This is a genomic window from Flavobacterium taihuense, from assembly GCF_019351435.1.
GTDB lineage: Bacteria > Bacteroidota > Bacteroidia > Flavobacteriales > Flavobacteriaceae > Flavobacterium > Flavobacterium taihuense.
Genome location: NZ_JAHWYN010000003.1, coordinates 1 through 115,343, shown reverse-complemented (window position 1 = coordinate 115,343; position 115,343 = coordinate 1). Strand labels below are relative to the sequence as shown.

Sequence of the window (115,343 nt, the reverse complement as noted above, 5' to 3'; positions counted from 1 at the left end):
TAAGTTTATAAGGTATATTTTCTAATTTTTTTATTGTTTTAATGATAAAGCAAAGGTCGTACCTTTTTATTTTTTGTGACAAACTGTCTCATTATAATTCTTAAGCTAATATATCAACTAACCTCGAACTATTTTTAGTTACCCATTTCAAACAAAAGAGCGTCAAAACAAATATTTTGACGCTCAAATATACTTATTTTTTTATAAATTATTCTCCGTAAGAAGCAGCAATAAATTCTTCGTAAGTCACTTCTTTAGTCGCTGGGTTTGCTTTTTCCTTGAATAACTCAAGTAATTTAGCCGCAACCACTTGATCCGAAAGTCTTTTTACTTCTTCTTGGTTAGACAATACTCTTGCCACAATTCCTTGAACTTCCTCGTCAGTAGGATTTGTTTGTCCAAACTGAGCCATTTGTTGTTTGATTGCATTTGTTGTAAATGATTTCAAATCTTCAAAAGTGATTTGGATATTGCTAGTTGCCATTGCTTTTCCTTCAATCAATTGAAAACGCAATCCTCTTTCAGATCTTGCATATTCTACGATTGCTTCTTCTGGAGTCAATTGCTTTTCTCCAACAGTTTGCAACCATTTGATTAAGAACTCAGAAGGCAAATCAAATTTTGTATTTTCAATCAAAAAATCTTGAACATCTGCCAATAATTTTTGATCCGCTTGTTGTGCAAATTGCGCTTCAGCATCTTCTTTTATTTTTGCTTTCAAGTCTTCTAATGAAGCTACATTTCCAGCGCCAAAAAGTTTATCAAATAATTCTTGGTTCAATTCAGCCAATTCAGCTCCGTTGATTGCTTCAATAGTAAAGTCAACATCTACATCCAAACCGTGAACATTATCATGACCTACTTTCAAATAATCCATCAATTGATGATCATCCTCAAAAAGGCCTTTAGTATTTACAGTAACTACGTCACCTACTTTTTTACCAATAAATTTGTCAGCAGTCGCTTTATCTTTAAAAATCGTCAAAGCAATTGTAGTTGAATTATTGATTCCTTCAGCCTCATTAGAGAAAGTTCCGGTAATATCAGAGTCAGCTACAACAACATCCTGAGGAATTGGAGTACCAAATTGTTTTTGGATACGTGCTACTTGACCGTCAATTAATTTATCATCAGCAGTAACGATATATTTTACGATATCATTTTTAGCTTCAAGGTCTAATTCAAAACTTGGCACTAAACCAATTTCATATTCAAAAACCAATTCTTCAGCATCCCAATTGAAATTTTCGTTCTCTTTAGGAAGTGGAGTTCCCAAAAGATTTAATCTTTCAGATTGCACAAAACGTTCCAAAGCCAAATCAACAACTTTCTTTACTTCTTCTTGTTTAATAGCCTTACCGTATTGTTTTTCAACAAGGTCTTTAGGCACAGCACCTTTTCTAAAACCTTTTACGGTCGCCAAAGGCATTTTTTCGTTTATTCTTTTTGCTACTTGTCCTTTGTAATCCATGTGAACAACTGTCATCACAATCGTTTCATTCACAGCGTCTATTGCTACTCTTTTGATATCCATCTTCTTCTTTAATTTACATTATAAAATTGGGTTGCAAAATTATGAAATTTTTGCAACCCAAACAAGTATTTTAAGATTTTGAATTTTAGACAATTATTTAATGAAAATAAGAGCTAAAATAGATTTTTAACGGGCAAAATAAATAAAAGTAAAATCTTCTGGGCGAGACCCCATTTTTGGAAAGGGCCAAATCAACTTTGCGCTTATACGGCCCTTCCCAAAAATACGGTCGGGCTATCCACGCTACTTCGGTAACTAGTTTCTATCCCTCTCGCGTGTGCAAAACGAGAAACATAATGCAATAAAACAGCATTACTAGCTATTGTATAATCAATATTATCAAACAAAAACATTATTAGAAATCCAGATAAAACTTATCTTTGTAGTGATCAACGCTTTAAAACAAAGCACAATGACATTAGATCAATATCTTTCCAGCATAAGTACAGCGTACAAAGACGGTATAGCAACGGAATTATATGAAGGTAAAATTCCAAGTATAACCGAAGAAATAATTAATCAAATAGCCCACAAAACAGGCTTACATTTTATTCTGACTAAAGACCCTGAAGGCAATGTTTGCATGGCAAACAACAAAGAGGTACGCTCTGAGTTCAGACAAACTTTTTCGCCGATTGATATTCTAGATTATGCCTATTCCATTTTACATTCATCAAACTTCCGTTTTACAGAAAAAAAAATCTTAAAAACAAATTTTCCATACCCCAAAAACGCCGAAACCTTTTGGGAGTTGGCCGAATTAGGATCCCAAATCAAACAAATTCATTCATTAAAAAACCTAAAAACAGAAGACTTTACCACTTATCCTCAAAAAACAACACTCGCATTATCAAAAACAAACCGATTGATAAAGAAAATAAACGAAATAAAACTCGAATAACTAAAAGACTAATCTATTTATTAAAACTTGAAACACGAACAGTATCGCCAACCATTACAGAACCCAATCCCAATCCAATCACATTTTGACCAAACAAAACTTTATTGCCGAAATTTCTATATTTCGCCAATGTCTTTAACGGATCTTTCCCAGAAATAACTCCTTTTTCTTGGTCAACAGTCGTCATTACACAACGATCGCAAGGTTTCACTCCAACAAAAGAAACGTTCCCAATTTTAAAATCCCTCCAATTATCCTCTTCAAAAGCCTCCCCATTGATAAAAACAAAATTCGGTCGGAATCGATTCATAGGAACACTAACTTCCAATCGTCCATTCAAATCATCCAAAGAAGCCTGACCTATAATCAAAAAAGGATATGCATCCGAAAAAGAAGTAATCTCATCACCAGTAATCGCATAATCCGGATCTAATTTTCGTTCGCTCTCGTCTGGCATATAAACCAATCGCACTGAGAACCCCAATAGCCTTGTGAACCATTTCGAAATAGCCGAACTTACTTCAAAAACATCAATCGTATCATCCCAAACTGTAACTTCAATTTTAGAATTCGCATCCAAAAAAACAGGATGAAGCTCTATATCGATAGATTCCAAATTCACTCTGTGTGTAATTCTCAAAAATCCGTCAACAATTTCCGGACTAAAAAGAGCCAACGCAGGATATTCACGTTGAGACAAAAACCGCCTACTATCATCCACCAACAACCAACGTCGATCCAATTCCAAACCACGATCCGTAACTTGGGCTTCTTGCAATGAAATTCCACCTAACGATTTTACAGGATAAACCCAGATTTCCGAAAGTTCCAACATAACATTATTTTTTTTTCAAATTTACTAAAAACATACAGTCAACACAAAAAAAGCTAAATTCCTAAATCTTGAATTCTACTTCATGAAATCCATACAATACTACTGGATCTGTCTTTGATCTTACCTCTTTTAAATTACTCATTACAAGAGTTTTAAAAATTTTATAAGTACCTTTACAGAAGAATATAAGACTCCCCATCCCGAACATTTAGCCTTCTCAAATTACTTACTTATTTTTAATATAAACTTCAAAAAATATGGAAACAATTGAAATTGATATTCCTGTTGATGAATTTATCTTGAAGGGAAATCTAACTATTCCGAAAAACGCTAATTCCTTAGTGATTTTTTCGCATGGCAGTGGCAGTAGCCGCTTCAGCACAAGAAATAATTTTGTCGCCAGAATTTTGAACCAAAGCAAAATAGCAACTTTGCTAACGGATTTACTTACAATGGAGGAAGACGAAATTTATGAAAATCGTTTTGATATTGAGTTGCTAACCCAACGACTTATTACAGTTACAAATTATGCCTCTGAATTACCCATCCTAAAAAAACTTCCGGTTGGATATTTTGGGGCAAGTACTGGAGCCGCTTCGGCATTAAAAGCGGCTGCTAGATTGAAGCATATGGTTAAAGCTATCGTTTCTCGTGGCGGTCGACCTGATCTTGCGCTTGATGATTTGAAACTAATCGAAGCCCCCACTCTATTGATCGTTGGCAGTCGGGATCATGTTGTAATAGAACTCAATGAGCAGGCTTACAAGTATCTTACATGTTATAAAAAACTTGAAATTATTGATGGTGCAACCCATTTGTTTGAAGAACCGGGCAAATTGGAGGAAGTAGCGTACTTGGCATCTAAATGGTTCACCGAACACATTGCTAACTCTAAAAACAAATCTCATGCAATACACCGATAGGTATGATGCCTCATTAAAATTAATTTCTTTGTTGAAAAAATTTAAAAACGACAAAAGTGTTGTTCTTGCCATCCCCAGAGGAGGAGTACCAATAGGGTATTATATTGCCCGAACATTTCATTTTCCAATGGATTTATTGCTCGCAAAAAAAATCGGGCATCCTTCCAATAAAGAGCTAGCCATTGGAGCGGTGAGTTTAGAGGACGAAATTATCGATGATTATCCTTATATCTCCAGAGATTATATTGAAGATCAAATATTCGAAATTAGAGAATCGTTAAAACAACGGTATAAAAAATTTTTAGGAAACCGAAGCCCGATAGATTTAAAAAACAAAACGGTTATCATTGTTGATGATGGGATTGCTACCGGGAATACACTTATGGCCGCAATAAAAATGATACGCCGTAAACTACCAAAAAAAATTGTTATTGCTGTACCAGTTTCCCCAACCGATTCCGCCAGAAAAATCAAGGCTGAAGTAGATGAATTTATTTGTCCACTTATTACGAGTGATTTTGTTGGCGTTGGAGCCTATTATTTAGATTTTACTCAAGTAACCGATGAGGAAGTCATCCTGATAATGAATGAAATCAATAGTTTAGAAAACAAAAACAATTAATAAATAATGAAATCTTTTCACATCAAAAGCGACCCCAATCAAAAAGATGGAATAATTGATTTGAGCAAATTAATTCTTGAAAATTCGATAGAATTAAAAAATGAAAACTCACTCAATGAATTAGTGGAAAAAATAGGTGACGCCAAATACGTTTTACTTGGCGAAGCATCGCATGGCACTCATGAATACTATGTTTGGCGGGCTCAAATAAGTAAAATCTTAATTGCAAAAAAAGGCTTTTCATTCATTGCGGTCGAAGGAGACTGGCCGGATTGTTATCGATTAAATCGTTACATAAAAAAATACCCAAACTCAGGCGAAACTGCCGAAGAGGTGCTTCATGCTTTCAATCGTTGGCCGACTTGGATGTGGGCAAATTGGGAAACAGTGGCCTTTGCGGAATGGCTCCGTGAATATAACGAAAAAGAGACAAAAAACCACAAAATCGGTTTTTACGGATTGGATGTCTACAGTCTTTGGGAATCCTTTGAATCGATAATTGACTACCTGGATAAAAAAGACCCCAACACAAAACAAACTGCCATTAAAGCTTTTAAATGTTTTGAACCCTATAATGATGGAGAAGGTCAAGAATATGCAAGAGCCACCCGAATGATTCCGTCACTTTGTGAAAATGAAGTGGTCGAATTATTGTCGAAAATAAGAGTGAATGCAGTAAATTACAATACTGATCCAGAAGCTGTAATGAGTGTAGAACAAAACGCCCAGGTTATTGTTAATGCAGAAAAATATTATCGGGCCATGATAAAAGCAAGTGCAGAATCCTGGAATATCCGTGATAGGCACATGGTTTATACCTTAAATAATTTAATGAAATTTCATGGGCCAAAAGCAAAAGGCATTATTTGGGAGCACAACACACATATTGGGGATGCCCGTGCTACAGATATGGTGGCACAGGGGATGGTAAATGTAGGGCAAATAGTTAATCAGCAGCATGAAGATGAAGGAGTATATTCAGTTGGATTTGGTTCTTACCAAGGTGCAGTGATCGCAAGTCGAGAATGGGGTGATGTGATGCAGATTATGAAAGTTCCGGAAGCTGAAAAACACAGTTGGGAATATGAATTACACCGCTTGTATGCCAAAGACAGAATTATTTTCATGAACCAAAATCTAAAAAAAGAAATAGGAAACATAAAATTCGGTCACCGTGCCATCGGGGTGGTTTATCGTCCTAAATACGAATACTTAGGCAACTATGTACCTAGCAAAATGCCCTATCGCTACAACGCTTTCATCTATCTTGACGAAACTTCAGCTTTGCATCCGCTTCATATAAACCCAGACATCAGACAATTACCCGAAACTTATCCTTTTGGAGTATAAATTAAGTAGTGTACCATCAAAAAGCACAGTCAAAATATTTTAAAAAAAGTAATCTCATAATTAATTCAGGTCGCTAAAATAGTATTTTGAAAAATGGATGATAAATCAAATAGATCAGTAATTGTAATAGTTGCACACCCCGATGACGAAACCCTTTGGGCAGGTGGAACGATACTGAATAACCCTCAATGGGACTATTTCATTATTAGCCTTTGCAGAAAATATGATCAAGACCGTTCCTCTAAATTTTATAAAGTTTTAAAAATTTTAAATGCGCAAGGAATAATGGGTAATCTTGATGATGGCCCCGAACAAAAACCTTTGGATGATATTGAAGTTCAACAATGCCTATTGGATTTAGTGCCCCAAAAACATTTTGACTTAATAATTACCCATAGTCCGCTGGGTGAATACACAAAACATTTGCGACATGAGGAAGTGAGTAAAGCTGTTATTATGCTTTGGAATGAAGGCAAAATTTATGCTGATGCGCTTTGGATTTTTGCCTACGAAGACGGGGAAAAAAAATATTTACCTAAAGCAATTAAAAAGGCTTCTTATTTTGAAACACTCAAAAACGATATTTGGATTAAAAAATATAAGATAATAACCGAGACTTATGGCTTCGAAGAAAACAGTTGGGAAGCAAAAACAACACCAAAAAAGGAAGCGTTTTGGGCTTTCAAAGACCCAAATTCGGCAGTTGGTTTTTTGAATAAATAAGCGATAAAATTAATTACTATGAAAGTATTGGTACTTTATGATTATCCGCCTTCACCCGGTGGATTGGCCACTCAAGGTGATCTTTTATATAAAGGCTTACTGGAATTGGGAGTTGATGCCCACGCTGTACATTTTGATTCAGCCCAAGAGAAAGAATGGTATTATCGCTGGTTTCAACCCGATGTAGTGGTTGGTATTGGTTACTGGGGTCACACGCCACAGTTGATTTTGCATCCACTTCGATATGGTGTCCAGCCAGTTCCATGGCTAGTTGCAGATGGCTATATTGCCAATTATCAGGAAGTTTTAAATGCACTTCCTTTAATATTGGTCACTTCACATTGGGTAAAAGAAATGTACGTCAGAGACGGAATCAATGGTGATAAAATTGAGGTTTTACCTGTGGGTTGCAATACCGATTCTTTTAAAGCTCACGACAAAAACGACCTTAAAATAATTGCTATTCGTGAATCTTTAGGAATTTCTCCCGACCAATTAATGATTTTAACCGTTGGAGGAGATGCCGCATCCAAAGGCGCCCAAGAAGTTATGCAAGCCTTGGCAATTATTGATGCTAAAGCTCCGGATTGGAAATATGTTTGCAAAGTTTGGCCACAGCAACGAACAAAGTCCCAAAACTTCGAAGATTTACAAATGGCATCCGATTTGGGTATCGAGAAAAACATTACCTATGCCACCAACACTATTTCCCGAAATTTTATGCCTTACCTCATTTCTGCTTGCGATATTTATGCCGCTCCTTCTCGATTAGAGGGATTTGGAATGCCACAAATAGAAGCGGGAGCATGTGAAAAACCAGTTATCGGAATTAAAGCAATGGGAATGTTGGATACTTTGATTGACGGTGAAACTGCATTTTTAGCTAATGTTGCAAAGAAAATTGTCGTAAACGAAGTTGTCCTTGGTAATGAATCTGGATTTGAAAATAATTGCCGGGTTACTTTTAAAGAGCCTCGAACGGTCGATTATCGGGCAAATGTACAAGATATTGCTACTGGATTATTAAGCCTGATGAATGATGCGGAACTGCGACAAAAAATGGGTAAAGCAGGTAGGAAACGGGTGGTTGAAAATTTTGATTATAAAATTGTTGCCCAAAAGTTTATAAATATAATGAATGATAAATTAGGGATAAAATAAACTAAAATGATTAATTCTCAACAGATTTCAGCAATAAACATTGCCAAAAAAGCGGCACTTGAAGTGCTTTTACATAATATGCACGGACCATTTCACGGACTACCCCGAACTGCGGGCTGGGGCTATCCAGAACCTTATTCTAGAGATTTACTGATTTCAATTTTCGGAATTGCTGTTTCGGGAAATGAACAGTTATTAGAAAGTATTCGGAAAGTTTTGGAAACTTTGGCTCAACATCAGTCAGAAAGAGGACATATTCCCTCTCTGGTTCATGATTCTGATGACCGGGGAGCAAGCGACACAACTCCTTTATTTTTATTGGGAGTCGGTATTTACAGACAAGTACAGAATGAACCCGATTTTTTAAAAGATGCCGTCCAAAAAGCATTAGTCTGGATGGAATATCAAAGTCCATCGGACATGTATTTAGTTGCCCAGCAACCTACCAGTGATTGGCGCGACGAACAATGGGTACTTGGTTATGGATTATTTGTTAACACTTTGACATATAGTTTTTTGAATATTTTAAATCAATCTGAAAGAGCAGAAAATCTATACCATGAAATGAAACGTTTTACTATTACTGGAGGAACAATTCATCATCATGTGCATGAAGGTTTGGTATTGAAACATAAACCTTATTATGCGTTTTGGTCCTATAAAGTATATAGCAGTGAACGTTTTGATTTGTTAGGAAATTGTTTAGCCATTTTATCGGGAATCGCTTCGCTGACAAGAGCTGATGAAATGATTACTTGGATAGAGACCGAATGCGAAGCATTGAAAAATAATGGGTTATTGGCCGTCGATTTACCTCCTAATTTTTTTCCTTATACCAACCCCTTTGATCCTGATTGGCACGACAGATATGCGGAATTCAATAACCCTGGCGAATATCATAATGGCGGTATTTGGCCTTTTATATGCGGTTTTTATATTGCGGCATTAGTGGCGGCCAAAAGATTTACATTGGCAGAACAGAAATTGATCATATTAACCGAATGTTTAAAAAAAACAAATCTGTCAACTGAATCAGCGGCCAATAATAATAATAATAATAAATCCATCCATTTCATAAATAAGGAGAACATGGAATTTGGTTTTAATGAATGGATAAAAGCACAGAATGGGGAACCCAAAGGTCAAAATTGGCAAACTTGGAGCGCGGCTATGTATTTATATGCCGTTAAATGTGTGGAAGAAAAAACAACTCCTTTTTTTGAAGAAATGCGTAAACGATAATATTATGATTCATCTAAAATACTTTTTACTCATAACATTATAAACTATTCAAATTTTGAAAATCAAAAAAAATAGTATCATCATAGGCATATCGATTTCAGATAAAGTAAACAAATAATAACCAAGCGATTGAATACAACAATACAACTACCGTATCTTAATAATACTTTCCTTTTTTTAAATTTTAGAGATAACAAAAAAACCTTTAAATACTACTATTTAAAGGTTTTTATTTTTTTGCAGGAGATAAAGAAATCCGTTTTTACATTCAATCTTAAACCGATTAATTCCATACTTTTCAGATTAGGTGCAATGTGTTTTTGATGATATTTTTTGTCAGTTCGAGTGATTTTATCAGAAAACCGTATCGAGAACAAGAAAAATTAGAATAAAAATGGTTCTCAATACATTTTTTGTTCCGTCTTACTACTCAAAAAACATTCGAACTGACGTTTTTAATAATTAGATCCAAAGGGTTAATTTACTTTAATTTGTTTTAGGGGTTTGGAAACTGTAACTTCTTTTTTAGGAAGTACAATTTTAAGAACCCCATTGTGATATTCAGCATTGATATTGTCTGCTTTTAAATTTTTTGGGAGGCTGAAGGCTCGATAGAAAGAATTGTATGTAAATTCTCTACTGCGATAATTTTTATCTTCGGTTTTTTTTTCTTCTTCTTTTTCAGCACTTACAATTAGAGTATCGTTTTCTACTTCTACTTTAATATCTTTTCGTTCTAAGCCAGGCACGGCTAGTTCTATCTCATAATCTTTTCCATTTTCAATGATATTAGCAGCTGGAACAAGAGCTAATTCATTTTCAAATAATACATCATTGAGATCAAACAATGATGGCCCAAAAAATGGGCGAGTGAAGAAATCATCCATCAAAAGTGGTAATTCTCTTCCTGTTCTTTTTTTTGATACAGCTAGTGACATAATAATAAATATTTAATTGGTTAAACTTCAAATTTCATAGTATAAATGTATCTTATTTTTTCTAAAAAAAACATGACAAAAATCATTTATATTGCTCATTTTCAATATTTTATGTTTTTTTTTATATGATTAATAAGAATCTACATATTGTTTTTTTTCCATTCAATCAAAAAAAGACAGAATAACTATTTTCAAAGTTTTTTATTAGTGGAGAATAAAAAAAAATGTTATTTATTCCTAGTTTAAAAATAAAATGACAATGTATCTTACTCAGAACCTATGTGTTATATTTTTTATTTTTTATATTCTGCATGATAATTTAAGTTAAATTTGATTTGGATTACCACTTTGCAAATTTCTACAGGGTCAAACAAGGCTCTAAGCCCAAATTGAAAATTATTTTTGACTAATTTTAAAAGTAAAACTTATGTGTTTCTCAGCAAGTGCAAGTTTTGGGGCGGGTGTCATTCTTTCCGCAATAGGTATTGCTTCAATAAAGAAAGCACAATCACCATCACAAATAATTTTTGCCAGTATTCCGTTACTTTTTGCAGTGCAACAAATTATGGAAGGTTTTTTATGGCTGGCTTTAACAAACCCCCATTATGCCCCATTGCAGAAGTTTTCGACATATATTTTTTTATTTTTCGCACAGGTCGTCTGGCCCTTTTGGGTACCTTATGCAATATTAAAACTAGAAATTAAGGAAAGAAGAAAAAGCGTTGATTTTTTTTTAGTTGGCATAGGAACACTGGTTTCGTCATATCTTGCTTTTTGTCTATTTTCCTTCAGTGTTGATGCTGAAATTTTGGAAAATCATATTTCATATAATCAAGATTATCCTGCTGCCATTAACCATTATTTTGGATTTCTTTATATTGTTGCCACTATTGTGCCGGCTTTTTTCTCTCGTATCACACATATGTGGGTATTTGGACTGACGGTTTTAATCTCTTATATAATCAGTAAAATTTTTTATACCGATTATGTTATTTCTGTATGGTGTTTCTTTGCGTCAATTATAAGTATTGCGGTATTGGCAATTCTTTATGAATATAATAAACCTGATAAAATAATTTCTGAACTGCCCTGATCACAATAGTATGCCTTTATACGTAAATAGTTCAATTTAAAGATTTATTACTAGTATTCGTATATATTGATTATTCTGTTAAGTTGACAGATGAAGGAAAGATAAAAAAGAAGTTATGCAAATGTTATTGATGATTATTCCAAAAAGTCGATAAATATTTTACACAAAAGTCAGCAAGTACCCCAAAACAGAACCACCAATTACGATAAGACTGCTATTGATATTTTTGAACCAAAAAGCAATAGTAATACTCGTCAATCCGATACAAATTGCCCTCCAATCCGTAATCGTTGTCATTCCCATATCCACACAGACTGACAAAATAATTGCCACCGATGCGACATTTACTGCGTCCAAGAAAACAGCAAATAATGCAGAATTTCTCATTTTCTTTACCAAAGGATTCAACAAAGCAACAAACAAAAATGAAGGCAAAAAGATTCCGACAGTTGCCAGTAAAGCTCCAGTCCAATCATTAATTTGATATCCTATAAAAGTAACAGAAGAAAATACCGGACCAGGCGTAAACTGTCCTATCGCAATGGCATCTATCAGTTGATGGCGTGATAAAATCCCCGTAGCAACCAACTCACTGTCCAAAAAAGCAAACAAAACATAACCGCTACCGTAGAGAACAGCACCTATTTTTAGAAATATTAAAAATAAACTTCCATTAGAAACCGAAGTACTGGGAGAAATCGAAAAAGGGAAAATGACTATAGACAGGAAATTTTGATTAGTATTTTGAAACAACTTGTTTTTTAAACCAAAAACAAACAAAGCCAAAAAACCTGCCCCAAACAACAAGTACAACTCATTAAATTTCAATAATGACAATATCAAAACTAAAATTCCAATTGCGTAAAGTTCAACTGTTTTTAATGATTTTTTAGCCAAAGGAAAAACAGCAAAAAGGATGATTGCAATTATAGCTGGTTTAATCCCATAAACAAACGGCTGAATCTCCGGAAGCTGTCCGTACTTTTTGTACATCCATGCAAAAAATCCCGTTATCAATACCGCTGGAAAGATGAAACAAAGTCCAGCAACCATTAATCCTCTCCAACCTGCTCTTTCTTGCCCAATATGAATAGCCATTTCGGTACTGTTGGGTCCTGGAATCAAATTGGTAGCCCCAACCAAGTCCAGAAAATGCTGTTCGGTTATCCACTTCTTTTTGGTGACCACCTCCTCCTTCATCATCGCAATATGCACAGCCGGTCCACCAAAACCAATAAATCCCAATTTCAAAAATAATTGAGCAAGTTCCTTTAAATTAATATTCATTTACTTTAAAATCTTGATTGCTAACAGAAACCCCACAAAACCACTCTTTATTATCCTTCGAAAATTAAAACAAAAAAAAACAGCCCAATCAAAAGGCTGTTCGAAAACAAACATTTTAGCTTTAATTTATTTTTTATCACTCTTTCTTTCGGTCATTGCCATACCACATTTAGGACATTTTCCAGGTTTGTCAGCTGTAGAGCCGTCCATCGTACAAACATATTTGCTTTTTACAGCAGTTGAAGTCTGACTTCCTTTTACAGCAGTATTATGTACTTTTTCTTTACTCACCACCAAATCCATTCCGCATTTACTACATTTCCCTTTTTTATCACTCATTTCTTTGGGATGCATTGGACAAGTGTACATTGTTTTTTGAGTTTCTTTACTAGGAGTTGCCACCGTTGTTTGAGCTGACACTGCAGTGCTTATAGCAAAGAATGCTATCAATGCAATAATTAATGTTTTCATAATTTTTATTTTTATTGATTATAAGTTATTAGATTGGTTACTTGTATTTTATTTACTGAGTGGAATTTTACCCGAATAATTATTTAAGAGAGCAAAAGCCGTATTCAGTATCCTTAAGAAACCAAATACAGCACATTTTATATAAGAAATTTAAACTCATTCTATTAAAATCTTTGAACAAAGTTACATTATTCCAAATTCTGAATTAAAAACAACATTATAATTTTTAAATAAATTTCAATATTATTTATCGTTCCCAATGATAGAATAAACAATAGACTGCGATATGGATAAAATAATACTAAAAAATATGGCTACCCAGAATGTATCAACCGTAAAACCACCCACAATTTTCGTACACAAAAGTATCATCAAACCATTTACCACCAACAAAAATAACCCTAAAGTCACTATCGTAAAAGGCAAAGTCAACAATACCATAATAGGTTTAATAAAAATATTAAGCAGTCCCAAAACTACCGCCACAACCATCGCCGTAAAAGGCCCTGCAACATGTACACCTGGTAAAAAATGAGCTATTCCAAAAACCAATCCTGCAGTAATAATTATTCTAATAATCAAATTCATAGTGACGTCTTTTAAAATTTCAATAAATATAATAAAATTTCTATACTATATTAAATTATTTTAAAAAACCACTTGCTAATTCATAAAACATTACTGGATTCTCAGCATGAAGCCAATGACCAACATTAGGAATAGTAGCTAATGCTGAAACAGGGAAATGCGCTTTAATTCCATCTAAGTCTGTATCAAGAATATAATTAGAATTCCCTCCTCGAATAAAAAGAGCAGGTTTTTCAAAAATCAAATCAGAGGATAATGCTTTTCCGATTTCATCAATTTTTCTATTGAAAACATTCAAGTTAAACCGGAAAGCCAATTGTCCAGGTTCTTGCCAATATAAACTTTTCATCAAAAACTGACGCGTTCCGAAATCGGGTATAAACTTTTTCAATATTTCCTCAACATCATTACGACTTGGTTTAATTGAAAAATCAACAGCATTCAATCCCGCCAATATATCCTGATGATGCGGCGCATAAAATTTAGGTCCAATATCAGCAACTATCATTTTTTTTACTAGATCCGGAAAAGAAGTAGCCAAAAGCATTGCCGTTTTCCCTCCCATAGAATGACCAATCACATCAATTGATTGCAGACTATTTGCTTGACAATAATCCGCAACATCCTGAGCCATGAGTTCATAACTAAATTCCTCCGAATGAAAACTGCGTCCATGATTACGCAAATCCAACAAATGAACTTGAAAACCATCGGCAGCAAATTGAACTCCTAATGACTTCCAATTGTCAGACATCCCAAGAAATCCGTGAAGTATAAGCAAAGGTTCCCCAGAACCTTCTATTTTTGAGTAAAGCATTGTAACTTTAAATTGCAGATTTTAGATTGCAGATTGCAGATTTGTATAACCTGCGTCCCATAATCATTAATCTATTAAAAAACTATTTTATCCTTTAAAAGACTAAGCAAAGATATAAAAAATGGAATTTCAAACAACTAGGAATTTCAATCTGTTTTCAAGAAAAATATCACTAAAAGTGGGTATTGCATAACCAATTAAAACAAACTATTTTAGCCGAAATCGGCGACAATGAGTCATTCTTTTAAATCAATAATAACAAAAACACACTATCAGACACAACAAGCTATTAAACAATAAAATAGCAGAAAAAACAAACATTCAAAAACTTTACATTATTAATATTAAATCTAAAAAAATGATTAAAAAATTCCTTTTACTTTCAGTTGTTATTTCTCAACTTACAATTTCTTGTAGTAAAGAAGACACACCGACAGATCCAAGCGAACAAAATTTAGAAACTCAAATTGCAGAAATCGTAAAACTACCTTATTCCTCTTTAAAACCTGAACAACAAAAAGTAAAACTTGAAGCTGAAGCAAATGACATGTTGCTTCAAATGGACAAATCAAAAACGTCTGGAGCTATTGAAGCTATTGAAAATCTTGGAAATTTACTAAGTATAAATTCTATTGACATTTTTGACGGAAAAAACGACAATCAAATTGAAGACATCCTTAATGTCTCAGGAGTATACGCCATCTACACTTGGGACAATGCAAACCAAGTTTGGATTAAAACTGCCTCTTCTACAGAGTTGAAATTTATTTTCCCTGCAAAAAAGAGCCAAACAACAAATAACGCCAGTTTATCATCTAATAGCACTTCATCTGACATAAAAGTACCATTTTCTGACACAGACCAAATCTACCTACCAACCTCAGTTTCTGCAATTTTAACTATTGACAACACCCAAGCAGCTACATTTGTCGTAAATTCAAAATATTCAAATGGAAAAGACACTCCAGATTCATCTGGATTCAAAATGACTTTAAATGATGGTTACGCTTGGGAAATCAGTGGTAAAAAAACACCGATAGAAGCTAAATCAGCATTCACATTTAACGGAAACAACATAATTGAATTTAATTCTGGCAGCACTGCTAACATAGACGAACTATTAAAAGAAGATGCTCTTGTATCATATAGAGGTAAAGCTAACGGTCTTATTAGATTAATGGATAATTTTGTGATTGTATGTGAAATGAATATTGAAGGGTTAGCTAATGATGAAGCGGCTTTAGATCAATCATTAGTATATCCAGAAGATAGTAATTCGAAAACATACTATACGGATTTAAGCACTTATAAGAAAAACTTCTCAGAGGGTGACGTTCTTGCGAACAATAAAAATGTAAAAATGATTCTTGTTTCAAAAAAAGATGGAACAAAAATTGCAGATGTAATCCAAAAATCTGAAAAAACTAATATTTATGATTCTCATAGTGTTTGGGTAGACGACAATACTATAGCCGATTATGGTGGTTATTGGAATTGGGATTACAGTTTTACAGGAGCTTTAGTGCAAGAATACGACGAAGTATTATACTTGAAATTCAATGACAATACCGAAGTTGAAATGAGTCTTTACTTTTCAACAGGATTTGATGATCTAAACACAAAATTCGAAGATTTCTTAACATCATTTGAAAGAAACTAAATATATTTAAAAATTTCAAAAAAAATGAGTCTGTCCGAAAAAAAGGCAGCCTCATTTTTTTATTGTCTGAATTGAAAACGTGCTTTGTCCATAACCTTCCCAAATGCCTAATCCCCCTTTAATATTAGACTTCAAACTAGTGTTTGCTGGAAATATTGGACTTCTGCCATTAATGATCTCATTTTGCCAGCTATTCCAAAAGTCAAAACCGAATTTACTCATCGTTCTTAACTTAACATAAATCAAATCTCCATCTGTAAAATAAGGTTTATACTTTGTTTTAGAAAGAACATAAATACCCCGAGTCACTTGTAATGAAACTGATGAAGAAACAAAGCTATCATCATTTAAATTCCCATACAAAGCTGGAACAAAAACAGGCTCCACATGATCCACCCGAGTCTGGATTTGATAATAATTTTTTCCCACAACAGGATCATCAAATTTCAAATAAATAAAACCTGTTGTATCAGTTGGGCTTTTCTTTATATACTCTGCTGATTTTATAGAGACGACAGGAGGTATACTTGTAGCTGCCTCTATTGTTCTATTCAAATATTGTATTTTCAAAACATAGTTTTTACCTACTTCCCCTATAATCTTTGAACCAGAATAAACATATGGTGGTATTCTGTCATTTTCACTCTTTAAACTTAGAATCTCTTCATTTTCGCCATCAGAAACGGTAACTTTAGCCGAACGAATAAAATAGTCAAAAATGGTTGTAGAATCAATAGTAGCATTTATTGGAATACTTCGCGATAAAATCACCTGAGAAACATCACCTTGTTCGATCCAACCTTCTACAACAATTACTGATTCACCGTTAACACTTTTAACATAATCCTCTCTACTACAAGATATCAAAAAGATTAGCACAAATAACAAACCTATTTTTTTCATCACTTAAAATTTAAATCTCCAACTAATTGATGGCAGTATTGAATACATTTTTTTCTCATCGGTGTCAACACTTATTTTATTCCCAGTTACAGTTACACGTAAAAGGACATAAATAGGGTTATCAATATTAAAAGTATTAAAAACAGAAAAATTCAAAACGCTCTCTTTTTTTGAAGTTTTTAAAAAAGAATAATTAACCGAAACATCTGTACGTATATAATTTGGCATCTGCGCATTATTATAACTCCCAAATTCCCTAACAGGAGTATTATTTACAAAATACCAAGATGTCGGCATTGTAAAGCGATTTCCGGAACTAAAAAGTTGCGTTAGACCAACATTCCATTTTTTATTAAAATCGTAAGTCCCAACAAGAGCAAGATTATGTCGCCTATCATATTTTGAATAAAATACCTCTCCATTATTAAGTCCGTCAAATTGACGAGCAGACCAACTCAAGGTATAACTTATCCAACCATTAAATTTTCCATTATCCTTTTTCAACATCCATTCTAGCCCATATGCTTTACCATTACCTATCAAAATATCATTTTTCAAAGATGTTGTCTCATTGAACTGGGTTAGCCCATAAGGATATTCTATTAAATCGTTCATTGAACGATAGTAACCATTTAAACAAGTATTAATTTGTCTCGAAATTATTTTATTACAGCCAACAGAATAATTGTTTGAGGATTGGGATGGAATTCCATCTGAAGCAGCAACCCAAAAATCCGTTGGTATACCAACACTAGAAGCCGTTATTAAATTAATATATTGATTTTGTCGCGTATATGAAGCAAAAAAAGAAAGACCATTATTCGGAAAATAGTTAAGCATTATTCGGGGTTCTAAATGTAAAAAAGAAGTACTTGAATCTGAAGAATAATAATTCAATCTTAATCCCAATTCGGCACTCAGTTTATCAGAAAATTTAGGTTTAGCCTTTGCAAAAGCCGCAGCATTATTGGCATGATTTTCTATAGCTTGCTTTCCATCAACAATAGAACTCAAATTATCAACTTCAATTTTCTGAGGCGATAAATCATGAAAAGTATATTCGAATCCGGACTCAAGCGGTACATCTTTTACAACATATTGAATTGAACTCATATAACCTAAATCTTTTACATAAGAGGATATTTTCATTTGAACATCCGACTGATCCATAAATAAATCATTCGCATATCGAGTAAAATAAAAAGAATTCTTGAATGTAGTCGTTTCATTGATCAAGCACTTCCAGATTGGAGAAATTACCATATTACTCCATTTTAAATCTGCATTCAAAGACGATTTAGGATCTTTAACTCTAAATTTATCTCCACTTAAGAAAGCATCAACCGTTAAAATGTTCCTTTTAGAAATTTCAGTGATAAAAGTCAAATTACTATCTGAAAATCCATATTTAAAATCCTCTGTTTCCTTTTTAGTATTTTCCTTATCTGATCTTAAAAGAGGTCCAACTATTTCATCAATATAGGTCTTTCTCCCTGAAATATAAAAACCGGTCTTATTATTAATAGGTAAGGAAAATGTTATTTGAGACGACAATAAACCCAAAATTCCTTGCACACAAAATTCCTTAGGAACCAATCGGTTGGGTAATATATCTACAGTAGAGCTCAAACGCCCACCATATTTAGAATTCAAATTATTTCTATCAAACTGTACTTCTGAAACATGATCTGCATTATAAAAAGGAAAAATACCTAATAAATGAGCCATTCCATATACTGGAGTATCTGCATAAAGCATTAAATTATGTCCTGGATCTCCACCTCGAACATACAAATAACCATTTGCATCACCTGAATTTTGTACACCAGGAGTTAATTGCAATAATTTTATAATATCTGTTGTTCCCGAAATAGATGGAATATTTCCCATTTTCTGGGGGTTGAACGCTAATTTACCTCCTAAAGCAATTGTTAAAGGCTTTTTTTGCTCATTCTGAATAACGACTTCTTTCAATTCAAAATTTCTACCCTCTAGCACAATAGATAGAGAGATATCTTTTTTTAAATCTAAATTTAATCTCTTATTTACAAAACCAACATGACTAACTTCAACTTTAACAAATCCAATTGGCATCTCTATTGAATACCTGCCAATCGAATCTGTAGTAATATCATATTTTAGATTTTCACTCGTTAAGAAAGACACATTAGCTCCTATAATTTTTTTTTTATAAGCGTCACTTACAAAGCCGCTAATTGTAACTTTTGATTGTGCTATTAAATTAGAAAAACAAAATAAAAAAAGAAGAAAAATTGGTTTCAAAATACAACATTTATTAAGGAGCACAAAAGTAGACAATCCAAAACCAATTCAATTAACTATTGACTGATCAATCCTCTAAAAAAATCAATTTAAAACTATTTTAATTTTTGCAAATACATATTCACCACATTATCCAAACCAAGATAAATCGCTTCAGAAATAAGAGCGTGACCAATGGAAACCTCCAACAATCCGGGAATATTTTGACTAAAGAACTGAATATTATCCAAGCTTAAATCATGGCCAGCATTGATCCCTAACTCTAAATCATTAGCTAAAACCGCTGCAGTAACGTAAGGTTCAATCCCTTTCTTGTTACCCAAACCATATTGGTGAGCGAAGGCTTCAGTATATAATTCTATCCTTTCCGCACCTACTTTTTTGGCTCCTTCAATCATTTCGAGAACAGGATCAACAAAAATAGATGTTCGTATCCCTTTTCGTTGAAATTCTTGAACGATTTCTGTCAAAAATGACGCATGCGTAACAGTATCCCAGCCTGCATTTGAAGTTATTGCATCAATAGCATCTGGCACTAAAGTTACCTGTGTTGGCATAATTTCGAGAACCAAATCAACAAAAGACTTTTCTGGATTTCCTTCAATATTATATTCGGTGTACACAATTGATTTTAGATCTCTGGCATCTTGATAGCGAATATGACGCTCATCTGGACGAGGATGAATGGTAATTCCCTGGCCACCAAATTGCTGAATATCAGTTGCCACTTTTAGCAAATCAGGCACATTCCCACCACGTGCATTACGCAAAGTGGCGATTTTATTTATATTAACGCTAAGTTTTGTCATAAAAACAAGTATTTATTGTCGTGAATTATATTTGATAAGACAAAAATACAAAGTAAAAGGTAGCATATTTTGTATATTTTTGATTATTTTGCATCGATTATTGAGGATAGACTTATGACAGATTTAAAAGACTACATTACAAACGACTATAAAGCAATTGATGCTCAAGAAACTATTGCTGGAGTTCAAGATTTTTTTGGTGATTTAACCTTTTCTCATTTTCCCGTTATTGAAGAAGGAATATTCATAGGCAGTATTGCCGCCGATGATATTGAAACTTTTGACAGTGACAAAAAAGTGAGTGATTATAAATATGTCCTAGAACATTTTTTTGCCAGAACCAATATGATTTGGTTAGACGTTTTAGAAGTTTTTGCCAAAAACCACACTAATTTAGTCCCAATTCTAGATGAAAACAATAAATATGTAGGCTATTATGAAATTGAAGATGTTATTAAATTTTTTCACGAAACCCCCTTTTTAAAAGAACAAGGAGCCATCCTTATTGTGAGTAAAAACACTGTCGATTATTCGATGAGTCAGATCGTACAGATTGTAGAAAGCAATAATGGTAAACTTTTAGGTCTTTTCATCTCTAATTCGGATGTAAATACCATCGAAGTCACTATAAAAATTAGTATTGGGTCATTGAACGAGATTATTCAAACTTTCAGAAGGTATAACTACGACATCATTTCGGAACATAACGAAGATAATTACATCAAAAGTTTAAAGGAACGTTCGGATTATTTAGACAAATATCTGAATATGTGATTTTGGATTAGATCATTCAAAAATCCAAAATTAACGAATAACAAAATATCAAAACCACAACAAATGAAAGTAGCTATTTATGGCCAATACTATTTAGTAAGCACAGAACCTATTATAAAAGATATTTTTGTGTTTTTCAAAAATAATAATGTAGAAATGGTTATTGAATCCGATTTCTTAAAAATGTTGTATGAAAAAAAAATTATAGAAAATAAATACAACACCTTTTCCTCTCACGATGAATTGGATTCCAGTTTTGATATGTTGATAAGCATTGGTGGCGATGGAACTATTTTAAGAGCAGTTACACTGGTTCGTAATTCTGGAGTTCCAATACTAGGAATAAATGCTGGAAGATTAGGATTTCTGGCTACCGTACAAAAAGAAAATATTGCCGAATTCATGCAATTTGTGATTGACAAAAAATATAAAATTTCAAAAAGAACTTTATTGAGCCTAACCTGCTCTCCTGAAAACAAAGCTATAGAAGGTCTTAATTTTGCGATGAATGAAATATCAGTAAGTAGAAAAGAGACCACATCGATGATAACCATAGACACCTACTTGAATGATGAATTTTTAAATTCCTATTGGGCAGATGGCCTTATAATTGCCACTCCTACAGGAACCACGGGATACTCTTTGAGCTGTGGCGGTCCAATTTTGACTCCTGATGTAAAAAGTTTAGTCATCACTCCTATTGCTCCTCATAATTTGAACGCTAGACCTCTAGTGGTGCCTGATGCAACCGAAATTCGCTTAAAAGTTTTTGGAAGAGAAGAACAATACTTAGTATCATTGGATTCCAGAATAACAAGTGTTGCAAATGATTCCATTTTGACCATTAAAAAAACCGATTTCGAAATAAATATGGTAGAAATTCCGGAAGAAACTTTTTTGAAAACCCTAAGGACAAAATTACTTTGGGGGGAAGACAGAAGGAATTAAAACTTCCCATACGAATTACTCCTTTTTTATCGTTACTACTACAACCTTTGTAGTACAAAAAAGGGATCTGGTCTAAAAAAAGACAGTATTCTTCAGATACGTATTGAATACTATCGATAATTATTATATTTGCACGCAATTTTATAATTTATGAGTAAAATTTTTATTTCATTTATATGTTTTTTTATCTTTACTTCTGTTCATGCTCAAATTAATGAAATAGGAGTTTTTCTGGGAGGCAGTAATTACATAGGAGATGTAGGTTCAACAACTTACATTGCTCCAAACGAACCTGCATTTGGCATCCTATATAAATGGAATAAAAGCCCGAGACATGCTTATAGATTCTCCTACACTCAATCTCAAATTTCAGGAGATGACAGAGATTCAAAAGAACCGGGAAGATACAATCGCGGATATAGCTTTAAAAACAACATCAAAGAACTTTCCGCAGGCTTGGAATTTAACTTTTTTGATTTTAATTTGCATGAAGAAAGAACAAAGTTAACTCCCTATGTATATTCAGGATTAAGCTATTTCTTTTATGATGATTTATATATAAATTCTGGGATTACACATAAAAAAAATATAAAAAACAGCATTGCAATACCAATGACTCTTGGTATTAAAACCAATTTTGCAAGAAATTTTGTTTTAGGTTTAGAAGTGGGAGCTCGATATACTTTTACAGACAATATTGACGGCAGCAACCCAAGCAATAGCAGTTTGCCTAAATTTGGCAATATAAATAATAATGATTGGTATGTTTTCTCGGGTGTCACACTGACCTATACCTTTGGAAAGAAGCCATGTTATTGCGCAGATTAAAAAAAGATGTTAAAAAACCAAATAAATACAGAGAATATCCCTAAACACCTGGCTATAATTATGGACGGGAATGGTCGTTGGGCGAAACAAAAAGGATTTCTAAGAACCCTAGGACATGAGAGCGGATCTAAATCCGTAAAAAAAATTATCCAAGAATGTTTGGATTTGGGGATAGAACACTTAACTCTTTACGCTTTCTCTACAGAAAACTGGAACAGGCCCAAACTTGAGGTTGATACATTAATGAGAGTTTTAATCAACTCATTAAAAAAAGAGCTCAAAACAATGCAAGAAGGCAACATCAAAATGAATGCTATTGGGAATCTGGAAAAATTACCAAAAAAAGCACAAATGCAATTATATGATGTAATAGACAAAACAAAAGACAACACGAAAATGACATTAACTCTTGCCTTAAGCTACGGATCTAGGGAAGAATTAGTAAATGTTGTAAAAATAATAAGCGATAAAGTTAAAAATAATATAATTTCAATAGACAGTATTGACGATTCAATTATAAATGAGCATCTTTACACGCATAATTTACCGGATGTTGATTTATTAATAAGAACTAGTGGTGAACACAGAATAAGTAATTTTTTGCTGTGGCAAATAGCCTATGCAGAATTATACTTTACGGATGTACTGTGGCCAGACTTTAAAGAACAAGATTTACATGAGGCTATCATTAGTTATCAAAAAAGAGAACGTCGATTTGGAAAAACAAGTGAACAAATTAAATAATTTTTTAGTGTTACATAAAAGCATAAAACTAGTCCTTACCTTTATAATATTAGGAACTTTTACCCAAATTAAAGCCCAAGACAGAGTGCCTTTTGACCAAGGTAAAAAATACATATTAGCAGATGTAAAAGTTGTTGGAGATATTAGCTTTAACCCTCAAACTGTAGTTACTTTTGCTGGACTGGAGAAAGGACAAGAAATTACAGTTCCGGGAGAACAAATCAGTAGTTCCATAAAAAAATTAGGAAAACTGGGGCTTTTTGATGAGATTTCATTTTATGTAAATCGTATAGAAAATGACAGTATATATCTGGATTTAAACATTAAGGAATTACCAAAAATAAATCAGGTAAAATTTGTTGGAGTATCCAAAAGTAAAACTGAGTCTTTCATTAAAGACAACGGCCTTACTAATGGTAAAATTGTCACCGAAAATTTAATCACTACCACAAAAAACTACATTGAAAAAAAATATAAGAAAGATGGCTTTTTCAATGCAAAAGTTTACATAACAACCACAAAAGACACTCTGACAACCAACCAAGTAAACATGCTTGTAAAAGTTGATATAGGCGATAAAGTCAAGATTTACAAAATTGATTTTGAAGGCAACAAAGATGTCTCAAGCAGCAAACTGCTTAGCTCTATGAAAAATACAAAAGTTAAAAACTCCATTAACTTTTTAAAGCGATCAAAATACATTGAAGACAAATACCAAGAAGATTTAGAAAAAATAGTCAATGACTACAAAAAAATAGGGTATCGTGATGCTCGTATTTTGGGAGATTCTGTCGCTTATAACAAAGAAAAGGATGCCATTTATATAAAAATTAAAGTAGAAGAAGGACTTAAATATTATTTTGGTAATATTAAATTCATTGGGAACACTGTTTATTCTGATGATGGCTTAAGAAGCATGTTAGGTATTCGTACAGGAGACGTATATAATGGAGTACTGCTACAGGAAAGGATTGCAGACAAATCAAAACCCGATGGAGAGGACATGACCAATTTGTACCAAAACAATGGATACCTATTTTCGAACATTAACGCCGTTGAAACCAAAACAGTAGATAACACTATTGATTTTGAAATCCGAATTACCGAAGGTCCGATTGCCTACTTCAACAAAATTACCGTTGTAGGAAACGATAAGACGAACGATGAAGTTATCTACCGAGAATTAAGAACAAAACCGGGAGAAAAATACAACAAAGGAGAATTAGTAAGAACCATCAGGGAGATTGGACAATTAGGCTTTTTTGACCCTGAAAAAATCGATCCTCAATTCAAAAATGTTGATTCTGGTGCCGGCACTGTAGATATCGAGTACCATGTAGTTGAAAAAGGAGCCAGCCAAATTGAACTTCAAGGTGGATATGGCGGTGGAGGTTTTGTGGGAACTTTAGGGTTGTCTTTCAACAACTTTTCGGCTAGAAACTTATTTAACAAAGATGCTTACCACCCGCTTCCAATGGGAGATGGCCAAAAAGTGGCATTACGTTTACAAGCAAGTTCATATTACAAGACCTATAGTTTGTCCTTTTCTGAACCATGGTTTGGAGGAAAAAGACCTATTCAATTTAGTAGTTCATTTGCTTTTAGCCAACAATATAGTTCCAACTATCAAACACAAAGAGTTGATAAATCAAAATACATAAACATTACTTCTTTGTCTGTGGGAATGGCAAAAAGATTGACTGTGCCAGATGATTTTTTCACACTTTCACAATCGATTAGCTACCAACAATACGATTTACATAATTACCTTTATGGTTTATTTACATTTGCAAATGGGCAATCTAAAAACCTTTCCTATACTATTGGCTTAACGAGAAACAGCAAAGGATTCAACCCTATATTCCCAACCTATGGTGCAGAATTTGGAGTAACTGGAGAATTTACGCTTCCGTACTCTGCATTTAACGGAGTAGATTACGCAACATTAGGAGAACAACAAAAATATAAATACATTTATGCAGGAACATCCTATGTGGATAATAATGACAGAGTCGTTAATGCAGGAGATTATCTTGATAAATTACCTTCATCTGGAGGAACAGTCCCAAATAAAGTAGACAATTATCAAGATGCAGTGGCTGATCCTTCAAAAGTGGATCAAGAAAAATACAAATGGTTAGAGTATTACAAAGTGCAATTTACAGGAGACTGGTTTACCAGTTTATATAAAAAATTAGTATTACGCACCTTAGTGCAATTCGGATTTTTAGGAGCATACAATCAAGACCGAGGAATTATTCCTTTTGAAAGATATTATTTAGGTGGTGATGGTATGGCTGGTAGTTCTATTGACGGAAGACAAAACATACAATTAAGAGGATATGAAAACGGAGCTTTAACTCCTGCAAGCACAAGTGGAGATGCTTATGGAGCTACTATTTATAATAAATTTTCATTAGAATTGCGTTATCCTATTACATTAAAAGCATCGGCTTCTATTTATGCCTTAACTTTTGCAGAAGCAGGACAGTCGTATGAATCATTGTCCGACTATCAACCGTTTAATTTAGCTCGTTCAGCTGGTGTTGGTTTAAGAGTATTTATGCCCGCATTTGGTTTATTAGGAATTGATTTCGGATATGGTTTTGATGCTGTTCCTGGAGCAATACAACCAAGTGGGTGGCAAACACATTTCATAATAGGTCAACAATTTTAAATACCTTTGTAGTGAAATTTCTAAATTTAAAAATTATGAGAAAAGATTTTTTATTTATAATTTTAACTTTATTTGCCGCTAATACAATTATTGCGCAAACCAAAGGAAACAAAGTGGGGTATATTGATATGGAATACATATTAGAAAATGTACCAGACTATATAGAAGCCAAAGCTCAACTAGAGCAAAAAGCACAAAAATGGAAATTAGAAATTGAAGCTAAAAAAATAGAAATTGATAAACTTACTGAAGCATTAAAAGCTGAAAAACCATTACTAACAGCTGAATTAATCGATGAAAGAGAAACAGAGATAAAATTTCTTGAAACCGAAAAACTAGATTACCAACAAAAAAGGTTTGGACCAAATGGTGATTTGATAATCCAAAAATCAGGATTAGTAAAACCAATCCAAGATCAAGTATTTACAGCTGTTCAAGACATTGCAGAAGCAAAAAAATATGATTTCATATTTGATAAGTCATCACATTTAACCATTCTTTTTGCCGCAAAAAGATTTGACATCAGTGATCAGGTAATTCGAATATTGAACCGAACAGAAAAAAGAGAACAATTAACAAAAAAACAGCAAAAAGAAGAACAGGCAAAAGAAGAAAAAGAAGATGCTATAGACGAAAATCCTGTACTAGCTGAAAGAGAAAAAGCTTTATTAGACAAAAAAGCAGCCAGAGAGAAATTAGTAGCCGACAAAAAACAGGCACAAGAGGAAGCTAAAAAAAAATACGAAGAAAAAAGGAAACAATTATTAGCTGAAAGGGAAGCCAAAAAAAATGGCACAGTTATTGCAAACCAAAAAACAACGATTGAAAGCACAAATCCCCCAAATGATATTAACGAGACTGAAAAAACAACCACAACGGATGGGGAAACAGTAACCGAAGAGATTAAACCAACGATTCAGGAGGAACGCAAAAAAGCTTTAGAAGAAAAAAGAAAAAAAATACTCGAAGAAAGAGAAGCTAACAAAAAGGCCCTTGAAGAAAAAAGATTAAAAGAACTTCAAGATCGGGAGGCTATAAAAAAAGCAAATGAAGAGAAATTAAAAGAAAACAAATAATACAAATACTAATTAATTACTAAATATTTTAAAACGATGAAACAATTCAAAACTTTACTAATTGCTGCGATACTATTTTTAGGAGCTACTCAAATTTCACAAGCTCAAACTAAAGTTGCTCATGTTGATGTTAGCGAAATAATGGGAAAATTGCCAGCTATGCTTGATGCTCAAAAACAATTGGAAAAATTAAGCGGGACTTATGATGCAGACTACAAAAAAATGGTTGAAGAATACCAAGCAAAATTAAAAAAGTATGAAGCTGAATCTGCTACTGTTACTGAAGCTGTAAATCAAGAACGTTCAAAAGAAGTTCAAGACATGCAAAAAAGAATTGTTGACTTCAGAGACAATGCCCAAAAAGAATTACAAACTAAAGAATCTGAAATTGTAAAACCAATTATGGAAAAAGTAAGAGCTTCTATTCAAAAAGTTGGTAAAGCTAAAGGATTTCAATATGTCCTTGACGGATCTACTCTTTTGCTTGCTGACGGAACAAACATTACTGCTGATGTAAAAAAAGATTTAGGATTTTAATCCTTTAAAATACAATTACAAACTGCTCCTCCAAAATTATTGGTTGAGCAGTTTTTTTTTACACTATAAAATATAGTATATTTAAGCTGTAGCTTTTAAATTTTCAACCATGACAAACGACAGACCAATTGGAGTTTTTGATTCTGGAATTGGAGGAACCTCCATCTGGAAAGCCATTCATGATTTACTACCAAACGAACAAACCATCTACCTTGCAGACAGCAAAAATGCTCCTTATGGTCAAAAATCAAAAGCTGAGATTATTGCTTTAAGCATGAAAAACGCTGATTTGCTGATCGAAATGGGATGTAAACTAATAGTTGTAGCCTGTAACACTGCCACGACTAATGCTATTCAAGAGTTAAGAGCAAAATACTCCATCCCTTTTATTGGCATAGAGCCTGCCATTAAACCTGCAGCAACACACTCCAAAACTCAAACAATAGGAATCCTAGCCACAAAAGGGACTTTAAACAGTGAACTTTTCAACAAAACCACTGAAAAATACCAAGACATCAAAATCATCGAACAAATAGGCCATGGACTAGTTCAACTAATTGAAGATGGTCAAATCAATTCCCCTGAAATGACTCAATTGCTTTATTCCTATCTTACTCCTATGATTGACGCCAATATTGATTATCTGGTATTGGGTTGCAGTCACTACCCCTATTTGATTCCGCAGATAAAGCAAATACTCCCAGAACACATTCATATCATTGATTCAGGTGAAGCAGTGGCCAAACAAACCCAGAATATACTAAGAGACAAAGTCGGTTTTTCATCAGCAAAAAACAGTACACCCATTTTTTACACAAATACCAACCCAAAAGTTTTAACCGAAATTTTAGATAACAAATACAAAGTCGAACAAAGGGATTTCTAAACTATTCTAACTTTTTTCTAACAAACCAAATCCCGTCTAAATTAAGATTCAAAGTCAATTTGTGATAATTTTCTTGAATTAGTGAATTCGTGATTTGTCCTTTTTGCCCGTAAGTGTAGGAAATAAATAAAGCCGAAGACATATGGTCCAAAGGCAGAGAAAGCCCCATTGAAAGATTCTTATCCTCAATCTTTTTATTGTCTACTTCTAAGTAACCTGTGTCGTAATTAACACCCACAGCATATTTTATTCGATCAAAATAGCTTCTTGATGCTCTGGCTCTTTGATAAGACAGTCCCAAAGCAAATTTTTCCTGATTGGAAAAACTACCATACATATCAGATTCATTTGTAGCGTCCCAAAATCTTTTCTCATAATCAAAAACAATACTCAGTTTGTTTTTAAAGGTTTTATTGAACCCAATCCCTAGTTCTAAAGGCAAATAAAAATCATCAGTATTTGATTTTTTATCTATCTCCAAAGTAGATGTACCAGTACCATTTACAACAGTAACAGATTGAATTTTGGTTGCATTTACACGTGTTGGGGATTTTACATTTAATCCAAAAGTCAATAGCGGACTCATTTTGAATTGTGAACTCAAAATAGGTCGAATACCGGTGTAACTCAATTTTTTATCTATACTGGTAACTGAGCTATTGATTTCATATGTCCTTTCATCAGTAGTATTTCCAAAAAGGACAGAAGCAGAAAAACCTAATGATAACTTATTACTCAATTTATAGGCATACGACACATCCAAATTATTCAACCCACCTGTCCCAATTACATCCAAATAATAATATTCATTACTTCCGTCGATTATCGGGATTTTTAATTCAGAAATTTTAAAAGAGGAACTAGAATACGGCATCATTGCAACACTAAATGCCGATTTATTGTTAATTGGAAAAGCAAATGCAAAATGGGAAAACTGAAAATTATTTCGATTTTCTTTTTTTAAATTATCTTCAAAAGAAGATTGAATTCCCGTCCCTCCTACCTCAAAAAAGAAATTATTGGCTGCAATGGTAACCAGTGAAGCAGCATTTTTATTATTGATAAAACTATCCGAAGGCAACGCTATTCCTGCAGCACCTAGAGATGGAACTAACCCAAAATTAGATTCATACAAACTTCCCAATCCATAAAGTGAATAAGGAGAAGTCGCAATACTTTGAGAGTACGAAAAAAAAGAAGCAAAAAAAACTAAAACAAAAAAAGGACAACTCTTTTTCATTTAATATGTTATATAATAGATTTGTAATTTCATCTTGTTCTCTTTGTTGGTTTGATCGCCCAATGCAACTCGATCTACTATTTTAGATAAAGTGGGCAATGTAAAGAGTAGACCGCTCTTTGAATCAGACTCTTTCAACATTTCCTTTTGCAAAAAAGATCCCAGAGATAATTCATAATTCACACTTTCATCGAATTCATCATTTGTATTGTTTAGAATAGCAACACTATTTTCACCCGATGAATTGGTTAGTGTTGCTTTTATTCGATTTAATTTATCAACTACATAAACACTCAATTTTTCAGGCAATGGAAACATTTCCGAATATGAATTCTTAACTGGTTTCATTATTAACTTAGCATCAACTATAGCTCCTTTCTCCGAAAGGTATTTTAGTTGCTTAATATTAGGAAAATCTACCCTACATACTATTCCAGTACCCGACTGAATGAACCCTGCATTGCCGGTGTACAAACTGGACAAATTCATTTTGGATAACGGTAAGTCTTGAATTAGTGTTCCTGCCCGATCTGATGAAATAGCATTAAACTGCTTGCTAACATCCAGAATAGTGAAGTCTTTTTTATAGGTATCTTCGGTATCTCCTGTTCCTTTAGAATAATAGAGCCGAAGCACACTCAACATATTAAAACCAATTATACCCGCAGAAGCATTAGTAGAGGATTTCAAAACAAAGCCTTTCAAATATTCTGTAAACTCACTGGATGTAGTAATCTCATTATTCTTGAGCTTATTAAAAAGTTCCATTCCAAATTCATTATCCACTTTGATATTAATACTATCTCTACCTATTGGCTTCGGCTTATACGTTATTGTACCTAAACTGGGATCGTCATAATTCAAGCTGGAATTATTATAAAAACTGGCATCATTAACATTGGGCTTAAACTTTTTAATCACTCTGTGAATGTTTAAGGTTTGGACTTTGGTTGTGTCTGCATAATAATAATCATCATATCTTAAAATCATTGCAATGGAATCAAACACATATCCTGTGGCATCAGTATCAGAGTTTTGGCTATAAAGATTAAATGCAGTTGTCGATACTTGAAAATAACTATCTGCCTTCACTTTTCCAAAAATTGGGTCATCATAATTCCCTACCAAAATCCTGCTCGCACCAGAAGTAACCAATGAATCTAATTTGATAGTTGAAACCTCTACGGTAACAGTATCTATTGAGATGACTTTATTTTTTATTGCCAGATAATCAGCTCCTACAAGAAACTCTCCTACATCTGCATCAGAATCACAGGAAATCATCAACAAACTCAAAAACATTAAAAACAAAAACTTGTACATACCTACTTTTTAGGACAAATATATACGCGCTACTTCCAGCAGTCCTAATAACATATACTGTTCACTTTATTCAATCTATAAAAAGAGACAAACTGTCTACGATTAGGTATTTGCCTTCAAATAGAGATTCAACCTTACTAATACCTCGTTTGTCTATGAAATAAGGTCATGCATATATAATCTTTTTTATTCATTGACAACACAACTACTTTTGAATCAATAATTAAATAATGAGAATAGACAACTTTACAAGGCTTTTGATCTTGATCCCAATATTTAGTGTTTCTGCACAAAAAGGATTTACAATTGATCTTAACATGAAAACAGAACCCTTAGAAAATGGCTCTATAAAACAAACTGAGATTGGAATGCTATTTTTTAAAAACACAGGAACAAAAAATAAAATGACAAATACTTTTAAATACAAAAGCTCAACAATTAAAAATGAAATTGAAACCTATCTTATAAAAAATTATGTTACAAATTATAACAATACTCATTTTAATGGTTTTGAAAACACTTTTGAATTTTCACACCAATTAACAGAGAAAACAAAATTGAATATTGAAGTGAAACCTACAGCCAATTATGAAAGTAATTTAGATATTTCAGATGTAACCCTTTTAGGAGGAATAGGGATTAACCAATCATTCAATAAAAACAATAGCATTGATGTGGGAATAAAAAGAATGACCGTTTTTGGAAAACCTGAAATATTGCCAACATTCTCCTTTAATCATCACTTCAATAAAGAAGCTTATTTAAAATTAGGATTCCCCAATTCCGAACTATCCTATTCGAATTCAATTCGAAATAAATTCAGCATAAACAATGACTTAAGTGGCAGTAGTTACAATCTGGATCAATCTATTGTAACTGACGGTTCAACCAACATATCAAAAGTGGGATTCTCTCAAATGGAAACCACACTTCAACTCGAAAGGAATATGGATTCCTCCTGGTACATCAGTCTCAAAGCCGGATACTCGTCAAATAAAGAATTCAAATTTTCTGATGAAAATAGAACAAATGAAATGAATAAAACTTTAAAAAACGGAAGTGTCTTTTCCGTAAGTATAAAATACAAACTTTAATAAACACCATGCACATTATGAAACATTTAAAAAAAGGAATATTTCTTAGCACTTTACTTATTAGCTTAATTTCCATCAGCTGTAGTAACAACGATGATGAAGATGACAAACTAGGCAATTGGATAAAAAAATCCGCATTTGATGGCCCAGCGCGTTCTAGTGCGACTAGTTTCGTCATTGGTATTTATGCCTATGTGACTACAGGTTATACTGGTGACGAGTATCTAAATGACCTTTGGGCATACAACTCTAGTGGTGACTATTGGGAACAAAAAGCTGATTTTATAGGTATTGCCAGAAGTTCCGGATCTGGGTTTGAATTAGACGGAAAAGGGTATGTAGGTCTTGGTTATGATGGAACCAATAAATTAAAAGATTTTTATCAATACAATCCGGATACAAATACTTGGATACAAAAAACAGATTTTGCCGGAACAGCTCGCTATGGAGCCGTAGGGTTTCAAGTAGGTGGAAAAGCATTTTTAGGTACAGGATACGATGGCAATTATCTAAAAGATTTTTACCAATACAACGCTACCGATAATTCTTGGATTCAAGTAAATGGCTTCAGTGGCAATAAAAGAAGAAATGCAACTGTATTTGTCATCAATGATATTGCCTATTTAGGAACAGGAATAAATAGCGGCGTTAACCAATCAGATTTTTGGGCGTTTGATCCACGCACTGATGTTTGGACCAGAAAAAGAGATTTCGATGATGATGAAGAAGATCACGACACTTATTCTATTAAAAGATCTAATGCTTCAAGTTTTGCAATTAATGGTTTAGGTTATATAAGTTGTGGGGAAAGCTCAAAAACCATTTGGGAATACAATCCAAATACTGACATTTGGACAGAGAAAACACCATTGGAAGGCTCTGGAAGGTCTGACGCAATTGGAGTAACTATTAATGAAGAGAGAGCTTTCATTATGCTAGGAAAATCAGGAACCTCCTATTTTGATGATGTTTGGGAATTTAAACCTAACCAAGAACAAAATGATGATGACAACTAATACAAAAAATGAATTCTTCTGGAAGCTACTCCAGAAGAATTTTTTATCTGTTTTTAATTTATTCATCATCATATTCCTGATAGGATTGTTAATATTTATATCTTGCCAAAAGGAAGAAAGTCTAAAAATTCAATCCATAAAGATTAATAATGGATGGGGTTACTCCATTACAAAAAATGAAAAAATAATCATTAAGCAAACAGTTATACCTGTCATAGGTAAAAATAAAAACTTCCAAACAGAAAAAGAAGCTTTGGCAATTGGGCAATTGGTTTTAAAAAAATTGAATGCCAATAATTCCCCAACTATTACAAAAAATGATTTAATTTTATTAAAAATAAAAATATAGATGAATATAGTAACAATAAAAAATAACAACTCAAACAAAATACTCATACACAGTATTATTTGGTGTTTTTTTATTTGTACCTCCCTTATTCAATTTTACGAAAGTCCGTTTCACATCAATACCGATTTTTATATTCAATGGATAACGGGGATACTATTGTTTTATCTCAATTATACTTATCTCGTTCCCAATTTGCTTCTGCAAAAAAAATACGGCTATTATTTTGGCATTCTCTTCGTTTCAATATTGATTTTCTTAGTCATCAGATATCAGTTTTTCATGCCTGAATTTAGTGAAATGAAACCTCCGAATTCGTTAAATTATCCGAAAATACCAAATGTCGGAAACGAAATGGATCATAGAATCTACAAAAAAGACAAACCTTTTTTCTTTAAAATTGTACCTTCTTTCTTTTATCTATTAATCGTTGCCATTAGCACTATAATCAAAACATTATCTGAGTTTTATAATGACCAGCAAAACAAATTAATTGCCGAAACTCAAAGAACAGCAATAGAATTAAACTATTTAAGAAAACAGACTAACCCACACTTTCTATTCAACTCACTCAATAGCATATATTCATTGGCCCATAAAAAATCGGATTTGGTGCCCGATGCCATCGTCACTTTATCAGAAATGATGCGGTATATGCTTTATGAAACGGACAATAAATCAGTTTTACTTGAAAAAGAAATCAATTACATTAAAAACTACATCGAATTACAAAAATTAAGACTCAATAACATTGAAAACATCAGTATAAATATTCATGGTGACACCAAAAACAAGTTTATTGAACCCATGCTACTAATTTCGTTTATTGAAAACGCGTTCAAATATGGAACCGACTATAAAGGAACTGCGTATGTCAAAATCAAAATAACAATAGATAAAAATATACTGACTTTTTGGGTAGAAAACAAAATTGAAAATAATCGAAAAGATCCTGAAAATTCAGGAATTGGTCTGACCAATATTAAAAACAGACTTAACTTGCTGTATCCAAACGCGCATCAACTCAATCTAACAACAACAGAGACGGATTATACTGTACATTTGGTTTTACAATTGGATCAAATGCAACTACAAGCAAATTCAACTTTTATATCATCATAATTAATTTTTAAAAATATGAAATGTGTCATTATAGACGACGAACCATTGGCAGTAGATTTATTGGTGGAATTTGTTGGAAGAGTCGATTCGCTTGAACTGGTTACCACATTTACAAATGCAATAGATGCCATATCCATAATCAACCAATCCCAAATTGATTTGATTTTTTTGGACATCGAAATGCCACATTTTACCGGAATTGATTTCATCAATGCCATAGAAAAAAAACCTTTAATCATTTTTACTACTGCGTATTCCGATTATGCAGTCGAGGGATTTAATCTTGGGGCTGTAGATTATTTGGTAAAGCCCATTCCATTTAACCGTTTTCTAAAATCTGTTTTACGGGCGCAACAAATCTTTACTCCAAAAAGCTTATTGGCCACAGATGCAATAGTTAACACACCAGAAATAGAAAATGATTTTATGTTTGTTCGTGCCGAATATGAGAATGTAAAACTAAATTTTGCTGATATTTTATTTATTGAAGGATTGAAGGATTATGTCAAAATATACACAACCGACAATAAATACACATTAACATTAATCAGTTTAATAAAACTGGAAAACCTATTGTCTACGAAAGGCTTCGCAAGAGTCCATCGCTCTTACATCATTAATATCAAACACGTAAAATCCATCCAAAAAAACAAGGTTTTAATCGCCGAGAAAAGAATCCCAATTAGCGAAAGCTACAAAACTTCTTTCTTCGAAAAAATAAAGCTTTGATCTTAAGCTCTCGCTTGAGTAAAAATCTATTATTCTTTAAACCAACTTGAATACATCACGTAGTTATTAGAGATGCGCTGTATTTCACCAGCAAAGTTTGACTGGTCAATATCTTTTACTTTCTTGGCAGGTACGCCTGCCCATATAGTTCCCGACTCCACTATTGTATTTTGAGTAATCACAGCACCTGCAGCAATAATTGAATTGCTTTCAATTGTGCAATTATCCATAACAATAGCTCCCATCCCTATTAACACATTGTCCTGAATGGTACAGCCATGAACAATTGCATTATGACCTATGGAAACATTATTTCCAATAACCGTGGGATGCTTTTGATACGTACAATGCACAATTGCCCCATCTTGAATGTTTACTTTATTTCCGATTTTTATAAAATGCACATCACCTCGAATTACAGCATTGAACCACACACTGCATTGAGAACCAAAAGTAACATCTCCAACTATAGTAGCGTTTTCAGCTACATAACAATCCTCTGGAATAACAGGTAATTTCCCATTTACAGCCTTTATTATCATTTTTTTTTAAAATAAATATTAATTAATTGCTGGACAATTACAATCGTATTTTACAGGTTTACATAAAAAATTAATACCTAAAGTCAGCTGATGAAAACCTGCATTGTCATATTGAATATCACCTAATAGGTAGGTGTATGTGTAGGCAAACATAAAGTTTTTATAATTGAAACCTAAAACTGGTGTGATGTACTGCAATTTTTGGCTATTTGTTCCGCTACCACTAATGTAATCAGCTCCATCAAAACTTCTTCTATAGGACAAACCACCCCATAATTGTCCCATGTTCAAATTTTTATAAACTTTCATGTTCATGTCCAATGCACTCTCTTTGGTTTTATCCACAAATTGGTATAAAAGAGAAGGTTCAAATAAAATTTTATCGGCATTCCCAAAAACATAACCGCCACTAACAATAAATTTCCTCAAGTTATCACTTTCATATTCTGAATAAATAGTTTGTCTTGTTTCCAAAACATTCTTAACAACAGCATTAAAACTAAAATCAAGTAAATTATAAGAGGCTCCTATATCTAAATTAAAATAAGAAGCATGATCAACTACATTTCCAACTAGTGGATCAGGATCCGTAAACTTGCTTTCATCCAATTGACTTTGATTAACACCAACATTAACACCAAAGGATAATTGGTTCAAATCAACTTCATCTCTTGAAAACATAATATGATGAGCATAAGTTGCCTTAAAACCAAATTGAGAATGATACCCGTTGACATCATTAAAAACTATGGCACCAACCCCCGATTTCTCACCAACTCTTCCATTGTAACTTAAAGTTTGAAGAGCGGGTGCATCTGTTTGATCAAACCATTGCCCCCTCACAGTAAGTCTTAGTTTAGAACAATTGGAAGCCCCTGCCATAGAGGGGAAAATCAAGTAATAATTATCAGACAAATAATCCGAATATACAGGTATTCCTTCCTGCGAAAAAGTATTTATACTAATAAAAAAAAGGACGACTGCAAACTTGATTTTGATATACATTAAGGGGCTATTTTATATAATTAATCACGAAAAAAAAACATTTGTTAATTTATTCATTAAAAAATCAAATATAGTTAATCGTAGAAAATAACTTTACTAAATTTGTAAAAAATCACAAAAATCATGATAAAAGTTACTATAAAAGAAACACAAAACCCCACGATAATAAAATTCGAATTTCAAGACTTTATAACTCAAAATGAAAGTTTTGAATTTAAAAATATAGATGAAGCCAAAGTATCACCATTGGCACAGCAACTTTTCTATTTACCATTTGTAAAAACAGTTTATATCTCTGGTAATTTTATAGCTATTGAAAGATTTAGCATTGTAGAATGGGACGATGTAAAAGAAGCAGTAGCCGAACAAATTGAAGCTTATGTAAACAAAGGAGGAGCTATAATCACTGTTGATGAAAACAAAACCAAAAAACAGCCTGTTACTGTTTATGGAGAATCTACTCCAAATCCGGCTGCGCTAAAATTTGTTATCAATAAAATGATTACAAAAAATGCAGTTGAATTCAAAAACATAGACCAAAGTGCACCTTCTCCATTGGCAACCGAATTATTTAAATTCCCTTATGTAAAAGAAATCTTTATTGATGAAAATTACATTTCGGTTACTAAATATGACGTCAGTGAATGGCAAGATATTACAATGGAATTGAGAACTTTCATCAAACAATTTATCGAAAATGGTGGAACGGTACTAGATGAAACTTTGATTCAGACTATCGTTAAAGATGAAAAAACAAAAGATGAATCTTTTGATTCATTGGATGAAACATCTCAAAAGATCATAAATATTTTGGAAGAATATGTAAAACCGGCTGTCGCTGCAGATGGCGGAAATATTCTTTTTGATTCGTATGACGAGTCTTCAAAAACTGTAAAAGTAATTATGCAAGGTGCTTGTAATGGCTGTCCCTCATCTACTTTTACTTTAAAAAGCGGTATTGAAAACATGTTGAAAAGCATGTTGAATGACGAAGGAATTAAAGTAGAAGCCGTTTAATTATAAAATTTAAATTTTTATCTTAAAGCGTTTCTATTCGGAAACGCTTTTTTTTTAACGCCCAAAAATAAATTTTAGCAACAAAACTTTTTATAAAAAAAAATCTAATTATAAATCCGAATCAAAACATTCGATTCCGAAAAATATATTGATTTTCAATATTTTACAAGTTAATTCACTTGAAGCTCATAAAAAAAAGATTACTTTTGACTCCTTAACTAAAAATAAAAAACCATGGGAGTATCATCATTTTTTAAGAATTTATTTGGCTCAGCCAAAGAAACTACAAAAGAAATTGTAGACCAAGCTGAATCAACCATTGAAGAAACCAAAATAGCGGCTCAACCTTATGTTGAAAAAGCTGAAGCTTTTTTAGAAGAAACTGTAAACAAAGCTAAAGAAACTGCTACACCTTATATGGAAAAAGCAGAAACAATTGTAGAAGAAACAGTAACCCAATTAAAAGAGACGGCAACTCCAATACTAAAAAAAGCAGAAACATTTGTGGAAGAAACTATATCCAAAGCAAAAGAAACAGCTACTCCTCATGTTGAAAAAGCCGAAGCATTTGTAGAAGATGCAGTCGCCAAGGCAAAAGAAACTGCTGCACCCTACATTGAAAAAGCAGAATCAATACTAGAAGATGTCAAAGCAAAAGGGACAGAAGCTATAGATAGTCTAACAGAAAAAGGGACTGCTACCGACCCAAAAAAAATTGAAAAACCAAATGAGACTGAAGAAGTATCGGAATAGCTTTTTATAAAAAATATAAAAATTGTACTTTTGCAATTCAATTTACAACCTTCTCCTTTGAGAAGGTTTTTTATGAATTAAAATATGATTTTAGATCCAAATTACATTGCTGGCTATGCCAATACTTTTATTACGGCATTGGTAGAGTATTCTCCAAAGGTGCTTTCCGCAGTTATTATTTTATTCATCGGGCTATATGCTATTCGAATAATTAATAGACTTATTCGAAAAATAATGGTCAAAAGAGAATTGGACCCAACACTTACCAAGTTTCTTGCCGATATTTTACTTTGGGTTTTGAGAGTATTATTATTTGTGACTTTCATCGACAAACTAGGAATAGGAACCTCTTCATTTGTGGCTATTTTAGGAGCAATGGGACTTGCCGTTGGTCTATCTTTGCAAGGTTCGTTATCCAATTTTGCGGGTGGAATGCTGATTATTCTTTTCAAACCTTTTAAAGTGGGAGATACGATTGAAGCTCAAGGCGTTTTAGCAACGGTACAGGAAATACAAATTTTTGTAACCAAATTAATTACTTCTAACAATCAAACTATTTTTGTTCCAAATGGCGCTTTGTCCAATGGAACAATTATTAATTATTCTATGCAAGGATCCAGAAGAGCAGATTTGACCATTTCATTATCTTACGACACTGATCTTAAAAAGGCAAAAGACATCATAACTAAAGTTTTGGCTAACAATCCTAAAGTCTTAACTTCTCCTGTTGCCGAAGTAGCGGTTAAGAACTTAACGGACAATGCCATTCAACTAGCAGTAAGGCCTTGGGCAAAAAACGAAGACTTTGGAGTTGTTGTCTCTGATACTTTGGAAAACTGTAAATTAGCTTTTGATGCTGCAGGAATTGCTTTCCAACCATACATCGCCGAGTTCTCAAAAAAACAATAAGAAACGACAAACTATTTTTTTGAAGTGGTAATTAAAAAGTCTTTCAAATAATAAGGTTCAAAATAAGCGACATCCACAGTGTCGCTTATTTTGTATTTATCAAAACTCAAAGTACTCATTTCATTCGCAGAAGGATACTTAATCGCATCTAAGAACACAAAATTATCTTTCGTTAAAACACTTTTACATTTTTCATTACAATCTCCTACAAAATAAACAGTCTCTTGAATCTCTTCGAAAGAATTTTCGGTGATAATTTCGGCTAAAACCTCTCGTTTTTTTTCTAAAGAAGCAGAAAAAATGGCACAGTACACTTCCATTCGGCGAGCATCAATCATAGGAACAATTAAACCGTCTGTAACTACTACTTTAGAAGCCAATGTTCGTAAAGTATCTACCGCAATTAATGGTACATCCAAAGCATAACACAAGCCTTTTGCCGCCGAAACGCCAATTCGCAATCCAGTATACGATCCAGGTCCTTGACTTACGGCAATTGCCGCCAAATCTTTCAATGCTATATTAGCTTCACTAATGATTTCTTCAATAAAAACGTGTAAACGCTCTGCATGAGAATAGCCTTCTTCAGCAATTTCTTTGCACAATATTGTTTTTCCTTCTTTTGCCAAAGCAACAGAACAATTTTTGGTAGCGGTTTCAATGTTAAGGATGTAAGACACTTTAATTTTAGATTTTAGATTGTAGATTTTAGATTGTATGTTACAAATCTAAAACATCAAATAATGAATATGCATGCAAATTTACACCGAATTTTGAAAAATCCTTTATAAAAAACAAAAGCACGCCCTGAAATTTCTTGACGTGCTTTTATTTTTTATGATTATAAAAACTATTTTTTCTTATCACCCTCCGTTTGAACATAAACTTTATCTCCAGAGTTTAGATCTTTTGAAACCGTAGTATAAGGTCCTGTAATAACTACATCCCCTTTCTTCAAACCTGACATCACTTCAATATTAGTATCATCTTGAATACCTGTTTTGATAATTCGGATTTTGGCTTTATCCCCAACTTTCACAAAAACACATTCCAGCTTTTTATCGATTTTCGGAACTGGCTTTTTTTCTTGAGATTCTGGACCATCCATTTTAACCGTTTTTACCGCTGTGGTATCAGATTTCACAACAACTGAACTGATAGGCACTTGAACCACATTAGTTTTGGTTGTTGTAATAATATCAACCGTAGCGGTCATTCCTGGTCGGAATGGAGAATAAGAAGCTGGCTTACCAACCACTAAATCTTGATAGGATTCTTTTAAAATTCTAACTTTCACTTTAAAATTAGTAACCTGATCTGCGGTCAAAGCCGTACTTGCTGAATTGGAAATACTTGTAACCACTCCTTTGAATTGTTTTTTCAAGTAGGCATCCACTTCAACATTGGCAAAATCCCCCACTTTTATTTTTACAATATCATTTTCGTTTACATCGACTTCAACTTCCATATTGTTTAAGTTGGCCACTCTTAAAAGTTCGGTTCCCGCCATTTGTTGTGTTCCCAAAACTCTTTCCCCCAGTTCTACATTCAACACTGATATTGTTCCATCTGCAGGAGCGTAAATTATAGTTCTCCCTAAATTGTCTTTGGCTTCATTTACAGATGCCGAAGCACTTTGCACATTATAATAAGCAGATTGTTTATTAGCTTTTGCCACCTCAAAAGATGCTACCGATTTATCCCAATCCGATTTTGAAATAATTCCTTTCTCGAACAATGTTTTATTTCTTTCGTAATTGGCTTTAGCTTCGTTAAAAGAGGCATCAGACTGACTTAGGCCTGCTTTAGTTCCAGATAAATTGGCAACTGTTCTATTTAAACCAGAAGTATATAAATCAGGATTTATCTTTACCAATAAATCTCCTTTTTTTACGACTTGTCCTTCTTTGATAGGCAAATCAATAATTTCACCAGAAACCATCGAAGCGATTTTTACCTCAATTTCAGGTTGAATTTTACCTGTAGCCGATACCGTTTCAACTATCGTCCCTGTTTCAACATTGGCAATTTCTACTTCTTTGCCTTTATCTTTATTTCCGATAATTCCAGCTTTTGAAAGCCCTATTAATACTCCAATAATTGCTACTGCTGAGCCTATTAAAATGTAAATTGTTTTTTTTGACATGGTTTTTATTTTTTCATGATTTGATCGATTGGAATTCCGAAATAAAATTCTAATATTTTTATTTTAAAGATATAATCGTATTTGGTTCTTATAACTTCAGATTGTGCATTGGTAAGCAAAGTTTGCGATTGATTAAAATCGAAAGAATTCATCAAACCTACTGCGTATTTTTCCTTTGCATAATTATAAGCCTCTTCTCTAGATTCCAAAGCTACGATCGACGATTCATGAGCATTCATAGCACCCTTTGCATCTGTAAAAGCAGTATATACATTTCTTTGCAAATCTAAGTCTTCTTTTTCTAATGCAATTTTAGATTTTTCTAAAGCAACTTTATTACGATCTACATTGTTTCTTACTGAGAATCCGTTAAATACAGGAATTGATAATTGCAGTCCTAAATTTTGACCTTTATTATCATTTAACTGCTCCAATGGTGGCTTTGCTGACTCTGATTGACCCGTTTGAACGTTATAAGTATCCGCATATGACACACGACTATCAAAACCATAAAAAGCTGTTAACGTCGGCTGAAAAGCTCCTTTGGAAATGGCTACATCTTTCTCAGCAATTTCTAAATTGGTTTGCGCAATTTTCAACTCCGTTCGACTTTCTTTTGCTTTTGCATAAATATCAATTGGTTTGATTGACATGATATTATTTTCATCTTTAACATCGGTATCATCAATTACATCAAAATCCCAAAATTCTTTTAATTGTAGTAATTGCGCCAAACTCAATTTCGAAATCAATAAAGAATTCTCGGCTGCAACAACATTTTGTTTATTAGTGGCTAACGTTGCTTTTACGTCTAATAAATCACCACGAGGAATAGAGCCCGCTTTGACCAATTCTTCAGAGCGTTTGTATTGCTTTTCGTTAATCCCCAATTGTTCTTGTTGCACTTTTAAGTTTTCTTTATTAAAAAGCACTTGCAAAAAAGCATTGGCAACATTCAAAGCTATGTCTTCTTGCATTTTTACCAATTTGTATTTAGAAGCTACAATGGAAAGATTGGCTCTTCGCAGTGTGTTTTGATTTTGCATCCCTTTGTAGATATCCACTCCTACATTGGCACCAACACCAGTGAATTGTGTCGTTTGATTTCTCAAAAGTCCAGTTGTAATATCCTGGTTCAAACCGATATTCCAAGAATGGTTGGCACTTAAATTAGCACTTGGCAAAAATCTCCCGAAAGCCCCTCTTTTATCAATATTGGCCGAAATCGTATCCAGTTCGGTATTTTTTATGGAAATATTATTTTTTATGGCATATTTTACACACTCTTCCAAAGTCCATGCTTTTGTTTGTGCTTGTGTTGAAAGTCCAATCAGGAAGACAAAAGCGATACTTATATAATTTATTTTTTTCATTTTTATTGGAATAAAAACGCAGTACATCCGCTGCATATATTTAACTTATTATTTTTTTTTTCAAAACCTTCTTAGCTATTAATTTGGCTTTACTTCTTCGGTTTTCAAACCTTGGTTCCAAACTTTAATTTTATCAGAAGACTTAAGTCCGCTTTTCACTTGAACATAAATCCCGTCGCTAACACCCAGTGTTATATCTTTTCTTTCAAATTTTTGTTTGGTTGTTTCAATCTCAACATACGGTTTTAATGTTTTTTTGTCAAATTGAACTAATGATTCTTTTAAAGCTTGCACTTTATCCGCTTTTTCCAAAATAATAGAAGCATTGGCGCTCAAACCTGCTCTGATAAAAGTATTGTCTCTATTGGTTAATGTCGCTTTTATTTCAAATTGAATGGCTCCATTTTCAGTTTTCCCTTTTGGTGCTATGTAAGTCAAAACAGCAGTAAACTTTTTATTTTCAATGGCTCCCACGGTAATTTCGATAGGCATATTTAATTTGATCTTTCCTACTTCCGATTCGTCTACTTTACCCACAAATATCATTCTTCCTATATCAGCAACACTTGCAATAGTAGTTCCTTCATTAAAATTATTGCTTTCAATTACTTGATTACCCACTTTAACCGGAACATCCAGCACCATTCCATTTACTGTAGAACGAATCAAAGTATTGGCATAATTTCCTAAACCAGAAGTTGTTCCTGTTTTTACGATATCAAATCCTTGTATTGAAGCGTTATAATTTTGTTTGGCTTGATTGTAAGCCAATTGCGCAGCATCAAAATCATTGGCAGAAATCACTCCTTTATCAAACAAGGTTTTTTGTCTTTGATATAATTTCTCTTGGTTATCCAATTCAATTTTTGCGGTTTTCACTTGATTTTGTGAATTACTTAAATTAGATACATTGGCAACCACTTTAATTTTAGCAATCAGATCACCAGCCTTTACTGATTCACCCGCCTTTATATATACCGCTTCAATGATTCCAGAAATATTTGGTTTAATCAATACTTCCTCATCTGGCACAATATTTCCTGTAGCAAGAGTACTTTTTACTATCGTTTTCACTTCCACCTTATCAGTTTCAAAAACTATAGGCGATTCCTGATTTTTGGCGTACAAATAATATAAAGCCCCGAAGAAAACTATCGCTATTAAAATCAGTACGGTTATGGTTAATCCTTTTTTCATTTTGTGAATTTTTTATTCGATTATTATTGTTTTTTGATTGAAATTTTATTCTGTTCGTAAAGCGTCTACCGGTTTAACATTTATGGCGGTTTGTGCTGGAATAAATCCTGCTAATAATCCTGAACCCACTAAAATTAGCAAGGCTATAAAAACAACCACTAAATCAACACTCGGATTAATAAACATTATTCCGTCTGTAGGCATTGATGCCAAAATCATATTCAGTATGGCCAACAAACCTGTGGCTACAGCGATACCAAACATACCTGCTATTATGGTAAGTGAAATTGCTTCTAATAATATTTGGGATCGAATAGCGCCTGGTGTTGCTCCTAATGCTCTTCGGATTCCGATTTCGTTAGTTCGTTCTTTCACAACGATTAACATAATATTTGAAATACCAATAATACCGGATAACAATACTAATGTCCCAACAAAATAAGCGATGAATTTAAGCACCATAAACAAATCCTGCACTTTTTGAAATTCAGCAAACAAGTCAAAATTACCAACAGCTCTTTCATCATCGGGGTGAATAGAATGTCTTTCGCGCATAAATGCAAGGATTCCAGGTCTTAGCTTTGTAATTGATGCATCGTCATTCGCGGTAAGTGCCATCCAACCAACGGTATCTCCAAAATTAAAAGCCTGTTGAAAAGTAGTGAAAGGGATAAAAATGTTTTTTTGAGCAGATTCGGCATTCCCATTATTATTCCCCTTGGATTTATAAACCCCAACCACCATAAAATTAACACCATTTATTTTGATATACGTACCAATAACTTCTTCAGCATTCATATACAATTCATTGATAACACCGTTACCAACTATAGCTACTTTACGTCTGGAAAGAATGTCTTGTTGATTTACGAAACGTCCCTTGACAATATCCATTTGCTCTTGTTTGACCAATTCTGGATAATCTCCATAAATGGTATAAGCTCCTGTTTTTGTCCCTCTAACAACATTACTCACTCCGTTAAAATCACCCAATTGGTTACGAGGAGAAACGTACAACAGGTCTGGAAATTTTTGTTTTAGGGCATCAACATCACTATTCTTAAAATCATATCGCCGCGTTTTAGGCAACCCTTTATAGGCTTTCGAAGTAGTTTGTGTCCACATAAACATAGTATTTGTCGCTATTCCGTCAAATCCTTTTTTCACTCCATTCTCCAATCCGTTTGAAGCGGCTAATAATATTACCAAAATGAATATTCCCCAAAACACGCCAAAAGCGGTAAGCAACGTTCGGAAGGTATTGGCAGTCAGCGCCTCTAAAATTTCGTTCCAATTTTCTCTATCAAACATAATTATTCGTCTCTAAGTGCTACAATTGGTCTAATTTTGGCCGCTCGATATGCCGGAACAAACCCCGCCAAAGCACCTGCTATTACCAACACAATTAAGGTTGAAATAGCCACCGTAAAATCTACTTGCGGATTCACAAAATATTCACTTTGAGCATGGGGACCAATTAATTCCAAAAGTGCCAATCCTGTTAATAATCCAACAAAACCAGAAATCGTCGTAATAAAAATAGATTCATGCAAAATCATCACAATAATTGAAATTGGTGAAGCTCCTAATGCCTTTCGAATACCAATTTCTTTGGTTCGCTCTTTTACAATAATCATCATAATGTTACTAACTCCAACAACTCCTGCTATAATAGTACAAATTCCAACCCACCAAAAAAACAATCGAATATAAAGATTCAAATCATAGAATTTCTTGGCTTCAACAGTAGAATTATGTATCCCTATCGCGCTATCATCATCGGGAGCAACAGTGTTTTTACTTTTTAACAACGCTCCTAAATCAGTAGTGAATTTTGCGGCTTCGGCCAAAGCCTGTTCATAAGTGTCTTTCTTTTTAAGGGTATAAAACATGTTGCTAATCTTATCACCTGCTCCATACACCTTTTGTGTAGTAGTCAAAGGTAAGAAAACCCTACCTTCTTCTCTTTCACCTCCCGGATCTGTAAAAACACCAACCACTTTAAAATTGATGTTGTTGACTGTAATTTGTTCTCCTATAGGATTTTTTTCCTTGAATATGTCTAACTTTATTTTTTGGCCTATTACTGCTACTTTCTCGTTATAAATCAAATCATTAGCATTTATAAACCGCCCTTGAACAACAGTAGCATTTTCAATGGCTAAATAATCCGGATTTACACCCCGATATTGGTAGTTTCCTGATTCTTTTCCATAAGAAATAGTTACGCCCCAAGCATTGAAAGTTGATCCATTTTTTTCAAATTGATCTCCAAATTTTTGAACCGAAGCTTCATAATCACCATTTCTAAATTGTATTTGTCTTCCGGGATTTAATCCTTTGTAGGCTTTGGTGGTAGCGCCAGACCAAACCTCAATTATTCCAGCTGCATCACGTTCAAATTGTTTTTCGATTCCGTTTTGCAAACCCTTTCCAACCCCAAGAAGAATCACCAAAATAAAGATACCCGAAGCCACAGAAACTCCGGTGAGGAAAGTTCTCAGTTTATTTTTGGCAATGGCCTCAAATATTTCCTGCCAACGTTCTATATTAAACATAAGAAGAAGCTCTAACTTGTTCTACCATTTTATCATCAATGATTACTCCATCTTTCAAGACCACGTTTCTTTTGCACATAGCGGCAATATCCGGTTCATGTGTTACGATCAAAATAGTCTTCCCCTCGTCATTAATACCTTGTATCAACTCCATGACTTCGTAAGAAGTCAAAGTATCCAATGCTCCTGTAGGTTCATCAGCCAATAACACTTTGGGGTTCGAAGCCAATGCTCTGGCAATAGCCACGCGTTGTTTTTGCCCTCCGGAAAGTTCATTAGGCAAATGGTGCGAATGGGAAGCCAAACCAACTTTTTCTAAATATCGCATTGCAATCGCATTGCGTTCTTTTCTTTTTAAACCTTGATAGTAAAGAGGCAAAGCCACATTATCCAAGGCACTTTTGTAATTAATTAAGTTGAAAGATTGAAAAACAAAACCAAGAAATTGGTTTCGGTATTTAGAAGCGATAGTTTCATTTAATTTTTTGATGGGCACATTGTCCAATGTATAAAGTCCAGAATCTGCTTCGTCCAGAATTCCCAGAATATTAAGCAATGTAGACTTTCCGGAACCAGACGACCCCATGATGGCAACCAATTCACCTTCCTTTATATTGAAATTAATTCCTTTTAGCACATGCAATTCGGAATGCCCCATTTTGTATGATTTATGTAAGTCTTTAATTTCAATCATGATTTCGCGTTTTTTTTAAAGCAATAGTATTTCTCTTCTAAAAAATAGTTTTAAGGAAAGTGAATATTTAAATTACTAATTTAAAGCATAAGACTTATATCCAACTAAAATGTTACACTCCTAACCTAAAAATATATTTGTTTTGTTAAATTTGCTTTCAAAAAAACGAAACAAATGCTAAAATCTTTTACGATTCTAATAATTTTCATAATAACGCTTTCATTAACAATAAGTTGTTCTTCAACTTCCCAAAAAATAGAAGCATTAAAACCTGAACCAGACGATGCTGCACCATTGACTTATGCAAGTACCCCTTCATATATCAATCTTCCAGTGAATGTTAAACTAAAAGATATCGAGAACCAAACCAACACTTTACTTAATGGTTTAATCTATGAAGACAATAACATAGAAGATGACAATATCGAAATCAAAGTTTGGAAACAAGCCCCAATCACCATTACGAATAACCAAGGAAAAGAAGGCGAAAAAATAAAAACCGTTTTGCCTTTAAAGATTTGGGCAAAATACAGAATTGGGACCAAAACCATGGGTGTTGATTTGTACAAAACACAGGAATTCAATCTAAACGGGGTGATTACTTTGCTGAGCAGCGTGAGCTTGAACAATTGGAGATTAAGTTCAAAAACAACATTAAAATCTCTTGATTGGATTGAAAGTCCAACAATGACCGTTTTTGGAAAAAATATGCCAGTAACTTATCTAATCAATCCTGCAGTAAGTCTTTTCAAATCAAAAATTGAAAAAAGCATTGATACTGCCATCGAAGATTCTATGGATTTCAAACCCAATGTTATGGATGCATTATCCAAAATATGTACTCCTTTTGAAATGAGTGAAGCTTATAAAAGTTGGCTTAGAATTGTTCCATTAGAGGTATATTCTACCAATGCCAAACTCAAGAATGATTCGTTTTTACTTAACATGGGCATGAAATGTAATATGGAAACTTTGATTGGTAAAAAACCCGAATCAAAATTTGAAGCTAACAAGATAGTACTGAAAGCAGTTGAAAAAATCCCAGAACAAATCTCGGCTAATATTGCAGCTGTTTCAACCTATCAGGAGGCTTCAAAAATTATGACAGCTAATTTCGTCGGGCAAGAATTTGGTTCAGGAAGCAAGAAAGTAAAAGTTCAAAATGTGGCTATTTGGCATAAAGACGGAAAAATGGTGATTGCCTTAGATCTTTTAGGGGCGGTAAACGGAACTATTTATTTGAATGGAATTCCACAATATAACGAAACAACCAAAGAAATCTATTTTGACAAATTGGATTATGTATTAGATACCAAAAGCAAATTAATGCGAACTGCAAACTGGCTGGCGCAAGGAATTGTTTTGAGAAAAATAGAAGAAAATTGTCGTTATTCTATAAAACAAAACTTGGACGAAGCCAAACAGAGCATGATGACTTATCTAAAAAACTACTCTCCTATGCCTGGCGTTTTTATCAACGGAAAGATGGAAGATATTCAGTTTCAAAAAATACAGCTAACCAACCAAGCGATTATTGCATTTATAAAAGTTGATGGAACTATTAATGTTTCAATCGACGGACTGAAATAAAGTAATCAGTATGCGGTTTGTGGTGTTAAAAAAAGTCAGTCCTGAAAAAATATTTTTTCAGGACTGACTTTTTCATTGGAAGTGATATTAAACTACTGTTTCTTCTTTTTCATTCGATAAATATAATAACCAAGAGCTCCAACAAGCACATAAGGAATCACCATAAGATAAACAATCCCATCATTTATGGCAGCTGCTTTCGATGTGTTTTCTTCACCATTTAAGGCCGCACGGCACATGGCACATTGCGCACTAGCAGATAGAGAAAAGAACATAGAGCATAAAACAAAGAGACATACTCTCAACCCAACCCTTCTTTTTTCCATTCTCTCTTTTCTATTTTCTTTTTTAAACATAATAAGGCGAAATCATTAAATAAACAATTACTCCAGTAACAGCAACATAAAGCCAGATAGGAAAAGTGATTTTAGCGATTTTTTTATGTTTATCAAATTTATTTGCCAAGGCGCGAACATAAGTGATCAAAACCAATGGTATAATAGCAATTGATAAAAAAATATGAGTAATTAAAATAAAGAAATACGCATATTTGAAAACTCCCTCACCTCCATATCTAGTAGATTCGGCGGTCATATGATACGCCACATACATGACTAGAAAAGCAACCGAACAACCAATCGCTAATTTCATCAACACCTCATGACGCTTTCTATTGCCGTTTTTAATTGCCATTACAGCAGCAACCAACAATATTGCTGTTATCCCATTTACTGTAGCGTAAATAGGCGGTAAAAACGACAGAGGGGTTACATCAAAACCAAAATCTTTTAATTTTACTTTAAAAAGAACAGCCACCGCAACAGGAATCGCAATTGACAGCAACACAATCCATTTATTATATTTATGCTCTATTGTATTATTTTCCATTCTCTAATTAATCTATTTTCTAAATTCTATACTCTAAATTCAACTTTCTACCTCTTGTAAAATGTCTTCTGTTTCTCTATTCACACTATTCCTTTAGTAAAGCTTGAATATCTTGTTGAATGTCTCTAATTCCTTTTTTCTCCAAACCATCATAATATAAAATCGGATTACCATAGTCGTCTTTTCTACATCTGATGTTCCCATTTTTATCAATTAACGCAAAAAGACCCGAATGCTCGAAACCACCTTTTACTTTGCTATTTTCTCCCACATAAATATTAAAACCTTTATTGGATAAATTGTAGATATAATCATGATCTCCTGTCAAAAAATTCCAATTAGAAGATTTAACACCTAACAATTTGGCATGCTCTTTTAAAACAGCAGGCGTATCATGAACTGGGTCGATAGTTATCGAAACAATTCCGAAATTTGGATTACCAAAAAAAGCATTTTGCAATGTCACCATATTGGCATTCATCTTAGGACAAATAGAAGGACAGGTAGCAAAGAAAAACTCTAAAACATATACTTTCCCTTTGTAAAAATCGCTAGATATTTTTACATTGTCTTGATTAGTTAGTTCAAATCTTGGAACAGGCCCAATTTTAACCAACTTTCCATTTACTTCAGTAGAGCCATTTGCTTTGTCTAAACGATCACTCTGAACTACACTGTTGTTTTGCATTCTATCTACAATTTTTGGAATTGCATATATTCCAAAAACGAGTATCACAAAAGAAATTCCTATGTATGATTTATTTTTAAACATCTTTTATAATTGTTTTGTTGCATTATGATTCTTTTTCAAAGCAGCGCGATATTCATAAAGAATAACCTTAAAATCATCCAGCATTTCATTACTTAATTCAGCTGGATGAAATGTACTGTAGCCTTCTTTATAGCCTTTCTTTTCCTTCCGTCCTCTCAAATTTCTTTCTTTATCTACTATATAAACATCAGCAGTCCCAAAATCTGGATTCAAAGTACCCTTCAATTTTAGTTGACTAAAATAAGATTTAATTTCTTCGGGAGAGGCAAATACAAAATGCCATTGACTCACATCAGTAAAAGCTCCTAAAGCCTCAACCACTGCTTTAACGTCTTTCTCTGTTCCCAAAGGTGCTACAACAACAAACTGCAAATCTTTGAAATCATGATAACGTTGGTAAATCTTTTCGTTTAAGTTGAAATAATTTCCTCTGTTTTTAAGAATCTCGGTACCCGAAAAACCAAGTATTGTAATTTTATTATTCAAGCTTACTTTCTCACCATTTAAAGATTTCCATTCTCCAAAATCAGGAATCTTCGGAGTTATAATAGGCAACTTTGTAAAACTATTAATCCCTGAAGCAAAAAACAAATAAGCTACGATAGGCAATATAAATAACACAAAAAGAACGATATTTTTTTTCATTAGGGCTTTATAAAAATTATTGTACTAAAATAAAAAAAGGCATCCGTCGAGACGGATACCTTTTTTATTGAATTAATATCTAGTTAAAAATTCCATTTAATAGTAGAACTTTTAAAAACCTCAAATACATAGTCTCCCTCTGTCAATAGAATAAAAAGCAAATAACAAACTAAGAATATTAAAGGAAAAACCACTGCATTTCTTAACGCCTTTTTTTCTCCTTCCATGTGCATAAATGCCCATACAATATAATATGCTTTAACTAATGTCAATATAATAAACAACCAGTTTAACAAACTCATCGTTAAAAAAGTATGCATATACAATGCATCTGGCCTGATGATACCAAAAGCAACTTCAACAGTTGTGATCAAAGACAATAGACCAAAAACAGTCCAAATCCTTTTTGTATTAGAAACATGTGCGTGTGACATAATGATAAATCTAAAATTAAACTAAATAGAAGAATGTGAAAACAAATACCCAAACTAAATCGACAAAGTGCCAGTATAACCCCACTTTTTCAACCATTTCATAACTACCTCTTTTCTCGTAAGTACCCAAAAGAACATTAAAAAAGATAATGATATTAATCACTATACCAGAGAATACGTGAAAACCATGAAAACCTGTAATAAAGAAAAAGAAATCAGCAAAAAGCTTACTTCCATATTCATTATGAGTTAAGTTAGCTCCTTCAATAACCAACTTGGCTTGATTTATTCTCACTTGCGACTCTTCTCTAGAAAGTATTATTTTCTCTTTGTTTTTATTCAAAGTTTCAATACGCACCAAAACTTCTGGATGTGCTTTAAAACCAGCTTGAACTTCAGCAACTGTATAAGTAGGAATCGACGATTCACTCATAAACCATTTTGCTTTGTCTCTTGACAATAATTCTCTTTCTACTGGTAATTTAGCAGCAAAATCTTCCAAAGCAACACGATGACCCTCTTTGTCAACAAACTGCAGCAAACTACCACCTGTTGTTTCAATAGCTCCGTATTCACCTTTGATAAAGTTTTTCCATTCCCATGCTTGAGAACCAACGAAAATTAAACCTCCAATAATTGTAAGAAACATATAAAAGGCTACTTTATCTTTTTTCATTTGATGCCCTGCATCAACGGCCAAAACCATTGTTACAGATGAGAAAATTAAAATAAAAGTCATTAATGCCACATAATACATCGGAGCAGATACGCCGTGTAAAAATGGAAAGTGTGTAAACACCTCATCTGCCAATGGCCATGTTTCAATAAATTTAAATCTAGAAAACCCGTAAGCTGCTAAAAATCCAGAGAACGTTAAGGCATCTGATACGATAAAAAACCACATCATTAATTTACCATAACTCGCTCCCATTGGCTCATTGCCGCCTCCCCAAGTTTTTTCACTATTTGCAGTAGTAACTGTCGCTTCCATAAAAGTTATTCGTTAAAAAGTTCCCAAATTTACGTTTTTTTCTTATTTAAAGAAATATAAAAATAAAAATAAATAAACCCACAAGAAATCAAGAAAGTGCCAGTACATCGCACCTAGTTCAATTCCAAGAGTTTGGGTTGCATTATATTTTTGTTTAAAATGATTATAAATAATAATTAATAGAGAAATCATACCTCCGGCCAAGTGAATCAAGTGTACAACCACTACCACATACAAAAATGTAGTTGTAATTGAACTGGCACTTCCTGTAAAATAATGTCCTTCGGCAACAATTTGACCAAAGCCTACGAATTGCAAAACCACGAATGCAATCCCTAAAGCTAATGTAGTCAAGAGAAACAAAGTTGTATTACTTTGATTGTCTTTTTGAATTGCTTTTTTGGCCAAATGAAAAGTAATACTACAGCCTAAAATGGCTATTGTACTAAAATAAAATGCGGATGGTAATTGAAAATCCTTCAACCAATCTGCTCTTGATTGACTCACTACATACGCACTCGTTAGACCCGCAAACATCATTGTCATGCTCACCATGGCGAACAATAAAATCAATTTATACGATCTTGCCGTTCTTGCTTTATAATCTTCGGCTGTCATTGTCATTTCCATAATTATCTTAAAAATTTATCTAATATATACACTAATTGTAACAACGTAATGTAAGACACACTAACTAACATCAACGTTCTTGCTGCTTGCGCAGTTTTAATTTGGTACAACCGAACCGCATAAAAAAGCATCCAAAGCCCAAGACATAATACTAAAATTGCAGCAACAGGAGTAATAAACAAGCGTCCAGTATACCCTAAAGCAGGCAAAAGCGAAGCAATCATCAACCAAACTGTATATAATATTATTTGCAAAGATGTTCCTTTATCCTTCTTTCCGGTTGGCAACATAAAGAAACCTGCTTTTTCATAGTCTTCATACAAAAACCAGCCAATAGCCCAAAAATGTGGAAATTGCCAAAAAAACTGAATCAAAAACAAGGTTCCAGCCTCAATACCAAACTCACCAGTAGCAGCAACCCAACCCAACATAAAAGGAATTGCCCCCGGAAAAGCTCCCACAAAAACCGAAAGTGAAGTTACTGTTTTCAGTGGTGTATAAATACTGGTATACAAAAAAATAGATATGGCACCAAACATCGCTGTTTTTGGATTTATCGTATAAAGCAAAGCAACTCCCAAAATAGTCAGCAAACTTGCAACTATTAAAGCCAAACTAGAGGACATTCTCCCAGATGCAACAGGACGATTTTTGGTTCGATCCATCAAGGCATCCAAATCTTTCTCTATTACTTGATTGTAAGCATTCGAAGCTCCCACCATACAATACCCTCCAATTGCCAGCTTTAATAAAACCAGCCAACTAAAAGAGTGAGTGGAATCAAAACCAAGAACATAACCCGCAATTGAAGAAAAAACAACACTAATAGCTAAGCCAGCTTTTGTAATTGCCTTAAAATCAATATAAATAGATTTAATCGAAATGGGATTTGATGTTGTACTCAATGCAGATAAAATTGTTGTATTTTTTAAAAACTGGTGCAAATATACAAATTAGATTGAAAAACGGTCTATAAAATCAGAATTGAAAAATTAGTTACTTTTTTAATCGGCTTCTACTTCACAATTATTGGATTCTATAATACTAATACCTCCTAAAAACCCTAATAATCAAAATACCAATTGAACACATCCGATCTAAAACCTATCGTAAACCAAGTCGTTTGTTCTTTGAAAACTGTTGCCGTATTTGTTGCAGGATTAAAATTGCGATATAAAAAATTACCAAAAAACTTCAAGTTAGTAGCTGGATTAATCAAGTATCCTACTTGAATATCCGAAATAAAAAGACTCGTTTTATTTCCTTGCCCAACTTTCACACCTTTATCATAAGGCCTTTTTTCGTCATAGTCCTTATAGATATTTTGCCCATAATTATAACTATCAGTGGCAGTCTCTAAATCAAAACCTCGAGTACCAATAGTAAACTTAGTATTAGCATAAAAACGATTTTTATGATAATACCCCAACAAAACCAACTCCTGAAAATTTCCTCCCCATTGATGTCCCAAACTTTGATTGTTATGTCCATAATTGGTAATTGGATCGCTATGTGAATAAACGTAAGGGCGCACATGGTTAAACTCCAATTGCAACAATAAATTATCAACCTTAAAAGCATTGAAATATTTTACACCCAACTGATACCCCAGTTTGTTTTTCCAACTACTTTCACCAGCCACAATATCGCTGGTAGAGAATTCATCAATAAGAAACTGCCCATACAAATTTACCTGATTATTCCATTTGTATTTATAGCTCAATCCCAAAACAGCATTACCACTTCTGGAAGAAGACGAAAACTCAACAGCACGATAAAACACTATTGGATTTATAAAATTCGCATCAAACCCTCTGCCATTGGTATCTGTCCAAACAACTGATTCAAAAAAACCTAAATTCAATCGATTGGAGACATTCCAACTCAGATAATGATTCACCATATATTTGGAAGCATACGTTCGATCAACGGTAACCTCAGGACGTACATCCTTTAGCCACATATAATTTACTGTATATTTAATTTTCCAAAAATTAGCATCAATCTTAAAAAATGGATATGGACTGGCACCATCACTTAAAAACAACGAACGATAGCCGTCTCCAATAAAGTTTTTCCCATACCCCAATTGCAGGTCAAGGAATTTTGCGGCATTATAAGTAATATTAGCATCGGCCATAGGAAAATCATAAGCATCCGAATTATATGGTTTTGCAATACCTATTCCTGGAATAATTGCAGGATTCCCTCCCGATGGCTTTATAGAATTTGAGTAGTCATTGTAGTAATCGGCAAAACGACCTTGACTTTCAAAAAAAGTAGTGGTGAAATTTAACCGAGTTCCAAGACCTCCTTTAAAATTTAGCGCTCGAGTATTGACAAATGTATAATTAGTTTTACTTGGATTAGAAATTCCGCCTTGAACATTAAACAAAAAATTCAAAGCAAACCAATATCCTTCCCCTTTAATTTCCGCTAAATTTTCATTCCATACTTTTCGCCCCCACCAACTTGACTTATTTTTCATAAGACCAGTGTTGACTTTTTGAAAATTATAATACTTTTCAACATCGGCATAAGTGTATGGTTTTGAAGCTGTATGATTATTACTCCCTACCTGATTTATTTCACCATCAAATTGTGCATAATAACTATGCGAGAAAGGGATGCTTAAATGGCTTGAAAACTGAGGATTATCAAAACGCTTATAAACAATGCTATCCAATTCGGTTAGCCCTTCATTTACATTGATATTCTCTTGTTTAGCCAATGCTGTTGCAGCCATTTGCTCAGGAGATAACAACGGAATATCAATACTTATATTAAACTTGGAATAAGTTGGATTTCCCGCATAAGTTGGTGGATCAATTTTTGGAAATCCACCAAAAACTCTTTTAGTTTCCGCTATAAGTTCCTCATTATTGGAGTTAATGTACAACACTTTAAACTTGCCTGTTACATCGACCTCAAACAGTACTTTCACTAATCCTTTATAATTATTTTGCACCAACTTTTCGGGTACTTTAAAAGTATGATATACTAATTGTTGCACTTCATTATAGAAACAATTTTTCAAATCCTGGTTCTGTAAATTATTACAACTTGAAAAAACAGGAAATCGCTCATCAGAAGACCCCGTTTGATTTAAACTCGGAGTTTGTGCATTAGAAACTACTACGCTAAGGAAAGCAATAAAAGAAAAAAAGTTTTTTATCATTTGAGTTTTATATCTAATCAATATTGAGATGAAGATTTTCCTCCATTTGCAATCGCCTTGGCTCCAGAAGTTCCGATGCGCTTAACTCCAAGCTTAATCATCTGTACAGCTTCATCATGTGTTCTTACACCTCCGGCTGCTTTTACCGGTAAAGGTGAGGCATTTTCTAACATTATTTTTATTGAAGCAATTGTTGCGCCGTTAGGTAAATTATTTTCCGTTTGATAAAAACCAGTAGAAGATTTAACAAAAACAGAATTGTACTCTTCCTCTTTAAAATTTGAAATCACCACGTTCTTAATCAATACTGATAACTGTGCAATTTCTAATTCATTGAGCGCGGCCACTTCAATAATCCATTTTACGACCTTATTGTGGCTTAATCCTAACTCTGTCCCTTTCTGTATTTCTTCTTTAACAACGTCAACATTACCCGCTTTGAAAGCTTCATAATTACAAACATAATCCAATTCATCGGCACCATTTTGAATACAGAGAAGCGCTTCATCTAGTTTATTTTCGATTGATGAATGTCCTTCTGGAAAGTCTATCACTGTTCCTACTAGTACTTTTGAACCAGCATCAACAATCATTTTCTTAGCCAAACTAACTCTGTCTGGACGTATCATTATCAATTTAAAATCTTCATCAATAGCTTCCTGAATAAATCCCCGAGCGACAACTTCATTATCACTTTCACTTAAACCCGCTTGCGAATTAGTTTTTAAGTAGGTGGAATCCAGATAATTTTTTATGTTCATTTTAAAACTTTAAGAAATTAAACATAGCAAAATTACATTATTCGAATGATATGACCTCAACGAAGCATCATTCAAAACAAAAGTACCCACCGAAGTGGGCATTAATCTTTAAATATTGAATTTAAAATATTCAATTTATTACAAATAAAAACTGTAAAAACGGTTACTAGCGCTCCTGTTAGATTCGCTAAAACATCAAATATATCAGCACTTCTAGTTGTAGTCACTAATTCTTGTAAAATTTCTATTGTTATTCCAAACACAAACGAAAGTATGAACGAATACAATAAAGGGTTTTGAAAATTATCTGTTTGTATTTGTTTTCTAAAAAACAAAAACCACACAAAAGTAAACACAAAATGAAAAAAAACATGAATACACTTATCTAGATTTGGAATATTTATCACAGGAATGTCACTTGATTTTATTAAACAAAAATAAGCAACAATTACAGTCCATAGTAAAGCAACAAGAAACAATAGATATTTAGGCACCTATAAGTTCTTTATAAGTCTCGCTTGAAAGCAAATCTTCAACTTCTGACGGATTCGAAATTTTCACTTTAATCATCCATCCAGCACCATAAGGATCTGCATTTACACTTTCTGGATTACTTTCTAGAGCATCATTGAATGCAATAATTTCTCCTGACAAAGGAAGAAACAAATCAGATACTGTTTTCACGGCTTCAACAGTTCCAAAAACTTCGTCTTTATCCAAAGCTTGGTCTAATGTTTCAACTTCAACATATACAATATCTCCTAATTCCTTTTGTGCAAAATGAGTGATTCCCACTGTAGCTATATCTCCTTCCAGACTAACCCATTCGTGATCTTTTGTGTACTTTAAATTTGCTGGTATGCTCATAAAATGATAATTGAATAATTAATACTAATTTTTTGTGCAAATGTAACAATCTTATACACAATTACGGTTTAGATTTTCAAAAATTAATTCCCAAAAGTGTAACGTATAGTAAACCCTGAACTAATATTAGTCAGCGGAAATGAAGTAGAAATAACGGGTTTAGAAAACGAATGGTTGTAATAAAAAATTATTGTTAAATTTTTACTTAGAGAATAATCACCTGTTACATTCAATGTCCAAATATTTTGCCCACCACCAAGTTGATTATTATTGTAATCTAAATACCTCACAATGGTTTGATTATCTCGCAAAGTTAAATCAGCTTTGATATTAATATCACTTTTTATAACTCCCATCGGATTATCAGCGAGTCTTGAGGAAAAAGTCACGTCTTTTATACGATATCCCAACCCTACTACATATTCAATTCCATGCACTTCTGTCAACAAGTTATTATCAAAACTCATAGACAACGCTCTATCTTTATTAATTTGAGTCAATAATTTAAATGAATTTTTTAATTCAAAATCAATTCTTAATAAGGGATTAAATTGTTCTACTAAAGTAACATTAGACATAATAGTAGGATTATAAAAATTACCACTATCATCTTGTCCTTCTGGATTTTTTGTGTAATTAAAATTAGATCTAAAAGAATTAACAGTGTATGATGCTCTATAGTTTTGCTGTAAAGAAAAACGTTTAAAGTTCTTTTTAAAAAAACCATATCGCATTAATCCATTGTACTTGATTGCCCAATTGGGAATTGGGAAACTTCTAAAAATATCAAACGAAACCTTATCTGCACTACTTCCTGAATATGCAGCTAAAAATGCGGGCAACAAAACTGCCTGATTAGAACTTGAATAACCTAAAGGAAAACCTTTAGAATCTAGTTTAGTCGGATCAGTTATATCAATACCTCTCTCTGTTGCCAATCTATTGGCAATTGTAAGCCTATTGCTTCTGAATTTGTCAAAAGCAGATGAACTCACTTCATTACTAGTCGAAAAGGAAGTTCCTATCAAAACTGTTGAAATAGAAAACATACCAAAACTATAAGGTGACCTTGGATTATAATCTCCATTTGAAACATCATATTGTTCCGAGAAATTTTCTGAAAAAGACCGATCTCCCAATAAATCAATTTTTAAATCCGGCGTTAATTCCAAATTAGCTGAGCCTTTAAATACCTGACTATTTACATTTGTATAATTTTGACTAAACTCCTGATAAGTTGTCAACCAACCATTTTTGGCAGCCTCATACCTAACATCATTTTGACTACCAAAAACAAATCCTAAAGTTGGTTTTGAAGATCCAAAAAAACCAACACTTGGAGTATATCCTGGCAAAACCGTTCCTTGATTCTCGGCAAAACTAAGTTGTATACTTTTCACACTTGTTAAGACTCCCTTCAAACTTTCGATAAACTGATTTTGGTTAATCTTTTTAAGAGGATCATTCTTTACCACTTTTTCACCTGGTTTAGGCGGAGCTACAGGTTTAGGTTTGCTATTATTAGAATTTTTAGAGATACCAATATATTTATACAACGTCTCCATATTGAAAGTTGTATTAAAATTTGTTGATTTTGCATTTTGCACCGTGTTCCCCAAATTATAATACTGACCGTCCTTCTCAATATTACTTAATGTGGTAGAGGATTGTTGCCAACTATAATCCCCTGTATAAGAGTAATTAGCTTTTATAAATCCTAATACAGGTATTTTATTCAACGGTATTTCATAATTTAAAACAAACTGCTGCATATGAAAATTGGCGGTTCCCACATCAAAGTAGCCGTCCCAAATAGTTACATTATCAATAGGTTCATTATTATCATCCAAATAATTTTTTACTAAGTTTCTCGAAGCAGCCGTATAATTTATCTTTAATGATTTAGTCAAATTAAAAACAAACCCATATTGGTAATTAAACCCATAATTTCTTCTGTACAATGGTTCAAAACCAATCCCTATATCTTCTACTTGTCTAAATTGTTGTTCATTATCTTGTCGAACCACATTGGTATTAAAAGTAATATTTGATGGCAAATAATTAAAATTAAGGTCACTCAAAAACTTCCAATAGCTACTTTTTTTCATAAACTTTGTTTTCTGAAAAGGCTCTAATACTTTTGGTTGAAATGTATAAGCATAATCTACAGTTGTTCTCGATTGTTGATCAATATTTTTTTCGATTTCAAAATCATGACGAGCAACTTCATTATAATATTGCGAAAAAGTGAAGTTTTCCGGATCATAAGGCATTGGCTTCTTTGCAGGGCTTCTTTCTTTTCGAACACCAATCAAATTGATACTTTTACGTTTAGTATAATCAATAGCTTGACTTAATTTATTTTTTCTTTCGGCATCCGTATCTGCATCATCCAAAACTTGCTTCAGTTTGATATCTTCATAAAAAGGATCATACTCCGGTGTAATAGTTGCTTCTCCAATGGAGTAATTAAAAGGCAAATTAATACCCCATTTTTTGGGCAAAAATTTCCCTAAGTTAATATTGGTCACAACATTATATTGCTTAAGATCTTCTCTACTTCTTTCATTTGGCCCTTGTTCGATAGTACCAAATCCATAATTCTTAATATTTCCAGTCATAGATACCGTTGCCAAATCTGCAAAATTGGTATCAACGTTTAATAAAGCAGCCATACCCCCTTTATTATCCATATTAGCCAAACGGAGTTCATTAAACCAAACCTCTCCTTTTATATCCTCATGAGGTTCATTACTTTTTACACCAAGCATAACATTTCGAATCATCCCTAAATTTGGATTACCTTTAATCCCTATACGCAATTTAGTATCCCCATCGCCTCCAACTTGATCTGGATCGTCATCCGAATAATAAATTCCATCAGCTGGCAAAGTCGCTTTGTCAATTTTTAAAGACTTAAGCTTTAAATTCGTTAATAATTCTAGAGACAAATCTATTTCGTTGTCTGAAGGCCAAACCAAGTCAGCACTTACCGGCGGACAGCCTTTATCTCCAGAAGAAGAAGCCACAGTCACTTTCAATGGAATTTCTATTTGATAAAAATCATCCGAATAATCCGCTCCAAAACGCAAAAAGGCAACCATTTGATTATCTTGTAATGCAGTTTCATCTGGTAACGACTCAGCATGTAAAAACATTTTAAGATTCTTATATTGACGCATATCAATATTAAAATTTTTGAACGCACCTCTGCCATGAAAAGGCTCTAAACCTTTTCCTGAAATTTTCATCGACAAAGATTGCTCATCTTGGTTGATAACCGTATTATTGTTATATAATTGCTCTCTTTCTACACTTGGTGGACTCACATAATTTATCGGACAACGGCTTGAATTTTCTTCTATATTTACTGCCGCAGTAGCGAAAGTAGTCGATGAGCTTGGATCTATTGCTCCTGTAGAAGTTAATTCTTTATCATAAAGCCTCCACTCTCCTCTAATTAATTCTAAAGCTCCAAAGCGCAACGTAACCTGATCAGTAAAATCAGTCAAGAACATTCGCATAAAACGAATTGAATTAAAATCAGTTATAGTACCAATCTTATTTTGATATTGCTTAATTGGAATTTTAAATTGAATCCATCTTGATTCCGTAGAGGAGCCATTTGGCAAGGTGACTGCTGTGTTACGAATATCTGAAATATAATTCTGTCCTACTTGCATATTAGGCTCAAAATCAACACTGTACTCATAATAAGCATTGATCGTATTCATCGTGTTATCCCTATTAACATCCTCAACATCTGGAACTGTCGAAGATCCTCTATTAGGTGAATTGATATTAACAGTTGAATTTCCATCAACACCATTGTAATTTTTATAACGATCTAACACATCTCCAGAAGTATTCAAATAATAAACATAGTCATCCGCAGCCGGGTCGGCTTCTGAACCATAATTAGTATAAATCTTTGCTTCTTCACTAGAAGGAAGACCATCCAAACCAATGTCCTGATTGATACGATTTCCTTCATTATTATCAAATGCATAAATTAACGATTGTGAAGCAGGAACATTTCCCCAATCCGAAGGAGGGTTCACCAGAATTTGATCTGGACCAAGACCATTTTCATATAATTTTTTATCGTCTTTTAAAACATCTTCGGAGATTTCCCCAAGATTAAAATAGAGTTTTCCAGTATTAGAATTAGGAATTTTGGAGTTCCCTACATAAGGATCCATAACCCAAAACTGAATATATTCAACATTGCCTTGCTCAAAATTGGTAGAACTTAACGACCTCAAAATCCCTCCATAATTTTCATTTGGAGCATCATCAACTTTCGAGGCATTATTATAAGGTCCACGGTCTTTGGGATAATAACTCAAATCCAAGGTACTCACCACGAGAGATTGCCCTTGTACAATATCTGTTAATGGATATAATTCATCACTATAAACTCTCCTTGTTGTATTCAAAGACAAATCATCATTTGTAATTCCAGATGGTTTTGAGGTATAAAAAATAGGATCAATAGTGTACCACGCTAATTTGGCTCTCTTAAAACCGTAATCCAAACCTTCTAAATTTCCATTAAAATTATATGAACTCTTGGGATTGTTCTCTGGGGTAGAAGACAAACTCCAAGCATAAGCAGAACGCAAATCAATTGAAGATTGAGAGCTTTCGAAATCATCAACATAAATGGTAGATTCTCCTTGAAATTTATCTCCGTCTGATGCATTGGGCATTAAATAAGCAAACTCACCACTAACTGAAATCGTAGAAGGAACATCGGTATCTATATTTGGTAATTTATTAACCAAGCGGGTAAAAAAAGGAACTTGGGAAGAAAAATTTCCATGCAATCCAAAAATACTATTATTCACAGACTCTTGACCATAACTGGATTTTTGGGTAAATGGCTTTTCTTTCATATTTAAGAAAGTTGCCCCTACCATAAAATTCTCAGAAATTAAATGATCAACATTTACCCCAAAAAATCTTCTGGTTTGTTGACCAAAAACAGAATTATTCTCTAATGAAATTTCAATTGGAGTATTCGATGCTTGTAAAGATGGATCTAGAATTTGAACTTTCCCCAATTGATAATTCACGCTATAATCAACTCCTTCCACCAAAACTCTGCCTGCTGCCGTAACTTTTACAGAGCCTAGCGGGACATTAAAGGCCCCTATAGGAATCCCATCTCCGCCAACAGATTTGAACTTCCCACGCAAAAGAAATTTATTCAGTTCTGGATTCTGAATAGCTACTGCTGTAGTGTTGCGATACATGTAAGGATTCACATATTTTTTTTGATTCTCATTATACGTATCAACATCATAATAGTCACGTGGAGAATTTGGATCATCCAGCTTTTTAAACAACAGTTCACCAAAAGGTTCCTTACTGGTAAAAATCAATCTGCCGTTTTGTGAATCGACGGTCAAACCAGGAATAAAATCAAAGAATCCATCACCACCAGCCTGAGTATCATTATTATAATTCAACCTATCCAAATTAAGCACTTTTAACAAAGTAGTATTCTCTATCGTGTTTTCAGGAGATGGATTAGCTGGAAACGGAAATCCCGGAACAGGAGAAATGTAATTTAAAGGTGATGGATTTTTATATAAAACATTTAACCTAAAATCTTCCTGAATCAATTGATAAGCACCCTGGATTTGATAAATATTTTTCATCATCAAATTCCAAACTGGATTTGATACATTTGTCAAACTACTCTTTAACATTTTTAAAATTAAAGTCTGAGAGATAACCGTTTGATTGGATTGCTGTGAACTACCTACCACTGTTGCCTCAACACCATCATTACCAAATTCCCCAACTTGGTAAACTTCATCGCCAATAGAATACTGATAAGCTACCGCCAAAATTTCATCATTCCCTAATCGTTGTTGCAAGGAAATATACCCCAACTGTGTATTAAGAGAATATTCATTGGGCAGTAACTTTCTGGCATTTTCTAATTTTGAATAATCTTGTCCTTCACTAACCGTAATAGAATTAAATCCATTTTTTGCTGTTACTATTTCACGAATGTTACTATTTAAATAACCCGTATTGTTAGCTATCAATTCTGGATTATATTTATTATTTTTATTATCTGTTGGAGAATCTGGCGGTTTAAGAAACATCCCTGCAGAAGGATTCAAAACCACCACTTTATTGTCTGGCAAATCTTTTAATTGAGATTCCCCTAAATCCTGTAAAGCAATAATATTTCTTAAATTATTACTTGTTGTATTTACGCGATTTTGCTTGTTGGTAATCCAAACTTCCACCCTTGTTATTTGAACTCTTGAATCTATAAAAGGATAATTTTTTAATGATGCATCGTATTTGTCTCTAAAATATTGAGACAAGAAAAAATGCCTATCATTATCATAATCTAACCCATACATTTCGAATTCTTGAATAGTGCCTCCTCCTTGAGCTGTTACGCTTTTGGCTTGTGACTTTTGCTCTGAAAACACCCCTGTCACAGTCGTTTTACCAAACTGCAACTCGGTTTTTACTCCAAATAAACTCTGAGCCCCTTGTATCAAAGTACTATTTAAGGGCATACTGACATTTCCAACTTCAATTTTTCGGACAATATCATCATCTGCTGGAGTATATTCCAATTTTAATAAATTTTGAAATGCAAAAGTAGACTGGGTATCAAAATTGGCTGTGACTTGCAATCGAGTACCAACTTTTCCCAACAAACTCATACTTATTCTTTGATTAAAGTCGAATGAAGTATTTGTTCTATTTCTAGGGGAAAATGCTGGATTATCCTGCTTGGTGTATAATAATCCTAAATCAATTTCAATTGAACCTGTTGGTTTTACATCGATAGTATTGCTACCAAAAATAGACTCAAAAAGTCCCGATCTTATATAATATCGTGGCAATAAATCCTTTTTTGCAGCTTCACTCCCCGTTTTATTACCATCTATAGCATCTACTTTTTTGCTAAAATAATCGTTCATCGATTCCTTCAACATTAATTTTTCATACTCAGCTGGAGTTAAAACAATAGGATAATTGATATTGAAATCGTCTATTGAATTAGTGTAAACATAAGTATCAGTAACTGGATCATAGGTATAGGCTGACAATATGCTTTTGGGATTTGCCATTTGAACTTCACCAACGTCATATCCTTTTTTTACGGTGTCTTGAACAACCCCTTGCACTTGGGCCTGCGATACAAAACCACAAAAAATTACCAGCAAAAAAATATAAATTTTATGCATATCGATTAGACTTCTAATGATTTTTCTATAAATTTTTTAAAGCTTTTTTTATTATAGTTTCCACAGTAGCTTCTGGTTCTTCTTTGACGATTTTTTCAATGATTTTTTCGGATGCTTTTCGAACAAAACCAAGGACTTCCAGAGCAGATAACGCTTCATCTTTGTTTGTATTGCTCTGCGACATCGAAACTTCATCTAAATCATACAATTTTAACACTTTTTCCTTTAAATCAAGGATAACTCTTTGAGCAGTTTTACTTCCAATTCCTTTTATTTTTTGAATCGCAACCACGTCTCCTGAAGCAATGGCATTGATAATTTGTTTAGGATCTAAAGAGGAAAGCATAGTACGTGCAATACTGGCACCAATTCCAGATACCGATAATAACATTTTAAAAATTTCTCTCTCCGATTTTTCCACAAACCCAAACAAAGTATGGGCATCTTCTTTTATTTGAAGATACGTATATAATTTTATAAAATCAGTATTAGGCAATAAAGAATAGGTATGCAAAGATATATTTACATGATAACCAACACCGCTACAGTCTATCACTACATCTGTAGGTGTTTTTTCTACTAATTTTCCTTGTAAATGTGCTATCATAAATAATTTATATGTTCAAATATAATAAAATTTGAGATTAAAAGACAAATGTATTGCGTTAATGGAGTTCCTTTTAAGTACAAGCCAACACATTACATTTGTCTTTTAATCTCAAATTGTATTCTTTAGGTATTTTGACTTTATTTCCCTTTTAATCTCATACTTTTTTCTTGAGCGTCAATTACTGCTATTGCGGCCATATTGACCATTTCTTCAACACTGGCTCCCAATTGAAAAACATGAACTGGATTTTTCATCCCCATCATTATTGGTCCAATTGACGCAACTTTATTCAACTCTTTCAATAGTTTATATGTAATATTAGCAGCTTCTAGGTTTGGAAAAATTAAAGTATTTACTTTTTTTCCAGCTAATTTTGAAAAAGGAAACTTGGCATCAAGCATATCTGAATTCAAAGCAAAATCGGCTTGAATTTCTCCATCCACAACAATATCAGGATGATTTTCATGTAAATAAGCCACCGCTTCTTTCACTTTTGAAGCAGTCTCATTTGTCGAAGAACCAAAATTGGAATAAGACACCATCGCAATCACAGGTTCAACGCCAAACATTTTTGCAGTATTGGCAGTCATTAAAGCAATTTTTGCCAGCTCCTCTGCTGATGGATTTACATTTATTGCTGTGTCCGACAAAAACATAGGCCCTCGACTAGTCATCATAATATTGGTAGTCGCTACCAATGAAACATTAGGTGCTTTACCAATTATTTGCAACATCGGTTTTACAACTGACGGATAACTTCTGGAATGTCCTGAAACTAATGCATCAGCATCACCCATGTTCACCATCATAGCTGCAAAATAATTTCGTTCTCTCATGAACTTTTCAGCATCAAAAAGCGAGATACCATTTCGTTTTCTGGACTGCCATAATTCGGTAGCATATCGAGTTCTTCTCTCTGTTTCCTCTTCTAATTTTGGATCTATTATTGGAAGATCTGCATCAAAGCCCAGTTCTGCTTTTAATTCTAAAATAATTTCTTTATTTCCTAACAAAATAGGAAAACCTATACCTTCTTCATAAACAATTTGAGCAGCTTTTAAAACATCCAATTGTTCCGCTTCTGCAAAAACAACTTTTTTCGGATCCGTTTTGGCTCTATTGGTAATCATTCGAATCATTTTATTATCATTACCCAAACGATTCAAAAGTTCTTCTTCATACTTAGCCCAATCAGTAATTGGATTTAATGCAACACCAGATTCCATAGCCGCTTTTGCAACAGCAGGCGCAACTACCGTGATTAATCTAGGATCAAAAGGTTTTGGTATGATATATTCTCTACCAAAAACCAATTTAGTAGCTCCATAGGCAATATTTACCTGCTCAGGAACATTCTCTTTAGCAAGTGCAGCCAATGCTTTTACAGCAGCCATTTTCATAGCTTCATTTATCTTTGTGGCGCGCACATCTAGCGCTCCTCTAAAAATATAAGGAAATCCAAGTACATTGTTTACTTGATTAGGATGATCTGAACGACCTGTTGCCATAATAACATCCTTTCGGGTTGAAATAGCAAGGTTGTAAGCAATTTCAGGATCAGGATTTGCCATGGCGAAAACAATAGGATTATCTGCCATTGCTAATAACATTTGAGGAGTCATAACATTTGCAGTTGATAATCCCAAGAAAATATCTGCTCCTGTCAAGGCTTCTTCAAGACTTTTTGAGGCTCCTTCCACAGCATATTTTACTTGTAATTCAGACAAAGCTGGGTTGTCTTTGGTCAAAAGACCTTTACTATTAAACATTACAATATTCTCTCTTTTTACTCCCAATAGAACATACAAATCGGCACAAGCAATTGCGGCAGATCCTGCGCCAGACACAACCATTTTTACATTTTCTGCTTTTTTACCAGCCAATTCTAATGCATTAATTAAAGCTGCTGAAGATATAATAGCTGTCCCATGTTGATCATCATGCATCACAGGAATATTTAGTTCTTCAACCAGCCTGCGTTCGATTTCAAATGATTCAGGCGCTTTAATATCTTCTAGATTAATTCCCCCAAAAGTTGGCGCTATATTTTTCACTGTTTGAATAAACTCTTCGATATCTTTGGTTCCAATTTCGATGTCAAACACATCGATATCAGAAAATATTTTAAACAAAAGACCTTTGCCTTCCATTACGGGTTTTGAAGCTTCTGGGCCAATATCACCAAGTCCCAAAACGGCTGTTCCGTTTGTGATTACAGCAACTAGATTCCCTTTGGCTGTATATTTATAAACATTATTGATGTCTTTTGCAATTTCCAAACATGGTTCTGCAACTCCTGGAGAATAAGCCAAAGACAAATCTCTTTGGGTTGCATATTTTTTGGTAGGGACTACTTGAATTTTTCCTGGAGTTGGTTCAGCGTGATACAATAACGCCTCTTTTCTTTTACTGTTCTTGTCCATTTTTTTTTATTTTTTCTAATAAACAAAGATAACGGACTTCCTTTAAAACCGAAGCCTTTATCTTATTCTTTTATTTGAATTTGGGTAATTTATAACCAAAAAAAATAGCTACAGTTCTATGTAGCTATTAAATAGTAATTTAAAAATCCTTTTTATTGGGAAATATAAGAATCTAGGTGTTTTATGGTTTCTTTTTGAACTTCAATTATAGATTTTACGACATCTCCTATTGAAACAAGACCGATTATCACCTCGTTTTCAATCACTGGTAAATGTCTAATTCTTCTTTTACTCATTAATTCCATACAATAATCTAAATTATCCGATGGCTTAACAGTCACTACTTCACTTTCCATAATTTCACTTACAGGTGTTTTCTTTGAGGATTTATCTTTTAAAACAATTTTTCTGGCATAATCTCTCTCTGATAAAATTCCTTTTAAAGCTCCATCTTCAATTACAAGAATTGCTCCTATATTTTTCTCACCCATAACTCTCAACGCTTCGAAAACGGTAATGGTTGAAACAATAGAATAAACCTCTCTCCCTTTTGTGCTTAGTATTTGATTTACAGTCATAATAGAATAAATTTTAGAAAGCTAAATTTAGAAAAAAATCATATACAAAAAGCAAAAAAAAGAATAAATTTTATTTACTAAAACAATTCGTCTGGAGATATCAATTGATTCAATTCATCTATTAATTTACCATCCAAAATCTGCAACCCGTATTGATAGGACGCATTTACCCAACCAAAACCTTCTTTTGCGATATAATCAAATTCGGTTCCTACATTCCCATACTCGGCAAAAACTTTATGTGAACTGGTTTCCAAATCAAATTTCTCGGGAATGGTTCCGTTGTACTCTACAGCATTCTTTGTAATTAACCAAAGCCAACGGTAGACCATTTCTTGTGCTTTTTCCTTGTAATTGTATTTCAGCAATCCTTCCCACAACAACATTTGGTGAGGAGCCCAGCCGAAAGGATAATCCCATTGTCGCTGTGGAGCATTTTGATCCGATTCTAACCAACTGTTTTGTGTACTGCCCGTAATTCCGCCCGTTTTCATAAAAAGAGGCAAAGCGTTTTCCACTAATTTTTGAGCTTGATAATCATCGCACAATCCAGCCCAAAGCGGGAAGAATGTTGATGCTGCTTCAAATGGAAACTGTTTTTGATTTACAAAATCATAATCAAAATACATCCCCGCGGTTTCATTCCAGCACAGTTCAGTCATTCTCTCTTTTCTGAACTCCGCTTTTTTGGCCCATTCTTCGGGAGTATGAATCACATTTCCTGCAGTAAATGAACCTTCAAAATAATCTCTTATTAAACTCTCGATGTCTTTTTCATATTTATAAAGAAAACTATTCACATCAACAGAATTCAAATTGGCACAAGTATTAATCAAACGATTGGTGGTATCGTGACCGCTTTCGCGCATGGACCGATCATGTACAAAATATAAATCCAATTCAGGATCGGTAATTATTCGAGCTAGATATTGTTTTTCGAATTCTCGAATAGGCAAATTGTATTTAATCGCATAAGGTTCTAGCACATCATCAAAATGTCCTGGTTCCACTTCAAAAGGCATTCCCACACCATCCGCTTTATATCGGTTCAATCCAGTTGGAGTCAATCTATTGCCTTGCACCATCCAAACGGTATCGTATTCTAAAATAACCGTTTCCAGATGGCTTCGCAACCATTTTTTATCGATATTTCCCTCATTGGCAATAGCAACGAGTAACGAAGAATACAACGGTGGCTGCGTTCTGGTGAGGTAATAACTACGATTGGCATTTAAGATTTTGCCGTAATGAATGATTTGATATTTAAAATTTTCGGCGATGGCGATGGCTTTCTCTAATTTTCCATCAATCAACAATCCAATTCCAATAAAATAACTATCCCAGCCATACATTTCGTTAAATCTTCCTCCCGGCACTACAAAAGGGACACCTTGTAAACTATATATTTTTTGCTGTAAAGCCAGTGCCAAAATTCCAGGCTTATCATCTAACGTTGCTACATATTCTTCTGAAATAGTTGAAGGAAGTACGACCACTTCAAAGTTATCCAACTCTTTTTCTAATTCTTTAAAATAAGCAACACCTTGTTTGTCTTTTTCGGAAACATAAAGTGTTGCCACTTCATTCGAAGTTTTCACATCTTCAATGATTAATTTCAACCCTTTCCTGTCAATAGTCCTAGTTAGTTCGTCCCAATAATCCTCCCTTATTTTTCTGGAAATTCTTTCTACTGGGTTTTCTTGAATACAATCCAAATCAACCTCGCCCAATATTTCTTCATTTTCTTTTAACACAGCCAATTCTTGTAACAGATTGGACAAATGATAAGTGCCTACTATAATTTGTTGCTCTTTGGTACTTTCATCTACCAACACAAATCTTTTTGGTCCCAAATCATCTTTAGTAATTTTTTTATCATGATCCGTATCTTCTTGAAGCAATAGTGCTTCAAACACCTGGTCGACTTTAAGTAAGAACTTCATCTTTTTTATTTAATTTATTAATAAAAAACAAAACAACTACAAGAACTGCCAAAGGAATTAGCGAAAAATAAAAGGCTTTGCTTCCTCCAATCTTTTGGAATAAATATCCAATAATCACGGATCCGCTTGTTCCTCCAATTGCAGAGAAAAAAGTCAACAAACCCGCAACGGCACCATGAAAATGTTTCTCTGTAGCACTAATGATTGTTGAGTTTACAATCGGATAAATGGGTGCTAGGAACAAACCTATTAATGGAAATACAAACCCTATTAATGGCACTTCGGACAAAGCATTTACCTGTGTGATTTCAATTCCGGAAGCCATTGGCAAAACAAAAACAATTAAACTCGCTGCCGCGAATAAACAAACCGTCAAAAAAACGTACCAATGGATTTTCTTGACAATTATTCCCGAAATAAACCTCCCAAAAGCAATGGAAAGCATTAAAATTACGGCCATCTGACCCGCTAATCGTTCATTAAGATGCAACACTTTTTGATTAAAAGTGGGCAGCCAAGACATGATTCCCTGTTCGGTCATTACATACATAAAGGCAAAAACAGCAAAAAGCAAAATCAAAGGTCTTTTCAGCAAACTCAACATGTCTTTAAAATCTTCTTGAAAAGATTTAGGATTTTCTACTTTGGGTAAATTAAATTTTGAGATTAAAATAAAAACAAAAACAAGGGCTATCAATCCCGCTAAAACCAAATAAACATTGAGCCAGGCCTTCGGATTTGTTTCGCTATAAAACATTGGAAAAATCACATAGGCAAACACAATCCCTAACATAAACACGCTTTCTATGTAACTCATAAATGCCTTATGCTGTTTTTCAGTATCGGTAACAACACCAATTAAAGCCATGACTGACACTTTGATTATCGCAAAAGAAAATCCTGTACAGGCAAACAATACAATGACACTCCAAAAAGAATCACCAAAATACATAACAAAACAGCCCGCAAAAACAACTGCCAAACTGATTAACATTCCTTTTTTATAGCCTAATTTAGGAAGCAAGGAGCCAATCAAAAAAGCTACAAATGCAATGGTTAAATCTTTGGCCGGTTCCAATACACTTGCTTGTACTTCAGAAACACCATACATATTTTGAGACTTTTGAATCAACAATCCCACGCTGTTCAAAAGGGCAGCAAAAACAAAATAATTAATAAATAATGCGAGCTTAATGGTAATGTTCTTCATTTAAAATGGTTTGAATTAATTTATAAATCTGCATTTAGATACTCCAGAATATTTATTCTGTCTGGCAATCCTCCTATATTTTGAAGTTTTAAAACGGCCAACCGCTGGGCAATTGTAATTGTTTCTTCCCAATTTTTATTTTGCAATTGAGCATACAAAAATCCAGTCCAGAAAGCATCTCCTGCACCAGTAGTATCTTTTATTTCGGCAACTGGCAATGCCGATTTACGAATTATTCCCACTTCTTTATCAGACAGTACTACTCCATCCCCACCTTTCGTCAAACATATTGTTGAAGCCCCCAAACCATGAAAATAGTCAAATATAAAATCTTCCGATTTCGCTTCCGCAAAAAGCCGGTAGCAGTCATCTTCGCTTAGTTTCACAAAAGGATTAGTTGATAAATAATCGCTGAGAACCTTTTTGGCTTCATCGCGATTAGGCCAAATTCTTTCCGAAAAATTAATGTCGATACTCGTTTGCAAACCCAAAGCTTTGGCTTTTTTGGCATTTTCAACTATCGTTTCCTGAGCCGGTTTTTTGCTCAAAGCAAAACAAGTCGTATGGTATATTTTGGCGCTTTTTAATAAATCTTCAGGAATCTGATTTGGCATAATTTGAAAATCGGCATCCCGATACGGAATAAAATCAGGAGTTCCCGTAGATTTTGAGACCAAAATTATCGAAGTGGAAGCCGTTTCTAATTGAGCAATTTGAGTAGTTATTACTTTTTCCGTTTTAAGCTTTTGAATACTAAAATCACCCAAACCATCATTTCCGCAAGTAGCCACCAAAACCGATTTTAAGCCCAATCGTGCAGCATTTGAAGCCACATTAGTTGGCGAACCACCAAGATACCGATGATAATCTTGGGTCTCCCGAATCGTTGCATTTATTTGCTGACCAATACAATCAATCAATACTTCTCCAACACATATAATATCAATAGTTTTTTCCATTTTAAACTAAAAATTTAAAATTAGCGTATCTATTTTGATGCAAAAAAACGGTTGCCGCAGCACTCCATGCGCAAAAAGGAACACCATTCGGTGCTTTGGTTTCACTATTGAAGTTCTCATAGAAACGAAATTCTTCGACAGCATTGACATGATTTATGGCTTCCAATATTTCATCAGCTTCCTTTTGTTTTCCTTTAGACAACAGAGCCAGTCCATAAAACCCATTCACCATAGCCCAACTGCCTCCATTATGAAACTCATTGGGGTAATTTCTAAATTCGTACTTGCAATTGTTTCTAAGAAGTTGCCAATCAATATCCATTTCCTGGATAGGAGGCCAAAAAGCTGGCAATAAATGCAACGGCATTTTATTTTTCAACTCTAGAGAATGATTAATTATGGAATTCTGAAATTCAGCAGACCCAATATTGAGCATCAAAGCCAAAGAATTGGCAAATGCATCAAATTGTGTTTTGTATCCGGCGGGAGAGAAAGAGCAAGGCATGTAGTGTTGAATATTAACTTCCTTATATGCTCTTTCATGGTATTTCTCTCCAACCGAATGGGGAGTAAAATTGCATTCTATTTGAGCTGTTATAATTTCAATTTTAGTTGTTATAGCATCATTCTTTGCAAAGTGATTGTAACTTTTCAGAGCCCAAACCCTTAACAATTGGTCGTATAAAACATAACCATCCGTAATATACTCGTCTGCCCAATTTCCAGACAAGGGTACATACAAAAGCCCTTTGTTGTTAAATTCCCAAGCCTCCAGTAATTGCAAACATTTTTCAATATTAGATTCGTGTTTTTTTACAAAAGAATCATCTTTGGTATAAAACGCATATTGACAAATTCCAATTACAAACCAAGTTACCGCATCAACCCGACCGGCAAGCCCTCCATAACTAACCTCAACATATTCTTCACCTGTCATAACATTGGATGGAATTGTCCCATTATGATGTTGGTTCCGGGAGAGTGTCTCCAGTGTTTTCCGAAAAGTTGTTATCAACTTTTCATCTCCTGACGCTAATGCTGCCAAACCACAAATCACACCGTCACGGGCCCAAACTCTTTTGTAATTTGAAATGTTTTGGGCACTTGCCAAAAAACCTTCTGAGGAAGAAACTTTTTGAAGTAAATCGATTGCTTTATTATAGGCTAAATTATTCACTGATACCTTCTTTTTTTGTTTTAATAAATAGAGTAAAAACAGCACTTAGAACTAATAAGACCCCTGCAAATGTTATTGCCAATCGCGGATCATTATTTAAAAAATGCTTAAGAATATATCCAAAACTGATCGTTTGAATAAACATTGGAATTACAATCATCATGTTAATGATTCCCATATAAACTCCATATCGTTCTTTAGGAATTTGCGAAACTACCATTAGATATGGAATTCCCATCATACTGGCCCAACCGATTCCAAAACCGGTTATGGCAGGAAATAACAGGTACTTATTCTCAATATGAGGAAAAAGTAAAAAACCAATTGCGGCCAAAATCAAGCACGTGAAATGTACCATTTTTGCTGAATACTTTTTTGCAAAATAGACCAAACTAAAAGCAACTAAAAAGGTTACAATATTATACCACCCATTTACCAAACCTGTCCAACTTACCGCTTCTGAATACAATTTCATATCTTTCTGAGGAGTGGTATGCCAAACCGAAAGTGCTATACTTTTTGATGAATTTTGCCAATAACAAAAAAGTGCATACCATTGAAACAAATAAACCAATGCCAGTTGCCACATTACTTTTGGCATATATTTTACCGCTTTTATAATGTCAACAAATGGAGTAAAAACACTTAATGGTTCCGATTGCATAACTTTTAACTCTTCCTCTGAAGGAGGAATTTCCTTGGTTGTATGAGAACTCCACCAAACCGATCCAATAGAGCAAATTGACCCCAGAAAAAAGGATGCAAAAACCCAAGTTGGTAATTTCCCAGTTGTCCCAATAAAAATAAGAGGAAAAATAAATAATGAGACATTGGCTAATGTTTGCCCAAAACCCGTAAAAAAACTTTGCGCCTGAAAACCTGTTGGTTGTTGTGATTCGTCTAATTTATCAGCAATAAAGGCACGATAGGGTTCCATTGCAGTATTATTCCCTACATCTAAAATCCAAAGCAAACCAGCTGCCATCCATAAAGAACTGCTAAAAGGATAGAGAAATAGCGCCAAACTACAAACCAATGCACCTATAAAAAAATAAGGTTTTCTTCTTCCTCCCAATTTTGGAGACCACGTTTTATCGCTCAAAGCACCTATTATGGGTTGAATTAACAATCCAGTTAGTGGTCCGGCAAGATTAAGTATAGGCAGTTGATCCGGACTCGCTCCAAGAAAATCATAAATTGGATTCACGGCACTTTGTTGCAATCCGAAACTATACTGAATACCAAAAAAACCAACATTCATATTGATAATTTGCCAAAAACTCATTTTTGCTTTAAAATTCATATCGTGGTTTAGTTAATATTTAATTAAAAGTAATTCTATAGAAACAATTAAAACATAATATAAAATCGAAATCGATTTCGAAATCACCAAAAACGTTTTCGTAAAACAAAAAAGATTTGAGATATTATCTTTTTACGAAAGGAATAATGACTTCTGTCTTCCAAGACAGTTCGTCTCCTCCATTAAAAGGATTTGCAAAAAAATGTTCTAATGGCTTATTATTTAGCTCATAACCATTCTTTTTTGCATAATCCAATAAAGCAAACCAAGAACGATCCGACGTTCTCATATTGCCAAAATAGGTTGCTTTTAAGCCTTTCATTGCAGGTATGGTTTTAAACTTTACATCTTTATCGGCAATGATTTTTGTTTCCTTGTCAATTGGAAAGCAATAATTAAAATCAAGAGTCTCTTTGTCAAAATCCCATTTCGTAACCTCAACATAAGGTCTTCCTTGAATTTTAATATTATGCATTTGCAAAAATCCTGTAATTACTCCATCATTCCCAATCATGGTCTGTGCTTTGGTTTGCAAAACACTTTTTAATGATATGTAAGCTACAAACTCTTCTTTTGAAGAACCCAATCCATCAATTTTATATTTAAATTTTGAAATATGATCATTTAAACCCTCTTTAAAAGATTTTATCTTTTGTATTTGTTCCTCTTTAAATTTTGTATTGACAAAAGGGGCCGATATTTTGTTATACAAACTATGATTCCATTCTTTAATGCCTACATTCACTTTGGTCATCGAATCATTTATGGGAACCATTTCCCAAGTATAATCCATTTGAGAATGATTTTTAGTCATTCTTTGTTTGATGAAATCAAAATTATTTTTAGCAACTGTTTGATAGTTTTCCTTTTCTTTTTCCAACCTTATGGCACTCCATTCATTTATACCTTGAAAAACAGTGCCTGTCGCCGCTTTTACTGTAAACGAAATGGTGTAATCATTTTCTTTTACAAACAAATACCAAATCAAAAAGACGGATAACAATAAACCGCAACCCAATATGAATTTATTTTTTGTTTTCATAATTATTTAACCATCTTCAATTTATTCACTACAAAATCACCAACATTTTTTCCTTCTACCATACCATTCTCTATAGCTGCTCGGTAGTGAATACCTCCATAGAAACGGCTCATGGCAGCCTCTTTGGACGCATCCAAAAAATTCTTAAAAGTTCTGCTTGGTAACCCGAATTGTAACTCGGTATCATCTACAAAAGAAAAATTTTCTCCAAAAACAGAGGTCAAAACTGTCGCAGCAACTGTTGATAAAACAGAATGTCCACTGGTATATTCAGGAAATGGAGGCGTTTGCAACAATGGTTTCCAATTTTCATCGATATTCTGATTGATGACCGTTTCTGGACGTACTACATTACTTCGGTATTTCTCGTCCCAACAACTGATAAAAGCCTCAAACATTCCTACCGAAGTTTTAGTATAAGCAAAAACGGTTTTATCAAAATCAGCATTTGCTTTTTTACAGGCAATTTTGGTTATTCCCATCCAATGCGCACCTGGAGAAATTTTCTTTTTGGCAAACATCATGTGTCCTTGACTAACCGAAACATAAGGATTACAATCCCAAAATTGAGCAATTTTAATCTCCTCACAATCATCCCCTTTCTTTTTAGTTGCCAGACTGATATCATAGACTTCCTGCACCTGTTTGAAAAACGGCGAATTTTTATCCAATGAAAAAGGCAATGCTGGCGCGGGTTTGAATTGTGAAGCAGAATCCAATACCAATGTTCTTATTTCTCCCCAATGTGGTTCAACAGCATCCATATAGGCAGGTGGTGTTGGTTGCCATCTTCCGGCTTGATTTGCAAAAACCGAAAATTTAGGCAATGTTCTGGTTTGTTTATAATTGTCTTTACCCATCCACTTTTTGATGCGTTCGGCTACCTTTAATCCATATTCTTTGGAAACTTCAAATTCTTTCGCATTTTCATTTTCCCATTTTTTATATAGACTATCTCTAAAAACTTCAATCATATCCTCAGAAAAAACCAATTGTTTACTCACTTCCATATGGGCAATCAAGGCGGCCAAATCCTTATTCACTCCACTCTTCGGATCCAGTACCGGAATGGAGTCCAAGCCTTTCAATTGTCCTTGAAGCGAATTGTATTTTTTACTATTTTGAGCAATTACTTCATAAGCAGCCACATTGGGATACACATAAATTCTACTCGCCACTGGAGGAGAAAAAATATCATGAATCATAATTTGCGTTACGTTTTCGATTGCTGCATGGTATTCGTTTGGCATTACCACAATTGATTTTTGTTTACCACATGAAATAAAAAGCAAACAAACTGCTGCTATAGTATAAATTTTAGCCTTCATATTCTGTAATGTATTATTTATTTTTTGAGTAGGTTTTAGATTCTTTTAATTGGAGCTCATCGGTAATTCATAAACCTCAGCTTTTTTATTATTAATGGTAACCAATAGGTATTTTTTTCCATTAAAATGAATAATATCCAAATGTCGAACCGCTTTTTGTGTCAAGTCAATCCCTATTTGATTGCCCAGAAATATCGTTTTATCGTCTTTGATTAATGCCCCAGAGAATCCATCAAAGCGGCTATGGTAAGGTGTAACTCCAAAATAATTCCCTGCTGCAAAAACTTCTTCTTTGGCATCACTGTCAAAATTCGACTTCACAAAACTGGTAATAGGCGATACTTGTAATTTATTGGCAAAAGGAACGAAAGTAAATTTGCCATTATCATTTCTCAAATAACCCGATTTTAAATTATGTACTTCATACAATTTCCCTTTTTCCAGCATTTTCATATCAAAAACTTCCTCTAATGGTTTTCCTGCAAAAGATTTATAACTATTGAATTTCTTTTTCAGCAAACCACTAAACTCCTCTACCAGCTCATCAAGTCCTAATGTTGTATAATATTTCCCATTCTTCTCTTTGGCTACAATGGTTTCAAAAGTTCCATTTTTATCAAAATCATCATAATACATTTTCATCGGAAATTCTTGTGACGCTTTGAATTTCGAATTCAATCCCCAGTTACCTACCAAATAATCTTGATCTCCGTCATTATCAATATCAAAAGGAATAATCGATTGATATAATCCGTTGCTTTTTTCAGGAAAAATTGTTTCGGTTACATTTACAAATTTTCCGTTTTTATTAGCAAAGAAAGTAGGCTTCATCCATTCGCCAACAAGAATTAAATCTACAATGCCATCTTTATTAAAATCACTAAAAACAGCATCCGTAACCATTCCTATTCCTTCAAATGTTTTCGCATCCGCAAAAGTAAATACCCCGTTAGTATTCTTCAACAAATAACAATTAGGTGTACTTCCGAATCTGTTATTCAATGAATTATTACCTACAAATAAATCAAGATCTCCATCCTTATCATAATCAAAAGCTTTGACCACTGCAGCATTTTGAGCAAGTTTAGGCAAAACTGAATTCACCAATTGATTCCCTTTAGCAACATATAATCGGTCTTGCAAATTCGAAGCATTCTCTCCTCCTCCGGAAGCCACAAACAAATCATTGATTTTGTCATTATTGAAGTCTCCAATTACTGCAGATACATCTTCAAAAACAGAATCTTTTTCGATTTCACCATATCCTTTTTTAGAAAATCCATTTGCGTTTTGAATATAAACGGCAGCCTTTTTTCCTTTGGAACCACCAAAAAAGATATCTTCTTTTCCATCACCATTCAAATCTCCTATAGCTGTAGCTGGCCCTCTATCGGAACGCTGATATGGAATTAATTTTTGATACACAAAATCAATAAAGTCATTTTCCTGATGTGTAAAATCAATCCCCAATCCCGCTTCTGTTTTTTTGAAAATTGGAATTACTTTAGGATGTAATGTTTGGTAATCAAAAAAATTTCTGTTGGCATTAGCATTTATCGTCAGGGTTTGATTACACTTGACATTTTTCAATGTCTGGTAGGTTTTATCAGGCCAGATTACCACTAAAGAATCAATTGCTGCTATTTTTCCATATCCAAAATGAAGCATCGGTTCTGATGAAGACTGAAAACCTCTAGTGGTTTGCAATTCTTTGAATTGTTTCTTTCCTTTTGAATACGAAATAACTTTTGCCCCAATTCCGAAAGTGTTTTTGCCTGCAAACCGAAGTTTTACTTTTAAATAATGCGATGTTTTATTCGTTTGATTAATATAAACCGAAGCGATGTTGTTGATGTTATTGGTAACTACATCCAAATCTCCGTCATTATCCAAATCGGCATAACCGCTTCCGTTCGAAATAATAGAATCATTCTCTATCCATTGATTGGATTTGTTAATGAATTGTAAATCTGGGGCACCTTCAAAAATAAAATTAGACACATTTCCTTTTGGCATTTTTTTCAAAGCCATTTTATCCAGTAACTTAGTCGTACTGATTTTACTTTTGACCTGTTCATTGGAATAGTATTTCACATAATCCAAATCGTTTGGTCGTTTTGGAATTCCATTACACACAAATATATCTTGTTCTCCATCCTGATTGTAATCGGCAAATAAAGCACTCCAGCTCCAATCGGTTGCAGCAACACCACTCAATAAAGCCGTCTCCGTGAAATGTTGTCCTGCCTGATTGATTTGCAGCATATTTCGGGTATATTGATAATGATAACCATACTTTTCGGTTCTCAATTTTAACATTTGAACATTGTCATCTCCGAGTGAAGATTTCAAAACTTTTTCGTCATCCGGAAGCATATCGAGTGACATTATATCAGGAAAACCGTCATGATTGACATCGGCTACATCTACCCCCATAGAAAACCGACTAGTGTGCCCAAAATAGTTTTTAAGACATTCTGTAAATGTTCCATCTCCATTATTAAGGTAATAATAGTCATCTTCGTGAAAATCATTCCCAATATAAATATCAGGATAGCCATCCAAATTAAAATCAGATACAGCTATACCCAGACCATATCCATTGGCACCACCAAAAACTCCTGCTTGTGCACTTACATCTACGAATTTACCGTTGTCGTTTCTAAATAATTTATCACCACACTCATAATTTCTATTGTTTCTAATATTGGCATTGCCAAAAGACAACTCCGAATGTACCGCATGATTTAACAAGTACATATCCAAATCGCCATCCAGGTCATAATCAAAAAATGCTACTGATGTGCTGTAATTATCAAGATCCAAGCCATATTCGGCCGCACTCTCTGTAAACGTATTGTCTTTGTTGTTAATAAATAACTCATTATGTCCTTCAAATCCATTAATCCCAACAACAGCAGATACATAGATATCGAGATAACCATCTCCATTCACATCAGCCATTACAGTTCCTGTGTTCCAATCGCTTTGACCTTCTACCCCAGCCTTTTTTGAAATGTCTTCAAATTTATTATTGCCTTTATTGAGATACAATTTATTTTTTCCTTGATTGGAACTAAAATAAATATCGACTAAACTGTCATTATTAATATCTCCTAAAGCTACTCCTCCTCCATTATAATAATAGAGATAATCGAGTATGGAGATATTTTTTGATTCTAAAAGCTCATTATTGAAGGTGATATTGCTTTCTTTAGGTGATAGCTTTTCAAACAAACGATTTTGTTTATCTGAACAACTTAACAAAAGCAATGCGCCTAATCCAATAGTATAAAATTTATTCATTGCTTTTAAATATTTTTGGTGTATTATCATTGATTACCGCAAGTATTGAAACTGCTTTATTTTTGTTTTTCAAAGTTTTAACATGTTTTACTTCTCCTTTTATAAAGAACCCTGATTGATTGTACGGCAACCATGAATAAGCTCCTAATTTATTCCCTAAAAGCACACTTCCATAATTGGAATCTATTCTTCCATATTGTGGTTTGAACTCGTATTGATTTCCTCCCAAAATGAGATCTTGAATCCCATCCTTATTAACATCTGTTACACAAATTGCATTCACACATGAAAACTGAACTTCTTTTGGTAGCAACTTAATTTGAAAATTGCCATTACCTTTGTTGATCGCGATTACACTCTTTTGTATGGTTGCTGTTTTTACAATGGAATTATCTACTACATCCTGAGCGAATATTTCCTGAAATGATTTCTTGGCATAATCTGCATAGCTCAAATTTTTCTTTTTTATAGAAGGTATTTGACCTGCTAATTCTTTTTTTAAATGCAATGGCATATCTTTTCCTTCAATTGCACGAGTAGTAATTTGTTCTATGGTACCGTTATTGTCGAAATCATTGACAAACATTCGCATCGGATTTTTCTCGGATGCCTTGTAAGTAGTATTCGTTCCTTTATTGCCAAGTACCAGATCTTTCTTGCCATCATTGTTTAAATCTACACAACTTACAGCATTCCAAAAACCGGTAAAATTGGTCAGATTGGATTTGAAATCTACCAAACGATGTCCCGTGTTTTTGAATATTCGTGGTGCCATCCAGTCGCCAACGACAATTAAATCTTTCTTTCCATCATTGTCAATATCTTCCCAAACAGCATCTGTAATCATTCCCACTTCATTCAACTTGAATGCCTTTTTATCCGTAGCATTGGTAAAATTCCCTTTCCCATCATTTTCTAACAACAATTGTTTAGGATCGATACCGTAGACTCCAGGCACACTTCTGCTACCCACAAAAACATCCATATCACCATCATTATCATAATCACAAGCAGCAATTACAGCAACGTTATTATTGGTTGTTGGAATATTGGTTTTGCTTTTGGTAAAAACTCCCTTTCCGTTATTCAAATACAAACGGTTTTTGTAATTAGCCTGATCGGCTTTTTCATTTCCACCCGAACCTACCATTAAATCTAGATCACCATCATTATCGGCATCAAAGAAATCGGCGGCTGTATCTTCATAATTGGCATCAGCAACTAAATCAATTTGTTTGGTTATAGAAAAAGTGTCATTCCCTTTGTTCAAATAAATATTCCCTGCCATTCCTTTGGCCCCTCCGATAAAAACATCGTCATTACCATCTCCATTGATATCGGCAACAGCTAGAGAAGGCCCTTCTTGGGAAAGCATTTTTGAAATCAAACCCTCGTAATCAAAATCGATATAATCATTTTCTTTGTGTGCCAAAAATGAACTTGATTTTTCAGAGAACAATGGTTTTACATCAGGCTTTCTTGAAGTAAACGCAAGAGTTGCATCCACAATATTCAAATTAACTGTCGAATTATTGGCCACCTTTTTAATGATTTGGTATTTCCCGTTCGGCCAAATGACTTGAAGTGAATCTATTTTTTTGGTTCCAATACCAAAAGTCATCACATAATCGACTGAAGATTGAAAACCTCTAGAGGGAATCAATTCTTGTCTTAAAATATCTTTTCCAGAAAACAATTCGACTACGCTACCAATGGCAAATTTATTTTGGTTTTCACCTTTCAATTTTACTTTTACAAAATGGTTTTCTTTCTTTTTCTCTGAATTATTTTGGTAAACAAAAGCTTCTTGATTCACATTACTCACTATTAAATCAAGATCACCGTCATTATCCAAATCTCCATAAGCTGCACCATTTGAAAAACTTGGAGTACTCAATCCCCACTTTTCTGCTTCATTAGTAAACGTTAAATCTTTGTTGTTTCTATAAGCATAATTTGGAATCGGCGTACTAGGCATTTTATTAATAACCGTTTCAACGTCTTCTTTCTTGCCCGTAACCGCCATTCTTTGGACTAAATCATTGGCAAAAAAGTCCATAAAATCTTGATTGGTCAAATCTTTACTAATCCCATTACACACATAAATGTCTTTGTACCCGTCATTATCCATATCAAATAATAGTGCACCCCAGCTCCAATCGGTTTTGGCAACACCTGCGTAATTGGCAATTTCAAGAAATTGATTGTTTCCATTATTCAATTGTAACGTATTTTGCATGTATTGATAGAAAAAATCCAAGTTTAATTTTCGGGTAAACAAATCATAGTTATCAAAACTGGTAGTTGTTTTCAAACGTTCATCGCCTTCAGGCAACATATCAGTTACAAAAACATCTGTCCTTCCGTCATTATTTATATCGGCCATATCTGCTCCCATGGAAGACTGACTTGTATGCGATGCCCAACTTTGAATTTGCTCACTAAAAGTTCCATTTTTATTATTGATGTATAAGTAATCGCGTTCGTAAAAGTCATTTGAAATGTAAATATCCGGATATAAATCTCCGTTAACATCTCCAACTGTTACACCTAATCCAAAGCCAATAAGACTTCCGTAAATACCGGCAGCTTCACTTACATCTACAAATTTACCGTTATCATTACGCATCAGCTTGTCCCCTCCGCCTTTTAGTATGTCGCTAACGGTCCAATCTTTGTCGCGTAATTCTCTCTTATTGGAATAATTAAGACTGCTTACCGGAATAAAACTATTATTTAAAATATACACATCTAAGTCACCGTCTTTATCATAATCAAAAAAAGCGGCATGAGTCGTAATGCCCGTATCGGCAAGGTTGTACTCAGCTGCTTTTTCAGTAAAAGTCAGGTTCCCGTTATTGATAAATAATTCGCTTTTTCTTTTTGCATCAATGCCATTTCCAGCATTGCAAACAAAAATATCCAACAATCCATCCCCATTGATATCAATCATTTCGACACCCGTGGACCAAGATTTGGTCATAACGATCCCTGAAGATTTAGAAATATCTTGAAACTTGAAATTTCCTTTATTGAGATACAATTTGTTCTCTCCAAGATTTGAAGTAAAAAAAACATCCGATAAGCCATCGTTGTTAATATCTCCAATAGCCACGCCACCACCATTGTAAAAATTTCGGTATTTGAAGATATTCATGTTTTTTCCGTTCTTAACTTCATTAACAAAATTAATTCCGGTTTTAGAAGATTCTAGTTTGGTAAATAAACTATTTTCATTAGCGCTATTTTCTTTGGAACAATTAGAAAAAATAATAATTAAAAGAGAAAATAGGACAACTCGATTGTGCATAGTATTTGGTAGTATTTGGTTAGGGAATTGACTCTGTTATTACAGTCTAAAATATACAATAATTAGTAATAAAAAAGTAAAAAATATAAAAAATTAAATAAATAAAGAGGGTAATAAATTACCCTCTTTATAACTAACTCAAAACAAAATGAAGTAAAAAAAATTCTTAGTATCCAGGGTTTTGCGTTACATTAGGATTAAATAATGCATCAGCTGGTATAGGATATAAAGCATACTTAGGATCTGAAGTTGTTGGTTTTAATTCTCTTGGAGCTAAAAACTTCCCAAAACGAATCATATCATTTCTTCTCCAACCTTCATACCATAATTCTTTTCCTCTCTCAAGATATATACCATCTAAAGTTGCTGGAGTAGAACCTGCTGGCAATTTAGCTCTTAAATCAATTTGATCTAAGATAGCTTGCGCTGTTGCAGCTCCTCCTGTACCACCTCTCAAGGCAGCTTCAGCTTTCATCAACAAAGCATCAGAATAACGCATCAATACATAATCATTTTCCGGATTTCCTAAATTAGCATGATCAGGTTCATATTTTTGAGTACGGATACCAGCAGTTTCAAGTGTAGGCCCACTAGTAATCATAGTTACTTCTTTAGTGAAAAATAACGGATGCCCATTTCTATCGTGTAAATCAACAACACCTCCTAAATAATGAACATAAGGAACATTGTTTTTATAATCGGCCTCTGTCATAAGTGATTTTGTTCCATCCTTATTTGTTTTATAATTTCCTTCTGGACCATACATTTGTCCATATTGAAAACCAATTGGATTTCCATAATACTGAATAATTGATGGTGAAGTGTGTTGTCTACGATCATCTGCAGCATCAAATTTATTATAATATTCTGCTACAGTTGCAAAGCCATTCCATCCATCAGGAATTTGATTGTAGTGCATCCCCATTCTCCATCTTGATTGTATTCCTCCACCAGATCCTAACACATTTTTGGATGAAAAAATAATCTCATTTGAAGTATTGTTTGTTGGTGCAAAATTACTCCAATACTCAGGTGCTAATGAACTTGAAATAGCATCAACATTTGAAATCACTTTATTCATATCAGCTGCATCAAATGTATAAGGACCTGCTGCATTATCCGCATTAAAGACACCTTTGTTCAAATACAATTTAGCCAATAAATAATGAGCTGCATCTGCATTTGCAATACTAGCGTCATTAGCAACACGAGCTGGCAACTTAGCAACAATAGCTTCTAATTCACTTATTACAAAAGCAGTAGCTTCTTTTCTAGTCCAAAATTTAGGATTATCTGTAATATCTGTCCCTTCTTCTCTGTAAGGTGCTTGGCCAAACAAATCAATGACATTATAGTAATAGAAGGCTCTTAAAAAACGGGCTTGTGTTTTTTGGGAATCTGTTGCTGTATTATAAATAACTAAGTTACAGTTATAAACGTTAGTCAACAAAGAGTTCCAAGCATTTCTAATCTCTACATTATCCGATCCCCAAGTGTGCACATGAAATTGTCTCCATTTTGCATTATCATCCCAGTCACCACCCCTAGTAGGGCCAACCAAACCATCTCCAGACATTTCATCCAAAGTAAACATTTTGTCTTGATCTTGAAATCCTCTTAATCCTTCATAAGCTGATTGCAAGAAAGCAGCAGTATTTACAGTTCCACCGGCTTCATTATTAATTACAAAACCATCTAAAACCTCTTCATCTAAATTTGTACAGCTCACTCCAAATGCTATTGTACCTACAAAAAAGATGCTTTTAATTATATTTATTCTTTTCATTTTTTTCTTAATTAAAATGTTACATTAAGTCCAAAAGAAATACTCTTATCTCTTGGGTACGACAAATAATCCATTCCGGCAGAAGGAACTCCGTTAAGCGCTTTATTAGTATCCACCTCTGGGTCAAATCCAGAATAATTAGTGATAACGAATAAATTTTCACCACTTACAAACAAACGAGCTGAATTTAATTTTATTTTATCCATGAAAGCTCCTTTGAAAGTATAACCAACGGTTAAATTTCCTAATCTTAAGAAATCTCCACTTTCCAAGTATTTAGTTGAAGGTGAGTTTGGATCACTTCCATTTTGTGGAGAACTAGCTACTTCTGGAGTCACGTTTCTACCTCCATACAATGCACTTTTGAAAAAGTAAGCATTGGCAGTATTATTATACAAATAATGACCAAAAGCACCATAGAAAGACATTCCAACATCTAAGTTTTTATATTTAAAACTAGTATTGAATCCAAGATTTATTTTTGGTAAAGGTTGTTTGTCTAATAATTTTTTGTCTGCATTACCTAAACCAGTATCTGATCCGTCTGCTGCAGCGTAAATAGAATTCCCACTGGCATCATATCCCCTAAAATCATACAAGAAGTAAGTATATAATGGATATCCATCTTTTATAATCTCTGCATTAGCACCAGACAAACCTTGTCCATTAATACCACCTGCTAGTAACGAAACAGACCCAAAGTTAGTCATTTTATTTTTCAAAAAAGCAGCATTTATACCGAAATCCCAAGACATATCTTCTTTGTCAATAATTTTGTAGTTTAAAGCAACTTCAATACCATCATTAATTAAATTTCCTGGCAAATTAACACTTCTATTAGATCCTGGCCCTGGTTGTGCAGTAGCTTGTGGCACTGGCGCAATCAAATCCTGAGTATCTCTTTTGTAGTAATCTAAGGACCCTGACAAACGATTATTCAAAAACGTAAAATCAAGACCTACACCGTATGAATTGGTGGTTTCCCAACGCAATTCACTATTTGCTCCCGAAACTGTTTGCGGCGAACCACCATTTCCATAATTGGCTTTATTAAGAGCTGAATTTACAGGAAACTCTTGATTTCCAGTAATACCCCAGTTTCCTCTTACTTTAATATCATTTAAAGCACCATCACCATTATTGACGATTTTATAAGCAGCTCCAACTGCTGGAAAATAACCCCATTTGTTATCAGCACCTAATTTTGTAGATCCGTCAGCACGAATAGATCCATTAATGATTAAATTTTTATACAAGGTAACTTCTGCCTTAGCAAAATAAGATTGCAATTCAATTCTATTTTTGAAAGAAGATGTTCTAAATTCTTGAGCAATTCCTCCTTGAATATTATCAATAAGATTCGTTTGTTCTGGCACATATCCAACACCTCTTGCATTAGATCCTTCAGTATCATAAGAATAATAAGAGAAACCAGCTAATGCATTAAGAGATACATTGTCACTGAAATTATTATCATAAGTTAATGTGTGCTCTATTGTTTTATTAAACTTACTTATTCCAGATATTTCCGCAAAACCTCTTTTTTTAACACCTCCATTAGAAGGGTCATTTTTAATTAAATCCTGACTATTGATTAACATTGTAGGCAATAGTTGACGTTTTCTAACTGAATTAGATGATTCTACACCAAATAGGAATTTATATTTAAAATGACTTCCTAGTTTCAAAGTTGCGGCAACACTTCCCAGCACTTTATTTGTAGTCGTATGATCATCGTAAGAATTCAGCAATTGAACTGGGTTCAAATAGTCCTCAGCAATAAAAGTATAACTTCCATCTGGCTGGTATATTGGTAAAGTTGGATTCCAATACAAAGCAGTACCAATTAAATTCCCAATATAACCCGCATCATTACTAATTAAAGTAGTTTGATCCTTTAGTCCTGCATAAAGTATGTTTGTATCAATTCTTAATACACCTCCAAAAAAATCATTGTTGTTTGAAAAAGAGGCTGTATACTTATCAATTCCAGTGTTTTTTACAATTCCGTCTGTATTGCTAGCTCCCAAAGAAAGTCTTGTATTAGAACTTTCGCCTCCACTACTGATAGATACATCATTATTAGAAGTAAAACCACTTCTTAAAATAGCATCTTCCCAGTTGTAGGATCTAGATCCTTTATCTGGTCCACCTGCTGCTACAAACTCATCTCCATCTAATAATTTAAAATCTCCAGACATAGTACTAAATCTTACAGAAGAATTAAATGTCAATGTTGGAACTTTTGTTTTTCCTTTTTTGGTTGTGATTACGATAACTCCATTGGCACCGCGAGATCCATAGATAGCTGTAGAAGAAGCATCTTTCAAAACTGAAATACTTTCAATATCATTTTGATTGATAAAGTTTAAAGGATTTCTTGCAGAAGAAGATCCCAATCCTGCCACATCAGAACCACCTGAGGATACATCTCCACCATCTAATGGAACACCATCTACAACATATAATGGATTATTTCCAGAACGAATAGATGAGTTTCCTCTAATTCTTACCGAAACACCAGCTCCTGGTTCACCACTAGTTTGTGTTACTTGTACCCCTGATACCTTCCCTCTTAATAATTCTGAAGGAGAGGTAGCTGAAATGTTATCAAAGTCTTTCGAACTAATCATATCAACGGCACCTGTAGCATCTTTCTTTTTGACAGAACCATAACCTACAACTATAACTTCATTCAATTGGCTTTGATCTTGCGCCATCACTACATTTATAGTGCTTTTACTCCCGACACTAACTTCTTGAGTTTTAAGACCAATGTAACTAAAAACTAAGACTGCGTCTGAACCCACATTCTTAATTGTAAATCTTCCATCAAAATCAGTTTGGGTCTCCGTTTTTGATCCTTTTACCAATATCGAAACCCCAGGGAGCGGGCCACTCGCATCAGTCACCAATCCTGATATATCTTGCGAATATATCAAGCTTGTACATAGCATGGTTATGAAAACCATTAAGCCTTTTTGTAGACTATTTTTCATACGTAATAAATAAGTTAGTTAATAATTTGGTTATTTGTTTAAAATATAAAATCAAACATAGTTATTTTATTAAGAAAATTTTAAGAAAAACAAAACTACAACGTTATAGTTGTACCGAAAACGTTTTCGATTTCAAAAATAGAGTGTTAAAATTTTAAGAAATAAAAAAATATAATGAAATAAAAAAGTGTAAAAAAAACACATTTAATTATTTTTACCCATTTTATTTGCAATATTCAAAATTTAATGCAAAACCAATCTTTAATTGAATGTATTTACTTACGGTAAAAATAAAATCGTCTCGTAGCTGAACAATATATTTACAAAACTCTGATATTCAAGTAAGTGAATTTGTAATGCTGAATAAAAATTTTCCCAAACTATTTGGCACAAAAAAGCCACAAACACGAAATTTCATTTTTCCGTAAAATGTTACTTCATGTTTGTGGCAATACTAAAATTGTTTCTATTTTATTGTAATTGTCCTATTGTCAACACCAATCCCTTTTATGGTTAAGGATTTCCATTGCTTAGGCAAAAGCCCTTTATTGTACTGCAATCCTTTATCCGTTTGTTCCACACCTCCAAAACCATAAATAACAGCCTGAAGCATCGCACCTGCACCAGTTGCAAAATAAGGATTATTACTATTGGCCGATTCCGAAAACACTCCAAATGGCGGACGGCTATTCGGCAAATAGGATTTAACAAAGTAAGCATACGCTTTATCCTTATCTCCCAATCTAGCATACAATACTGATAAAACTCCAGAAGCCATTGCTGGTCCATCTTTTTTATCAATTTTTTCCGCATAATAGTCTAAGTCCTTTTCGATTTGTTTTCTATCTGTGATAACGTGCAAGGGATAAGCCAACAAATTAACATCGGCTTGTTTGATTGTTTGCCCTTTGTATCCTTTGTAATTTTGGGTAATTCCGTTTTCGGAATGAATAATTAACTTATTCGATACCTCTATCCACATTGGATTTACGGGTTCATTCAAAATGGCTGCAGCCTTAATCGTATTTTTCAAAGCTTCTATAGCCGAGGCATTAGTAAATGCATTGTCATCGACATGTTGCGCATACTCATCAGCACCCACCACATTTAAAATTGAATAACTACCGTCATCATTATTGACAACACGGCTTACCCAAAAATCAGCTGTTTCCTTGAGTACCTTGTATTCATTTTTAAGCCACACTTTGTCTTGGGTATAACTGTAATAATTCCAAAATGCAATGGCGACATCCGCAGTAATATGCTGTTCAAAAATTCCTGTCAAAGCCCAAGTCGGAGTAGCTTCTTCTCCTGTATCATCTGATTCCCAAGGAAACATCGCCCCTTTATATCCATAAATAGTGGCTTTTTGCTTGGCCTTCTCTAAACGATCCGAACGATAGTCCAAACACGATTTGGCCATATCCGGTTGCAAAGCCAGAAGTGTAGGGTACATCCAAAGTTCACTATCCCAAAAAATATGCCCATTATATCCTTGCGAAGACAAGCCCATAGGCGCAATACTTTGTCTGGTTTCTGGACGATTAAAGGAATACAAATTGTACAAAGCAAACCGAACACGCTGCTGTGCATCCAGATCCCCATCTATTTGAATGTCCCCGGTATTCCACAATTCGAGCCAGGCCTGCTTGTGACGATTCAACAAATTATCGATTCCTTGTTGCAAAGCATAAATTGGCTGTCTTTCGGATTCATTTAATGGATCATTAAAATCTCTTGAAGTACAAATTCCTCCAGCAATGGCAAAACGGTATTTTTTCCCTTTCAGTAATTTTTTAGTAAAACCGACTTCATTTCCCGTTTGTTTTAAAGATTCATTTTCTCCATCAAACAGAAAAGTAGTCGAAGCTGAAACTGTGTATTTCCCTGTTAATGTTTTGGCTGTTGTACCAAAAACAGGCATTAAATACTGATTATCTTTCAATACTCGAAACTGACTTTTTGCATCTTTTAGTTCATCAGGAACGGTCATATAATTATTAGCCGTAACCTCAATGTCTTTATTCGGAGTAATTTCAATAATAGCCATCGCGGAATATGGCACTGCTCTATTGGCTAAAATAGTGTAATCAATATTGGCCATTTCTTTAAATGAAAATGAAGTTGTACTTGTTCCTTCTTTCATATTGACAACCTGACTCCAATTTGAAATATTGTCGGATTTGACTTCCTGATTTTCTAGAATCAAATGAAGGTTCAAAAACTCAATACCCCGAACTATTCTACTGATTCCATTTTCAGGGCTACCATCATACACCCCGTTCAAAATTATTTCTTTGGTTTTTAAAGGAGTATCATCAGTAACAATTCCGATTTTTCCATTGGCCATAGCCACACCAAAATAATTTTCTCTAGAATTAGCATACAAATGCCACTCATCTGATTTTGTCTGACCTATCATCATTGAACTAGTCAACAAAACTAAAAACAACACTTTTACATTTGAATTCATATTTTCTTTTTTTATTAGCTCTTCAAACTTAAAACTTTTAATCCTTAACTCATTGAAATTTAAATCGAAAACGTTTTCGAAGCTCCGAAAACGTTTTCGATTTTTATTAATGAAAATAACTAAAAAAGGAATCCTAATTTTATAATTCCATATTTTTTTAACTTAAACACAAAAGACAATGCAATTGAAAATCCATCGAATCGTATTCGTTTTATCATTCAATCTACTTGCATTGTTATTTTCTTGTAAAAAAACAGAAAACAAAAACACAATAGCCATTCCTACAACAGAGACAATTGTAGTCGATTCTGTTTTGCTTTACAAAGAACCTTTTCGCCCACAATTTCATTTTTCACCAGAAAAAAAATGGATGAACGACCCTAATGGTTTATTATTCTACAAAGGAACCTATCATTTGTTTTATCAATATTTCCCAAGGGACATTGTTTGGGGACCTATGCATTGGGGACATGCTACCAGTAAAGATTTAATCCATTGGGAACACAAAAAAATCGCCTTATTCCCAGACAAATTAGGACTTATTTTTTCTGGAAGTGCCGCAATCGATATCAATAATACTTCAGGACTGGGAACTATTGAAAATCCACCAATGATTGCCATTTTTACTTATCACAACATGGAAATCGAAAAGGCAGGGAAGATTAATACGCAATCTCAAGGTTTGGCTTACAGCCTTGATGAAGGAGAAACTTGGACAAAATACAAAGGAAATCCAATTATAGGAAACAACAGTTTAAAAGATTTCAGGGATCCTAAAGTTTTTTGGAATCCAGAAACGAAACTTTGGAATTTAACTCTGGTTGCCGGAGATCATGCCCAATTTTACAGTTCAAAAAATTTGATTGATTGGACATACATGAGTCAATTTGGCAAAAACAGAGGTGCCCATGGTGGCGTTTGGGAATGCCCTGATCTTTTTAAACTCCAAGTAGAAAATTCTACAACAGAAAAATGGGTTTTACTCATTAGTATCAATCCCGGAGCTCCAAATGGAGGTTCCGGAACACAATATTTCATTGGAGATTATGATGGAAAAAGTTTTAAAACCAATCAAAAAGACATTCGATGGATTGATTACGGAACCGACAATTATGCTGGTGTAACTTATAATGATGCTCCAAATAACGAACGTATTTTTATTGGCTGGATGAGTAATTGGCTGTATGCTCGAAACACCCCTACAAAAAACTGGAGAAGTGCCATGACCTTGCCCAGAAAACTTTCGTTAGAAAAAATAGGCGATAATTATGTTCTCAAAAACAATCCAATCCAACAATTGAAAACAATTATAATCCCTGAGTATTCAGAAGAATTATTGACTATTCAAGCAAGTAGAAAAATAGTTTTCGAATACAATAATCTAAATCAATCTCAAATTGATTTTAAAGCTCTTGCCAAAAATTTAAAATTAACTTTTTCGAATGAAGTTAATGATTCATTAGTCCTCATTTATGACCACAAAATGAATACCTTTTCGATAGACCGAACCCATTCTGGATTGGTCAATTTTGAAGCTAATTTTGGAAAATCAATTCATAAAACCGAAACACCAAATCTGACTACACCAACTTTAGAATATCAAATTATTCTAGATTGGTCATCAATAGAAATTTTCTTAAATGGCGGAGTTTATTCCTTCACAGAACAAATTTTTCCCAACAAACCCTATATGAAATTAAGCATACAGTCCAACGAAAATCAAGAAATAAAGAACCTAAGTATTGCTAAAATAAAAGGTATTTGGGAAACCAACTCTACATCCAAACCCTCTAAAAAATAAAAATGAACAACGTACAAAAATGGTCCATAACCGTCGCGGTCGCCGGTTTTTTATTTGGTTTTGACACTGTAGTTATATCAGGTGCCAACTTGCCTATCAAAGAATTATGGCACACAACTCCCCTATTTCACGGATTATTCATCATGTCGATGGCATTGTGGGGAACTGTTTTAGGCGCATTGTTTGGCGGTATTCCTTGTGACAAATGGGGAAGAAAAAAAACCTTGTTATGGATTGGAATTTTATTCTTAATATCTGCATTAGGCTCGGCGTTGGCTCCCAATCCGTATGTTTTTTCTTTTTTTAGATTCATAGGCGGAATTGGGGTTGGAGCTTCCTCGGTAGCAGCTCCTATTTATATCTCCGAAATTTCAAGTGCCAAAAACAGAGGAAAACTAGTTGCTCTTTTTCAATTCAATATTGTATTTGGAATCCTGATTGCTTTTTTCTCCAATTATCTATTCGAAGGTTTTAGCGGTGCAAATGATTGGCGTTGGATGATTGGCATTGTTGCAGTACCCGCATTAATCTACAGCATCATTGTTTTACAAATTCCAGATAGTCCACGTTGGCTAATTTTAAACAAAAAAGACGATGCAACAGGCTTGAAAGTTCTTGAAATGATTTTTTCTAAAGAAGAAGCTTTGGAAAATTTTAATGAAATCAAAAAAGATGTGGTCGACTCCACTGAAAAAGAAAAATTATTTACCCACAAATACAAATGGCCAATCGTCTTGGCTTTCTTAATTGCTTTCTTTAACCAACTCTCTGGCATTAATTTCATTTTATACTATGCGCCGGAAATATTGGAAATGGCAGGATTAGGCTCCAAAGAATCTTTGATGAATTCCATACTCATAGGTGCAATAAACCTCGTCTTTACCATTATTGGAATGCGCTTGATTGATATTTTAGGTAGAAAATTATTAATGACTATTGGCAGTATTGGTTATATTTTGAGCTTATGCATAATAGCTTGGGCTTTCAATACCAATGCAGGACCTACCATTTTATTAACATCCATTCTGGTCTTTATTGCTTCACACGCTATTGGTCAGGGAGCTGTAATTTGGGTGTTTATATCCGAAATATTCCCAAATACAGTTCGTGCTCGAGGGCAATCCTTTGGCACCAGTATTCATTGGATTTTTGCCGCATTAATTACTTTACTCGGTCCCGTTGTTATTGATATGTTTCACGAAAACCCTTGGCCTATTTTTGCATTTTTTGCGTTCATGATGGTATTGCAATTGACATTTGTTTTATTCATGATGCCCGAAACCAAAGGATTATCACTTGAAGAATTAGAACAAAAAATGATTACCGAATGAAAGCAACAAATCAAAAAATAAGTGTGGTATGTTTTGGAGAAGTCTTGTTTGACGTTTTTCCAACCCATAAAAAAATTGGAGGAGCTCCATTAAACGTGGCTATTCGACTAGCTTCTTTGGGAATACAATCTCAAATAATAAGTCGAATAGGAAATGACGAGATAGGAAAAGAATTGCTGCAATACATTAAAGACCACAACGTAAATTCGAGTTCCATACAAGTCGACAAAGACTTAAAAACTGGTGAAGTCATCGTACAATTGAATGATAAAGGTTCCGCTTCTTATACTATAAATTATCCTGCAGCTTGGGATAAAATTATCGAAACGCCAGAAGATGAAATTATTGTAAAAAAAGCCGATGCATTAGTTTTTGGCAGTTTAGTTTGTAGGGATGCCGTTTCTCAAAACACTTTATTTGAATTAATAAATTATGCAAAATACGCTGTTTTTGATGTCAATTTACGAGCTCCCTTTTATACTAAAGAAGTTCTCAATCATCTGATGCATGAAGCCGATTTCATCAAATTTAATGATGATGAACTTTATGAAATTAGTGAATCTCTTCAATCACCTTTTCATTCATTGGAACAAAACATGCTTTTTATTGCAGAACAAACCAGTACCAAACATATTTGTGTTACCAAAGGCAGTCATGGAGCCGTTTTATATTACAACAATCAATTCTACTACAATAGTGGTTACAAAATAAAAGTAGCCGATACAGTTGGAGCTGGCGATTCTTTTTTGGCTGGACTTTTAAGCAAATTATTAGCTGGAGAATCCCCTCAAAGCGCCATCGATTTTGCGTGTGCCATCGGAGCATTAGTAGCACAAAAAGAAGGAGCCAATCCCAAAATCAACGAGTCAACCATTGATTCTTTTATGAATCCATTAAAAAAATAAAAAACAACTGAAATGAAAAAACATACCACATTTTCGCTCTTATTAGTTTCCCTTATTACTATCATTTGCAATACTATGACAGCTCAAGAAAAAAAAGTGCCTATTGACCGAAAATGGTGGAAAGAAGCAGTCGTTTACCAGATTTATCCGCGGAGTTTCAAAGACTCTGATGGAGACGGTGTAGGCGATTTGAAAGGAATTATTTCAAAATTGGATTATATCAAAAGTTTGGGTGTCGACATCATTTGGCTGAATCCTATTTACAGCTCCCCAAATGCCGATAACGGTTATGACATTTCTGATTATCAAAATATAATGAAAGAATTTGGCACCATGCAGGATTTTGATGCTTTGTTAAAAGGAATGCATCGAAGAGGAATCAAACTCGTGATGGATTTAGTTGTCAATCACAGTAGTGACGAACACAAATGGTTTCAAGAAAGTCGAAAATCCCGTGACAATCCATACCGAGATTATTACCACTGGTGGCCAGCCGAAAAAGGAAAACCGGCATTTCGCCCGGGAGCATTTGAAGCCGATGGAAGTGGTTGGAGATATGACAAAACTACCGACTCTTATTACCTGCATTATTTCAATTTCAAACAACCCGATTTGAATTGGGAAAACCCAAAAGTAAGACAAGAAATTTACAGCATGATGCGTTGGTGGTTAGACAAAGGTATCGATGGCTTCCGAATGGATGTGATTCCTTTTATTTCCAAAGATCCTAGTTTTCCTGTAATTACACAAGCAGAATTAGACAAAAACTACCATGGCCGTTGGGATGTTTATATGGGAAGCGGTCCTCATTTACATGAATATCTTCAGGAAATGAATCGTGAAGTTTTAAGTAAATACGATTGCATGTCATTGGCCGAAGGCGCAGGAATGCTTACCTCAACAGCTTTGAATTTTGTGGATGCCGACAGAAAAGAATTGAACATGGGCTACCATTTTGAAGGAACCAATTTGGGATATGTTCCTGGTTACTTCAAAAAAGCGGGACCATATTCCTTAGTCGATTTCAAAAAAATCTACTCCGATTGGGATGCCGTTTATCAAACGAAAGGCTGGGGAACCATCTACCTAGGCAATCATGATCAGCCAAGAATGGCAACCCGATGGGGAAATGATTCGCCTGAGTTTCATGATTATTCTTCAAAATTACTGACTACTTTTTTACTTTCAATGAGAGGAACTCCATATTATTATAACGGAGACGAAATTGGAATGGTGAATGCCAAGTTTGATAAAATTGAAGATTATCGTGATATTGAAGTTTTTGCAGAATACGAAAAAGTAAAAAATGCAGGTGGCGATCTAAAACAATTCATTGAAGATCAAAAAACAGGCGGAGCAAGAGATAACGGAAGAACTCCTTTTCAATGGAATAGTTCAACCAATGGAGGGTTTACCACTGGAACTCCTTGGTTAAAAGTAAATGACAATCACACTACTTTGAATGCTGAAGCTCAAGACAAAGACCCCAACTCGGTGTTGAATTATTTTAGAAAAATGGTAAAATTACGTAAAAACAATCTTGTACTAGTTTACGGGAAGTACACTCTTTTGGACAAAGACAATCCAAATGTATATGCCTACACCAGAGAATTAGACGGCAAGAAAGTATTGGTGCTATTAAACTTTAGTGATAAAAATGCTTTCGCAAATACTGGAATCAACATTTCGAAAGCCAAAGTTTTAATCAACAATTATGCAGCACCATCAAAAACGGGAGAACTTAGACCGTATGAAGCGATTCTTTACCAACTTTAAAACTAAAATAAATATGAAGTTAAATCATTTTTTATTTTCATGCATAGGTTTAATCCAATTCTCATCTACAACTCTTACTGCTCAAGACAATAAAACGCTACTATTGAAAAACGTAGACACAAAATGGTGGAAAGAAGCTGTGGTGTATCAAATCTATCCACGCAGTTTTAAGGACAGTGATGGAGATGGTGTTGGGGATTTAAAAGGGATTATATCTAAACTGGATTATATAAAAAGCCTAGGAATTGATGCTGTTTGGCTCAATCCTATTTATGCTTCACCAAACGATGACAATGGTTATGATGTTAGCGACTATAGAGCCATCATGAAAGACTTTGGCACCATGGAAGATTTTGATCTTTTATTGAAAGAAATGCACAAACGTGACATTAAACTCATCATGGATTTAGTAGTGAACCATAGCAGTGACGAACACGAATGGTTCAAACAATCCAGAAGTTCCAGAGACAATAAATACCGGAATTATTACCATTGGTGGCCAGCCGAAAAAGGAAAACCGCCTTATAGATGGAGCTTTTTTGATGTAAATAGTGATGCTTGGAAATATGACGCTCAAACCAATTCGTATTACCTTCATTATTTTTCTCAAAAACAACCCGACCTCAACTGGGAGAATCCAAAAGTCCGAGAAGACATTTATGATATGATGCGCTGGTGGTTGGATAAAGGCATTGATGGCTTTCGAATGGATGCTTTTCAGTTTGCTTCGAAAGACACTACTTGGCCAGAGCTACCAAAAGGATATGAAAAAGACATTATAAAATACTACGGAGTTGGACCTCATTTACACGATTATTTGCAAGAAATGAACAAAGAAGTTTTTAGCAAATATGATATTATGACTGTAGCCGAAGGTGCCGGAAGTTCTCCTCAGGACGCCATGCTTTTTGTTGACCCTGCACGAAAAGAATTAAATATGGCCTATCATTTTGAAAGTGTAGATATTGGAAAACATCTAACTGATTTTGGACTGGTCAAATACAAAGCTATTTTTTCTCGATATGACCAAGAATTTAAGGACAAAGGCTGGTTGGCTATTTTTCTGGCCAATCATGATCAGCCAAGAATGGTGAGTAAATTTGGAAATGACACACCAGAATTCAGAACAATTTCATCCAAAATGCTTTCCACTTTTTTAATGACGATGAGAGGAACACCCTATTATTATTACGGAGATGAATTGGGAATGGACAATATCCGTTTTAATAGTATCGATGATTATCATGACCTTGACACCCGTAATAAATATAGTGCATTACAAAACAAAGGAGGTGATTTGAAAGCTTTTTTAGAAGGTGAAAAACAAACAGCCAGAGAAAACGGCAGAACTCCTTTTCAGTGGGATGACAAACAAAATGCAGGTTTTACAACAGGAACACCTTGGCTTAAAGTCAATCCAAATTACACTACTGTAAATGCTGCTCAACAAGAAAAAGACCCTAATTCGACATTGAATTATTTTAGAAAATTAGTTCAATTGCGCAAAAAGAATCCCTCTTTAGTTTATGGAAAATTTGAATTGGTTGACGAAAATAATCCTGCTATCTTTGCCTACACTAGAGAATTGAATGGTAAAAAATTACTAATCCTTTTGAATTTTACTTCCAAGAATGCTTCCGCAAAAACTGGAATCAACATCTCGAAAGCAAAAGTAGTTATGAACAATTATGCAACATCTTCAAAAACAGAAGAATTGCGACCTTACGAAGCTGTAATTTATCAGCTTTAAAATTAATTATTAAAATCATTTCATTTTGAATACCCATACAACCAATATAGTTTCTAAAATTGATAAAAAATGGTGGAAAGAAGCCGTAATCTATCAAATATATCCCCGCAGTTTCAAAGACAGTAATGGCGATGGAATTGGCGATTTAAAAGGTATTATTTCCAAATTGGATTACCTCAAAAGTTTAGGGATTGATGCCATTTGGATTAATCCGATTTATGAATCTCCAAATGATGACAATGGATATGATGTGAGTGATTATTGCTCGATTCTAGCTGATTTTGGCACTATGGAAGATTTTGATTTACTGATGAAAGGACTGCAGGAAAGAGGAATCAAACTCATCATGGATTTGGTATTCAATCATAGTAGCGATGAACATTTTTGGTTTCAGGAAAGCCGAAAATCTAGAGACAATCCTTATCGAGACTACTATTACTGGTGGCCTGCCGAAAAAGGAATTCCTCCTTACCGCTGGAGTTGGTTTGATGTAAACAGTAATGCCTGGAAATATGACGATACTACCGATGCTTATTACTTGCATTATTTTTCACAAAAGCAACCTGATCTCAATTGGAACAATCCAAAAGTGCGCCAAGAACTGTATCAAGTAATGCGTTTTTGGCTAGACAAAGGAATTGATGGGTTTCGAATGGATGCTTTTCAGTTTATTTCTAAGGATGATTCTTTTCCAGAATTGCCATCTGAGATTTTGGGCAACATCCCCGAAATTATGAAATTTTATGGAAGAGGACCACACTTACACGAATACATTCAGGAAATGAATCGCGAAGTTTTGAGCCAATACGAAGTTATGACGGTATCCGAAGGCGCAGGCGCTTCTCCCGAAGAAGCGATGCTTTTTGTCGATCCAGACCGAAATGAATTGAGCATGGCCTATCATCTCGAAGGTGTAGAAATTGGCAAACACCTGGACGAATATGGGTTTGTAAACTACAAAAAATTATATTCCAGATGGGATGAAGGATTCAAAGAAAAAGGATGGCTTTCCATTTTCTTGGCCAATCATGATCAACCCAGAATGGTGAGTAAATTTGGTAATGACGCCCCTGAATTTAGAGAAATTTGTTCCAAAATGCTTTCCACATTTGTCGTTACGATGAGAGGAACACCTTATTACTATCAAGGGGATGAATTAGGAATGGTCAATATCCGTTTTGACAACATTGATGATTATAATGATATCGACACGAAAAATAAATACATCGCTTTACAAAACGAAAACGGAGATTTGAGGGCTTTTCTAGAAGAACAAAAACAAGCTTCACGAGAAAATTCAAGAACACCGATGCAATGGGACAGATCAAAAAATGCAGGTTTTTCAAATGGCACACCTTGGTTAAAAGTCAATCCTAATTATCAAACGATTAATGCCGAAGTACAAGAAAATGATTCAGATTCTGTCTTAAACTATTTCAGAAAATTGGTTCAATTACGCAAACAAGAATCAACACTGGTTTACGGAACCTATACTCTATTAGATGAAAACAATCCAAAAGTATATGCTTATTTAAGAACATTTGAGGATAAAAAAATAATTGTTCTACTTAATTTTTCATCCGAAAAAGCAGCATATAATTGTGGCTACAATCTAGAAAAATCAACCATATTGCTTAACAATTATTCCACTAAAAACAGCACAAGTGAATTAAGACCATTTGAAGCGCTTGTTTTGGCTCTAAATGAATACTAATTGTAATTTTTAAGCTCATTTCAAAAAAAATCATTTACGAAAACCTCAATAAAAAAAATAAAAGACGAACAAATTTACAAATAATAGAAAAAATTAACTTAATTATTATTATATTAAAATTTATTTCTTAAATTTTTATTTTAATCACCAATAATCAATATTAATTATTATTTTTGGAACGAATGAAAAAAATAGCCTCAATAATACTGTTTTCCACACTGCTTGTAACCTTGTTTTACAATGCATTGGGATATCGCATGCTTTTTGCTTTTGATCAAGAGCAAGAGTGGGTAACGGCTATGAAAAAAATTCCAGATCCTGAATTTAAGGTAATCAGCATGAATGCATCTCTTTACGCTTTTGCAGATGACACCGAATTAGAATATGTAAATGAAAACATTACGATAAATAACAAGAGTTATCATATTTTTAAAAAACAAATCAAGGACAATATCCTTAATTTATATTATCTACCTAACATCAATACTTCTTTATCGACCCAAGAAATTGAAAACATCGTTGATGTTCAATTATTCAATGGACTAAATGACAATAAAGGTGCTTCAAAAAAAATAATTAAAACTTTCACGGTAGATTATTTCATACAGCATCCTGAATCTATTGCAATTTCTAATACAGAAAATTTCAAATCAATCCCTTTAATTTCTTTTTCAAAGGAGAAATTACATGCTGGATTCGTACCTTCTTTTTACTCTCCACCAGACTTCGTTTAGTTTTTATTATTTAAGAAAAAACAAAGACTACTATCATTTGATATTATCCTTTATTCGTATTTAGCGGAAGAACTTTCAAAATCAATCTTCATTTGTGATCATTGTTATATTTTAAAAGTCCTTATGGCAAAACATTCGATTAATCGGAATCTGCATTTTGCATTCTAATATTTAGAATTCAATTGTTGCTGAGTTCAAATTCAGTCGTACCTTCTTTTTTCTTTTCAAATTAAAAATCAAAAATCCTACTGAAATTCGCTGAAAAATATTTTTAGCCTTAACAAAAAACGCCTTTTCATAAAAGAGCTGTTTCATGATTTTATAGGACAAATTCTAAACAAGCAAAACTACTATTTTGAAAAAAAACAACGCATCCTATATTGCATTTACTGCACTACTTATTATTTTAGGCACACTTCAATCACAAAAAATAAATGCTCAAGGTTGTGTCGCGGTTCGACAAATGGGAGGACTAAACATGACTTTGACTAATTCATATAATTTAAACAAAGGCGACTTTCAAGTTGGTGGTAATTATCGCTATTTTCACTCTTGGAGACATTTTATTGGAAAAGAAGAGCAACCTCAAAGACAAACCACAGGAGGCGGTCTGGATGAAAATGGAAACGAACGTGGTAATGCCGTAAATATCTATTCCCATGCTATTGATTTTAATATTTCTTACGGACTAACCAACCGCATTCAATTAAACGCTACGTTGCCTTATGTAAACAATGAGCGCTCTCAAGTACTAAAACAAAACCCAACAACCAAAAACTACCGTTATAGCGTATATGCGGATGGAATTGCTGATATCCGTTTGAGTGCTAATTATTGGCTATTTGATCCAACAAAAATGCCAAAAGGAAACATCATGGTGGGCTTAGGAGTAAAACTCAACAATGGTAGTCATAACGAAATGGACGACGCGCCACAAACCGATGGAACTGTAAAAAGCGTAGTAATGGACCAAGCCATTCAACCTGGAGATGGCGGGGTAGGAATAACAACTGAACTTCAAATTTTCAGAAAGTTAACCGACCGTCTTTATGGATTTGCAAATGGATACTACTTGTTCAACCCAAAGGAATCTAATGGCACATTCAAATCAGCCCCGAAACCAGGCTTAGAAGGATATGAAATATATGCTTGTCCTGATCAATATTTTGGACGTGCTGGTTTAATGGTTGCGGTAGATAAAAACCAGAATTTAAATGTTTCTCTAGCGGGACGTGTCGAAGGAATTCCAGCTTATGATGCCTTTGGTGGACAAGTTGCCTACCGTCGTCCTGGCTATGTTGTAGCCGTAGAATATGGTTTTGCCTACACACTAGGTCATCATGGTTTTAGCTTATTCATTCCTTACAACTTTGTAAAAAATCGTATTCAGAGTGCTGCAGATATTGCCTCACAAGACTTAATAAACTCAACTATAACTGATCCTAGCAAATATGTTCATGTACAAGGCGACGCTGCTTTTGCCGACTATTCCTTTAATGTGGGGTATTATTATCGTTTTGGACTTGGAAAGAAAAAACACGTAACAGTTAATTTATAAGATTTAAAAAAGATTTAAAACATGAAAAAAATTATTTTAAGTTGCTTTTTACTCGGAACTTTTTTTGCAAATGCTCAAACAGAGATTGATGCCATTATGATGAGCAAAAATCGATTCTGTGTTGGATCTGTTTATCAATACAGCAGTTGGGACAACTATTGGGAAGGAACCAACAAAAGAGAGAATTTGAATTTAGGAACTGTTTGTACTAAGACCTATGGAGTTATGGGCAATTATGGAATTACTGACAAACTGAATTTTTTATTCAATATTCCTTATGTAAAAACAAATGCATCTGCCGGCACTATGAAAGGTCAAGAAGGTTTTCAAGACCTATCACTAACCGTAAAATACATGCCTTTTGAAAAGAAAATCAAAAACGCAACTTACTCTTTATACACTATTGGAAGCTACTCAACACCCGTTTCCAATTATGCTGTTGATTATCTCCCATTATGTTTAGGTTTAGGAAGCCAAGTAGCCACTTTCCGATTGATGGGAGATTATCAAAGAGGAAAGTTTTTTACTACGGTTTCTGGAGCTTACTTATTCCGAAGCAATGTTACCATCGAAAGGAACACTTATTTTACAGATGAAATGCATTACACTAACGAAGTGGACATGCCTAATGTCATCAACATAAACGCAAGAGCAGGTTATCGTTCAGACCGATTGATTGCGGAGGCAATTGTTGACAACTGGGTTACGCAAGCTGGCGGTTTTGACATCACTCAAAACAACATGCCTTTCCCAAGTAACACCATGAATGCGCTACGTTTGGGAACCAACATAAAATATACTTTGAAAAAAATTCCGGAACTCGCTTTTGTAGGAGGATTCAACTATGTCATAGACGGCAGAAACGTGGGGCAATCAACCTCTTTTTATGGAGGGGCCTTTTATGTAATTAATTTTAATAAAAAAGTAAAATAAGATGAAAAATAATACTGAAAAAACGATTTATAAAAGTCTATTGGTTATACTTCTTGCATTTACGTATTCTTGTTCAAATGACATTACAGAACGCAATGATCAATTCCCTCAATTAAACCCAACAAATGCTGACGAACTTGCAGGAACTTGGAAACCTATTTTATTAACTGCTCCAGATGAATTTCCTTTAGATGCTCCTATAGCAACAACATTACCAGCATACACTAGGGAAATCAACGAAATAAAGAGTTATCAAGCCAACATTACTGATAAGCAAAAAGCAATAATAGCCTATTGGAGTGTTGGTGGTGTATTGCGTTGGAACGAAATCATGAGAACTTTAGTTGCCAAACACAATCGCCCACCTTTTCAGAATCCTGATGGAACGTACCCTATTCCATCTGGAGCCAATCCATTTGCCAACCCTGAATTTCCTTTTTCAAATCCTCCATACTCAGCTAGAGCTTATGCATATGTAAGTGCAGCACAATACGATGCTATGATTGCAACATGGCATTATAAAAAACTATACAATAGACCCGCTCCATTTGTAGTAGACGCCACTTTACCCGTGTTAATTCCAAAAAGCACTTTACCTTCATATCCCTGTGAAGATGCTGTTTTGGCTGGAGTTACTGTTGAATTATTAAAATTATTATTTCCAACAGAAATTGCCTTCATTCAAGAAAAAGCAGAAGAAGAAAAATTATACCGCATCATTAGTGGAGCCAATGTTCGAAGTGATGTAGATTCAGGAATTAGTTTAGGAAAGAAAATAGCAGCTAAGTTTATAGCACGAGCTTCAACAGATGGCGCTGGAGCTGCAGTTGGGAATCAAGACCTATGGACACTTCTTGAAACACAAATTGCTGCCACAGGAGAAACACCATGGAAATCATTAGAAATACCAGCAAGACCACCTATGTTGCCTTTGTTTGGGAAAGTAAAATCATTTTTCATGTCTTCTGCAGATGTTGTCGCAAGTCGTCCTGTGCCTCCACCATCCACAAAATCGGAACAATTTGCAAATGAATTAGCTGAAATTAAAACATTCAGCAAAGACAATTCTAAAAAAAATCAAGAGATTGTTACCTTTTGGGCCGATGGAGTCGGAACATACACACCGCCTGGTCACTGGAATGCTATTGCTACCGAAGCATTTGTTGAACAAAATTACAGTGAAGTGCGATGGGCTAGAAATATGGCCTTATTAAACATTTCTATGATGGATGCCGCTATAAGCTGTTGGGATGCAAAATACTTCTATTTTAACCCAAGACCTTCTCAAATGGATTCATCTATAAAAACAACAACTGGCGTCCCAAATTTCCCTGCTTATGTATCTGGGCATTCTACTTTTAGTGCGGCAGCTTGTACTGTTTTATCTCATATTTTGCCTGCCAAAACTGAAAGTCTTAAAGCAATGGCCCAAGAAGCCTCAAACTCTAGAATGTATGGTGCTATACACTATCGAAGTGATTGCGAAAAAGGTATGATACTTGGTGAAACTGTTGGTAACTTTGCAGTAGCCAGAGCCAAAACAGATGGTGCCGAGTAATTAATTGAATCAATGAAAATATATTAATTAGTTACACAGTCTTAGATAAATAAAATTCTTGGTTTTAATTGACTGAACACTTTTAAATCCTAATTTTATTACTTAATAGTTTGGTTACTATGTTTAAAACAAATTCTAAGGCTGGTAACTATTTCAAAAGCTACCTCAAAAAAATCGAATGAAATTTTAATTAAATTCTTACAAAAAACAAAAAATTAGTGAAATAATTCCAACTCAAAAAGGCCGTGATGCTCAATGATTTTTTTTACCTATTGATTCTAAACAAATTAAAAAAAGTTTAAAAAAGCACCATACTCTTTATAACATTCCTCAGGCTAAAACTATTTTTTGAAAATGGAAATACAATAAATAAATTGTATGTTTGTTTTTCAAGAAACAGTTTTTTTTAATTAGATTTTTAAATCTGGGGTTACCATTATGAAAAACGCTACACTCAAACAAATCGCAGACCAGCTAGGCATATCTACAACTACTGTTTCCAAAGCGATTAAAAACTATCCCGATGTAAGCCCCGCTACAAAAAAAAAAGTAGTTGATTTAGCGACATCCCTTAACTACACTCCAAATAGTTTTGCCGTAAATCTAAGGACCAAAGAATCGAAAACCATAGGAGTAATCATACCAACTGTTGATTATCATTTTTTTTCCAAAGTTTTTCAAGGCGTATTAGAAGAAGCCGAAAAAAGAAATTATATGGTGATTATTTTACGTTCTAATGAAAAATTAGAACTAGAAAAAAAACAACTTGAGTTATTATTAAGTAAAAGAGTTGATGGAATTATTATCTCTTTATCCAATGAAACGGGCGAATTCGAGCATTTAAATAATATACTGGCACAGAAAATCCCTTTAGTGCTATTTGATAAAATTGCCAAATTGGTTAATTGTTCGAAAGTAAGTATAAATGATAGAAAAGCTGCATATAATGCCACTTCTTTTCTAATTGAAAAAGGGCGAAAAAGAATTGCCCATTTTCGGGGATCTTATATGCCCCAAAATTCAATTGACCGATTTCTGGGTTACAAAAAAGCACTCGAAGACCATAACATTCCTTACGACTCTTCCTTAGTCTATGTTTGTGATAACAATACAGACTTAGAAGATGGTTACGCAAATGCCATAAAAGCCATTGCAGAACACCCCAATTTGGATGGCATTTTTACTGTGACAGACATGGTTGCCGTTGGGGCGCTCAAATACTTAAATGAAATAGACATCCCAATGCCGAAACAAATTGCCATTGTAGGATTTTGCAATTCTTTTGTGACCGAAGTGACCACTCCAAAACTTTCTACTGTCGACCAACCTGGATTTGAAATTGGCAGAGTTGCCGCAGCGATTTTATTTGATGAAATCAATTCAAAAAAAAGAAATGAGCCTGTAGTTTTTCAATCCATCGAATTAGAAACATCCATCTTAGAAAGAGAATCTACTTAACTTGATTATTGAATTCTAATTACTATATTGCATAAGCATTTTAAATTCCAAATTTTATTTTAAACTTAGTTTAGCTTCGATTTTAGATATGAAAGATATAACTCTCAAAGAAATAGCGACTACATTAGGGATTTCAATTACCACGGTTTCAAAAGCTTTAAAAAACTACCCCGACGTAAGTGCCAAAACTAAACAAGCGGTAATAGACCTTGCTCAAAATTTACATTATACGCCTAATAGCTTTGCGGTAAACTTACGCACAAAAGAATCTAAAACCATAGGTTTGATTATTCCTGAGGTAATGCATCATTTTTTTTCAAATGTAATTAATGCGATTATTGACGAAGCCGAAAAAAACGGTTATTTGGTTATCATCCTACAGTCTAGTGAAACCATTACTTTAGAAAAGAAACAAGTTGAATTATTAATAAACAAAAGAGTTGATGGCATCTTAATGTCCTTGTCCAACGAAACCAATTACGACGAGCATATAAAAGAAATCATAAACAGAAAAATTCCTTTTGTTATGTTTGATAAAATGTCAAAACTGGCTCCCTGTTCCAAAGTAATCATAGATGATCAAAAGGCTGGATACAATGCTGTTCAACATTTAATAGATATTGGATGCAAAAAAATAGCTCATATTCGTGGACCACTTAATCCGCAAAATTCGATTGATCGATTTATTGGATACAAAAAGGCATTGGAAAAAAACAATATTCCGTACGAATCAAACCTTGTTTATACTTGTGATAAAGTATCATTTCAAGAAGGTTATGATTTTACTGCACAAATAATAAAGGATCATCCAGATGTAGATGGTATCTTCGTTATCACTGATTTAGCCGCAGCTGGTGTTATATCGTATTGTAACGAAAATCAAATTAAAATACCACACCAAATTGCTGTAATTGGTTTTAGCAATTGGTTCATGTCACAAGTAATTTCACCAAAATTAAGTTCGGTTGACCAACCAAGTCATGAAATGGGAGTTGCATCATTTAATTTATTATTGGAAGAAATGAATGCCCACAGAGATGAAATTCCTTTTACACTGAGAACCATAGAGCTAGAAACAGATATTATCATACGAGAATCAACTATTAGATAATTACTCTTTGTCACTTTCAAAATTTACAGCAGAATAAAATCATATCAAATCGAATGATTAAGTAAAAAATCCCTTCCTTCTGAGGTCTTCAGAAAGAAGGGATATTTATGATATCTTAATCAACTATTGGTGCATCGAAACAATAATAAACTCACTTCGCCTATTGGCTTGGTGCTCTTCTTCTGTACATTTCACACCATCTGAACAATGATTCACTAACTGAGATTCTCCATAGCCTTTTCCAACTAATCGAACAGAATTAATCCCGTTACTTACCAACCAAGCCACGGTGGCCTTGGCTCTCATATCGGATAATTTTTCGTTATACTTTGAACTCTGACGACTGTCGGTATGTGAACGAACCTCAATTTTTATATCAGGATATTGCTGCATTACTGCTATCACTTTGGCTAACTCAAACATTGCATCTTTACGAATAAATGATTTATCCAAATCAAAATAGATAATAGGAATATCCAATGTTTTGGCCAAATCAGTACCTACAGTAATTGACTTCATACGCTTCTCAAGAACTATAGGAAAGAGCTTATTTCCACCCAACATTTTGGTTTTAACAGATCCCTCTTTCGTTTGATATTCGTCCTTCTCTCCTCTTACATAATACATTTTACCACAATCTACGGGGAAGCTATAACTTCCTTTTTCATCTGTTAAGGCAACTTGCAAAGGTTTAAAGTTACTATCAAACAAACTTATCTTTGCTCCAACTATTATCTGCCCAGAATCTAAGTCGGTAACTAAACCTGATAACATTTGTTCACAGATCAATTTTTTGTTCTCTACAAATCGGTAAATATCATCATAACCTTTACCACGTTCTCTATTTGAACTAAAAAAACCATTCCTATTTTTGCTATTGATTAAAAAAGCAAAGTCATCTTCCTTACTATTAATTGGTTCTCCTACGTTTTGAATACCAAAAAAACTTTCGTCCACTTCTATTTTGGCTACAAAAATATCCAACCCGCCTAAACCTGGTCTTCCATCGCTGGCAAAATATAGTTCATTATCATCGGAAATAAAAGGAAATGTTTCTCTCCCTTCGGTATTAACTTCTGGACCTAGATTCTCAGGTTCACCATAAGTACCATCAGTATTTATTTTTACTCTAAACAAATCTGACTGCCCTAATGTTCCAGGCATATCAGAAGCAAAATATAACTTTTTTTCATCCACACTCAAAGCGGGGTGAGCTACACTGTAATTATTACTATTGAATGGTAATTCTATTACATCACTCCATTGCCCCTCTTTATCCAATGTGGCTTTATATAGTTTTAGTAACGTATTTTTATTTGTATCCCTCCCTCTTTTACCTTCTAGAAAATTATTTCTGGTAAAGTACATCGTATGCCCGTCTTGGGTAAACACAGGAGTCGATTCATTAAATTTGGAGTTAATTTTGCGCTCAAAACGCTCTGGAGTTCCCATTTCTCCATCTGGCTTAATCTCCGACCAATATAAATTACTAAAAGATTTGTTAGTCCATTTGAATACTTTCTTGGAAACACCTCCAGTATCTCTGGCGGATGCAAATACTAATTTATTCCCTAAAAAAGAACTTCCATAATCTGAAAATACAGAATTTACTCCTGCATCAACTACTTGGAAACGACCTGAATTAGCTTTAATTTCTTCTAAATAATTTCGATTATCTTTAAAAAGTATCCCACGTTTATCATTGCTTGTCTTTTGATTAAACTGCTCCAACATTTGGTCAGCTTTAACATAATCCCCTGCCGATTTTAAGGCTTGCGAATAACGGTAAAAATACTCAGCTTCCTGATTAGGATATAAAGCAAAAAGTTGATTATACCATTTTAAAGCCTTTGATAATTCAGCTTTAAAGTAATAGGCATTCCCCAACTTTTGGAACATTTTTTCATCTTGATACCCTTTCGCAGCTACTTTCTCATAAGTGTCAATGGCATCAACATATGCATAACGATCATAACTCTTTTCGGCTTTACCAACAGCTACTTTTTGAGCAAATCCCTGAAAAAAGAAAGCACTTAAAAACAGACTAAAAACTATATTTTTAATTTTCATAGGTTCATTTTTAGAAGAATCTTGGAGATATAATTTTATCGTAGGCATTAAACAATTCGTATCGCAAAAAGATTTCGTGCGAACCCGAATTATATTGTGCAAATTCCGTGGTATCAAAATCATAACTGTATCCTATAAACCAAGAATCACTTGCTTGAAATCCTACCATAGCACTCATTGCTGCACTCCAGCGGTATGCAAGACCAGCTACAAATTTTTCATTCATCATGAAATTCGCAGATATATCTACTTGCAAAGGTGATCCTTGTACATATTTAGTTTGCAAAGAGGGTTTAAATTTTACGTTCGCCCCCAAATCAAAAACATATCCTGCTATTAAGTAATAATTAATTTTCTCTGTCGCGATATGGCTTGTTGAACTTGAAGTTGCCGATTTATCAAAATGTTCAGTTTCAATTAAATTTGGTGCCGATATCCCAATATAACTGTTATCAGAATGCAAATAGAATCCAATTCCAATATTGGGTGAAAACTTATTATCAATATTATCCTGATAAGCATTAGGATCCCCAGGCTGATATGTAAGTTTCGTGAAATCTATATTTAATAAATTGGCACTAGCCTTTAATCCAAATGACATTTTATACTTCTCAGAGACGGGAACAGTATAGGAAAAATCAGCTGATATGTTGTTCTCAATCGACGGTCCTATTTTATCGTTAACGAAGGAAAGGCCAAGCCCTAATTTACTTTCATTAAATGGTGTATTTATCGAAAATGAATTTGTTACTGGAGCTCCATCTACACCAACCCATTGATTTCTATGCAATGCAAAGATACTCATAGTCTGTCTTGATCCAGCATAGGCAGGATTCACTACTATTGTATTATACATATACTGTGTGTACTGAGCATCTTGTTGTGCATAGCTGGCAATAGAGAAAAACAGTAGTACCAACCTGATTATTTTTTTTTTCATGTGCATTATTTTATTTATAATAGCTTGTGAAGCTGATCGAACTATTTTCTATTTAAATACAAGTAACCTGATTTCTCTAAAGCATTAGATTCACTGTCTTTGTATTTAAGTATATAAAAATAAGTTCCTACCGGTAATTCTTGTGATTTCTCAACAGTAACACGTCCTTCTGAAACGCCTTTAAATGCTCTATCATCATTGTTATAATGCTCTCGTTCAAAAACCAAAACTCCCCAACGATTAAAAATCTCTACAGAATTGTCTGGATAACATTCTAGCCCTTGTATGAATAATCTATCATATTTATCACCTCCGTCAGGTGTTAGAGAATTAAATACTTTAATTGCACATCCAGAAACAGATAATACTGTTGGATTATCATCAAGTATATTCAACTCATCCGATTTATCTTCAACGATTTGCCCATTTGGACTCGTTCCATAAACTGTCGCTTGATTGGATATTGATCCCGTGTTGATATCCGATTGCTTAATCACATATCGCCCTTTGAAATTGGTTGTATTGATCTCATCTACTTCCATTATCAATGGATTTCCTGACATTATAACTCCTAATAATGGATCGTTTATTATCACATTCGTTAAAGGAACATTCCCTGTATTGGTTATTTCGAAACTATAAGTAATAGTTTCACCTGCTTTTGCATAACCATCTCCATTTTCGTCATTGAAATGAGCCGTCTTTACCAATGCGATGCTTGGTTTTTCCACAAACACTGTCACCAAAGCAGTACTGCAATTGCTTGGATTTGCTTTTTCACAAATGCTGTATGTCAAAGTATAATTACCCCCTGGAATATCGGCAATAGTGTTCAGTAAACCATTTGTTCCGATCGTAAAATTAGGATCTGGTGTAAAACTCAATACTACATCTGATAGATGAATTGGTAATCCATTAAAAGTATCATTAGCTATCACATTAAAAATTCCATTTAGTGCTTTGCTACCATCTATAGCCCCCACATTGTCGCTATTTGCAACTATGCCTGCATACATTCTACAACTGATTCCAAAATCACCATCAAGATAAACACTATTAGAAGTACTTAAATTAGTCAATTTAAAACTAGGTGTAGTCAATCCGCAAACAACAGAACCTTGCATTTTATTTACATTTAAATCAACTCCTTTTTTAGTAGTGCTAGGCAAAACTTTAACTAAACCGGTTCCTCCCAAAGCTTGAGCTGCAGCATCTAGATTCGCATCCATTACCAACTCTACTTTATAATCTCCCCAAGGATTTGAAACTCCTGGTCTGTCTCTCCAATACCCTTCGTAACCAATTATAACGGTTTTAGAATATCCATTAGGTCCTGTTACTACAATATTAGAACTTTTAGCATTACCAATCCCTGCTGCATTTAATTCCCCAACATTATTAGCCCCTTTACAGCTTCCATCCCCATTATAATCAATCCATTCCCATTTACTATAATCAATATTTCCATTAGCGTCAGGGATATTTTGTGTCACTAAACCATCATTATTGGCATCATACCATTCGTCTTGTATTCCGTTACTATTAATGTCATACCAAACATAATCTCCCAATACAGGCAGAGTAGACAAATCATATTCAAAATCTATTTTTTGAAAGTCACAATTATTAACCGTTATAAAACGCAAACTACCATTTGTAGGATATAATTGGTAGACACTATTCAAATTGGCATCTTGAACCTGTACCAAATAATCCCCTTGTACCATACCTGAAAAGCTATATGAACCATCCGCTTTTGTAATCTGCATTAATACTGGTCCAACTGTAGTTTTTTGAGGTATCAAAGTTATTGGAACATTCGCTAAGGGAGCACTAGCATTTCCTTTATTATAAACAATCCCTGAAATATAAGTAGCAGAACTACAATTAACAACAATCGAAACTGCAGCAGCATCACAAACAGGTATCACACCCAAAGTACAAATCTGATACGTTAATGAATATGTTCCCACAGGAGTGCCTCTTTTGATATCTAGTGAGCCATCTGTGTTTAATGTTAAATAACCAGTAGCATCCGGAGTTACAACAGAAAGGTTTACATTACTTAATGTTGCAGAATTTACATCTACTAAATCATTTGAAAGAACATTAAGAATATTTTTCATTCCATTCAATCCGTCAATAGGTCCAGCCGAATCATCATTAGCTAAAACAATTGGTGGTGCAGGTGCAGGAACATCTTTTACCTCAATGTTGATGCTAGCTGTATCACAAATAGCAGGACTACTCACGGAACAAATTTGATATTGTACGGCGTATTTACCTGCTGTTGTTCCCGGAGCTACAGTTAGCGTTCCATCCATATTCAATGATAGTCCTGTTGGATATACTCCAACAGATGACACATTTACAGTATTAAATGTTGCTGCTGTTAATAATGTACCATTCACTTTATCATTAAACAATACATTCTCAGTTGTACCTCCACTACTACCAATTATTGGTAACATAGTATCATCTATAGCATCAATGGTATTTACCTGCACTGTAACTTTAGCGGTATCACAATTCGTTGGATTTAGTTTGTCACAAATAGAATACGTTAGACTATATGAACCTGCAGGAGTATTTGGTGCAACAATTACACCTCTACCGACCAAAGAAACTCCTGCATTAGTAGCACTAATAAAAGATAAAACAACATCATTTGGATTTACGATAGCACAATTTAATTGATCATTTGATATAATATCAACTAATGCTGTCCCTCCTACTGTACCATTAATTGGAGTCCCTAAGTCATCGTTGGCAATTATTTCCCCTATCACCTTAACCGTTTGGGTGCAGGACGTTGTGTTGTTGCTCGCGTCTTTTACCGTCCAGGTAACTATAGTGCTTCCGATTGGGAAAGTGCTTGGCGCATCATTCGATACCGTAGCCCCCGAACAATTGTCCGCAAATACCGGGCTGCCCAAAGCAACTCCCGTAGCCACGCAAGAGCCAGCGTCTACATTGACACTTACTGCCGCAGGACAGGTGATTGTTGGATTGATGTTATCTGTTATGGTTACCGTTTGGGTGCAGGTCGCTGTGTTGTTGCTCGCGTCTTTTACCGTCCAGGTAACTATAGTGCTTCCAATTGGGAAAGTGCTTGGCGCATCATTCGATACCGTAGCCCCCGAACAATTGTCCGCAAATACCGGGCTGCCCAAAGCAACTCCCGTAGCCACGCAAGAGCCAGCGTCTACATTGACACTTACTGCCGCAGGACAGGTGATTGTTGGATTGATGTTATCTGTTATGGTTACCGTTTGGGTGCAGGTCGCTGTGTTGTTGCTCGCGTCTTTTACCGTCCAGGTAACTATAGTGCTTCCGATTGGGAAAGTGCTTGGCGCATCATTCGATACCGTAGCCCCCGAACAATTGTCCGCAAATACCGGGCTGCCCAAAGCCACTCCCGTAGCCACACAAGAGCCAGCGTCTACATTGACACTTACTGCCGCAGGACAGGTGATTGTTGGATTGATGTTATCTGTTATGGTTACCGTTTGGGTGCAGGTCGCTGTGTTGTTGCTCGCGTCTTTTACCGTCCAGGTTACCGTGGTGCTTCCAATTGGGAAAGTGCTTGGCGCATCAT

The 115,343-nt window shown here is 34.1% G+C and carries 90 protein-coding genes; 38 read left to right on the top strand and 52 right to left on the bottom strand.

What is annotated here, in order from left to right; translation table 11 throughout:
- Positions 1–208: 208 nt before the first annotated feature.
- The gene (locus KZH69_RS03915) at positions 209–1,534 is read right to left on the bottom strand and encodes a trigger factor (RefSeq protein WP_219316157.1); all 1,326 of its coding nucleotides are present in this window, start codon (positions 1,532–1,534) and stop codon (positions 209–211) included.
- A 412-nt stretch (positions 1,535–1,946) separates the two neighbouring features.
- On the opposite strand from KZH69_RS03915, the gene KZH69_RS03910 reads away from it, so the two are divergent.
- A complete protein-coding gene (locus tag KZH69_RS03910) occupies positions 1,947–2,435 on the top strand; it encodes a type ISP restriction/modification enzyme (RefSeq protein ID WP_219316156.1) in 489 nt (162 codons plus the stop codon).
- Between the two features lie 13 nt (positions 2,436–2,448).
- Here the strand turns inward: KZH69_RS03910 and KZH69_RS03905 are convergent, their stop codons facing one another.
- Positions 2,449–3,270 carry an MOSC domain-containing protein gene (locus tag KZH69_RS03905; RefSeq protein ID WP_219316155.1) on the bottom strand — a complete coding sequence of 274 codons (822 nt, stop codon included), beginning with the start codon at positions 3,268–3,270 and terminating at the stop codon, positions 2,449–2,451.
- Between the two features lie 257 nt (positions 3,271–3,527).
- Here KZH69_RS03905 and KZH69_RS03900 point away from each other — a divergent pair, with 257 nt between their 5' ends.
- From KZH69_RS03900 to KZH69_RS03875, 6 genes are all read left to right on the top strand, one after another.
- Positions 3,528–4,193 carry a dienelactone hydrolase family protein gene (locus KZH69_RS03900; protein WP_219316154.1) on the top strand — a complete coding sequence of 222 codons (666 nt, stop codon included), beginning with the start codon at positions 3,528–3,530 and terminating at the stop codon, positions 4,191–4,193.
- Positions 4,177–4,815, top strand: coding sequence for a phosphoribosyltransferase (locus KZH69_RS03895; protein ID WP_219316153.1), 639 nt, complete (start codon positions 4,177–4,179; stop codon positions 4,813–4,815). Before KZH69_RS03900 ends, KZH69_RS03895 begins: the two co-directional genes overlap by 17 nt.
- A gap of 6 nt (positions 4,816–4,821) precedes the next feature.
- Complete coding sequence (locus KZH69_RS03890; protein WP_219316152.1) at positions 4,822–6,165, top strand: erythromycin esterase family protein; 1,344 nt, start codon at positions 4,822–4,824, stop codon at positions 6,163–6,165.
- A gap of 93 nt (positions 6,166–6,258) precedes the next feature.
- Complete coding sequence (locus tag KZH69_RS03885; RefSeq protein WP_219316151.1) at positions 6,259–6,888, top strand: PIG-L deacetylase family protein; 630 nt, start codon at positions 6,259–6,261, stop codon at positions 6,886–6,888.
- 18 nt (positions 6,889–6,906) lie between these two features.
- Positions 6,907–8,049, top strand: coding sequence for a glycosyltransferase family 4 protein (locus KZH69_RS03880; protein WP_219316150.1), 1,143 nt, complete (start codon positions 6,907–6,909; stop codon positions 8,047–8,049).
- A 6-nt stretch (positions 8,050–8,055) separates the two neighbouring features.
- Positions 8,056–9,291, top strand: coding sequence for an amylo-alpha-1,6-glucosidase (locus KZH69_RS03875; RefSeq protein ID WP_255557633.1), 1,236 nt, complete (start codon positions 8,056–8,058; stop codon positions 9,289–9,291).
- Positions 9,292–9,767: 476 nt separating this feature from the next.
- Here KZH69_RS03875 and KZH69_RS03870 read toward each other — a convergent pair whose 3' ends face one another.
- Positions 9,768–10,229: an Hsp20/alpha crystallin family protein gene (locus KZH69_RS03870; protein ID WP_219316149.1), complete on the bottom strand. Its 462-nt coding sequence runs from the start codon at positions 10,227–10,229 to the stop codon at positions 9,768–9,770.
- Between the two features lie 427 nt (positions 10,230–10,656).
- On the opposite strand from KZH69_RS03870, the gene KZH69_RS03865 reads away from it, so the two are divergent.
- Entirely contained in the window at positions 10,657–11,322 is a 666-nt protein-coding gene (locus tag KZH69_RS03865) for a DUF6629 family protein (RefSeq protein ID WP_219316148.1), read from the top strand.
- Positions 11,323–11,481: 159 nt separating this feature from the next.
- Here KZH69_RS03865 and chrA read toward each other — a convergent pair whose 3' ends face one another.
- The 4 genes from chrA to KZH69_RS03845 form a co-directional block, all read right to left on the bottom strand.
- On the bottom strand, positions 11,482–12,609 hold the full coding sequence (gene chrA / locus KZH69_RS03860; protein WP_219316147.1) for a chromate efflux transporter: 1,128 nt from the start codon (positions 12,607–12,609) through the stop codon (positions 11,482–11,484).
- A gap of 126 nt (positions 12,610–12,735) precedes the next feature.
- Positions 12,736–13,080, bottom strand: coding sequence for a heavy metal-binding domain-containing protein (locus tag KZH69_RS03855; protein WP_219316146.1), 345 nt, complete (start codon positions 13,078–13,080; stop codon positions 12,736–12,738).
- Positions 13,081–13,323: 243 nt separating this feature from the next.
- A complete protein-coding gene (locus KZH69_RS03850; protein WP_219316145.1) occupies positions 13,324–13,668 on the bottom strand; it encodes a phage holin family protein in 345 nt (114 codons plus the stop codon).
- Positions 13,669–13,723: 55 nt separating this feature from the next.
- The gene (locus KZH69_RS03845; RefSeq protein WP_219316144.1) at positions 13,724–14,485 is read right to left on the bottom strand and encodes an alpha/beta fold hydrolase; all 762 of its coding nucleotides are present in this window, start codon (positions 14,483–14,485) and stop codon (positions 13,724–13,726) included.
- A gap of 358 nt (positions 14,486–14,843) precedes the next feature.
- Between KZH69_RS03845 and KZH69_RS03840 the strand changes: the two genes are divergently transcribed.
- On the top strand, positions 14,844–16,145 hold the full coding sequence (locus KZH69_RS03840; RefSeq protein WP_219316143.1) for a hypothetical protein: 1,302 nt from the start codon (positions 14,844–14,846) through the stop codon (positions 16,143–16,145).
- A 51-nt stretch (positions 16,146–16,196) separates the two neighbouring features.
- On the opposite strand, the gene KZH69_RS03835 is transcribed toward KZH69_RS03840, so the two are convergent.
- The 3 genes from KZH69_RS03835 to KZH69_RS03825 all read right to left on the bottom strand — a co-directional run bounded on the left by KZH69_RS03835 (position 16,197) and on the right by KZH69_RS03825 (position 20,140).
- A complete protein-coding gene (locus tag KZH69_RS03835) occupies positions 16,197–17,048 on the bottom strand; it encodes a DUF4249 domain-containing protein (protein ID WP_219316142.1) in 852 nt (283 codons plus the stop codon).
- Between the two features lie 3 nt (positions 17,049–17,051).
- Positions 17,052–19,331 carry a TonB-dependent receptor gene (locus KZH69_RS03830; RefSeq protein ID WP_255557632.1) on the bottom strand — a complete coding sequence of 760 codons (2,280 nt, stop codon included), beginning with the start codon at positions 19,329–19,331 and terminating at the stop codon, positions 17,052–17,054.
- 95 nt (positions 19,332–19,426) lie between these two features.
- Complete coding sequence (locus tag KZH69_RS03825) at positions 19,427–20,140, bottom strand: pyridoxine 5'-phosphate synthase (protein WP_219316141.1); 714 nt, start codon at positions 20,138–20,140, stop codon at positions 19,427–19,429.
- 114 nt (positions 20,141–20,254) lie between these two features.
- Here KZH69_RS03825 and KZH69_RS03820 point away from each other — a divergent pair, with 114 nt between their 5' ends.
- The 8 genes from KZH69_RS03820 to murI all read left to right on the top strand — a co-directional run bounded on the left by KZH69_RS03820 (position 20,255) and on the right by murI (position 28,610).
- Positions 20,255–20,914, top strand: a complete 660-nt coding sequence (locus KZH69_RS03820) for a CBS domain-containing protein (protein ID WP_219316140.1) — start codon at positions 20,255–20,257, stop codon at positions 20,912–20,914.
- 63 nt (positions 20,915–20,977) lie between these two features.
- Entirely contained in the window at positions 20,978–21,862 is an 885-nt protein-coding gene (locus KZH69_RS03815) for an NAD kinase (RefSeq protein ID WP_219316139.1), read from the top strand.
- 150 nt (positions 21,863–22,012) lie between these two features.
- Complete coding sequence (gene porG, locus KZH69_RS03810; RefSeq protein WP_219316138.1) at positions 22,013–22,690, top strand: type IX secretion system protein PorG; 678 nt, start codon at positions 22,013–22,015, stop codon at positions 22,688–22,690.
- Between the two features lie 6 nt (positions 22,691–22,696).
- Complete coding sequence (gene uppS, locus KZH69_RS03805; RefSeq protein WP_219316137.1) at positions 22,697–23,434, top strand: undecaprenyl pyrophosphate synthase; 738 nt, start codon at positions 22,697–22,699, stop codon at positions 23,432–23,434.
- Entirely contained in the window at positions 23,367–26,111 is a 2,745-nt protein-coding gene (locus KZH69_RS03800) for a BamA/OMP85 family outer membrane protein (protein WP_219316136.1), read from the top strand. Before uppS ends, KZH69_RS03800 begins: the two co-directional genes overlap by 68 nt.
- A 35-nt stretch (positions 26,112–26,146) precedes the next feature.
- Complete coding sequence (locus tag KZH69_RS03795) at positions 26,147–27,187, top strand: OmpH/Skp family outer membrane protein (RefSeq protein ID WP_219316135.1); 1,041 nt, start codon at positions 26,147–26,149, stop codon at positions 27,185–27,187.
- A gap of 36 nt (positions 27,188–27,223) precedes the next feature.
- Positions 27,224–27,724, top strand: a complete 501-nt coding sequence (locus KZH69_RS03790) for an OmpH/Skp family outer membrane protein (protein ID WP_219316134.1) — start codon at positions 27,224–27,226, stop codon at positions 27,722–27,724.
- A 109-nt stretch (positions 27,725–27,833) separates the two neighbouring features.
- Complete coding sequence (gene murI, locus KZH69_RS03785; protein ID WP_219316133.1) at positions 27,834–28,610, top strand: glutamate racemase; 777 nt, start codon at positions 27,834–27,836, stop codon at positions 28,608–28,610.
- A gap of 1 nt (position 28,611) precedes the next feature.
- On the opposite strand, the gene bamG is transcribed toward murI, so the two are convergent.
- Together bamG and KZH69_RS03775 are read right to left on the bottom strand one after the other, a co-directional pair.
- A complete protein-coding gene (bamG, locus tag KZH69_RS03780) occupies positions 28,612–29,850 on the bottom strand; it encodes a BamG family beta-barrel-assembly machinery protein (RefSeq protein WP_219316132.1) in 1,239 nt (412 codons plus the stop codon).
- On the bottom strand, positions 29,851–31,173 hold the full coding sequence (locus KZH69_RS03775; protein ID WP_219316131.1) for a DUF4270 family protein: 1,323 nt from the start codon (positions 31,171–31,173) through the stop codon (positions 29,851–29,853). It abuts the gene before it with no gap.
- Between the two features lie 317 nt (positions 31,174–31,490).
- Between KZH69_RS03775 and KZH69_RS03770 the strand changes: the two genes are divergently transcribed.
- The 5 genes from KZH69_RS03770 to KZH69_RS03750 are packed head-to-tail and all read left to right on the top strand — an operon-like array spanning position 31,491 to position 35,480.
- Positions 31,491–32,267 carry a DUF6268 family outer membrane beta-barrel protein gene (locus tag KZH69_RS03770; protein ID WP_219316130.1) on the top strand — a complete coding sequence of 259 codons (777 nt, stop codon included), beginning with the start codon at positions 31,491–31,493 and terminating at the stop codon, positions 32,265–32,267.
- Between the two features lie 17 nt (positions 32,268–32,284).
- The gene (locus KZH69_RS03765) at positions 32,285–33,283 is read left to right on the top strand and encodes a Kelch repeat-containing protein (RefSeq protein ID WP_219316129.1); all 999 of its coding nucleotides are present in this window, start codon (positions 32,285–32,287) and stop codon (positions 33,281–33,283) included.
- Entirely contained in the window at positions 33,273–33,632 is a 360-nt protein-coding gene (locus tag KZH69_RS03760) for a DUF4907 domain-containing protein (protein ID WP_219316128.1), read from the top strand. Before KZH69_RS03765 ends, KZH69_RS03760 begins: the two co-directional genes overlap by 11 nt.
- Positions 33,633–34,751, top strand: a complete 1,119-nt coding sequence (locus KZH69_RS03755) for a sensor histidine kinase (RefSeq protein ID WP_219316127.1) — start codon at positions 33,633–33,635, stop codon at positions 34,749–34,751. It begins immediately after the preceding gene.
- 15 nt (positions 34,752–34,766) lie between these two features.
- A complete protein-coding gene (locus KZH69_RS03750; protein ID WP_219316126.1) occupies positions 34,767–35,480 on the top strand; it encodes a LytR/AlgR family response regulator transcription factor in 714 nt (237 codons plus the stop codon).
- Positions 35,481–35,509: 29 nt separating this feature from the next.
- On the opposite strand, the gene KZH69_RS03745 is transcribed toward KZH69_RS03750, so the two are convergent.
- Positions 35,510–36,022, bottom strand: coding sequence for a gamma carbonic anhydrase family protein (locus KZH69_RS03745; protein WP_219316125.1), 513 nt, complete (start codon positions 36,020–36,022; stop codon positions 35,510–35,512).
- Between the two features lie 18 nt (positions 36,023–36,040).
- A complete protein-coding gene (locus tag KZH69_RS03740; protein ID WP_219316124.1) occupies positions 36,041–37,027 on the bottom strand; it encodes a PorP/SprF family type IX secretion system membrane protein in 987 nt (328 codons plus the stop codon).
- A gap of 123 nt (positions 37,028–37,150) precedes the next feature.
- Here KZH69_RS03740 and KZH69_RS03735 point away from each other — a divergent pair, with 123 nt between their 5' ends.
- The 3 genes from KZH69_RS03735 to KZH69_RS03725 all read left to right on the top strand — a co-directional run bounded on the left by KZH69_RS03735 (position 37,151) and on the right by KZH69_RS03725 (position 39,706).
- Positions 37,151–38,044: a NifU family protein gene (locus tag KZH69_RS03735; RefSeq protein WP_219316123.1), complete on the top strand. Its 894-nt coding sequence runs from the start codon at positions 37,151–37,153 to the stop codon at positions 38,042–38,044.
- A gap of 234 nt (positions 38,045–38,278) precedes the next feature.
- The gene (locus tag KZH69_RS03730) at positions 38,279–38,797 is read left to right on the top strand and encodes an apolipoprotein A1/A4/E family protein (RefSeq protein WP_219316122.1); all 519 of its coding nucleotides are present in this window, start codon (positions 38,279–38,281) and stop codon (positions 38,795–38,797) included.
- Between the two features lie 84 nt (positions 38,798–38,881).
- Positions 38,882–39,706, top strand: a complete 825-nt coding sequence (locus KZH69_RS03725; protein ID WP_219316121.1) for a mechanosensitive ion channel family protein — start codon at positions 38,882–38,884, stop codon at positions 39,704–39,706.
- 11 nt (positions 39,707–39,717) lie between these two features.
- Here KZH69_RS03725 and tsaB read toward each other — a convergent pair whose 3' ends face one another.
- From tsaB to KZH69_RS03690, 7 genes are all read right to left on the bottom strand, one after another.
- Complete coding sequence (gene tsaB / locus KZH69_RS03720) at positions 39,718–40,386, bottom strand: tRNA (adenosine(37)-N6)-threonylcarbamoyltransferase complex dimerization subunit type 1 TsaB (protein WP_219316120.1); 669 nt, start codon at positions 40,384–40,386, stop codon at positions 39,718–39,720.
- Between the two features lie 170 nt (positions 40,387–40,556).
- Entirely contained in the window at positions 40,557–41,852 is a 1,296-nt protein-coding gene (locus KZH69_RS03715; RefSeq protein WP_219316119.1) for an efflux RND transporter periplasmic adaptor subunit, read from the bottom strand.
- 5 nt (positions 41,853–41,857) lie between these two features.
- Positions 41,858–43,225, bottom strand: a complete 1,368-nt coding sequence (locus KZH69_RS03710) for a TolC family protein (protein ID WP_219316118.1) — start codon at positions 43,223–43,225, stop codon at positions 41,858–41,860.
- A gap of 78 nt (positions 43,226–43,303) precedes the next feature.
- The gene (locus tag KZH69_RS03705; RefSeq protein WP_219316117.1) at positions 43,304–44,422 is read right to left on the bottom strand and encodes an efflux RND transporter periplasmic adaptor subunit; all 1,119 of its coding nucleotides are present in this window, start codon (positions 44,420–44,422) and stop codon (positions 43,304–43,306) included.
- 45 nt (positions 44,423–44,467) lie between these two features.
- A complete protein-coding gene (locus KZH69_RS03700) occupies positions 44,468–45,733 on the bottom strand; it encodes an ABC transporter permease (RefSeq protein ID WP_219316116.1) in 1,266 nt (421 codons plus the stop codon).
- Positions 45,734–45,735: 2 nt separating this feature from the next.
- Complete coding sequence (locus KZH69_RS03695; RefSeq protein ID WP_219316115.1) at positions 45,736–46,980, bottom strand: ABC transporter permease; 1,245 nt, start codon at positions 46,978–46,980, stop codon at positions 45,736–45,738.
- Positions 46,973–47,674: an ABC transporter ATP-binding protein gene (locus KZH69_RS03690; RefSeq protein ID WP_219316114.1), complete on the bottom strand. Its 702-nt coding sequence runs from the start codon at positions 47,672–47,674 to the stop codon at positions 46,973–46,975. The genes KZH69_RS03695 and KZH69_RS03690 overlap by 8 nt, the downstream gene beginning before the upstream one ends.
- A 174-nt stretch (positions 47,675–47,848) precedes the next feature.
- Here KZH69_RS03690 and KZH69_RS03685 point away from each other — a divergent pair, with 174 nt between their 5' ends.
- Positions 47,849–49,264: a DUF4403 family protein gene (locus tag KZH69_RS03685; protein ID WP_219316113.1), complete on the top strand. Its 1,416-nt coding sequence runs from the start codon at positions 47,849–47,851 to the stop codon at positions 49,262–49,264.
- Positions 49,265–49,356: 92 nt separating this feature from the next.
- Here the strand turns inward: KZH69_RS03685 and KZH69_RS03680 are convergent, their stop codons facing one another.
- From KZH69_RS03680 to KZH69_RS03545, 28 genes are all read right to left on the bottom strand, one after another.
- Positions 49,357–49,620: a hypothetical protein gene (locus KZH69_RS03680; protein ID WP_219316112.1), complete on the bottom strand. Its 264-nt coding sequence runs from the start codon at positions 49,618–49,620 to the stop codon at positions 49,357–49,359.
- Positions 49,613–50,152 carry a DUF420 domain-containing protein gene (locus tag KZH69_RS03675; protein ID WP_219316111.1) on the bottom strand — a complete coding sequence of 180 codons (540 nt, stop codon included), beginning with the start codon at positions 50,150–50,152 and terminating at the stop codon, positions 49,613–49,615. Before KZH69_RS03675 ends, KZH69_RS03680 begins: the two co-directional genes overlap by 8 nt.
- A gap of 85 nt (positions 50,153–50,237) precedes the next feature.
- Positions 50,238–50,924, bottom strand: coding sequence for an SCO family protein (locus KZH69_RS03670; protein WP_219316110.1), 687 nt, complete (start codon positions 50,922–50,924; stop codon positions 50,238–50,240).
- Between the two features lie 3 nt (positions 50,925–50,927).
- The gene (locus tag KZH69_RS03665) at positions 50,928–51,569 is read right to left on the bottom strand and encodes a hypothetical protein (RefSeq protein WP_219316109.1); all 642 of its coding nucleotides are present in this window, start codon (positions 51,567–51,569) and stop codon (positions 50,928–50,930) included.
- An 83-nt stretch (positions 51,570–51,652) separates the two neighbouring features.
- The gene (locus tag KZH69_RS03660) at positions 51,653–52,003 is read right to left on the bottom strand and encodes a cytochrome C oxidase subunit IV family protein (protein WP_219316108.1); all 351 of its coding nucleotides are present in this window, start codon (positions 52,001–52,003) and stop codon (positions 51,653–51,655) included.
- A gap of 16 nt (positions 52,004–52,019) precedes the next feature.
- On the bottom strand, positions 52,020–52,994 hold the full coding sequence (locus KZH69_RS03655; protein WP_219316107.1) for a cytochrome c oxidase subunit 3: 975 nt from the start codon (positions 52,992–52,994) through the stop codon (positions 52,020–52,022).
- A gap of 42 nt (positions 52,995–53,036) precedes the next feature.
- On the bottom strand, positions 53,037–53,624 hold the full coding sequence (locus KZH69_RS03650; RefSeq protein WP_219316106.1) for a cytochrome c oxidase subunit 3: 588 nt from the start codon (positions 53,622–53,624) through the stop codon (positions 53,037–53,039).
- Positions 53,625–53,626: 2 nt separating this feature from the next.
- Positions 53,627–54,541, bottom strand: coding sequence for a heme o synthase (gene cyoE, locus KZH69_RS03645; RefSeq protein ID WP_439649424.1), 915 nt, complete (start codon positions 54,539–54,541; stop codon positions 53,627–53,629).
- Between the two features lie 146 nt (positions 54,542–54,687).
- Positions 54,688–56,802 carry a gliding motility outer membrane protein RemB gene (locus KZH69_RS03640; protein WP_219316104.1) on the bottom strand — a complete coding sequence of 705 codons (2,115 nt, stop codon included), beginning with the start codon at positions 56,800–56,802 and terminating at the stop codon, positions 54,688–54,690.
- A gap of 17 nt (positions 56,803–56,819) precedes the next feature.
- Positions 56,820–57,563: a deoxyribose-phosphate aldolase gene (gene deoC / locus KZH69_RS03635; RefSeq protein ID WP_219316103.1), complete on the bottom strand. Its 744-nt coding sequence runs from the start codon at positions 57,561–57,563 to the stop codon at positions 56,820–56,822.
- A 101-nt stretch (positions 57,564–57,664) separates the two neighbouring features.
- On the bottom strand, positions 57,665–57,970 hold the full coding sequence (locus tag KZH69_RS03630) for a VanZ family protein (RefSeq protein WP_369410634.1): 306 nt from the start codon (positions 57,968–57,970) through the stop codon (positions 57,665–57,667).
- A 79-nt stretch (positions 57,971–58,049) separates the two neighbouring features.
- Entirely contained in the window at positions 58,050–58,430 is a 381-nt protein-coding gene (gene gcvH / locus KZH69_RS03625) for a glycine cleavage system protein GcvH (protein WP_219316101.1), read from the bottom strand.
- An 83-nt stretch (positions 58,431–58,513) separates the two neighbouring features.
- Positions 58,514–65,659, bottom strand: a complete 7,146-nt coding sequence (sov, locus tag KZH69_RS03620) for a T9SS outer membrane translocon Sov/SprA (RefSeq protein ID WP_219316100.1) — start codon at positions 65,657–65,659, stop codon at positions 58,514–58,516.
- 25 nt (positions 65,660–65,684) lie between these two features.
- Positions 65,685–66,266, bottom strand: a complete 582-nt coding sequence (gene ruvA / locus KZH69_RS03615) for a Holliday junction branch migration protein RuvA (RefSeq protein WP_219316099.1) — start codon at positions 66,264–66,266, stop codon at positions 65,685–65,687.
- 140 nt (positions 66,267–66,406) lie between these two features.
- Positions 66,407–68,692 carry an NADP-dependent malic enzyme gene (locus KZH69_RS03610; RefSeq protein WP_219316098.1) on the bottom strand — a complete coding sequence of 762 codons (2,286 nt, stop codon included), beginning with the start codon at positions 68,690–68,692 and terminating at the stop codon, positions 66,407–66,409.
- Between the two features lie 152 nt (positions 68,693–68,844).
- Positions 68,845–69,270 carry a CBS domain-containing protein gene (locus tag KZH69_RS03605; protein WP_219316097.1) on the bottom strand — a complete coding sequence of 142 codons (426 nt, stop codon included), beginning with the start codon at positions 69,268–69,270 and terminating at the stop codon, positions 68,845–68,847.
- Between the two features lie 77 nt (positions 69,271–69,347).
- On the bottom strand, positions 69,348–71,213 hold the full coding sequence (locus tag KZH69_RS03600; protein ID WP_219316096.1) for a trehalase family glycosidase: 1,866 nt from the start codon (positions 71,211–71,213) through the stop codon (positions 69,348–69,350).
- Complete coding sequence (locus tag KZH69_RS03595) at positions 71,197–72,423, bottom strand: MFS transporter (RefSeq protein WP_219316095.1); 1,227 nt, start codon at positions 72,421–72,423, stop codon at positions 71,197–71,199. The genes KZH69_RS03600 and KZH69_RS03595 overlap by 17 nt, the downstream gene beginning before the upstream one ends.
- Positions 72,424–72,443: 20 nt before the next feature.
- Positions 72,444–73,382 (bottom strand): carbohydrate kinase family protein, encoded by a 939-nt coding sequence (locus tag KZH69_RS03590; protein ID WP_219316094.1) that lies wholly within the window; start codon positions 73,380–73,382, stop codon positions 72,444–72,446.
- Between the two features lies 1 nt (position 73,383).
- Positions 73,384–74,559: an amylo-alpha-1,6-glucosidase gene (locus KZH69_RS03585; protein WP_219316093.1), complete on the bottom strand. Its 1,176-nt coding sequence runs from the start codon at positions 74,557–74,559 to the stop codon at positions 73,384–73,386.
- On the bottom strand, positions 74,552–75,862 hold the full coding sequence (locus KZH69_RS03580; RefSeq protein ID WP_219316092.1) for an MFS transporter: 1,311 nt from the start codon (positions 75,860–75,862) through the stop codon (positions 74,552–74,554). Before KZH69_RS03580 ends, KZH69_RS03585 begins: the two co-directional genes overlap by 8 nt.
- A 124-nt stretch (positions 75,863–75,986) precedes the next feature.
- Entirely contained in the window at positions 75,987–76,904 is a 918-nt protein-coding gene (locus tag KZH69_RS03575) for a GyrI-like domain-containing protein (protein ID WP_219316091.1), read from the bottom strand.
- A 2-nt stretch (positions 76,905–76,906) separates the two neighbouring features.
- On the bottom strand, positions 76,907–78,232 hold the full coding sequence (locus KZH69_RS03570; protein ID WP_219316090.1) for a vanadium-dependent haloperoxidase: 1,326 nt from the start codon (positions 78,230–78,232) through the stop codon (positions 76,907–76,909).
- Positions 78,233–78,277: 45 nt separating this feature from the next.
- Positions 78,278–81,538: a VCBS repeat-containing protein gene (locus tag KZH69_RS03565; RefSeq protein WP_219316089.1), complete on the bottom strand. Its 3,261-nt coding sequence runs from the start codon at positions 81,536–81,538 to the stop codon at positions 78,278–78,280.
- A complete protein-coding gene (locus KZH69_RS03560; protein ID WP_219316088.1) occupies positions 81,531–84,848 on the bottom strand; it encodes a VCBS repeat-containing protein in 3,318 nt (1,105 codons plus the stop codon). The genes KZH69_RS03565 and KZH69_RS03560 overlap by 8 nt, the downstream gene beginning before the upstream one ends.
- 166 nt (positions 84,849–85,014) lie before the next feature.
- Entirely contained in the window at positions 85,015–86,634 is a 1,620-nt protein-coding gene (locus KZH69_RS03555; protein WP_219316087.1) for a RagB/SusD family nutrient uptake outer membrane protein, read from the bottom strand.
- A gap of 11 nt (positions 86,635–86,645) precedes the next feature.
- Positions 86,646–89,633, bottom strand: a complete 2,988-nt coding sequence (locus tag KZH69_RS03550; protein ID WP_255557631.1) for a SusC/RagA family TonB-linked outer membrane protein — start codon at positions 89,631–89,633, stop codon at positions 86,646–86,648.
- A gap of 466 nt (positions 89,634–90,099) precedes the next feature.
- Positions 90,100–92,106, bottom strand: a complete 2,007-nt coding sequence (locus KZH69_RS03545) for a kojibiose hydrolase (RefSeq protein WP_219316086.1) — start codon at positions 92,104–92,106, stop codon at positions 90,100–90,102.
- Positions 92,107–92,284: 178 nt separating this feature from the next.
- Between KZH69_RS03545 and KZH69_RS03540 the strand changes: the two genes are divergently transcribed.
- The 12 genes from KZH69_RS03540 to KZH69_RS03485 all read left to right on the top strand — a co-directional run bounded on the left by KZH69_RS03540 (position 92,285) and on the right by KZH69_RS03485 (position 108,735).
- Entirely contained in the window at positions 92,285–93,907 is a 1,623-nt protein-coding gene (locus KZH69_RS03540) for a glycoside hydrolase family 32 protein (RefSeq protein ID WP_219316085.1), read from the top strand.
- 2 nt (positions 93,908–93,909) lie between these two features.
- Positions 93,910–95,238, top strand: coding sequence for a sugar porter family MFS transporter (locus tag KZH69_RS03535; protein ID WP_219316084.1), 1,329 nt, complete (start codon positions 93,910–93,912; stop codon positions 95,236–95,238).
- Positions 95,235–96,143, top strand: coding sequence for a carbohydrate kinase family protein (locus KZH69_RS03530; RefSeq protein ID WP_219316083.1), 909 nt, complete (start codon positions 95,235–95,237; stop codon positions 96,141–96,143). The genes KZH69_RS03535 and KZH69_RS03530 overlap by 4 nt, the downstream gene beginning before the upstream one ends.
- Before the next feature lie 12 nt (positions 96,144–96,155).
- Positions 96,156–97,919, top strand: a complete 1,764-nt coding sequence (locus KZH69_RS03525; RefSeq protein ID WP_369410631.1) for a glycoside hydrolase family 13 protein — start codon at positions 96,156–96,158, stop codon at positions 97,917–97,919.
- A 13-nt stretch (positions 97,920–97,932) separates the two neighbouring features.
- A complete protein-coding gene (locus KZH69_RS03520; RefSeq protein WP_219316082.1) occupies positions 97,933–99,669 on the top strand; it encodes a glycoside hydrolase family 13 protein in 1,737 nt (578 codons plus the stop codon).
- Positions 99,670–99,694: 25 nt separating this feature from the next.
- Positions 99,695–101,383 (top strand): glycoside hydrolase family 13 protein, encoded by a 1,689-nt coding sequence (locus KZH69_RS03515; protein WP_255557630.1) that lies wholly within the window; start codon positions 99,695–99,697, stop codon positions 101,381–101,383.
- Positions 101,384–101,565: 182 nt separating this feature from the next.
- Entirely contained in the window at positions 101,566–102,117 is a 552-nt protein-coding gene (locus KZH69_RS03510) for a hypothetical protein (protein WP_219316081.1), read from the top strand.
- Positions 102,118–102,472: 355 nt separating this feature from the next.
- Positions 102,473–103,675 carry a hypothetical protein gene (locus KZH69_RS03505; protein WP_219316080.1) on the top strand — a complete coding sequence of 401 codons (1,203 nt, stop codon included), beginning with the start codon at positions 102,473–102,475 and terminating at the stop codon, positions 103,673–103,675.
- A 21-nt stretch (positions 103,676–103,696) separates the two neighbouring features.
- Positions 103,697–104,608 carry a hypothetical protein gene (locus KZH69_RS03500; RefSeq protein ID WP_219316079.1) on the top strand — a complete coding sequence of 304 codons (912 nt, stop codon included), beginning with the start codon at positions 103,697–103,699 and terminating at the stop codon, positions 104,606–104,608.
- 1 nt (position 104,609) lies between these two features.
- Positions 104,610–106,166 (top strand): vanadium-dependent haloperoxidase, encoded by a 1,557-nt coding sequence (locus tag KZH69_RS03495; protein WP_219316078.1) that lies wholly within the window; start codon positions 104,610–104,612, stop codon positions 106,164–106,166.
- A gap of 438 nt (positions 106,167–106,604) precedes the next feature.
- Positions 106,605–107,624, top strand: coding sequence for a LacI family DNA-binding transcriptional regulator (locus tag KZH69_RS03490; RefSeq protein WP_219316077.1), 1,020 nt, complete (start codon positions 106,605–106,607; stop codon positions 107,622–107,624).
- An 88-nt stretch (positions 107,625–107,712) separates the two neighbouring features.
- Positions 107,713–108,735 (top strand): LacI family DNA-binding transcriptional regulator, encoded by a 1,023-nt coding sequence (locus KZH69_RS03485; protein WP_219316076.1) that lies wholly within the window; start codon positions 107,713–107,715, stop codon positions 108,733–108,735.
- 123 nt (positions 108,736–108,858) lie between these two features.
- Here KZH69_RS03485 and KZH69_RS03480 read toward each other — a convergent pair whose 3' ends face one another.
- The 3 genes from KZH69_RS03480 to KZH69_RS03470 all read right to left on the bottom strand — a co-directional run.
- Entirely contained in the window at positions 108,859–110,805 is a 1,947-nt protein-coding gene (locus tag KZH69_RS03480) for an OmpA family protein (RefSeq protein WP_219316075.1), read from the bottom strand.
- Positions 110,806–110,815: 10 nt separating this feature from the next.
- Positions 110,816–111,745, bottom strand: coding sequence for a PorP/SprF family type IX secretion system membrane protein (locus KZH69_RS03475; RefSeq protein WP_219316074.1), 930 nt, complete (start codon positions 111,743–111,745; stop codon positions 110,816–110,818).
- A gap of 41 nt (positions 111,746–111,786) precedes the next feature.
- The coding region (locus KZH69_RS03470) for an HYR domain-containing protein (protein ID WP_219316073.1) at positions 111,787–115,343 on the bottom strand (3,557 nt) is incomplete at its 5' end.

Coding starts and splice junctions, on each gene's coding strand:
- KZH69_RS03875 (WP_255557633.1), top strand. CDS start 8,056: ATGATTAATTCTCAACAGATTTCAGCAATAAACATTGCCAAAAAAGCG.
- bamG (WP_219316132.1), bottom strand. CDS start 29,850: ATGAAAAAGAGTTGTCCTTTTTTTGTTTTAGTTTTTTTTGCTTCTTTT.
- uppS (WP_219316137.1), top strand. CDS start 22,697: ATGTTAAAAAACCAAATAAATACAGAGAATATCCCTAAACACCTGGCT.
- sov (WP_219316100.1), bottom strand. CDS start 65,659: ATGCATAAAATTTATATTTTTTTGCTGGTAATTTTTTGTGGTTTTGTA.
- deoC (WP_219316103.1), bottom strand. CDS start 57,563: ATGAACATAAAAAATTATCTGGATTCCACCTACTTAAAAACTAATTCG.
- KZH69_RS03790 (WP_219316134.1), top strand. CDS start 27,224: ATGAAACAATTCAAAACTTTACTAATTGCTGCGATACTATTTTTAGGA.
- KZH69_RS03705 (WP_219316117.1), bottom strand. CDS start 44,422: ATGAAAAAAGGATTAACCATAACCGTACTGATTTTAATAGCGATAGTT.
- KZH69_RS03695 (WP_219316115.1), bottom strand. CDS start 46,980: ATGTTTAATATAGAACGTTGGCAGGAAATATTTGAGGCCATTGCCAAA.
- KZH69_RS03545 (WP_219316086.1), bottom strand. CDS start 92,106: ATGAATTCAAATGTAAAAGTGTTGTTTTTAGTTTTGTTGACTAGTTCA.
- KZH69_RS03710 (WP_219316118.1), bottom strand. CDS start 43,225: ATGAAAAAAATAAATTATATAAGTATCGCTTTTGTCTTCCTGATTGGA.
- KZH69_RS03485 (WP_219316076.1), top strand. CDS start 107,713: ATGAAAGATATAACTCTCAAAGAAATAGCGACTACATTAGGGATTTCA.
- KZH69_RS03640 (WP_219316104.1), bottom strand. CDS start 56,802: ATGATAAAAAACTTTTTTTCTTTTATTGCTTTCCTTAGCGTAGTAGTT.
- KZH69_RS03575 (WP_219316091.1), bottom strand. CDS start 76,904: ATGAAAACAAAAAATAAATTCATATTGGGTTGCGGTTTATTGTTATCC.
- KZH69_RS03895 (WP_219316153.1), top strand. CDS start 4,177: ATGCAATACACCGATAGGTATGATGCCTCATTAAAATTAATTTCTTTG.
- KZH69_RS03885 (WP_219316151.1), top strand. CDS start 6,259: ATGGATGATAAATCAAATAGATCAGTAATTGTAATAGTTGCACACCCC.
- KZH69_RS03730 (WP_219316122.1), top strand. CDS start 38,279: ATGGGAGTATCATCATTTTTTAAGAATTTATTTGGCTCAGCCAAAGAA.
- KZH69_RS03475 (WP_219316074.1), bottom strand. CDS start 111,745: ATGAAAAAAAAAATAATCAGGTTGGTACTACTGTTTTTCTCTATTGCC.
- KZH69_RS03825 (WP_219316141.1), bottom strand. CDS start 20,140: ATGACAAAACTTAGCGTTAATATAAATAAAATCGCCACTTTGCGTAAT.
- ruvA (WP_219316099.1), bottom strand. CDS start 66,266: ATGATAGCACATTTACAAGGAAAATTAGTAGAAAAAACACCTACAGAT.
- KZH69_RS03760 (WP_219316128.1), top strand. CDS start 33,273: ATGACAACTAATACAAAAAATGAATTCTTCTGGAAGCTACTCCAGAAG.
- KZH69_RS03700 (WP_219316116.1), bottom strand. CDS start 45,733: ATGTTTGATAGAGAAAATTGGAACGAAATTTTAGAGGCGCTGACTGCC.
- KZH69_RS03900 (WP_219316154.1), top strand. CDS start 3,528: ATGGAAACAATTGAAATTGATATTCCTGTTGATGAATTTATCTTGAAG.
- KZH69_RS03850 (WP_219316145.1), bottom strand. CDS start 13,668: ATGAATTTGATTATTAGAATAATTATTACTGCAGGATTGGTTTTTGGA.
- KZH69_RS03560 (WP_219316088.1), bottom strand. CDS start 84,848: ATGCACAATCGAGTTGTCCTATTTTCTCTTTTAATTATTATTTTTTCT.
- KZH69_RS03590 (WP_219316094.1), bottom strand. CDS start 73,382: ATGGAAAAAACTATTGATATTATATGTGTTGGAGAAGTATTGATTGAT.
- KZH69_RS03520 (WP_219316082.1), top strand. CDS start 97,933: ATGAAGTTAAATCATTTTTTATTTTCATGCATAGGTTTAATCCAATTC.
- KZH69_RS03565 (WP_219316089.1), bottom strand. CDS start 81,538: ATGAATAAATTTTATACTATTGGATTAGGCGCATTGCTTTTGTTAAGT.
- KZH69_RS03715 (WP_219316119.1), bottom strand. CDS start 41,852: ATGTCAAAAAAAACAATTTACATTTTAATAGGCTCAGCAGTAGCAATT.
- KZH69_RS03675 (WP_219316111.1), bottom strand. CDS start 50,152: ATGGAAAATAATACAATAGAGCATAAATATAATAAATGGATTGTGTTG.
- KZH69_RS03540 (WP_219316085.1), top strand. CDS start 92,285: ATGCAATTGAAAATCCATCGAATCGTATTCGTTTTATCATTCAATCTA.
- KZH69_RS03530 (WP_219316083.1), top strand. CDS start 95,235: ATGAAAGCAACAAATCAAAAAATAAGTGTGGTATGTTTTGGAGAAGTC.
- KZH69_RS03905 (WP_219316155.1), bottom strand. CDS start 3,270: ATGTTGGAACTTTCGGAAATCTGGGTTTATCCTGTAAAATCGTTAGGT.
- KZH69_RS03750 (WP_219316126.1), top strand. CDS start 34,767: ATGAAATGTGTCATTATAGACGACGAACCATTGGCAGTAGATTTATTG.
- gcvH (WP_219316101.1), bottom strand. CDS start 58,430: ATGAGCATACCAGCAAATTTAAAGTACACAAAAGATCACGAATGGGTT.
- porG (WP_219316138.1), top strand. CDS start 22,013: ATGAGTAAAATTTTTATTTCATTTATATGTTTTTTTATCTTTACTTCT.
- KZH69_RS03665 (WP_219316109.1), bottom strand. CDS start 51,569: ATGAAAAAAAATATCGTTCTTTTTGTGTTATTTATATTGCCTATCGTA.
- KZH69_RS03605 (WP_219316097.1), bottom strand. CDS start 69,270: ATGACTGTAAATCAAATACTAAGCACAAAAGGGAGAGAGGTTTATTCT.
- KZH69_RS03870 (WP_219316149.1), bottom strand. CDS start 10,229: ATGTCACTAGCTGTATCAAAAAAAAGAACAGGAAGAGAATTACCACTT.
- KZH69_RS03755 (WP_219316127.1), top strand. CDS start 33,633: ATGAATATAGTAACAATAAAAAATAACAACTCAAACAAAATACTCATA.
- KZH69_RS03820 (WP_219316140.1), top strand. CDS start 20,255: ATGACAGATTTAAAAGACTACATTACAAACGACTATAAAGCAATTGAT.
- KZH69_RS03610 (WP_219316098.1), bottom strand. CDS start 68,692: ATGGACAAGAACAGTAAAAGAAAAGAGGCGTTATTGTATCACGCTGAA.
- KZH69_RS03740 (WP_219316124.1), bottom strand. CDS start 37,027: ATGTATATCAAAATCAAGTTTGCAGTCGTCCTTTTTTTTATTAGTATA.
- KZH69_RS03845 (WP_219316144.1), bottom strand. CDS start 14,485: ATGCTTTACTCAAAAATAGAAGGTTCTGGGGAACCTTTGCTTATACTT.
- KZH69_RS03855 (WP_219316146.1), bottom strand. CDS start 13,080: ATGAAAACATTAATTATTGCATTGATAGCATTCTTTGCTATAAGCACT.
- KZH69_RS03670 (WP_219316110.1), bottom strand. CDS start 50,924: ATGTTTAAAAATAAATCATACATAGGAATTTCTTTTGTGATACTCGTT.
- KZH69_RS03580 (WP_219316092.1), bottom strand. CDS start 75,862: ATGAATTTTAAAGCAAAAATGAGTTTTTGGCAAATTATCAATATGAAT.
- KZH69_RS03685 (WP_219316113.1), top strand. CDS start 47,849: ATGCTAAAATCTTTTACGATTCTAATAATTTTCATAATAACGCTTTCA.
- KZH69_RS03680 (WP_219316112.1), bottom strand. CDS start 49,620: ATGTTTAAAAAAGAAAATAGAAAAGAGAGAATGGAAAAAAGAAGGGTT.
- KZH69_RS03550 (WP_255557631.1), bottom strand. CDS start 89,633: ATGAAAAATAGTCTACAAAAAGGCTTAATGGTTTTCATAACCATGCTA.
- KZH69_RS03835 (WP_219316142.1), bottom strand. CDS start 17,048: ATGAAAAAAATAGGTTTGTTATTTGTGCTAATCTTTTTGATATCTTGT.
- KZH69_RS03840 (WP_219316143.1), top strand. CDS start 14,844: ATGATTAAAAAATTCCTTTTACTTTCAGTTGTTATTTCTCAACTTACA.
- KZH69_RS03555 (WP_219316087.1), bottom strand. CDS start 86,634: ATGAAAAGAATAAATATAATTAAAAGCATCTTTTTTGTAGGTACAATA.
- KZH69_RS03650 (WP_219316106.1), bottom strand. CDS start 53,624: ATGGAAATGACAATGACAGCCGAAGATTATAAAGCAAGAACGGCAAGA.
- KZH69_RS03815 (WP_219316139.1), top strand. CDS start 20,978: ATGAAAGTAGCTATTTATGGCCAATACTATTTAGTAAGCACAGAACCT.
- KZH69_RS03890 (WP_219316152.1), top strand. CDS start 4,822: ATGAAATCTTTTCACATCAAAAGCGACCCCAATCAAAAAGATGGAATA.
- KZH69_RS03880 (WP_219316150.1), top strand. CDS start 6,907: ATGAAAGTATTGGTACTTTATGATTATCCGCCTTCACCCGGTGGATTG.
- chrA (WP_219316147.1), bottom strand. CDS start 12,609: ATGAATATTAATTTAAAGGAACTTGCTCAATTATTTTTGAAATTGGGA.
- KZH69_RS03690 (WP_219316114.1), bottom strand. CDS start 47,674: ATGATTGAAATTAAAGACTTACATAAATCATACAAAATGGGGCATTCC.
- KZH69_RS03800 (WP_219316136.1), top strand. CDS start 23,367: ATGAGGCTATCATTAGTTATCAAAAAAGAGAACGTCGATTTGGAAAAA.
- KZH69_RS03915 (WP_219316157.1), bottom strand. CDS start 1,534: ATGGATATCAAAAGAGTAGCAATAGACGCTGTGAATGAAACGATTGTG.
- KZH69_RS03510 (WP_219316081.1), top strand. CDS start 101,566: ATGAAAAAAATAGCCTCAATAATACTGTTTTCCACACTGCTTGTAACC.
- KZH69_RS03770 (WP_219316130.1), top strand. CDS start 31,491: ATGAAAACAGAACCCTTAGAAAATGGCTCTATAAAACAAACTGAGATT.
- KZH69_RS03655 (WP_219316107.1), bottom strand. CDS start 52,994: ATGGAAGCGACAGTTACTACTGCAAATAGTGAAAAAACTTGGGGAGGC.
- KZH69_RS03595 (WP_219316095.1), bottom strand. CDS start 72,423: ATGAAGAACATTACCATTAAGCTCGCATTATTTATTAATTATTTTGTT.
- KZH69_RS03570 (WP_219316090.1), bottom strand. CDS start 78,232: ATGAAGGCTAAAATTTATACTATAGCAGCAGTTTGTTTGCTTTTTATT.
- KZH69_RS03660 (WP_219316108.1), bottom strand. CDS start 52,003: ATGTCACACGCACATGTTTCTAATACAAAAAGGATTTGGACTGTTTTT.
- KZH69_RS03795 (WP_219316135.1), top strand. CDS start 26,147: ATGAGAAAAGATTTTTTATTTATAATTTTAACTTTATTTGCCGCTAAT.
- KZH69_RS03525 (WP_369410631.1), top strand. CDS start 96,156: ATGAAAAAACATACCACATTTTCGCTCTTATTAGTTTCCCTTATTACT.
- KZH69_RS03600 (WP_219316096.1), bottom strand. CDS start 71,213: ATGAAGTTCTTACTTAAAGTCGACCAGGTGTTTGAAGCACTATTGCTT.
- KZH69_RS03865 (WP_219316148.1), top strand. CDS start 10,657: ATGTGTTTCTCAGCAAGTGCAAGTTTTGGGGCGGGTGTCATTCTTTCC.
- KZH69_RS03535 (WP_219316084.1), top strand. CDS start 93,910: ATGAACAACGTACAAAAATGGTCCATAACCGTCGCGGTCGCCGGTTTT.
- KZH69_RS03480 (WP_219316075.1), bottom strand. CDS start 110,805: ATGAAAATTAAAAATATAGTTTTTAGTCTGTTTTTAAGTGCTTTCTTT.
- KZH69_RS03490 (WP_219316077.1), top strand. CDS start 106,605: ATGAAAAACGCTACACTCAAACAAATCGCAGACCAGCTAGGCATATCT.
- KZH69_RS03500 (WP_219316079.1), top strand. CDS start 103,697: ATGAAAAAAATTATTTTAAGTTGCTTTTTACTCGGAACTTTTTTTGCA.
- KZH69_RS03765 (WP_219316129.1), top strand. CDS start 32,285: ATGAAACATTTAAAAAAAGGAATATTTCTTAGCACTTTACTTATTAGC.
- KZH69_RS03745 (WP_219316125.1), bottom strand. CDS start 36,022: ATGATAATAAAGGCTGTAAATGGGAAATTACCTGTTATTCCAGAGGAT.
- KZH69_RS03910 (WP_219316156.1), top strand. CDS start 1,947: ATGACATTAGATCAATATCTTTCCAGCATAAGTACAGCGTACAAAGAC.
- KZH69_RS03495 (WP_219316078.1), top strand. CDS start 104,610: ATGAAAAATAATACTGAAAAAACGATTTATAAAAGTCTATTGGTTATA.
- KZH69_RS03775 (WP_219316131.1), bottom strand. CDS start 31,173: ATGTACAAGTTTTTGTTTTTAATGTTTTTGAGTTTGTTGATGATTTCC.
- murI (WP_219316133.1), top strand. CDS start 27,834: ATGACAAACGACAGACCAATTGGAGTTTTTGATTCTGGAATTGGAGGA.
- KZH69_RS03735 (WP_219316123.1), top strand. CDS start 37,151: ATGATAAAAGTTACTATAAAAGAAACACAAAACCCCACGATAATAAAA.
- KZH69_RS03725 (WP_219316121.1), top strand. CDS start 38,882: ATGATTTTAGATCCAAATTACATTGCTGGCTATGCCAATACTTTTATT.